This is a genomic window from Mesorhizobium loti R88b, from assembly GCF_013170845.1.
Taxonomy (GTDB): Bacteria; Pseudomonadota; Alphaproteobacteria; order Rhizobiales; family Rhizobiaceae; genus Mesorhizobium; species Mesorhizobium loti_B.
Genome location: NZ_CP033367.1, coordinates 5,075,250 through 5,190,592 on the forward strand (window position 1 = coordinate 5,075,250; position 115,343 = coordinate 5,190,592).

At 63.4% G+C, this 115,343-nt stretch carries 101 protein-coding genes and 1 tRNA gene (1 of these 102 only partly in view); 44 read left to right on the plus strand and 58 right to left on the minus strand.

Annotated features, from left to right (window positions below; all coding sequences use genetic code 11):
- The 3 genes in view from EB235_RS24925 to EB235_RS24935 are tightly spaced (at most 45 nt apart) and all read left to right on the plus strand, a layout consistent with a single transcriptional unit that may run on beyond the window.
- Positions 1-786 carry the 3' portion of a type I secretion system permease/ATPase gene (locus EB235_RS24925; RefSeq protein ID WP_027028436.1) on the plus strand. The gene continues 1,347 nt to the left of window position 1, outside the view, so only the last 786 of its 2,133 coding nucleotides appear in the window; the start codon falls outside the window, past its left edge; it ends in the stop codon at positions 784-786.
- Positions 787-831: 45 nt separating this feature from the next.
- On the plus strand, positions 832-2,121 hold the full coding sequence (locus EB235_RS24930) for an HlyD family type I secretion periplasmic adaptor subunit (RefSeq protein WP_027028435.1): 1,290 nt from the start codon (positions 832-834) through the stop codon (positions 2,119-2,121).
- On the plus strand, positions 2,111-2,749 hold the full coding sequence (locus tag EB235_RS24935) for a ribbon-helix-helix domain-containing protein (RefSeq protein ID WP_027028434.1): 639 nt from the start codon (positions 2,111-2,113) through the stop codon (positions 2,747-2,749). Before EB235_RS24930 ends, EB235_RS24935 begins: the two co-directional genes overlap by 11 nt.
- A gap of 22 nt (positions 2,750-2,771) precedes the next feature.
- On the opposite strand, the gene EB235_RS24940 is transcribed toward EB235_RS24935, so the two are convergent.
- On the minus strand, positions 2,772-3,707 hold the full coding sequence (locus EB235_RS24940; RefSeq protein ID WP_027028433.1) for a transglutaminase-like cysteine peptidase: 936 nt from the start codon (positions 3,705-3,707) through the stop codon (positions 2,772-2,774).
- 323 nt (positions 3,708-4,030) lie between these two features.
- On the opposite strand from EB235_RS24940, the gene EB235_RS24945 reads away from it, so the two are divergent.
- From EB235_RS24945 to EB235_RS24985, 9 genes are all read left to right on the plus strand, one after another.
- Positions 4,031-11,389 (plus strand): tandem-95 repeat protein, encoded by a 7,359-nt coding sequence (locus tag EB235_RS24945; RefSeq protein WP_171878153.1) that lies wholly within the window; start codon positions 4,031-4,033, stop codon positions 11,387-11,389.
- 25 nt (positions 11,390-11,414) lie between these two features.
- Positions 11,415-11,783 carry a hypothetical protein gene (locus EB235_RS24950; RefSeq protein WP_027034733.1) on the plus strand — a complete coding sequence of 123 codons (369 nt, stop codon included), beginning with the start codon at positions 11,415-11,417 and terminating at the stop codon, positions 11,781-11,783.
- A 48-nt stretch (positions 11,784-11,831) separates the two neighbouring features.
- A complete protein-coding gene (locus EB235_RS24955) occupies positions 11,832-12,017 on the plus strand; it encodes a hypothetical protein (protein WP_027034732.1) in 186 nt (61 codons plus the stop codon).
- A 351-nt stretch (positions 12,018-12,368) separates the two neighbouring features.
- On the plus strand, positions 12,369-13,304 hold the full coding sequence (locus tag EB235_RS24960) for an ABC transporter substrate-binding protein (RefSeq protein WP_245268948.1): 936 nt from the start codon (positions 12,369-12,371) through the stop codon (positions 13,302-13,304).
- A 30-nt stretch (positions 13,305-13,334) separates the two neighbouring features.
- Entirely contained in the window at positions 13,335-14,039 is a 705-nt protein-coding gene (locus EB235_RS24965) for a thermonuclease family protein (RefSeq protein WP_027034730.1), read from the plus strand.
- A 166-nt stretch (positions 14,040-14,205) separates the two neighbouring features.
- Complete coding sequence (locus tag EB235_RS24970) at positions 14,206-14,994, plus strand: GGDEF domain-containing protein (RefSeq protein ID WP_245268947.1); 789 nt, start codon at positions 14,206-14,208, stop codon at positions 14,992-14,994.
- A 193-nt stretch (positions 14,995-15,187) separates the two neighbouring features.
- Positions 15,188-15,808, plus strand: a complete 621-nt coding sequence (locus EB235_RS24975; RefSeq protein WP_027034729.1) for a hypothetical protein — start codon at positions 15,188-15,190, stop codon at positions 15,806-15,808.
- A gap of 67 nt (positions 15,809-15,875) precedes the next feature.
- A tRNA-Cys gene (locus EB235_RS24980) sits at positions 15,876-15,949 on the plus strand.
- A 182-nt stretch (positions 15,950-16,131) separates the two neighbouring features.
- The gene (locus EB235_RS24985; RefSeq protein WP_027034728.1) at positions 16,132-17,817 is read left to right on the plus strand and encodes a tetratricopeptide repeat protein; all 1,686 of its coding nucleotides are present in this window, start codon (positions 16,132-16,134) and stop codon (positions 17,815-17,817) included.
- Positions 17,818-17,837: 20 nt separating this feature from the next.
- Here EB235_RS24985 and EB235_RS24990 read toward each other — a convergent pair whose 3' ends face one another.
- Positions 17,838-18,602, minus strand: a complete 765-nt coding sequence (locus tag EB235_RS24990; RefSeq protein ID WP_027034727.1) for a hypothetical protein — start codon at positions 18,600-18,602, stop codon at positions 17,838-17,840.
- Positions 18,603-18,632: 30 nt separating this feature from the next.
- Positions 18,633-19,412 carry a hypothetical protein gene (locus EB235_RS24995; protein ID WP_027034726.1) on the minus strand — a complete coding sequence of 260 codons (780 nt, stop codon included), beginning with the start codon at positions 19,410-19,412 and terminating at the stop codon, positions 18,633-18,635.
- Between the two features lie 149 nt (positions 19,413-19,561).
- Between EB235_RS24995 and EB235_RS25000 the strand changes: the two genes are divergently transcribed.
- From EB235_RS25000 to EB235_RS25030, 7 genes are read left to right on the plus strand one after another with little or no spacing between them, the layout of a single operon-like run.
- Positions 19,562-20,185 (plus strand): DUF4129 domain-containing protein, encoded by a 624-nt coding sequence (locus EB235_RS25000; protein WP_032926993.1) that lies wholly within the window; start codon positions 19,562-19,564, stop codon positions 20,183-20,185.
- Positions 20,182-21,396, plus strand: a complete 1,215-nt coding sequence (locus EB235_RS25005; RefSeq protein WP_027034724.1) for a DUF4350 domain-containing protein — start codon at positions 20,182-20,184, stop codon at positions 21,394-21,396. Before EB235_RS25000 ends, EB235_RS25005 begins: the two co-directional genes overlap by 4 nt.
- Positions 21,383-22,339 (plus strand): AAA family ATPase, encoded by a 957-nt coding sequence (locus EB235_RS25010; RefSeq protein WP_027034723.1) that lies wholly within the window; start codon positions 21,383-21,385, stop codon positions 22,337-22,339. The genes EB235_RS25005 and EB235_RS25010 overlap by 14 nt, the downstream gene beginning before the upstream one ends.
- Positions 22,336-23,634, plus strand: coding sequence for a DUF58 domain-containing protein (locus EB235_RS25015; RefSeq protein ID WP_027034722.1), 1,299 nt, complete (start codon positions 22,336-22,338; stop codon positions 23,632-23,634). Before EB235_RS25010 ends, EB235_RS25015 begins: the two co-directional genes overlap by 4 nt.
- A complete protein-coding gene (locus tag EB235_RS25020; RefSeq protein WP_027034721.1) occupies positions 23,631-24,650 on the plus strand; it encodes a stage II sporulation protein M in 1,020 nt (339 codons plus the stop codon). Before EB235_RS25015 ends, EB235_RS25020 begins: the two co-directional genes overlap by 4 nt.
- The gene (locus EB235_RS25025) at positions 24,637-25,500 is read left to right on the plus strand and encodes an RDD family protein (RefSeq protein WP_027034720.1); all 864 of its coding nucleotides are present in this window, start codon (positions 24,637-24,639) and stop codon (positions 25,498-25,500) included. The genes EB235_RS25020 and EB235_RS25025 overlap by 14 nt, the downstream gene beginning before the upstream one ends.
- Positions 25,501-25,517: 17 nt before the next feature.
- The gene (locus EB235_RS25030) at positions 25,518-25,793 is read left to right on the plus strand and encodes a hypothetical protein (RefSeq protein ID WP_027034719.1); all 276 of its coding nucleotides are present in this window, start codon (positions 25,518-25,520) and stop codon (positions 25,791-25,793) included.
- Between the two features lie 18 nt (positions 25,794-25,811).
- Here the strand turns inward: EB235_RS25030 and EB235_RS25035 are convergent, their stop codons facing one another.
- Complete coding sequence (locus EB235_RS25035) at positions 25,812-26,498, minus strand: D-lyxose/D-mannose family sugar isomerase (protein ID WP_027034718.1); 687 nt, start codon at positions 26,496-26,498, stop codon at positions 25,812-25,814.
- Between the two features lie 188 nt (positions 26,499-26,686).
- Between EB235_RS25035 and EB235_RS25040 the strand changes: the two genes are divergently transcribed.
- A complete protein-coding gene (locus EB235_RS25040; protein ID WP_027034717.1) occupies positions 26,687-27,745 on the plus strand; it encodes a D-TA family PLP-dependent enzyme in 1,059 nt (352 codons plus the stop codon).
- A 42-nt stretch (positions 27,746-27,787) separates the two neighbouring features.
- On the opposite strand, the gene EB235_RS25045 is transcribed toward EB235_RS25040, so the two are convergent.
- The 9 genes from EB235_RS25045 to hutI all read right to left on the minus strand — a co-directional run bounded on the left by EB235_RS25045 (position 27,788) and on the right by hutI (position 45,932).
- On the minus strand, positions 27,788-28,540 hold the full coding sequence (locus EB235_RS25045; RefSeq protein WP_027034716.1) for a heme ABC transporter permease: 753 nt from the start codon (positions 28,538-28,540) through the stop codon (positions 27,788-27,790).
- A gap of 125 nt (positions 28,541-28,665) precedes the next feature.
- Positions 28,666-30,438 carry a glucan ABC transporter ATP-binding protein/ permease gene (locus EB235_RS25050; RefSeq protein WP_027034715.1) on the minus strand — a complete coding sequence of 591 codons (1,773 nt, stop codon included), beginning with the start codon at positions 30,436-30,438 and terminating at the stop codon, positions 28,666-28,668.
- Between the two features lie 372 nt (positions 30,439-30,810).
- The gene (locus tag EB235_RS25055) at positions 30,811-39,399 is read right to left on the minus strand and encodes a GH36-type glycosyl hydrolase domain-containing protein (RefSeq protein ID WP_027034714.1); all 8,589 of its coding nucleotides are present in this window, start codon (positions 39,397-39,399) and stop codon (positions 30,811-30,813) included.
- 288 nt (positions 39,400-39,687) lie between these two features.
- On the minus strand, positions 39,688-40,266 hold the full coding sequence (locus EB235_RS25060; RefSeq protein ID WP_027034713.1) for a HutD/Ves family protein: 579 nt from the start codon (positions 40,264-40,266) through the stop codon (positions 39,688-39,690).
- 12 nt (positions 40,267-40,278) lie between these two features.
- Positions 40,279-41,949, minus strand: a complete 1,671-nt coding sequence (gene hutU, locus EB235_RS25065; RefSeq protein WP_027034712.1) for a urocanate hydratase — start codon at positions 41,947-41,949, stop codon at positions 40,279-40,281.
- The gene (locus EB235_RS25070) at positions 41,949-42,323 is read right to left on the minus strand and encodes a hypothetical protein (RefSeq protein WP_032926145.1); all 375 of its coding nucleotides are present in this window, start codon (positions 42,321-42,323) and stop codon (positions 41,949-41,951) included. Before EB235_RS25070 ends, hutU begins: the two co-directional genes overlap by 1 nt.
- A 23-nt stretch (positions 42,324-42,346) precedes the next feature.
- Complete coding sequence (hutG, locus tag EB235_RS25075; RefSeq protein WP_032926143.1) at positions 42,347-43,165, minus strand: N-formylglutamate deformylase; 819 nt, start codon at positions 43,163-43,165, stop codon at positions 42,347-42,349.
- A complete protein-coding gene (gene hutH / locus EB235_RS25080) occupies positions 43,165-44,706 on the minus strand; it encodes a histidine ammonia-lyase (RefSeq protein WP_027034710.1) in 1,542 nt (513 codons plus the stop codon). Before hutH ends, hutG begins: the two co-directional genes overlap by 1 nt.
- Positions 44,703-45,932 (minus strand): imidazolonepropionase, encoded by a 1,230-nt coding sequence (gene hutI, locus EB235_RS25085; protein ID WP_167334912.1) that lies wholly within the window; start codon positions 45,930-45,932, stop codon positions 44,703-44,705. The genes hutH and hutI overlap by 4 nt, the downstream gene beginning before the upstream one ends.
- A 97-nt stretch (positions 45,933-46,029) precedes the next feature.
- Here hutI and EB235_RS25090 point away from each other — a divergent pair, with 97 nt between their 5' ends.
- A complete protein-coding gene (locus EB235_RS25090; RefSeq protein WP_027034708.1) occupies positions 46,030-47,382 on the plus strand; it encodes a formimidoylglutamate deiminase in 1,353 nt (450 codons plus the stop codon).
- A complete protein-coding gene (hutC, locus tag EB235_RS25095) occupies positions 47,379-48,119 on the plus strand; it encodes a histidine utilization repressor (protein WP_027034707.1) in 741 nt (246 codons plus the stop codon). Before EB235_RS25090 ends, hutC begins: the two co-directional genes overlap by 4 nt.
- A gap of 159 nt (positions 48,120-48,278) precedes the next feature.
- Here hutC and EB235_RS25100 read toward each other — a convergent pair whose 3' ends face one another.
- Positions 48,279-48,623 (minus strand): RidA family protein, encoded by a 345-nt coding sequence (locus EB235_RS25100; RefSeq protein ID WP_027034706.1) that lies wholly within the window; start codon positions 48,621-48,623, stop codon positions 48,279-48,281.
- A gap of 223 nt (positions 48,624-48,846) precedes the next feature.
- Here EB235_RS25100 and aztA point away from each other — a divergent pair, with 223 nt between their 5' ends.
- The 4 genes from aztA (at position 48,847) to EB235_RS25120 (ending at position 51,968) form a co-directional block, all read left to right on the plus strand.
- A complete protein-coding gene (gene aztA / locus EB235_RS25105; RefSeq protein ID WP_027034705.1) occupies positions 48,847-49,662 on the plus strand; it encodes a zinc ABC transporter ATP-binding protein AztA in 816 nt (271 codons plus the stop codon).
- On the plus strand, positions 49,662-50,537 hold the full coding sequence (gene aztB / locus EB235_RS25110) for a zinc ABC transporter permease AztB (protein WP_027034704.1): 876 nt from the start codon (positions 49,662-49,664) through the stop codon (positions 50,535-50,537). Before aztA ends, aztB begins: the two co-directional genes overlap by 1 nt.
- A gap of 30 nt (positions 50,538-50,567) precedes the next feature.
- Positions 50,568-51,509: a zinc ABC transporter substrate-binding protein AztC gene (gene aztC, locus EB235_RS25115; RefSeq protein ID WP_027034703.1), complete on the plus strand. Its 942-nt coding sequence runs from the start codon at positions 50,568-50,570 to the stop codon at positions 51,507-51,509.
- A gap of 120 nt (positions 51,510-51,629) precedes the next feature.
- The gene (locus EB235_RS25120; protein WP_027034702.1) at positions 51,630-51,968 is read left to right on the plus strand and encodes a TIGR01244 family sulfur transferase; all 339 of its coding nucleotides are present in this window, start codon (positions 51,630-51,632) and stop codon (positions 51,966-51,968) included.
- Here the strand turns inward: EB235_RS25120 and EB235_RS25125 are convergent.
- Positions 51,965-52,432, minus strand: coding sequence for an Lrp/AsnC family transcriptional regulator (locus tag EB235_RS25125; RefSeq protein WP_027034701.1), 468 nt, complete (start codon positions 52,430-52,432; stop codon positions 51,965-51,967). The two genes, EB235_RS25120 and EB235_RS25125, sit on opposite strands and share 4 nt — an antisense overlap.
- 137 nt (positions 52,433-52,569) lie before the next feature.
- Here EB235_RS25125 and hppD point away from each other — a divergent pair, with 137 nt between their 5' ends.
- Positions 52,570-53,682 (plus strand): 4-hydroxyphenylpyruvate dioxygenase, encoded by a 1,113-nt coding sequence (gene hppD / locus EB235_RS25130; RefSeq protein WP_027034700.1) that lies wholly within the window; start codon positions 52,570-52,572, stop codon positions 53,680-53,682.
- Positions 53,683-53,735: 53 nt separating this feature from the next.
- On the opposite strand, the gene EB235_RS25135 is transcribed toward hppD, so the two are convergent.
- From EB235_RS25135 to hmgA, 5 genes are read right to left on the minus strand one after another with little or no spacing between them, the layout of a single operon-like run.
- Positions 53,736-54,278 carry a DinB family protein gene (locus EB235_RS25135; protein ID WP_027034699.1) on the minus strand — a complete coding sequence of 181 codons (543 nt, stop codon included), beginning with the start codon at positions 54,276-54,278 and terminating at the stop codon, positions 53,736-53,738.
- A gap of 4 nt (positions 54,279-54,282) precedes the next feature.
- On the minus strand, positions 54,283-54,576 hold the full coding sequence (locus tag EB235_RS25140) for a hypothetical protein (RefSeq protein WP_027034698.1): 294 nt from the start codon (positions 54,574-54,576) through the stop codon (positions 54,283-54,285).
- Positions 54,577-54,591: 15 nt separating this feature from the next.
- Positions 54,592-55,605 carry a fumarylacetoacetate hydrolase family protein gene (locus EB235_RS25145; protein ID WP_027034697.1) on the minus strand — a complete coding sequence of 338 codons (1,014 nt, stop codon included), beginning with the start codon at positions 55,603-55,605 and terminating at the stop codon, positions 54,592-54,594.
- Positions 55,602-56,489 (minus strand): MBL fold metallo-hydrolase, encoded by an 888-nt coding sequence (locus EB235_RS25150; protein WP_027034696.1) that lies wholly within the window; start codon positions 56,487-56,489, stop codon positions 55,602-55,604. Before EB235_RS25150 ends, EB235_RS25145 begins: the two co-directional genes overlap by 4 nt.
- Positions 56,490-56,499: 10 nt before the next feature.
- Complete coding sequence (hmgA, locus tag EB235_RS25155) at positions 56,500-57,813, minus strand: homogentisate 1,2-dioxygenase (RefSeq protein ID WP_027034695.1); 1,314 nt, start codon at positions 57,811-57,813, stop codon at positions 56,500-56,502.
- Positions 57,814-57,904: 91 nt separating this feature from the next.
- Between hmgA and EB235_RS25160 the strand changes: the two genes are divergently transcribed.
- Positions 57,905-58,348 carry a MarR family winged helix-turn-helix transcriptional regulator gene (locus EB235_RS25160; protein WP_027034694.1) on the plus strand — a complete coding sequence of 148 codons (444 nt, stop codon included), beginning with the start codon at positions 57,905-57,907 and terminating at the stop codon, positions 58,346-58,348.
- Positions 58,349-58,488: 140 nt separating this feature from the next.
- Here EB235_RS25160 and tdh read toward each other — a convergent pair whose 3' ends face one another.
- Together tdh and EB235_RS25170 are read right to left on the minus strand one after the other, a co-directional pair.
- Positions 58,489-59,523, minus strand: coding sequence for an L-threonine 3-dehydrogenase (gene tdh / locus EB235_RS25165; RefSeq protein WP_027034693.1), 1,035 nt, complete (start codon positions 59,521-59,523; stop codon positions 58,489-58,491).
- 52 nt (positions 59,524-59,575) lie between these two features.
- Positions 59,576-60,763: a glycine C-acetyltransferase gene (locus EB235_RS25170; protein WP_027034692.1), complete on the minus strand. Its 1,188-nt coding sequence runs from the start codon at positions 60,761-60,763 to the stop codon at positions 59,576-59,578.
- A 307-nt stretch (positions 60,764-61,070) separates the two neighbouring features.
- Between EB235_RS25170 and EB235_RS25175 the strand changes: the two genes are divergently transcribed.
- Together EB235_RS25175 and EB235_RS25180 are read left to right on the plus strand one after the other, a co-directional pair.
- Positions 61,071-63,140 (plus strand): putative bifunctional diguanylate cyclase/phosphodiesterase, encoded by a 2,070-nt coding sequence (locus tag EB235_RS25175; RefSeq protein ID WP_027034691.1) that lies wholly within the window; start codon positions 61,071-61,073, stop codon positions 63,138-63,140.
- Between the two features lie 111 nt (positions 63,141-63,251).
- Positions 63,252-63,956: a polysaccharide deacetylase family protein gene (locus EB235_RS25180; protein ID WP_245268946.1), complete on the plus strand. Its 705-nt coding sequence runs from the start codon at positions 63,252-63,254 to the stop codon at positions 63,954-63,956.
- On the opposite strand, the gene EB235_RS25185 is transcribed toward EB235_RS25180, so the two are convergent.
- From EB235_RS25185 to EB235_RS25195, 3 genes are all read right to left on the minus strand, one after another.
- On the minus strand, positions 63,944-64,393 hold the full coding sequence (locus EB235_RS25185) for a type II toxin-antitoxin system VapC family toxin (RefSeq protein ID WP_027034689.1): 450 nt from the start codon (positions 64,391-64,393) through the stop codon (positions 63,944-63,946). The two genes, EB235_RS25180 and EB235_RS25185, sit on opposite strands and share 13 nt — an antisense overlap.
- Before the next feature lie 8 nt (positions 64,394-64,401).
- A complete protein-coding gene (locus tag EB235_RS25190; protein WP_027034688.1) occupies positions 64,402-64,644 on the minus strand; it encodes a type II toxin-antitoxin system Phd/YefM family antitoxin in 243 nt (80 codons plus the stop codon).
- A 75-nt stretch (positions 64,645-64,719) separates the two neighbouring features.
- Positions 64,720-65,115, minus strand: a complete 396-nt coding sequence (locus EB235_RS25195; RefSeq protein ID WP_246741399.1) for a MarR family winged helix-turn-helix transcriptional regulator — start codon at positions 65,113-65,115, stop codon at positions 64,720-64,722.
- Positions 65,116-65,259: 144 nt separating this feature from the next.
- Between EB235_RS25195 and EB235_RS25200 the strand changes: the two genes are divergently transcribed.
- Positions 65,260-65,667 (plus strand): hypothetical protein, encoded by a 408-nt coding sequence (locus tag EB235_RS25200; protein WP_027034686.1) that lies wholly within the window; start codon positions 65,260-65,262, stop codon positions 65,665-65,667.
- 157 nt (positions 65,668-65,824) lie between these two features.
- Here the strand turns inward: EB235_RS25200 and EB235_RS25205 are convergent, their stop codons facing one another.
- On the minus strand, positions 65,825-67,018 hold the full coding sequence (locus EB235_RS25205) for a phytanoyl-CoA dioxygenase family protein (protein WP_027034685.1): 1,194 nt from the start codon (positions 67,016-67,018) through the stop codon (positions 65,825-65,827).
- 113 nt (positions 67,019-67,131) lie between these two features.
- Here EB235_RS25205 and EB235_RS25210 point away from each other — a divergent pair, with 113 nt between their 5' ends.
- Positions 67,132-68,151 carry a LacI family DNA-binding transcriptional regulator gene (locus EB235_RS25210; RefSeq protein WP_027034684.1) on the plus strand — a complete coding sequence of 340 codons (1,020 nt, stop codon included), beginning with the start codon at positions 67,132-67,134 and terminating at the stop codon, positions 68,149-68,151.
- 12 nt (positions 68,152-68,163) lie between these two features.
- Here the strand turns inward: EB235_RS25210 and EB235_RS25215 are convergent, their stop codons facing one another.
- Complete coding sequence (locus tag EB235_RS25215; protein ID WP_027034683.1) at positions 68,164-70,209, minus strand: FAD-dependent oxidoreductase; 2,046 nt, start codon at positions 70,207-70,209, stop codon at positions 68,164-68,166.
- A gap of 59 nt (positions 70,210-70,268) precedes the next feature.
- Between EB235_RS25215 and queF the strand changes: the two genes are divergently transcribed.
- Entirely contained in the window at positions 70,269-70,730 is a 462-nt protein-coding gene (queF, locus tag EB235_RS25220) for a preQ(1) synthase (protein WP_027034682.1), read from the plus strand.
- An 8-nt stretch (positions 70,731-70,738) separates the two neighbouring features.
- Here the strand turns inward: queF and EB235_RS25225 are convergent, their stop codons facing one another.
- From EB235_RS25225 to EB235_RS25240, 4 genes are all read right to left on the minus strand, one after another.
- Positions 70,739-71,320, minus strand: a complete 582-nt coding sequence (locus EB235_RS25225) for a hypothetical protein (RefSeq protein ID WP_027034681.1) — start codon at positions 71,318-71,320, stop codon at positions 70,739-70,741.
- Positions 71,321-71,324: 4 nt separating this feature from the next.
- Positions 71,325-71,798, minus strand: coding sequence for a DUF3828 domain-containing protein (locus EB235_RS25230; protein WP_027034680.1), 474 nt, complete (start codon positions 71,796-71,798; stop codon positions 71,325-71,327).
- Between the two features lie 97 nt (positions 71,799-71,895).
- Positions 71,896-73,545 (minus strand): ABC transporter substrate-binding protein, encoded by a 1,650-nt coding sequence (locus EB235_RS25235; RefSeq protein WP_027034679.1) that lies wholly within the window; start codon positions 73,543-73,545, stop codon positions 71,896-71,898.
- 45 nt (positions 73,546-73,590) lie between these two features.
- Positions 73,591-75,141 (minus strand): trimethylamine methyltransferase family protein, encoded by a 1,551-nt coding sequence (locus EB235_RS25240; RefSeq protein ID WP_027034678.1) that lies wholly within the window; start codon positions 75,139-75,141, stop codon positions 73,591-73,593.
- A gap of 91 nt (positions 75,142-75,232) precedes the next feature.
- Between EB235_RS25240 and EB235_RS25245 the strand changes: the two genes are divergently transcribed.
- Positions 75,233-76,135, plus strand: a complete 903-nt coding sequence (locus EB235_RS25245; protein WP_027034677.1) for a LysR substrate-binding domain-containing protein — start codon at positions 75,233-75,235, stop codon at positions 76,133-76,135.
- A 54-nt stretch (positions 76,136-76,189) separates the two neighbouring features.
- Here the strand turns inward: EB235_RS25245 and EB235_RS25250 are convergent, their stop codons facing one another.
- Positions 76,190-76,498, minus strand: coding sequence for a putative quinol monooxygenase (locus tag EB235_RS25250; protein WP_027034676.1), 309 nt, complete (start codon positions 76,496-76,498; stop codon positions 76,190-76,192).
- A 110-nt stretch (positions 76,499-76,608) separates the two neighbouring features.
- Between EB235_RS25250 and EB235_RS25255 the strand changes: the two genes are divergently transcribed.
- The gene (locus EB235_RS25255) at positions 76,609-77,571 is read left to right on the plus strand and encodes a GlxA family transcriptional regulator (protein ID WP_027034675.1); all 963 of its coding nucleotides are present in this window, start codon (positions 76,609-76,611) and stop codon (positions 77,569-77,571) included.
- Between the two features lie 54 nt (positions 77,572-77,625).
- Complete coding sequence (gene mutL / locus EB235_RS25260; protein WP_027034674.1) at positions 77,626-79,509, plus strand: DNA mismatch repair endonuclease MutL; 1,884 nt, start codon at positions 77,626-77,628, stop codon at positions 79,507-79,509.
- Positions 79,510-79,788: 279 nt separating this feature from the next.
- On the opposite strand, the gene EB235_RS25265 is transcribed toward mutL, so the two are convergent.
- Positions 79,789-80,682, minus strand: coding sequence for a DMT family transporter (locus tag EB235_RS25265; protein WP_027034673.1), 894 nt, complete (start codon positions 80,680-80,682; stop codon positions 79,789-79,791).
- Between the two features lie 90 nt (positions 80,683-80,772).
- On the opposite strand from EB235_RS25265, the gene EB235_RS25270 reads away from it, so the two are divergent.
- Complete coding sequence (locus tag EB235_RS25270; RefSeq protein WP_027034672.1) at positions 80,773-81,699, plus strand: LysR substrate-binding domain-containing protein; 927 nt, start codon at positions 80,773-80,775, stop codon at positions 81,697-81,699.
- Between the two features lie 17 nt (positions 81,700-81,716).
- On the opposite strand, the gene EB235_RS25275 is transcribed toward EB235_RS25270, so the two are convergent.
- Positions 81,717-82,274: a hypothetical protein gene (locus EB235_RS25275; RefSeq protein ID WP_245268945.1), complete on the minus strand. Its 558-nt coding sequence runs from the start codon at positions 82,272-82,274 to the stop codon at positions 81,717-81,719.
- A 156-nt stretch (positions 82,275-82,430) separates the two neighbouring features.
- Between EB235_RS25275 and EB235_RS25280 the strand changes: the two genes are divergently transcribed.
- A complete protein-coding gene (locus EB235_RS25280; RefSeq protein ID WP_027034670.1) occupies positions 82,431-82,664 on the plus strand; it encodes a DUF2093 domain-containing protein in 234 nt (77 codons plus the stop codon).
- 122 nt (positions 82,665-82,786) lie between these two features.
- Here EB235_RS25280 and lpxK read toward each other — a convergent pair whose 3' ends face one another.
- From lpxK to EB235_RS25310, 6 genes are all read right to left on the minus strand, one after another.
- Entirely contained in the window at positions 82,787-83,812 is a 1,026-nt protein-coding gene (gene lpxK / locus EB235_RS25285) for a tetraacyldisaccharide 4'-kinase (RefSeq protein ID WP_027034669.1), read from the minus strand.
- Position 83,813: 1 nt separating this feature from the next.
- A complete protein-coding gene (gene waaA / locus EB235_RS25290) occupies positions 83,814-85,130 on the minus strand; it encodes a lipid IV(A) 3-deoxy-D-manno-octulosonic acid transferase (protein ID WP_027034668.1) in 1,317 nt (438 codons plus the stop codon).
- Complete coding sequence (locus EB235_RS25295; protein WP_027034667.1) at positions 85,127-85,918, minus strand: lysophospholipid acyltransferase family protein; 792 nt, start codon at positions 85,916-85,918, stop codon at positions 85,127-85,129. The genes waaA and EB235_RS25295 overlap by 4 nt, the downstream gene beginning before the upstream one ends.
- 5 nt (positions 85,919-85,923) lie before the next feature.
- Complete coding sequence (locus tag EB235_RS25300) at positions 85,924-86,169, minus strand: DUF4170 domain-containing protein (protein WP_027034666.1); 246 nt, start codon at positions 86,167-86,169, stop codon at positions 85,924-85,926.
- Positions 86,170-86,245: 76 nt separating this feature from the next.
- Positions 86,246-87,049 carry a 3'(2'),5'-bisphosphate nucleotidase CysQ gene (locus EB235_RS25305; protein ID WP_027034665.1) on the minus strand — a complete coding sequence of 268 codons (804 nt, stop codon included), beginning with the start codon at positions 87,047-87,049 and terminating at the stop codon, positions 86,246-86,248.
- On the minus strand, positions 87,036-88,379 hold the full coding sequence (locus tag EB235_RS25310) for a TldD/PmbA family protein (RefSeq protein ID WP_027034664.1): 1,344 nt from the start codon (positions 88,377-88,379) through the stop codon (positions 87,036-87,038). Before EB235_RS25310 ends, EB235_RS25305 begins: the two co-directional genes overlap by 14 nt.
- Before the next feature lie 159 nt (positions 88,380-88,538).
- On the opposite strand from EB235_RS25310, the gene EB235_RS25315 reads away from it, so the two are divergent.
- Positions 88,539-88,955 carry a VOC family protein gene (locus tag EB235_RS25315; protein WP_027034663.1) on the plus strand — a complete coding sequence of 139 codons (417 nt, stop codon included), beginning with the start codon at positions 88,539-88,541 and terminating at the stop codon, positions 88,953-88,955.
- Between the two features lie 28 nt (positions 88,956-88,983).
- Here the strand turns inward: EB235_RS25315 and epmA are convergent, their stop codons facing one another.
- Positions 88,984-90,030, minus strand: a complete 1,047-nt coding sequence (epmA, locus tag EB235_RS25320) for an EF-P lysine aminoacylase EpmA (protein ID WP_027034662.1) — start codon at positions 90,028-90,030, stop codon at positions 88,984-88,986.
- A 114-nt stretch (positions 90,031-90,144) separates the two neighbouring features.
- On the opposite strand from epmA, the gene efp reads away from it, so the two are divergent.
- On the plus strand, positions 90,145-90,714 hold the full coding sequence (efp, locus tag EB235_RS25325) for an elongation factor P (RefSeq protein ID WP_023782984.1): 570 nt from the start codon (positions 90,145-90,147) through the stop codon (positions 90,712-90,714).
- 57 nt (positions 90,715-90,771) lie between these two features.
- Here efp and EB235_RS25330 read toward each other — a convergent pair whose 3' ends face one another.
- From EB235_RS25330 to EB235_RS25360, 7 genes are read right to left on the minus strand one after another with little or no spacing between them, the layout of a single operon-like run.
- Complete coding sequence (locus EB235_RS25330) at positions 90,772-92,037, minus strand: MSMEG_0569 family flavin-dependent oxidoreductase (RefSeq protein WP_027034661.1); 1,266 nt, start codon at positions 92,035-92,037, stop codon at positions 90,772-90,774.
- A 22-nt stretch (positions 92,038-92,059) separates the two neighbouring features.
- Positions 92,060-92,335, minus strand: coding sequence for an MSMEG_0570 family nitrogen starvation response protein (locus EB235_RS25335; RefSeq protein WP_027034660.1), 276 nt, complete (start codon positions 92,333-92,335; stop codon positions 92,060-92,062).
- On the minus strand, positions 92,328-93,323 hold the full coding sequence (locus EB235_RS25340) for a sll0787 family AIR synthase-like protein (protein WP_027034659.1): 996 nt from the start codon (positions 93,321-93,323) through the stop codon (positions 92,328-92,330). The genes EB235_RS25335 and EB235_RS25340 overlap by 8 nt, the downstream gene beginning before the upstream one ends.
- The gene (locus EB235_RS25345; protein ID WP_027034658.1) at positions 93,320-93,865 is read right to left on the minus strand and encodes an MSMEG_0567/Sll0786 family nitrogen starvation N-acetyltransferase; all 546 of its coding nucleotides are present in this window, start codon (positions 93,863-93,865) and stop codon (positions 93,320-93,322) included. The genes EB235_RS25340 and EB235_RS25345 overlap by 4 nt, the downstream gene beginning before the upstream one ends.
- On the minus strand, positions 93,862-94,959 hold the full coding sequence (locus EB235_RS25350; protein WP_027034657.1) for an MSMEG_0568 family radical SAM protein: 1,098 nt from the start codon (positions 94,957-94,959) through the stop codon (positions 93,862-93,864). Before EB235_RS25350 ends, EB235_RS25345 begins: the two co-directional genes overlap by 4 nt.
- On the minus strand, positions 94,904-95,950 hold the full coding sequence (locus EB235_RS25355) for a Nit6803 family nitrilase (protein ID WP_027034656.1): 1,047 nt from the start codon (positions 95,948-95,950) through the stop codon (positions 94,904-94,906). The genes EB235_RS25350 and EB235_RS25355 overlap by 56 nt, the downstream gene beginning before the upstream one ends.
- A gap of 10 nt (positions 95,951-95,960) precedes the next feature.
- The gene (locus EB235_RS25360; protein ID WP_027034655.1) at positions 95,961-96,443 is read right to left on the minus strand and encodes an MSMEG_0572/Sll0783 family nitrogen starvation response protein; all 483 of its coding nucleotides are present in this window, start codon (positions 96,441-96,443) and stop codon (positions 95,961-95,963) included.
- Positions 96,444-96,798: 355 nt separating this feature from the next.
- Here EB235_RS25360 and EB235_RS25365 point away from each other — a divergent pair, with 355 nt between their 5' ends.
- Positions 96,799-98,172 carry a PLP-dependent aminotransferase family protein gene (locus tag EB235_RS25365; RefSeq protein WP_032926137.1) on the plus strand — a complete coding sequence of 458 codons (1,374 nt, stop codon included), beginning with the start codon at positions 96,799-96,801 and terminating at the stop codon, positions 98,170-98,172.
- A gap of 90 nt (positions 98,173-98,262) precedes the next feature.
- On the opposite strand, the gene EB235_RS25370 is transcribed toward EB235_RS25365, so the two are convergent.
- From EB235_RS25370 to EB235_RS25390, 5 genes are all read right to left on the minus strand, one after another.
- Entirely contained in the window at positions 98,263-99,126 is an 864-nt protein-coding gene (locus EB235_RS25370) for a patatin-like phospholipase family protein (protein ID WP_027034654.1), read from the minus strand.
- On the minus strand, positions 99,123-100,496 hold the full coding sequence (locus tag EB235_RS25375) for a M16 family metallopeptidase (protein WP_032926136.1): 1,374 nt from the start codon (positions 100,494-100,496) through the stop codon (positions 99,123-99,125). Before EB235_RS25375 ends, EB235_RS25370 begins: the two co-directional genes overlap by 4 nt.
- A gap of 2 nt (positions 100,497-100,498) precedes the next feature.
- Positions 100,499-101,887: a M16 family metallopeptidase gene (locus tag EB235_RS25380; RefSeq protein WP_027034652.1), complete on the minus strand. Its 1,389-nt coding sequence runs from the start codon at positions 101,885-101,887 to the stop codon at positions 100,499-100,501.
- Positions 101,888-102,110: 223 nt separating this feature from the next.
- Positions 102,111-102,665 carry a 16S rRNA (guanine(966)-N(2))-methyltransferase RsmD gene (rsmD, locus tag EB235_RS25385; RefSeq protein ID WP_027034651.1) on the minus strand — a complete coding sequence of 185 codons (555 nt, stop codon included), beginning with the start codon at positions 102,663-102,665 and terminating at the stop codon, positions 102,111-102,113.
- On the minus strand, positions 102,662-104,755 hold the full coding sequence (locus EB235_RS25390) for a pseudouridine synthase (RefSeq protein WP_027034650.1): 2,094 nt from the start codon (positions 104,753-104,755) through the stop codon (positions 102,662-102,664). The genes rsmD and EB235_RS25390 overlap by 4 nt, the downstream gene beginning before the upstream one ends.
- Before the next feature lie 233 nt (positions 104,756-104,988).
- Here EB235_RS25390 and EB235_RS25395 point away from each other — a divergent pair, with 233 nt between their 5' ends.
- On the plus strand, positions 104,989-105,438 hold the full coding sequence (locus EB235_RS25395; protein ID WP_027034649.1) for a nucleoside deaminase: 450 nt from the start codon (positions 104,989-104,991) through the stop codon (positions 105,436-105,438).
- Between the two features lie 39 nt (positions 105,439-105,477).
- Here EB235_RS25395 and EB235_RS25400 read toward each other — a convergent pair whose 3' ends face one another.
- From EB235_RS25400 to EB235_RS25410, 3 genes are all read right to left on the minus strand, one after another.
- On the minus strand, positions 105,478-106,155 hold the full coding sequence (locus EB235_RS25400) for a hypothetical protein (protein ID WP_027034648.1): 678 nt from the start codon (positions 106,153-106,155) through the stop codon (positions 105,478-105,480).
- A 191-nt stretch (positions 106,156-106,346) separates the two neighbouring features.
- Entirely contained in the window at positions 106,347-109,325 is a 2,979-nt protein-coding gene (gene ileS, locus EB235_RS25405) for an isoleucine--tRNA ligase (protein ID WP_027034647.1), read from the minus strand.
- Between the two features lie 230 nt (positions 109,326-109,555).
- Positions 109,556-110,368, minus strand: coding sequence for a MipA/OmpV family protein (locus tag EB235_RS25410; protein WP_027034646.1), 813 nt, complete (start codon positions 110,366-110,368; stop codon positions 109,556-109,558).
- 188 nt (positions 110,369-110,556) lie between these two features.
- Here EB235_RS25410 and EB235_RS25415 point away from each other — a divergent pair, with 188 nt between their 5' ends.
- Entirely contained in the window at positions 110,557-111,111 is a 555-nt protein-coding gene (locus EB235_RS25415) for an HdeD family acid-resistance protein (RefSeq protein WP_027034645.1), read from the plus strand.
- Between the two features lies 1 nt (position 111,112).
- Here EB235_RS25415 and EB235_RS25420 read toward each other — a convergent pair whose 3' ends face one another.
- On the minus strand, positions 111,113-112,093 hold the full coding sequence (locus tag EB235_RS25420) for a bifunctional riboflavin kinase/FAD synthetase (RefSeq protein ID WP_027034644.1): 981 nt from the start codon (positions 112,091-112,093) through the stop codon (positions 111,113-111,115).
- 6 nt (positions 112,094-112,099) lie between these two features.
- Entirely contained in the window at positions 112,100-112,960 is an 861-nt protein-coding gene (locus EB235_RS25425) for a TIGR01459 family HAD-type hydrolase (RefSeq protein ID WP_027034643.1), read from the minus strand.
- Positions 112,961-113,273: 313 nt separating this feature from the next.
- Between EB235_RS25425 and EB235_RS25430 the strand changes: the two genes are divergently transcribed.
- Entirely contained in the window at positions 113,274-115,259 is a 1,986-nt protein-coding gene (locus tag EB235_RS25430; RefSeq protein ID WP_027034642.1) for a pilus assembly protein, read from the plus strand.
- Positions 115,260-115,343: the final 84 nt, after the last annotated feature.

A 115,343-nucleotide genomic window follows, 5' to 3' on the forward strand; every position in this document is an offset into this window, starting at 1 on the left:
CGAATGGTGAACTCGATCATGGCTCAACCCGAAGACCGACCGGACACGGTGGGTTTCGTCAACCGCCCCATTCGCAACGGCGCGATGGTGTTCAGGAATGTCGGCTTTGTCTATCCGGGCTCCGAGAACGAGGTCCTGACCGGTCTGAATTTCTCGGTCAAGCCAGGTGAGCGGATCGGCATCATCGGCCGCATAGGCTCGGGAAAGACAACCATGGGCCGGCTGATCGGCAGGCTCTTCCTGCCGACATCAGGCGAATTGTTGCTGGACGGGATCGACATCCGCCAGTACCACCCATCGGAGGTTCGCGCCGCCGTCGGGATCGTCGCGCAAGCCAATGATCTGTTTTCGGGCACCATCAAGGAAAACCTCCTGATGGCATGTCCCGAAGCGACGGATGAGCAGATTGTCGACGCGGCCAAGGCTGCCGGCGTCGATGATTTCGTCTCCCGTCATCCGCGCGGCTACGACATGAATGTCGGCGAGCGCGGCACCAATCTCTCCGGCGGCCAGAGGCAGACGATGGCAATTGCCCGGCTGCTGTTGACCAAACCGAAAATCGTCTTCCTGGACGAGCCGTCCGGCTCGATGGATCTGGCTTCCGAGCGCCAGCTGATCAAGCAGCTCAAAGTGGCTTTCGATCGCGACACGACGCTGATCGTTTCAACGCACCGCTTCAGCATGCTCGAACTGGCCGACCGCCTCATTGTCATCGAACAGGGCAAGATCGTCGCCGATGGACCAAAGGACCAAGTGATACAGGCGCTGCAGAAAACAAGCGCCTGAGAGAAAAGACTTATTGAACATATTCAACACGTTGAGGCGTGGGAAATGCTTACCAGGGAAGACCGGCCACCGCTTTTTGCATCGGCGTCGATATTCATCATCGGAGCGCTGTTTGCGAGTTCCGTAGCCTGGGCGTCCTTTGCCGAGGTCGATGAAATCGCACGCGGCGACGGCAAGATCATACCCGTCTCGAAGACTCAGATCATCCAGGCCAGCGAGCCGGGCGTCGTTCAGGAAATTGCCGTGACGATAGGGCAGATCGTCAAGAAGAACGACCTCATTATCCGCCTCGACAATACGTTCAACACCTCCAGTCTTGGCGAGCAGCAGGCCAAGGCGCGGGCTCTGCAGACGCGCATTGCCCGGCTCAAATTCGAACAGGCCGGCAGTCTCGAAGGCTCATTTCCATGTCCGTCCGAAATCCAGAAGGTCGCCCCGGAGATCTGCGACAACGAGCAGAAGCTGCTCGGCGCACGCCGCGACAACTTCCAAGTCAAGCTGTCGGTTCTCAAGTCGCGCCTCGATCAGCGCGAGAAGGAACTGGACGAAGCGACCGCCAATGCCGATCGCCTGACGAAGAATCTGGCCGTCAGTGACCAAGAGTCAAAGCTGGTTGAGGCGATGGTCAAGAAAGGCCTGATGGCGCGAACCGAGCAGCTCCGCGTCGAGCGCGAGCAGACCGAGCTCAACGGTCAGCTGACGCTCGCTGGGGAAACCATCAAGAAAGCCAAGTCGGCCATCACGGAGGCTCAGCTTCAGGTCGACGAACTCGGCCTACAGTTGCAACAGGAGGCGCTCAGCGATCTGACGCAGGCGCTGGCCGACCTCTCGGTGGTGGACGAGACGATACGCGGTGCCACTGACAAGGTGGCGCGCACCGACATCCGTTCGCCCGTGGACGGCATCGTCAACACGCTTGATGTGAACACGCTCGGCGCCTTCGTCCAGCCAGGCGCGGTCGTCGCCGGCATCGTACCGACCTCCGAGACACTGCTGGTCGAAGCACGGGTTTCGCCGCGAGACGTCGCCTTCATCCGGCCGGGCCAGGACGCGCTGATCAAGATAACCGCCTACGATTTCTCGATCTTCGGCGGCATTGAAGGCAAGGTCGCCAACATCACGGCCGACAGCCTGGTCGATCAGAAGACGGGGGAGCCTTATTATCAGGTGCGCGTGTCGACGGATAAGTCGACCCTGGAAAGAGACGGCAAGGCCTACTCGATCATTCCCGGCATGATCTGCTCGGTCGACATCAAGACCGGCCGCAAGACAATTCTGACCTACCTCTTGAAGCCGATCAACAAGGCACGCGAGGAGGCTATGAGTGAGCGATAGCGCCACCTCTCATCCTCCTGTTGCCGATCGGTTGCTGGTGCCGATGACGCCAGAGGAACTCGGGCTGGAGTTTCGGGTTGTCGTGCGCGGCGGCATACGCCGCGGCATCCGCCTGGAGCGGGCTTTCTGGATATCGCTGAAGCAAATGGCGGAAAGCCGCAAGTGTACCATCGGCATGCTTGTCGACGAGATCGCCGAGAGCCAGCACCAGACCGGCAATCTGACATCCGCTATCAGGGTTGCCTGCATACGCGGGTTGGGGGAGGAAAATCTGACACTGAAAAGGCTTGCATCGATAAGGACGATCAACGCGATATTGGTCGCCTGCCCCTCGCCAGCCTTCGCCCTTTCATCGTCGAAAAAAATCTTGACCTTCAATGCGCCGTTCCAACAATTGGTAAGGCGCCAATTGCCGACCGGCCCGAACGACGACGCGCGGCAAGACCTCAGGCTGGCCCTCGATCTCAATGTCGCCGACATTTTTGCGCGCCTCAATGCCAATAGCGAAACACCGGTCCCCAGCGGGTTCGTCATTGGCGCCGGTGAGCGCCGCTATCGGGGCCAGTTGAATGCGGTGCGAGCACCGCTGGTCGAACAGGACCTGCTGATGGCGTTCGTCAGCGGCTAATGCATGTCTTGGAGGCAGAAGCCTACTGCAACCCTTCGCCGGGCGCCACGGTTGAAAGACCGCCCTTGATCTCCGCAACCTGCGCATTGCCGGATCTCGAGCCATGGATCCAGGCCCGGTCCGTGCTGAAAGAATACAGCGGAACATAATCCGGCAGATCGCTGTCGCGCAAAACAGTGTTGTCGAGGCTGTCGAGAATGAACGTGCCGCTGCCCGTACTTACCGACAGCACAGCATGGAAAAACCCGCGCTTGCGATCCTGGAGAACGACGAGCGCCATGCTCTGCGCCGGGATGCCGGCCCTGAGCAGCGCCGTCATCTTCAGGATGACGAAATCCTCACAGTCGCCGGCGCGTTTCTCGAGCACTTCCCCGGGCTTTGCCCAATAGTCGAGCTTGCCGTAGACGACGCTGTCACTCCTGTAGGCGATCATGTGATTGATGGCGCTGTTGACGAAAGACAGCTTCTCGCTGAACCCCTTCCCCTGGGCCGTCGCGACCAGCCGGGCAAAAGCAGCGCTCTTTCGTTCGCAGGCACTGTTTGCCGTGCAGCCGACAATCGCCTGGTAGACAGGCGCCCAGCGCGCCGAAACCGGAAAGTTGTGCATGGACAATGCGACAGACCCGAACACGCCGGGGATGATGGCCGCGGTCTGGATAGGATCAATTCCGGCGTCAGCCGGCGCTGGCGCCGCTTCGGCTTGGGCTCCAGCAGTGGCGTAGCCGGCGGAAATCATACCGACCTGGTATCCCGTCGCAGGCTTCCAGGATTGAGGCCTTTCCAGGGAAACGCCACCCAGAAAAGGCGGCATCTGGACCCGCTCGACAAGCCCGCCGGTTGAAGCAACATCCTTGGAAAGGGTGCTCGCGAACGACAGCTGCGGCAGGGTTGCAAGGCCGATTGCCAGCAAGAGCACTTTGAGCCCGGTTATACCCGGTGCATTTTTTTCTTTTTTCATAACGCCCACCTTCGACTGTGGACGCTACCAATCTTGTCTCAAATTATCGGAAAGGAAGGTGGATAACTGGAACGAAATCTACGTCATCTATTTTATGTAAAATTCTACTTAAATTTATACTTTCATTTACCACACGGCCGGAGAAGAGCCGCCGCCGGCACCGGCCAATATCCGCAACATATAACGGAGTATATATTGTCGGTTTACCATCCGTAAAAAATGCCATTTCATGCATATGCAGATATATAAAATAGATTGACAGACCGTTGCAAAGCAATGGCCGCCACTGTCTCTTTCCGGGAATACCGGAGAGGTACAAGCAAATGACCACCAATATCGATCTGGACAGCGCCGCGGGTCCCTGGGACGAGCATTCCGCGGTCAATGATCACCACGGCCTGCCGTCGCAGGCGCAGATCCAGGTCGCGGAGGCAGCCTCGACACAAAAGGCCGCTCCGGCGGCGGCCGAACCGGTTCCTGTCGATGTCGGCAGCGGCGCGCCCGTCAAACCGGAAGCTCCCGCGGAGGCGAAAGCGCCACCGGCGGCCGCGCCGCACGAATACGTGGCCGACGCCAACCATGTGGTGAAACTTCCGGCCAATGTCTCGATCGACAACATCAAGGTCGACGGCCACAACCTTGTGCTCGAACAGGCCGACGGTTCGGTGATCGTGATCAAGGATGGCGCGCTCAACGTGCCGACCTTCATGATTGGCGACGTCGAGGTGCCGCGCGTTGCGCTGATTGCCGCGCTCGAGGCAAGCCATGTCGATGTCGCCTTCGGCGCCGACGGTTCGATGTCGGCGGGCCCAGGCGGTTCGACCTCGAGTGCGGGCGGAGACTTCTCGGTTCCCCCCGGCGGCATCGGCGACGGCTTCGGTCTTTCGGCGCTGTTGCCGCCGACGGATCTGGCGTTCGGCCAACCGGAGAACCGCGAACTGTTTCCGTCTCTTCTCAAGCCCAATTCCATACCGTCGATCATCGACCTGACGCCTTCCACCGGTGGCGGCGACACCGGTGTCAATGAGAAAGGCCTGCCGGCAAGCTCGGGATCGGAAGGCTCGGGCGAGGTGGCGGCGCCAGGGGCCGACGGTGACCCCTCCGAACACAACACCGGCACCTTCACCATCGTCTCGCCCGACGGTGTCGGCTCGCTGACCATCGCCGGCCAGGTGATTTCGGGCGCTGCCCTTGCCAACAGCGCATCGGCGCCGATCGAGATCACCACGCCGCTCGGCAACACGCTGACCATCAGCGGCTACGACGCCAGCACCGGCCAGGTGAGCTATAGTTACACGCTCGTCCATAGCGCGACACACTCCGTCGCGGGGACCGATTCCGTCTTCGAAAACATGACAGTGACGGTGACCGATAGCGACGGCGACACCTCGGCTCCTGCTACGCTGTCGGTCCAGATCATCGACGACGTGCCGACCGCCAATGCCGACACCGGCAACGTGCCGTCCGGCAGCCAGGCCGCCATCACAGGCGATGTGTTCGTGAACGACGTGTTCGGCGCTGACGGCAAGGATGCCGCGGGCGGCGTCGTTGGCGTGGCCAAGGGCACGACGAATGCGGACCTCGACGACGCCGGCACGCTCACTGCGGGGCTTCACGGCACCTACGGCACGCTGACGCTGCACGCCGACGGCTCCTACAGCTATGTGCGCGATGCCGGCTCGCCCGGCGGCGTCAACGACGTCTTCACCTACACCATCAAGGACGGCGACGGCGATCTCTCCCACACCACGCTGACCATCGCCATCGGCGACGGCACCCCGCACATCGATGCGGTCCCCACGACCGGTGGCGCGGACACCACCGTCTACGAGGCAGGCCTTGCCACGCGTCCCGGCGAGCCGGCGGGTTCGCATACGGGCGAAGCGGCCTATCCCACGACAGTCTCGGGCGCCGTCGACATCACCTCGCCGGACGGCGTGTCGGCTGTCTCGCTGCAGGGCGTCACCGTCGCAAGCACCGATGCGCTCAATCCGACGACGGTCATCTCCAACACCACCGGAACGCTCACCGCCTGGTACGAGGCGACGACCCCGACGACGGGCCACATCCACTACACCTACACGCTGCTCGACAACACCGGTGACACCAACAACACCTCGATCCCAGTCTCGATCGGCGTGACCGACACCGACCCAAGCACCCCAGAGACCGCCACCGGCACGCTGACCATCACCATCGTCGACGACGTGCCAACGGCGATCGCCGACACCGACGCCATCGCCGCTGGCCAGTTCGGCCCTGCTACGGGTAATGTGCTGACCGGCATCGATATCGCGGGCGGCGACGGCAATGCGACCGACGGCGTCGCCGACACCAAGGGCGCCGACGACGCGACCGTGGTCGGCGTCGCGGCCGGCAACACCGGTTCGGCACTCGACAACGGCGCCACTGTCGGCACCGTCATCAACGGCACCTATGGCGACCTGACGCTCAACGCCGACGGGTCCTACAGCTACGCCCGCCATGCCGGCTCGCAAGGCAGCGTCAACGACGTCTTCACCTACACCATCAAGGACGGCGACGGCGAAACATCGCACACCACGCTGACCATCGCGGTCGGCGATTCAACGCCGGGCGACACGATCCCGGCGCCGTGCGGCGCGACGACGACGGTCTATGAAGCCGGCCTGCCGGCACGCGGCGGCGAGCCCGCCGGATCGGACGCGGCTGCGCCCTCCGAGACCACCTCGGGCACCATCGCCTTCACCTCGCCCGACGGCATCCAGACGGTCTCCCTGGGCGGCCATGTGCTGACCGGCGTGCCGACCGCATATGCCGACGGCACGACCGGCACGCTGACGGCAAGCTATGTCTACAATCCGGCCACCGGCGCCGGCACCATCAGCTATTCCTACACGCTCATCGACAACACCTCGGGCGACAACACCCATGCCAGCTTCGCCGTCGCCGTCACCGACGCCGATGGCGACACCGCCCCGGCCGGCAACCTGGTCATCAACATCGTCGACGACGTGCCGACGGCGGTGGCCGACACCGACGCGGTGGCGGCGGGGTCGTTCGCGCCGATCGGCGGCAATGTCATCACCGGCACCGGCAGCGACGGCATTCCGGCCGGCGCCGACACCAAGGGCGCGGACGACGCGACCGTGGTCGGCGTCGCGTCCGGCAATACCGGTTCGGCTCTCGACAACGGCGCCACTGTCGGCACCGTCATCAACGGCACCTATGGCGACCTGACGCTCCACGCCGACGGTTCCTACAGCTACGCCCGCCATGCCGGCTCGCAAGGCAGCGTCAACGACGTCTTCACCTACACCATCAAGGACGGCGACGGCGACACATCGCACACCACGCTGACCATCGCGGTCGGCGATGCAACGCCGGGCGACACGATCCCGGCGCCGGGCGGCGCGACGACGACGGTCTATGAAGCCGGCCTGCCGGCACGCGGCGGCGAGCCCGCCGGATCGGACGCGGCAGCGCCCTCCGAGACCACCTCGGGCACCATCGCCTTCACCTCGCCCGACGGCATCCAGACGGTCACCCTGGGCGGCCATGTGCTGACCGGCGTGCCGACCGCATACGCCGACGGCACCACCGGCACTCTGACGGCAAGCTATGTCTACAATCCGGCCACCGGCGCCGGCACCATCAGCTATTCCTACACGCTCATCGACAACACCTCGGGCGACAACACCCATGCCAGCTTCGCCGTCGCCGTCACCGACGCCGATGGCGACACCGCCCCGGCCGGCAACCTGGTCATCAACATCGTCGACGACGTGCCGACCGCGGTGGCCGACACCGACGCGGTGGCGGCGGGGTCGTTCGCGCCGATCGGCGGCAATGTCATCACCGGCACCGGCAGCGACGGCAATCCGGCCGGCGCCGACACCAAGGGCGCCGACGACGCGACCGTGGTCGGCGTCGCGGCCGGCAACACCGGTTCGGCTCTCGACAACGGCGCCACTGTCGGCACCGTCATCAACGGCACCTATGGCGACCTGACGCTCAACGCCGACGGTTCCTACAGCTACGCCCGCCATGCCGGCTCGCAAGGCGGCGTCAACGACGTCTTCACCTACACCATCAAGGACGGCGACGGCGACACATCGCACACCACGCTGACCATCGCGGTCGGCGATGCAACGCCGGGCGACACGATCCCGGCGCCGGGCGGCGCGACGACGACGGTCTATGAAGCCGGCCTGCCGGCCCGCGGCGGCGAGCCCGCCGGATCGGACGCGGCAGCGCCCTCCGAGACCACCTCGGGCACCATCGCCTTCACCTCGCCCGACGGCATCCAGACGGTCACCCTGGGCGGCCATGTGCTGACCGGCGTGCCGACCGCATACGCCGACGGCACCACCGGCACTCTGACGGCAAGCTATGTCTACAATCCGGCCACCGGCGCCGGCACCATCAGCTATTCCTACACGCTCATCGACAACACCTCGGGCGACAACACCCATGCCAGCTTCGCCGTCGCCGTCACCGACGCCGACGGCGACACCGCCCCGGCCGGCAACCTGGTCATCAACATCGTCGACGACGTGCCGACCGCGGTGGCCGACACCGATACAACCGTCTCCGCTGTCGCGACCGGCAACGTCATTACTGCCGTTGGCACCACCAATTCCGGAGCAGACACACTCGGCGCCGATGGCGCGTCGATCTCCGGTGTTGTGGCCGGAAACAACGGCACCCCGGTCATCAACAATGCGGGTGTCGGTACCAGCGTCACCGGCGCGCTCGGCACATTGGTCCTGGGCGCCAACGGCGGCTACACCTACACGGCGAACCCGAACTCATCGGGCACGGACGTGTTCTCCTACACGCTCAAGGATGGCGACGGCGATACGTCAGTCACAACGCTGTCGATCACTGTCATCAACAGCTCACCCACTCTCGTGGCGGCGGCGGCGACAACGAGCGACGCAGCCGGCGATGACAACATTGTCGATTCGAACACCGATGGATTTACAGCCCAGAACCAAAGCGGCTCGATGGGCTTCAACTTCGGCGGCGACGGCCCCAATGCGACAACGCCATTCTCCTACAGCTATGACGGCGGTCTCGGGTCCGCAGCCCAATCGCTTTCAACCAACGGCCTGGGCCAGACGATCCTGACACTCACCAGCGCGTCCTGGGTGCTTACACTCAATGAAGCGACGGGCGCTTACTCCTTCACGCAAACAGCTGCCTATCAGCATGATCTAGGGGCTTCAACGGATAGCGGTATCGTCACGGTCACTCTCACCGACAGCGACGGAACGACGGCGACCAAAGCCTTGACCATGACGATCAATGACGATGTCCCGACCCTCGGGACAATCGACCATGGCGTGGTCGCCAACGAAGCCAACGTCACGATAACCGGACAAATGCCAGTGGATGGCGGCGCCGATCATCCGGTCACCGCGAGCCTCCTGTCGAACGTGGATCCGGCGGGCCTGACGGTCGGCGGAGCAGCTGTTCACTACTATGTCGATCCGGCTCATCCCGATACGCTGGTAGCCTACACAGGCGCCGACCATACGCTGAACAACGTCTTCACACTTACCGTCGACCCGGTTCATGGCACCTACACGTTTACCGAACTGAAGCCACTCGATGCGATCCACACGAACCAGGTCATCAGCGGAGCGTCTTCCTTCGGCTCCGGCCCATCAAACGAACAGTTGCTGCTCGGCGGCAGCCCAAGCACCCAGCTCTCCATCGTCAGTGGCTGGAGCACCGGAGCAGGGTTCAATCTCAGCAACTGGGAGAATGCGACCGCCGGCAGCGCGACGGCTGGTATCGTCATAGACTCGGTCAATGGGTCGACGGGTGGTTGGGGCGTTTCGAACAACAATTTCAATAACGGCGAAATTCTTCGCTTCGATTTCGGAGCCGTCACCGACTACGACGGTGCCGGGGCGTTTGCGCCGGGTAGCTCGGCTTCCGCGAATGTGATATCCGCCAGCTTTACCTTCAGCAGCGGCAGCGACATCGCCTATGTGATCCATTATACCGATGGGACAACCTCATCAGCGACAGCCAACGGTATCACGAGCCTCACACTACCGGCGGTAGCGGGCACCAACTTCATCGACTACGTCGAATTCTATTCCGTCAGCTCCAACTCGAAGGTCGCGCTCGCCAGCGTGTCGACTGCCGATAACAATGGCACCAACAACCTCAACTTCAACGTCTCCGTCACCGATCATGACGGCGACACGGCGAGCAGCACGATCGGCATTACCGTCGACGGCGACCACACGCTGAATGCCACGGCAGGCGTGAACAATGTCATCGCCGGTGGCGCGACCGCTGATACGTTGATCGGAGGCACAGGCAACGATCTGCTCATCGGCGGCGGCGGCAACGACACCCTGACGGGTGGCGCTGGCGCCGACCAATTCCGGATGGCGACCAACACCGGAACGGACACGATCAAGGACTTCGTGCACGGCACCGACAAGATCGGTCTGCTCGATACCGGCGTCAACGGCAGCGGCAGCGTCAATTTCGTCAACACCACCGGAAGCGCGTCCGGAACCGCTCTCAACGCCAGCGACTTCGTCACCCATGCTTCGATAGCGACGATCGTCGCCGCCGACGCCGCGCATATCATTCAGATCACTGCCGCGCAGACCGCGGCACAAATCGCGGCGGCGACGGGTTCTGCCACCAACGCCTATGTGCTTGCCTTCGACTCGACAACCAGCCGCGGCGAACTCTGGTTCGATACCGACTGGAGCACGGCAGGAGGCCGCACCCAGGTCGCAACCCTCGACAACATCACGACTTCAACGCAGCTAAACGCGCTGAACGCCGCCGACTTCGTCGTTCACAACAGCACGTCTGACCCCATAATCCTCGACCTGAACCATAACGGCTTCGCCTTTTCCGATATCAGCCATGGCGTCCAGTTCGACATCAATGGCGACGGCGCGAAGGACCAGGTTGCCTGGAACACGTCGAATGACGGCATGCTGGCAATGGATCTCAACCATGACGGCAAGATCGACGACGGCAAGGAACTGTTCACACAGAACTTCGCCGGCGGACACTTCGCCAATGGCGCCGCCGCACTGGCTTCGCTCGACAGCAACCATGACGGCGTCATCGACCACAATGACGCGGCATTCAGCAGCCTGCTGATCTGGAAGGACGCCAATGCCAACGGCATCAGCGATGCCGGGGAACTGTCCAGTCTCGCGGCCAACGGCGTCGTCTCCATAAGCACGACGCCCAGCCCGGCTTCTGGCGAGATCGACGGCCAGGCCGTGACCGGCAACGGAACCTTCCACATGGCCGATGGAACGACGGGCAACTATGTCGAGGTCGAACTCGACACATCGCTCGCCACCACGCAGGCGCAGCCGTCCGTCGCCTCCGATGGCACCAAGACCTTCGCTATCGGCTCACTCGAGGTCACCGATCTGATCGCGGACTTCCATGACGGCGACAAGATCGACCTTACCTCCCTGCTCAAGGGACTGGCCGGGGTGACCAATCTCGAAGCCGGCGGCTATGTCGAGATTGCACAGTCGTCAACCAATCCGGCGAATGCCGAAGTCAAGGTCGACACCAATGGTGGCGGCGACAACTGCCATACGGTCGCAGTGCTGGAGAACTATACGTTCCACAGCGCGGCAGAAGCGGTGAAAATATTGTACGACGACAGTCATGGCACCAAGCATGACGCGGCTTAGGAGCGAAAGGAACGGGGTCAGGAACATGAACAGAATTTTGCGTGTGGCTTTCGGGGCTGGGCTACTGTCGATCGTTGCGACAGGCCTCAATGCAGCCGACATCATCGAAGGTCCATCGGCCGACTATTGCCGCACCGTCGGCACGTCCAACCTGGTGCTGAACGACAACATCGTCGATCTCAAGGCCCAGGTGGTCAAGCTGATGGACGAGTCCGTCGCCGCCGCCAACAGTACGGAGTGGATCAACTCGTCCCGGCCGGTCTTCGTCTGGGCATCGGAAGCCAAGGTGGCCTGCGGCATGGCCTACGGCTATCTGAAGACGAACTACAAGGACGAAGACACGCTCAACAAATGCGAGTGCTTCCACGACCGCATGGTCGAATACATGCACTGACCGGATGGGCCGCGCCTGTTGGCCATCATGATATCGGACGGATCAGTTTTGCGGGCGATCGCCGAAACGATCGCCTTGGCCAGCACTGGTCTGTTTGCCACCCAGGCTGGCGCCAGCTGGCTGGGCATTTGCCGTTTGCGTGCGCCGCATCTTCGTGCCCGGGCCACGGACTATCGCGCCGCCGGGCAGGCCAGACGGATCATTGCGCTGAAGGCCCGGCTTTTCGACGGCTAAATTAAAGAACAAGACGGCACGGCAAGTCCGCCGTAACATGAATAGAAGACCAGACCGGGAAATGCCGGCGACAGACGGGGTGGAGCAATCATGGAAGCAGGCCGGCAAGGTTGCGGTCCGCAGTCATGGGCAATCGCCCTGGCGCTCGCCATGACATTGTCGGGTTGCCAGTCGAAAGGCGGCGTTTCCGACGTGCTAAACCCGGCAGCGATTGCCGCGCCGGCCGGCCAGAATGGCGCCGCCGTTGCCAGTCCCGCCCAGGCGACCCAGTCGCTGGGTACCGGTTCTGCAAAGATCACGATGTTGCTGCCCTTGTCCGCTCCTGGCACGGCTGGGGAAAACGGCAGAAAGATGCGCGACGCCGCCAAGCTCGCAATGGCGGATATCGGCAACGGATTGCTGACGCTGACCATAGAGGACACGAAAGGCGACAGTGCTCAGGCCAGTAAACTGGCGGTTATGGCGATGACGACGGGATCGAAAGTCGTCATCGGCCCGACAGAGCTCTCGGCGGCCCAGCATATTGCCACGCTGTCGGGATCGAAGCGGCCGCCGGTTCTGGCGCTTGCCGACAATTTCGCGGGCAGCGCCGGGGTTTATGCCGTGCGCCTGAGCGAAGCCGACAGCGCTGCGGCGGGCGCCGCGGGGCTCGCCGCGAAGGGCAGCAAGAAGTTCGTATTGCTTGTTGCGGAAGGCTCGAACGCCAGCGCCGTGGAGAAGCGGGTGGCAAACGGCCTCAGCATCTATGGCGCGACGCTCGCGGTCACTGTGCCATATTCGACCGGCGACGGCAGCAAGGCGGTCGACCAAATGGGCTCACTGGTGGACGCTCCCGACGCAGTCATCGTTGCCAGCGGCGATGAAAGCCCCTCGCCGGTCCTTGCCGCCCTCAAATCAAAGGGCATTCCGGGAAAAGCAATCTCTGTCGTCGGAACCGACCGTTGGCTGGAGCACCCCATGGATCCGCTGTTCGAGGGAGCATATATCGCAGCGCTCGATCCAGGCGAAACGGGGCCGATCGCCGATCGCTTCAGGACGACATACAATTACCCGGCCGACGTCAATGTGGCTTACGCTTATGATATGGTTGCGCTGACTGCAGGGATTGCCAGCGCGGTCGGTCCCGATGGCTTCAGCAAACAGACCCTCGAGAACCCGAGCGGATTTCGCGGATCAACAGGTTTGTTCCGCTTTCGCGCTGACGGATCCAGCCAAAGATCGATGCCGTTCTATCGGATTCAAAAGAGTGCGCTCAAACTCGTTGCCAAATCGACGTCGGGTTTCTGACCGGCAGGCCCCGCAAACTCGCTCCAGCTGATGAGCTGGCCGCGCCGCAACCGGCTGGCCTTCGCGGTCGGGAGCCTCGGGCTTCTGACCGGTGTCCTGCTGATCGCCCAGGCCGGATCAATGCTTTCGATCGATCGGCCCATGCCGGCGGAGCCCCGCGATCCCGGTCGCACCCAGTCAAGACAGCCGGTTGCCGCCTCTGTCGAAGCGCAAAGCCGAAAGCCGGCTCGCAAGATTGCTCAAGACCTCATAGCCCCGCCGCAACTTGATCCTGCCGAGATCGAGCGGGTCGAGCCTCGCCCACCGCTCAGCGACATCGGGCTGGCCGTGCCCCCGGAAACGCCGATGCCCAGGGATTGGCGGGAGACCCTACTGTTCCGCCCGATTGCGACATCGTCAGCGATCTTCGAAGCCATGGGCCGCAAGGTAATCATCAGCGGGGTGCAGGATATCGACATCGACAGAACCTGTTCGTTCCACGACACCGCCTGGCCTTGCGGCCAGCGCGCTCGTGCCGCCTTCAATGCCTGGATGAGGGGGCGAGCACTGAAGTGTTTCGTGCCGCCAGACGTCGAACGCTTTGCCATTGCCGCGCCATGCAGGCTGGGCAAGCAGGACGTTGGCGCCTGGCTCGTTTCCAATGGCTGGGCCATGGCATTGCCGAGCGGCATCTACGGCAAGGCGGAGACGACAGCCAGGAACGCGGAGATGGGCATATTCGGCCTGCCACAATAGCGGCCGTGGTGCCGGATTTCTGTTTTCAACCCCCATGGATTCAGCAGGCCGATTTCATCCAGGCCGCTATGAGATCATTGCGCCAATCCATCAAATTGGAAGGTTCCTCGAAACAGAAATTGCGGCATGTCGGTCTTATACAAGCCCGTCCACAGGAGATCGGCCAGTGACAAAAACAATGACGACCACTTCGCCCCGGCCATGGAAAGGCGTCGCTTATCTGACCTTTCTGGGAACTGCAGGAGTTTTGGCTCTTTCAATCAGCCTCAACTACCTGCTTTTGTTCTCGGAGGTGTTGACACCATTTTGGCGCAGCGTGATCACGGCCACCGTGTTGCCCATCGTGATTGGTGTTCCGCTTTTTGTGTTCATTGGATCGCAGCAGATCAAGGTTCGTCGCTATCGACGGGAACTCAACACGTCAGCGACCTTTGATGCGCTGACAGGCTGCCTGAACGGCGCTGTCTTCTCATCAATGGTCGAAAGGAGAACGCCGAAGCCATCGGCGGGAGGTTCAAGATCGGGCGCATTCCTGGTGATCCACCCCGAACACCTTCGATCCATCAATTTGCGCTTCGGTGCCGGATGGGGCGACGAGGCTTTGCGGCTGATAGCATCGACGATCCAATCATCGTTGCGCAACGAGGATCTGGTTGGCCGTATAGGATCCTCCATGTTCGGGGTGTTTCTCCCCGGTGCGACCGAGCAAGATGCAGAGGAAATCGGCGAGCGCATCCGGGCGCGCGTGGCGCAAGTCTATTTCGCGCCAAAGGGTACCGAGGATGTCCTCTCAATACGTGTTGGAGGCATCGCGTTCGAAAATGAGTTGAAATTCGACGACATGTTCAGGACCGCGGAAGCGCGGCTATCTGGCATCGAAACCGCCGCAGCGGGCCAAATATCGCGACACCAAGAACCTGTTGACGTTATGCCCAAACCTGGGCACCAATACTGACGCCCAGATTGTGGCGAAGCCGGAAATCGAGCGCGATTTCAAAGGCTTGGAAAGGCGGGTGAATCCCGTTGGCTGGGGATCCAGGTACCCCAGCCAAAAAATTTCACAACAAGAATAATGGTTTGGTGGGTAGTTTAGCCTCGGTTCATTTTAAATCGCCATGCTTCCTGAGGTTACTCCACGAGACCGCGCCATGCCCACCGATAGCCAGTTCATCCTCGAAAGCATCAGCCAAGGCTGCATGACGCTTGCTGAGGACGAGTTCTTCATCGACAGGCTGGTGAAGTATTTCGGCAATGGGCGAATCCGGTGGCATGTCGAGTTTCGTGGGCATCGCATCGAATTCACAACCGGCCAGCTCAAGAGGCAGCCCACCTTCCGCAGAAAGATGCTCGAACAGGCCGGTGTGCTGCCGCCGCAGCGTGCCGGGGGAGACTATAAGCGATGGGCCATCGACCTGAGGAAGAGTGCCGTCGAGCTTCCCTGGCGGGATCGGCCGGTCGATGCCGGTTTCGCCATCGACAAGCTTGTCAGTCTGGGAGGTGACCGCTGGACGGTTGACTACCAAGGCAAGGTCATCAAGTTCACGACGACCAAACTCCGCAGGCAAACCAGTTTCCGCAAGAGGATGCTGCTGAAGGCCAAGGTGCTGCCGCCGCAGCTTGACGCGGCTGCATATCGGAAGTGGATGGACTGGCTGATCCAAAATGCCACGGAGGCTGCACCGCAGGCCGGCGATGCCTTGATGAGTGAGAAAAGTTGGCTTGACGACCTGCCGGAGCTAGCCGGCTGGCAAAACGAAGCGCCGCCCTAACGGCGCAACGGGAGGCCACCTACGGCAGGTTGACGAAGTGTTGGTGGGATGGGCATAAGAGCGGCGCGGTCTGAGGGCGGGACGGTGACGCATCGGTCTGCAAAACCGACGTAATGGGTTCAATTCCCATTCAGACCTCCATTTTCAAAAGCCGTCCGCGCTTACCTAGGCCGGGCGGCTTTTTCTTGTCAGGGCCTTACCTCGTCAAACAATGGCGGTGCTACTCATGGCATTTGCCATGCCCAGAGATTTCGGCACACATGGATGACGAAAGAATCTGGCCACGGCTTGGCTCGCGGCCGACAAGACTTTGAATGGAAGACATGGACCGCTTCAACCTCGGCAGCTACCGCCGCCCCATCTCCACCCACTCCATTGAAACCCAGCGCTGGTTCGATATCGGGCTCAACTGGTGCTACGGCTTCAACCACGAGGAAGGCATCAAGTGCTTTGAGAAGGCGCTGGAGACCGATCCGGACTGTGCGATGGTTCATTGGGGCATCGCCTATGCCGCCGGGCCTTTCTACAACCTGACCTGGAAGGAGCATGGCGAGGCCGAGGCCAACAGCGCGACCAAGCGTTGCTTCGAGCATGTGCAGCTGGCGCGCGCCCACGCGGCTGGCGCCAGCAACGTGGAAAAGGAATTGATCGAGGCGCTGGCATCTCGTTTCCAGAAGCCGCACAAAGTGAGCCCGCAGGAATTCGAACAGTGGGACGATGCCTATGCCGCCGCGATGCGGCGGGTCTATGAAAAGTTTCCCAACGACCATGATGTGATGGCGCTGCTGGTCGAGGCGCTGATGATGCGCACGGTGCGGCGGCTGTGGAACCTCAAGACCGGTGAGCCGGCGCCGAATTCGGACGTGCTTGAGGCGCTGGAGGTTTGCGAGCGATCGATCCGGCTCGCCGATGAGGCCGGCATCGCCCAGCATCCAGCGATCGTCCATCTCCACATCCATCTGCTGGAGATGTCCACCATGCCGGAACGTGGCATGCGCTCGGCGGATCTGCTCGGCGAAATGTGCCCCGATGCCGGGCACATGAACCACATGCCGGGGCATATCTATGTGCTGTGCGGCGAGTACGAGAAAGCGAAACTCGCCAGCGAAAAGGCGGTTCGCGCCAACGACCTCTATCTCGCCTATGCCGATGAGCCGACCTATTACCTGCTCGGCTGCTGCCACGATCTGCATCTGATGATGTTCACCTGCATGTTCCTTGGTCAGTACAAGCCCGCGCTGTGGGCCGCCGACAAGGTGCGCGGCCTGGTCACGCGCGACGTGGTCGCCATCCCTGACAGGCCAAAGCTCACCCAGACCGTGGAAGGCTATCATGCGATGAAATCGCATGTGCAGGTTCGCTTCGGCCGCTGGCAGGAGATCATCGATGAACCGGCCGTCGACGAGCCCGGCCTCTATGTGCTGACGGCGGCCATGCAGCACTATGCCAAGGGCGTCGCGCACGCGACGCTGAAGCAATTCACGGAGGCCGAGCGTGAGCGCGACCGGTTCCACCGGCACGTGGCAAGCATTGCGCCCGAGCGGCGCTTCCTCAGCAACCCGACGCAGGCCTCGCTCGCCGTGGGCGCTGCCCTGCTCGACGGCGAACTTGCCTACCATCAGGGCCGATACGACGAGGCCTATGCCCATTTGCGGCAAGCGGTCGAGCTGGATGACAATCTCTCCTACACCGAGCCATGGGCGTGGATGCACCCTCCCCGCCATGCCCTGGCGGCACTGCTTCTCGACCATGGCCATGCGCAAGAGGCCGAGCAGGTCTATCGCGATGATCTCGGCCTCAGCGGCAAGGTGCAGCGCTGCGCCCAGCACCCGGACAATGTCTGGGCGCTACACGGACTGGTGGAATGTTTGAGGCGGCGGGGAGAGACCCAAGAACTTCCGGTGTTGCAAGCAAGCCTTGCCATGGCACTGGCCAAGGCGGATGTGGCGATCAGTTCATCCTGCCTGTGCCGGACGAGCGTGCAGTCGGATCGTAGCTGCTGTCATTGAAAATTATGGCGGCGTTGCGCTCAGGAGAAAATCTCCGCCAGCTCATCGACGCTGGCGCCTTCCTTGACCCGGCGCAGTTCGACGTAGCTCACAGCCGGCAGAATTGACCCCACGACAAATTCCGCCGCGGCCAAAACAGCGCTCAGAAAAAATCCTATTGGCGCACCAAATGAGAATGTGAGCCGTTTTAGCGAGAAATTGATCGCCAATGTCGCCGCGAAAACGACAAGCCAAACCGCGATAACTGACCAGCGGCTCCCTGCCGTCAGGTCGCGGCTACGCCTCAGACTACCGAACACTCCCACCCTTTCCTGTATGAGAGCTGGTACCGCGACAAACCAGCGTCCCAGCAACAACAATCCAGGAACTACAAGCAGCACGAAGCCAAAAAGGACACCGAGACCAACCAGCAACGAGATCCCTATTGCCGGCAGCAGAAAAGCGAACGCCGTGCCGATGCAATCTCTAATCAATGGTCGCTTGCCGTTCAGATCCTCGATGGCAACCCGCATGAGCGCAGACTGCAAGAACGACAACAGCACGACGTAGCCGACTGCGCCAATTGCTGAAAGCGTGACCCGTTGCGCCGAAAATTCCGGCGTGCCGTGTTCCATAAGAGTCACGGACTTCCAGAACCAGATCGAAAAGGCGAAGTTCGGCACGGCGTAGAAGATCAGGCCAAGTCCGAGGCACACAGCGGGATTGCGACCGATGACCGCAAAGCTGTCGCCGAGAACCCGGCCGATGCGGAATCGATCGCGCTGGTCCAGCGTCACTGACGCCATGGCGTGTCCCCCTTTTCAGGCTGCCATTCCCTACGAGAAAATCTCCGCCAGTTCGCCGACGCTGGTGCCTTCCTTGGCCTGGCGCAGTTCGACATAGCTGACGGCCGTGGCGACCGAGATCACCATCGACACCACGGTCTGCACCAAGGCGGCCAAAAAGGCAGCGATAATTCCATGGAAGAGATAAACGACCACTGCGCTCATCGACTGGATCACCAGCGCAAGGATGATCAGGATCAGGAAAAGTCCGAACAGAGACCAGCGGCTGCCTTTGGTCAACGCACGGCTGCGCGACATCGAACCGAAGACACCAAGCTGCTCCTGGATGAGCACCGGTATCGCCACCGACCAGCCGAGCCAAAGGATGATGCCGGGCACCAGCAATGCAATCGAGGCAAAACCCACGCCAAGTCCGACAAGCAAGCCGATTCCGAGAGTCGGCAGCAAATAGCGGATCGCTATACGAATGCAGTCTGCGAAAGTCGGCCTTTTGCCGTTCAGATCCTCGATCGCGGCTCGGACAAGGCTGGACTGCAGCAGAAGCGAAAAGACGACATAGACGATGAGAGCCACAGCGAAGCCAACAAAATAGCCGAGTTTGTGGTCCGTGGTCGCCAGGGCAAGATTGGCCGGATCTCCAGCGGTATGAGCTGCCGGGCGCGCCAGCTGAGTGAAAAGATTTGGCAGGCCCGCAAACAGCGCGGCAAGGCCAAGGCAAAGGCCGATGTTGCGGCCGATGACGGCAAAGGTGTTGCTGAACACCCTGCCGATTTCGAACCGGCCGGTTTGTCCGAGTGTCGCAGTGGTCATGGTATTTCCCCCGAGTCGCCGCCACATCCGAACGGCCGACCTCGAAAGTAAATCTGCCAAGATTAAAAGGCTTCGTCCAGTGGACTTGCAATTGTCCAGGCGTATTGCCAGTGTCGGCGCCGAACCGCAGGTTGCAAAGGGGCGAGCGGGTGACAGCACAGCCGCAGGACGCCGAATGGCTGGCAAAGCTACACAAGCAGCTGCTTGCGGACGATTCGATCCAGTTTGACCTGCCGACGCTGGTGCAGCCCACGCCGCCTGCATGGCTGAAGCCTTTTCTGGAGGCATTGGCGAAGATCGGCCCCTACATGATCTACCTGTTCTGGGGCGCGGTGATCATCGGCGTCGCGGTCATCGCGCTTCTCGTCGCCCTCGAAGCGAAGGGCGTGGCTTGGCGGCTGCCGTGGCGGCGCGCCAGCAAAGAGACGGAAGCAGAAGAGGCGTGGCGGCCCGATGCGAGTGCCGCGCAGATCCTGCTGTCCGAGGCGGACGCGCTCGCCGCGCGCGGCGATTATGACGAGGCGGTGCATCTTCTGCTTCGGCGCAGTGTCGCCGACATTGCCGGGCGGCTGCCCGATTTCCTGCGCCCGTCGCTGACCTCGCGCGACATTGCCAGCGCCACATCGCTGCCGTCGCGGGCACGCGGCGCGTTCAGCGAGATCGCGCGCATCGTCGAGGCGGCTCTGTTTGCCCGCCGGCCGGTGGGCGCCGAGGGATGGCAGCAGGCGCGGGGCGCCTATGAGCGCTTCGCCTTCCGGGACGCCTGGGCATGAGCGCACCGGCTATCGAGGCAGCACAGGAACCGTTCAACCGAAAAACCCTGTTCTGGGGCATTTTCGCCAGCCTGCTCGCGGCAGCGGGCTTCTTCTTGCTGTCGACCTACGCGCCGGACTTCCGCCAGCCGGAAGGCGGTGGCACGCCGCTCTCCAAGGGCGGCTCCGGCTATGCCGGTCTTGTCGAATTGTTGAAGCTGGCCAATGGACAGTCGCCGCCCATGGTCCGCAGCGAAAGGGCTCTGAGCGTTAGCCCGACGTCCGGCTTCCTGCTGATCGTCACTATCGCGCCGGGCAGCGATCCGGCCGCACTTGAGCGGATCGTCAAGCTGCGTTCGGGCAAGGACACGCTTTTCGTGCTGCCCAAATGGTTCACCTTGCCGCTGCAGGGTCATGAAGGCTGGGAGATGAAGATCGAACGGCTGCCCGGTACGGTCATCAACGACTGGCTGGGCCGCATCACCAAGGCCAAGCTCGGCGAAGGCAACAGCACCGTCGAACAACTTGATGTCCAGGGCCGCACGGTCGCAGCGCCAGAGCAGTTGCAGTGGGTGGCCGACGATCACCCCTTGATCGCGGCGGGGAACGGCAAAGCCGTTCTCACCGAGCTCGACAAGGAGCCGTTCTACATCCTGACTGATCCCGATCTCATCAACAACGCGGCGCTGAAGGATCCACAGAAGGCGGCGGCGGCACTCGACATCATCTCCATGCTGGAACCCGGCAAGGGCGCGGTGACGTTCGATCTGACGCTGCATGGCGTCGGGCAGAAATACGATCTGGCGAAACTCCTGGTCGAGCCCCCCTTCCTGGCGCTGACGCTGTCGGTGCTGGCGGCGGCGGCCCTTGCCTTCCTGCACGGACTTGGCCGGTTCGGGCCGCCGCGCACCGAGGCCCGGGCGATTGCCTTCGGCAAGCAGGCGCTGGTCGACACCACGGCAACGCTGCTCAAGCGCGCTGGCCGGCTGCAGGAACTCGGCGACCGTTATGCGGTGCTGATGCGTGCGCGTGCCGCGGCACTGCTTGGCGCGCCGCAGGGCCTGCAGGGCGAAGCGCTCGACCGCTGGCTCGATTCGCGCGACAAGGGCGAAGCCTACGGCTTCACCACGCGCTTCAACGCCACAAACGATTCCAGGAATTTGGCTGGAATGCATGACGCAGCGCAGGAGCTGCATGACTGGACGACAAGGAGGCTCGGTGAACGTCGATGATGTGAAGGCCCTGGCAACCGCGATCAGGGACGAGATAGCGAAAGCAATCACCGGACAGCATGACACGGTCGATCTGATGCTGACGGCATTGTTCGCCGGTGGGCACATATTGCTCGAAGGGCCGCCGGGCACGGCCAAGACGATGACCGCGCGCTGCTTCGCGCAGGCGCTCGGCGTTGTCTACGGGCGCATCCAGTTCACGCCCGACCTGATGCCAGGCGACATCGTCGGGTCGAACATCTACAATTTCCAGACCGGACAGTTCACGCTGACGCGCGGTCCGATCTTCTGCGATCTTCTGCTTGCGGACGAAATCAATCGCACGCCGCCGAAGACGCAAGCCGCCCTGCTGGAAGCCATGCAGGAACATGCCGTCACCTTCGACGGCACGACGCATGCGCTCAGCCAGAACTTCATGGTGGTGGCGACGCAGAACCCGATCGAGCATCAGGGCGTCTATCCCCTGCCCGAGGCGCAGCTCGACCGCTTCCTGTTCAAGCACAGGGTGAGCTATCCCAACGCGCAGGAGGAACGCGCCATTATCGTGCATCACGGCGGCGGCTCCGCCTCGCACGACATCAAGCAATATGGCATCACGGCGCAGGCCGACCGCAAGACGCTAGAGGCAGCACTTGCCACCGTCGGCGATGTCACGCTGGTCGACGATGTCGTCGGCTACATCGCGGCGCTTGTGCGCGGCACACGCGAAAGCCCGGATCTCGAGGTTGGCGCCAGTCCTCGCGCCGGCGCCATGCTCGCCCGCGCCGCCCGCGCACGGGCCGCGCTCGACGGCCGCGCCTATGTCATTCCCGACGACGTCAAGGCGCTGGCCGTGCCGGCGCTGCGCCACCGCGTCATCCTGTCGCCGGCGGCGCAGATCGACGGGCGGCTGGTGGAGCAGATCGTTTCCGACCTTGTCGACCAGACGGCAGCCCCGCGTTGATCTACCCAAGCGGCAGAGCGGTCTGGGCAGCGGCGGCGGGTGCCATCCCCGCCTTCCTGATCGCGCTTGCGCTGCCCTCCTTCTGGTATCTCGGCCTGTCGTGGATCTGCATTCTGCTCGCCTTCCTGGCGGTCGATGCGGCGGCCGGGCGCGGACGCGCCTCGCTTACCGCCAGTCTTTCGGCGCCGCCGCACGTCGGCGTCGGCGGGCGTTTCACCCTCCATGTCGCGGCCAGCCTCAATGGGCGGCCGCTGCAGGCGCGCGTCGGCCACGATCAGCGGCTGGCGCCGGTCGGCGGCACTGGGGGTACCCTGCCCACCAATGGCGGCACGCTCGACCTCGAATTCGACGCGCTGAGGCGCGGCATCGCCAGTTTCGACCGGCTGTGGCTGCGCTGGCGCGGCCCGTTCGGACTGATCTGGAACCAGGTCGTCCTGCCGATGGAGCGGAAAGTAGCAGTGCTGCCCGATGTCAGCAGCGCCCGTGATGAGGCGATCGCCTTGCTGCAGCGCTCCGCGCTCGCCGACGGCCACGCGCAGAGGCGGGCCGGCCAGGGCCGCGAGTTCGAGTCGCTGAAGGATTACCAGCCGGGCATGGGCCGGCGGATGATCGACTGGAAGCGCAGCGCGCGCCACGGCAAGCTTCTGGCGCGTGAATTCCGCGTCGAGGAGAACAACAACATCGTGCTGGCGATCGACAGCGGGCGGCTGATGTGCGAGCCGGTCGAAGGCGTGCCGAAAGTCGACCGGGCGGTAACGGCAGCATTGTTGTCGGCCTTCATTGCGCTGAAAGGCGGCGACCTCGTCAGCCTGTTCTCCTTCGACGCCCGGCCGCGCGTCTCGAGCGGCGCGGTGCGCGGCTCGTCGAGTTTCATGATGATCCAGAAGCGTGCGGCCGAGATCGACTATTCCAGCGAGGAGACCAATTTCACGCTGGCGCTCACGACGCTGGCAGCCAGGCTCGACCGGCGCTCGCTGGTGATCGTCTTCACCGATTTCGTCGACCCGATCAGCGCCGAGCTGATGCTGCGCACCGTCGGCCGGCTGAGCGAACGGCATCTGGTGCTGTTCATGCTGATGAAGGATGTCGAACTGGAGACGCTGGCCGACATGCCGCCCGTCACGCCGGAGGATGTCGCGCGCTCGGTCACCGCCGGTGGCCTGCTGAGGGAAAGGCAAGTGGTCATCGGCCGGCTGCGGCTGCTCGGCGCGCATGTGATCGAGGCCGACCATCGGCGGCTCGGCCCGGCGCTGGTCGAGCGCTACATCCAGCTCAAGGAGGAGAACCTGTTGTGACGCTGCCCGCCGGCACCGATGCGGTACGCCAGTCGCTGGCGAGCTTCCGCCAGGAGCGCGAAGCCGACTGGAAGGCGTTCGAAGCACTGCTCGCGCGCGTCGAAAAACGCGCGCCGCGCACGCTTTCGGAGGACGAGCTGCTGTCGCTGCCGCTGCTCTACCGTTCGGCGCTGTCTTCGCTTTCGGTGGCCCGGGCGACCTCGCTCGACAGTGCGCTCGTCGCCTATCTCGAAGCGCTTTGCCTGCGCGGCTATTTTTATCTCTACGGCGCACGGCGCGGGCTGAAACAGCGTGTCGGCGATTTCTTCCTGCGCGACTGGCCAGACGCGATCCGCGACCTGTGGCGCGAGACCTGGGTGTCAGTCGGGCTGACGGTGATCGGCGCCATTGCCGCCTACTGGCTGGTCGCCTCCGACAAGCGCTGGTACGACGCCATCATCGCGCCCAGCCTGGCTGGCGGACGCAATCCGGATTCATCCGCCGAGGTGCTGCGCACCGTGCTCTATGACAGCGGCAGCGGTCATTTCCTGTCCGGCTTTGCCGCTTATCTCTTTACCCACAACACGCAAGTCGCGATCCTGGCCTTTGCGCTGGGCTTCGCCTTTGCGGTGCCCAGCGTGCTGCTCATCCTGATGAACGGATGCATGCTGGGCGCGCTGTTCCAGATCTATGCGGCCAAGGGACTGGGTTTCGAGCTTGGCGGCTGGCTGTCGATCCACGGCACCACCGAATTGTTCGCCATCGCGATCGCCGGCGCGGCGGGCATGCGGATCGGCACACGCATCGCCTTTCCGGGCGAACTGACACGGATGGCGGCTGCAGCCCAGGCCGGGCGAGCGGCGGCGACCGCCATGGTCGGTGTCATGATCATGCTTCTGTTTGCCGGCCTGCTCGAAGGCATCGGCCGGCAGACGATCACCAGCGATGCGACGCGCTACGCCATTGGCGGCGGCATGCTGGCGCTGTGGATCGCCTATTTTTACCTGGTGCGGATGGTGCGGCATGGCAACGGCTAGAAACCCTGCCGCGCTGATCAGGCCCCTGGTCACGCCGGAGGGTGTCGATCTCAGGGTCAAGCTGGCCGACGCCGGCACGCGAGCCGCGGCCTTCCTGCTCGATGTGGTGATCATCGTCACCGCCGCGATCGTGGTGAGCCTCGTCGTCATCTTCGGTCTCGGTGGCCTTGGCGTGAAGGAGGCGGAGCCGCTCTTCATCGTCTGGATCATCTTCATCTTCCTGCTGCGCAACGTCTATTTCATCGCCTTCGAGGCCGGGCGGCGGGCCGCGACGCCGGGCAAGCGGATCGTCGGCGTGCGGGTCGCGTCGCGCAGTGGCGCGGGCCTCTCGATCGATCAGGTCATCGCGCGCAATCTGATGCGCGAGATCGAGGTTTTCCTGCCCCTGTCGATCATCGCCGCGCGTGGCGGCGCCGGCGTCGCCGATACGCTGTCAACCATCTTCGGCCTGGTCTGGGCGCTGCTCTTCTCGCTGTTTCCGCTGTTCAACCGCGACCGCCTGCGCATCGGCGACCTGCTTGCTGGCACCTGGGTGGTCGAAGCCCCCAAACTCAAGCTGGTCGAGGATCTTTCACTGCGGCAAGATCCCATCGCCAGGCGCTTCCATTTCAGCCCGGCACAGCTCGACGCCTATGGCATCGCCGAACTGTACAAGCTGGAAGAAGTGCTGCGCCGCGATGATTATTTCGCGATGAAGGCCGTTGCCGAGACGATCGGGCACAAGATCGGTATGACGATCGAGCCGGTCGATTCCAGGGCCTTCCTCACCGCCTATTACGGCGAACTGAGGGCGCATTTGGAGCGCAAGCTGCTGCTCGGCAACCGCAAGGCGGATAAGCACGCGCGGTAGCAGTCAAAGAGGCAACCATGAACACCGCTCTATCCGAACTCGAACTTCGAGATATGGAGGCCCGAGCGGCCGCAACCCAGCCCGGCCCCTGGAAATCATGGGTCGAGGGCCGGGACTTCTTGAGCGGATCGAATTTCATCCAAACTGGCGAAGGAGTGGACCGAGGCGCAGACATCGAACTGACCGGTGCTACTGTCGCCGCCCAGGATTTCATGGCAGCCGCACGCCAGGACATCCCACGCCTCATCGCTGAAGTGCGTAGACTGCACGCGCTTCTCAATCAGACAAACTGAAAGGCAGTCACGTCCTCCTCAGCCCAACCACTTATCGTAGTCGGACACCAGCAGGTGCAGCGGCGCGACATCCTCGTCGATGTTGGAAAAACGGCCGATCGGCTCGCGGAACACATTGTCGGTGAGATCGTCGTTTACGGTCGACACCTCACCGATCAGCACGTCCTTGCCCTCGGCCCAGAAGGCGTGCCAGACGCCCGGCAGCAGCGTGACGCTCTGGCCCGGGTCGAGCTTCAGGAGCCCGCCCGCCGGCAGCCTGTGGATGGTGCCGTCGACCGGCACCGTGACCTCGGCCTTGGGGTCGATGCCACCGTCGCGATCGTGCATGAACAGCTCCAGCACCAGCTTGCCGCCGCCGCGGTTGATGATGTCCTCGGCCTTGATGTTGTGGCGGTGCATCGGCGACAGCTGGTCCTTGCGCGAGATCATGATCTTCTCGGCATAGAGCATGCCCATGCCCTTCTTCATGTCCTCGTAGCGGCCGTTGCGAACAGTGAACAGGAATAGGCCGAGTTCCTTGAACTTCTCCTGGCCGTAATCGGTGATGTCCCAGCCGAGCCGCGAGGTCAGCACAGCCGAGGAGTCGACCTGGCGCGCCTTCATTTCCTCGGGTGACCAGTAAGCGAAGGGCGGCATGATGTAGCCGAAAGAGCGGATGAAAGCGTCGGCTTCGCGGATGATGTCGTTGATGGCGGAGCGTTTCATGATCGTGATCCCTTCGTATGGATTTGTCTGGCAAATCGCATAGCCGAACACGGGTTCGGTGTCGATCCATCCAGCCGCCTGCCGCGCCTTGCACAGTACTGGGATGGCCCACCGATCCAGTGCGCTGGCTGCGTGACATCGCCGGCTTTCAGGCTCATAACCCCTGCGAATTTTCACAGGGATGGAAGATGCCGACGATCCACGACCTCGATACGCCGTCGATCCTGATCGATGCCGCACGCGCCGAAGCCAACATTGCCCGCGCACAGGCCCATGCCGACAAAAACGGGCTGAAGCTCAGGCCCCACATCAAGACGCACAAGCTGCCCTATTGGGCCAAGAAGCAGGTCGCGGCGGGAGCGGTCGGCATCACTTGCCAGAAGATCGGCGAGGCCGAGGTGATGGCCGACGCCGGGCTGGCCGACATCTTTCTCCCCTACAACATTCTCGGGCGCGCCAAGCTGGAACGGCTGAAAGCGCTGCACGGCCGCGTGACCCTGTCGGTCACGGCGGACAGCATGGACACGCTGGAAGGACTCGCGGCGGCTTTCACCGATGCCGGCCATCCTTTGCCTGTGCTGGTCGAATGCGATACCGGCATGGGCCGCTGCGGCGTGCAGACGGCTGATGAAGCGGTGGCGCTGGCAAGGCTGATCGACAAGGCTGGCGGCCTCACCTTTGGCGGATTGATGACCTATCCGGCGGCCGGCCGCGCCGCCGAGGCCGAAGCCTGGCTTGCCGCGGCCAAGCAGGCGCTGGCCGCTTCGGGGCTTGCCTGCGAGCGCGTCTCGAGCGGCGGCACGCCCGACATGTGGCGCTCCGCCAATGCTTCCGTCGTCACCGAATATCGCCTAGGCACCTACATCTATCTCGATCGCTACCAGGTCGCCAAAGGCGTCGGCACTCTCGACGATTGTGCGCTGACGGTGCTGTCGACCGTGGTCAGCCACCCGACGGCAAGCCGCGCTATTCTCGATGCCGGCAGCAAGGCGCTGTCCAGCGACACGCTCGGGCTAAAGGATTTTGGCGAGTTGCTCGGCACTTCCGACGCAAGGGTCACCGGGCTTAGCGAAGAACATGGCACTGTCACGCTCTCCGGTGACGCGAAGCTGCGTATCGGCGAACGCGTGCGCGTGGTGCCCGACCATTGCTGCGTCGTCACCAATCTCTTCAACGAAGTCAATCTGATCGACGGCGAGACGGTGCTGGAGACGCTGCCCGTGGCGGCGCGGGGGAAAATGGGGTGAGAGAATTTCTTATAGCCTTGGCGGGAAGAAACTCGGCTTTCGTCAGTTAGCCTGCCGTGCCGCCACGCGCCGCATGGCAATCACCCGGCGGCGGCGGATTTCGGTGCGCATTGCCATCAGGTGCAGGGCGAAGAATAGCATCGTGAAGCCGACAGCCATGACTAGAAGCGGCCAAAGCAGGCTGGGGTCGATGGTTGGTCCGCCGAGCCGGAACACCGAGGCCGGCTGGTGCAGCGTGTTCCACCAGTCGACCGAGAATTTGATGATCGGGATGTTGATGAAGCCGACCAGCGTGATGATGGCGGCGGCCCAGGCGGCACGGCTGGCATCGTCGAGCGCGCGGGTCAGCGCGATGATGCCGAGATACATCAGGAACAGCACGAAGACAGAGGTCAGGCGCGCATCCCAGACCCACCAGGTGCCCCACATCGGCTTGCCCCAGATCGAACCGGTGATCAGCGCAAGAGCTGTGAAGACCGCGCCGATGGGGGCTGCCGATTTCAGCGCGACATCGGCCAGCGGATGCCGCCAGACCAATGTGCCAAGGGCCGAGACCGCCATCAGCGTGTAGCACATCATGGCGAGCCAGGCGAAAGGCACGTGGATGTACATGATGCGGACGGTGATGCCTTGCTGGAAATCCTCAGGCGCCGCGAAGCTCATATAGAGGCCTACGGCAAGGATGAGCGCGGCGAGCGCCGCCAGCCACGGCACGAGCCTGTCCGTCAGCCCAACAAAGCGTGTCGGGTTGGCAAGGTCCATCCAGCCGGTCAGGCGTGAAGTCGTGTCGCTCATGCGACTTTACATAGACCGCCGGCGCGATCGGGGCAATCGAGCGGTGGTGTCGCAGGCTGTGGCGCCGCCCCCACCCGGACCCTCGGTCCGACCTCCCCACAAAGGGGAGGTAAAAAGAATGATGATCAGGCGGCCGCGTCCTGTACGGAACGGCTGAGGCGGCGGACTTCCTCGTCGTTGAGCAGGCCACCGGCGCGCAGCAGGCTGGCGAAGCGGCCGTTGCGCAGCGACAGTTCGGCAAAGCCTCCCATTTCAACCACCCTGCCCTTGTCCATGAACACGACCAGATCGGCGTCGCGAACGGTGGTCAGGCGGTGGGCGATGATGAAGGTGGTGCGGTCGCGACGCAGTTCGTCGATCGCTTCCTTGACGCGATCCTCGGTCTCGACGTCGAGCGCGCTGGTCGCCTCGTCGAGCACCAGGATCGGCGCATCCTTCAGCACGGCGCGGGCAATGGCAATGCGCTGGCGCTCGCCGCCCGACAACTGGCCGCCACGTTCGCCGACCACCGTGTCATAGCCATTGCTTTTGGCCAGGATGAAGTCCTGCGCGGCAGCCGCGGTTGCAGCGGCATGGATCTCGTCATTGCTCGCATCGGCGCGGCCGACACGGATGTTGTCCTCGATCGAGCGGTTGAGAAGCCCCGCGTCCTGGAACACCGTAGCGATCGAATGGCGCAGTGACTTGCGGCTTACCGTGCGGGTATCGATGCCGTCGATCAGGATACGGCCGCTGGACGGCGAGAAAACGCGCTGCAGCAGATTGATGAGCGTGGTCTTGCCGGCGCCCGTCGGGCCAACGATGGCAACGGTCTGTCCAGCCTGAACCTCAAAGGAGACGTCACTGACGCCCTGCCCCGAATTGGCGAATTCGAAGCCGACATCCTCAAAACGGACATGGCCGGTGACGTTGGTAAGATCGCGCAGGCCATCCGGCTCGGCGGCGTCGACCGCAGAGTCCTCAAGCTTGTAGAAGTCCTCGAGCTTGGCGCGGGCCTCCGAAATCTGGTTGGCGAAGGCCGACAACTGGTCGAGGCGCGAAATGAGCAGCGTCGCGAATCCGGTGAAGGCAACGACGTCGCCGACGCGCAACTCTCCATGGGTGACGAGATAAGCGCCAATGATCAGCACGACCATCATCGATATGGTCGAGGACAGGCGCTGCAGCGCATTGGCGATCGCCCACCAGTCGAGCACGGGGTTCTGCGCATCGAGCAGGTTCCTGACATAGCGGCGCAGTGTCTCGGCCTCGTGGCCAAGGCGATTGTAGCTCTGAAGTACAGCGACGTTGCTGACCGAGTCGGTCACATGCGCGAACACCTTATGGTAGTGACGCTCCACGGCGGCCTGGCCTGCCTTGGTGCGCTTCATCACCAGGCGGCCGATACCGACATAGAGTACGCCGAGCACCAAGAGCACCATCGACATTCGGAGGTCCATGCTGATAGCCGTCGGGATCAACAGGACCAGTGTAACGGCCGTGGACAAATGCTGGCGCATGAATTCGAGCCACAGGCTGAACAGCGTCTCGACCGCGCGCAGAAGCGTGTGCAAGGCGTTGGACGTTCCGCGCTGATGGTGCCAGGCGAGCGGCATGGTAATCACGCGTTCGAAGGACTCGCAGAGCACTTCCGAGCGGCGGGCATGCGCAAAACGATCGGCGCCGCGCGCCACCAGCACAAAGGCAATGACACTGAAGGCGCCGAGAGCGGCCCAAAGGGCGAGCATTGAAAAAACCGGACCGTGGCTGGAGATGGCGTCGATCACCCGACCGAACAGGATCGACTCAATGATCGCAATCGCAGCCAGCGCGACATTGGCGCCGCAAATCAGCGCGACGCGCTTCTTGTCGGACGCCAGATAGCCAAGCGCTCTCCAATAGATCTGCAGAAGTGACACTTCAGCTACTCCGCCAACTCTCTATTGTGCCCAATACCAGTATTGTGCACCGCACCATTTCTTGACACGTAACGGTAGATGCGTCGCAAAACAATGCCCGTCTATCGCTTCCGTTCCCATTTAGCGAACAAAACATGACGACGATACGAAATCTGACGTGATCACCTAACGGGTTGAGATAAAAGGTGAAATGCCAGCGTTGCGGCAAAATCATGGCAGCAGCCGAGCACTGCCACATTTTTAATCACAACAGGCCGGCGGGACCTGTTGCGCAGGCGCTTGGCGGACGCAGCCACGGACCCCGCGCAAGTAAACAAGACGCGGTGTCGCGCGCCCGGAAGGACGCGCGACCTACAACCTAATGTGTTGATTTTACGCCGGTATCTTGACCACGATCTCGGTCTGGGTACCAGCTTTTGGCTCGAAGGACGCCGACTTTGTTTTCGCACCATCGACTTCAAGCGAGATCGTCTTGGTCTTTTTGTCGCGAATGACGTGAACCTTGATCTCCGCGCCAAGCATCTTGAGCGAGGCTTCGTAGCCATCCCAGTGGCTGGGTAGTTTGGGCCGGAATGTGATCTGCTTCCCGCGCCGTTCGATGCCGAGGATACCCTCGACCGCCGCCCGGTAGAGCCAGCCCGCCGAGCCGGTGTACCAGGTCCAGCCGCCGCGCCCGCCCTTGTCGTCTCCGGCATAGATATCGGCCGCGACCACATAGGGTTCGACTCGATAGTGCTCGGCCGAGGCCTCGTCGGATGCGTGGTTGACCGGGTTCAGCATCGAGAAGCAGCGATAGGCTTCGTCGGTCAGCCCCATTTCGGCCAGCGCTAAGACGAACCATGTCGACGCGTGGGTGTACTGGCCGCCATTCTCGCGCACGCCCGGCGGATAGCTCTTGATGTAGCCGGGGTCCTTGTCGGTTTTTGAGAACGGTGGCGTGAACAGCTTGACGATCTTGAGCTTGTCGTCGACGAGCAGGCTGGTCGCATGCTGCATGGCCGTCGTCGATCGCGCCGGGTCGCCCTCGCCCGACAGCACGCTCCAGGACTGGGCAATGGAATCGATCTTGCACTCTTCGGATGTCCGTGACCCCAAAGGCGTGCCGTCGTCGAAACTGCCGCGCCGGTACCATTCGCCGTCCCATGCCGTGCTCTCAAGCGCCCGCTTGAGCGCCTCGGCATGCTTTGCCCAGGCCTGCGCGTGCTTGGTGTCGCCCTCGCTCCTGGCGACGGCGGCGAAGTCGCCCAGCGTCTTCAGCAGGAACCAGCCCAGCCACACGCTCTCGCCCTTGCCGTGCTCGCCGACACGGTTCATGCCGTCGTTCCAGTCGCCGCCAAGGATCAGCGGCAGGCCGGCAGGGCTGCTGCGCTTGATGGCAAGGTCGAGCGCGCGCGCGCAATGTTCGTAGAGCGACACCGTCTTCTTCGAGATTTCGGGGGTGAAGAAGGCATCGTGCTCGCCCTCGCCCAAAGCCTGCCCGTCGATGAAGGGCAGTTGCTCCTTCAAGATAGCGGCGTCGCCGGTCGCCTGGAGATAGCGCGCCGTGGCGTGGGCCAGCCAGACCACGTCGTCTGAAATCGTGGTGCGCACGCCGGCTCCCGTGCGCGGCAGCCACCAATGCTGCACGTCGCCTTCCGGGAACTGCCGCCGCGCGGCATTGAGGATCTGGTCGCGCGCCAGTGTCGAGTCATGCGCCAGCAGCGCCAGCGTGTCCTGCAGCTGGTCGCGGAAGCCGTACGCACCACTGGCCTGGTAGAAGGCCGAGCGGGCGCGGATGCGGCAGGCAAGGCTCTGATAGGGCAGCCAGTGATTGACCATGGCGTCGAGCCCCTTGTCAGGCGTCTCGACCTGGATGGTGTCGAGGAAACCGCGCCACTCGCGCTCATTGTCGGCCAGGCGCTGGTCGAAATCCTTGCCCCTGTGCGCCTTCACCAGCGCGCTTGCCTGCGCGGCGGAATCGGCGTCGCCGAGCAGCCAGAGCAAGGTGACGTCGCCGCCGGCCGGGATTTCGATGTCGCGGGCGATCGCCGCGCAAGGGTCATCGCCGGCTTCGATGCGACCCGAGAGGGCCGCCCCACTCAGCACCGCCTGCGGCAGCTCGCTGGAGCCATGCCGGCCGAGGAATTCGGAGCGGTCCGATGTCACCGAATGGACGTTCCCATCGGCGGCGAGGAAAGCCACGCGCTCGCTGAAATCGAGCCCGTAGGGGTTTTGCGCCAGCAATGCGCCGGTGGCGGTATCCCGGGACGGGACGATGGTGGCCGCCGTGCGCGACCGATGCCCACCAAGCACCCATTCGGCATAGGCATAGACGCGCAGCCGCGCCGGCACCGAGCCGGAATTCTGGATGCGCAGCCTTGAAATCTTCACCGGATCGATCGGGTCGACGACATGGGTGAGGTCCATCGACAGCGGCCCACGCTTGGCGCGGAAGGTCGAGAAGCCCTGACCATGCCAGGCTTCGTAGGTCATCGAGGGATCGCGCACCACCGCCGCGATGGGCGAGAACGCCTTGCCGCTGGCCTGATCGTAGATATAGAGCCCCTCGCCCGGCCGGTTCGAGACCGGATCGTTCGACCACGGCGTCAACTGGTAGTCGCGGCTGTTGCGGCTCCAGGTGAAGGCAGCCCCTTCGGCCGAGGTGTGGAAGCCGAACGAGGCGTTGGAGACGACATTGATCCAGGGCTGCGGCGTGGTGCGCCGGCCGGCCAGACGCACCACATAGTGGCGCCCGTCGCCGTCGAAACCGCCAAAGCCGTTCCATTGGCTGAGACCAGAGCCATCGGCGCTGACATTCGCCACGGCCTGCGAAGCAAATGCATGCGTCATTGGTGCCGGCGCCGAAATTTCACGCAGCGTCGGCAATCCGGCCGGCACAAGCGCGTCGCGCGCCTGCAGGGCGGCGGCCTCGGCCCGCTCGATCTGATCGAAGATGGTGCCGTTGCGCGTATGCAGCACCACCCGCGCGACCGCGAGCAGCGTCTTGTAGGTGGTCTCCTCCATCAGGTCGCGGCGCACCGCGAAAATATGCTGGCGAGGGCCTAGTTCCTTGCCGCGCAGACGGCTGTTTTCGCAGAGCGTCTCGACCGCACGCTGCAGGTCCTGGACGTAGGACGAGGCCTGCTCATTGACGACGACGAAGTCGATCATCATGCCGCGGGTGCGCATATATTCCTGGAAGCGCAGCGCCTGGGCAACGATCTCCAGATCGGCGACGTCGCCGATCCTGACCAGGAAGATCGGGAAATCACCCGAAATGCTGGTCGGCCACAAGCTCGACTGCTTGCCCAGGCCCGAGGCGATGGATTCGGCCGGCAAACGCAGGAAGGCGTCGGGGTAGATCAGATAGCGCGCCAGTTTCTGCACATTGGCGGCATCGGTCAGGCTGAGGCCCATATGGCGGGTCTGCACCTGGCTGCGCGTCCAGGCAAGCATGGCCTGGCGGGCAAAGCTCTCCTGGTGGTCGAGCCGGCTGATGGCATCTTCGAGCTCGGTGCGGTTGGCCCCGACCACGGTCCAGAAGGTCAGCGATATCTTCTTGTTGGCAGGCACGCGCACCTGGCGGCGCAGCGAGGCGATGGGATCGAGCGTGAAGCCGGAATGACCGCCGAGCCGGGCGCCCGGATCAAAAGCAGCGGCATCGGCGATGGAGCGGCCACGGCCGATGAAGGCGCGCTTGTCGGTCTCGGCCTCGGCATCGCGCGCCGGTCCGGACGGATCGGTGACGAAATGCGCCAAGGTGATATCAGGCTCGCTGGTATCGCGCTTGCGGCGCGTGGCGAAGATCGCGCCGTTGTTGGCGGCGATTTCGGTCTCCACGAACATCTTCGAGAAGGCCGGATGGGCGTTGTCGGAAGCCTCCGTACCCAGCACCAGTTCGGCAAAGGACGTCACCTCGATGTGACGATCGGATGTGCTTTCATTGTAGAGCGTGATGCGACGGCCTTCGCCATTGCCTTCGGAAACGACGATGCATTCGACCTCGGAGCGCAACGTGCCGACCGATTTGACGAAGCTCGCCTTGTCATCGGAGAACAGGGTCTGCACCTTTTCCTCGGCCGCGCGCTTCGGCTCCGCCGTTGCCGACCACCAGTCTCCCGTGCTGACGTCACGCAGGAATATGTAGGAGCCCAGACGGTCCTCGGTGGGATCCGGCTGCCAGCGGGTGACCGACAGATCGCCCCAGCGGCTGTAGCCGGAGCCGGTCGCGGTCACCATCACCGAATAACGGCCGTTCGACATCACGTTGGTTGAACGTAACGCCCGCAGGGGATCAAGCACGATGCGGGTGTCGGGGCTCTCGGTTTCGGTCTCGTCCTTGGCGCGCTCGTCCGCTTCGGTCCGGACGGTCGCGGTCGGGATGTCGCGCGGCGCCCTTTCCTGCAGCAGCAGTTCAGCCGATTCAATGACCGGATCGCTGTGGAAACGGTCGCGCAGGCGACCCTCGAAGATCGCGTCGGCGACCGCCGCGATCGACATGCCCGAATGGTGCGCATAGTAATTCAGCACGACCGCGTGGTTGGTGCCTTCGGGCACGCGCTGCGGCGTGAAATCGACCGCATCGTAATAGCCATGCGGGCCAAGCGCACCAATCTCGCGCAGACGGGCCAGATTCTGCACGGCTTCACGCGGGTTGAACTGCGCGGCCAGGATGGTGGCGTAAGGCGCGATCACCGTGTTCTGGCCAAGGCCGCGCTTCAGCCCAAGCCCGGGCACGCCGAAATTGGTGTACTGATAGGTCAGTTCCCGGTCGCGGGCGTTGTAGGCCGCTTCCGAAATGCCCCACGGCACGTTCTTCTGGCGGCCGTACTGGATCTGGCGCTTGATGATCAGCTTGCTGGTCTGGTTGAGGATGGAGCCCTGCGCCTCTTTCATCACCAGCGGGGGCATCAAATACTCGAACATCGAGCCCGACCAGGACATCAGCGCACCCTGGAAGCCGATCTCGACGATCGGGCGGCCGAGCCGGAACCAGTGCTCGGTCGGCAGGTCGCCCTTGGCGATGGCGAACAGGCTGGTCAGCCGCGCCTCGGAGGCGAGAAGGTCGTAGCAGCTTTCGTCGAGCTGGTGCTCCTCGACCCGGTAACCGATCGACAGCAGCTTACGCTCCGGCCGCATCAGGAAGGAGAACTCCATCTCGAAGGCGAAGCGGCGGGTGCGCTCGCGCAAGGTCAGGAGCTTGGCGCGCAGCGCCTCGACGGCATTATCGTCGCTGTGGGCGTCGTGGACATGCGCCTCGCACGTGGCTTCGAGCCTTGCCGCCCAGTCGACGATGACGTCGCTCTGTGCAGAGGCGGCCTCGGTGTGGATGGCGGTGGCCAGCTTGCGGATCTCGCCCGCCAGCACGGCGAGGTTGATGGTGCGGATCGAGGCCATCTCAGGCTGCGCCTTGATCGTTTCGACGGCGCGCCGCATGCCATCCAGGCGATCAACAAGACGCTGGCGCAAGGGCCGCAACTGGCGGCGATCATCCGGCAGCTCATCCAGGCTTTCGCTGAGGATGGTCACCGTGTCGAGAATGCCTTCGAAGTCGCCCTGGAGGTGCACGGAAGGCGCTTCCGCCCACTCGGCACAGGCAGCCGCCACCGCCACAAGGTGCCCGGCGAGATTGCCGCTGTCGACGGCCGAAATATAGAGCGGGTAAAGCGGCTTCAGCGTCGTGGTGTCATACCAGTTGAAGAGATGGCCGCGGTGGCGCGGCATGCTCTCGATGGTCGTCATGGTGGCGTCGATGCGGGTGATGGCATCGGACAGGCTGATCCAGCCGAAATCGCGCGCCGAGACGACCGACAGCAGGTAGACACCGACGTTGGTGGGCGAGGTGCGCGGTGCCACGACCGGTGCCGGGCTTTCCTGGAAATTGTCCGGCGGCAGATTGTGATGCTCTGCCGTGACGAAGCTTTCGAAATAATGCCAGGTACGCCGCGCCACGGTACGCAATGTATGGATATCGGCCTGCGATATGCGCAGCCGGTCCTCGGTTTCAGCCGAGCGGCTGATCCAGCTGGCGATCGCCGGCGAGCCGATCCAGAACAGGGCGAAGAAGAAGGCGACGAAGGCGCCGGTGGAATCGGCCAGCACCGGAATGGCGAGGCCGACGAAGCCGATGATTACGGCGCCGTACATCATGCCGTAATAGGAGCCGACATCGTTATCGCCGGCCTTGTGCGCTTGCGAGGCGGTTCGCCACTCCAGGAGGTTCTGTCGGCTGACGAACAGCCGGTAGAGCGTCCGCACGATGGCATCGCCCATCATCCAGGCGTTGTGTGCCATCAGCACGATCTTCAGCGCCACCATAGCGGTGCCGAAGGCGACATCGCGCGCCAGCGCAGAGAAATGACCACGCGGCGTCTGGTCGCCGCTCTTGGGCAGGATGGCGTTGACGATGTCGAAGGTCGGCGCCATGAACAGGCTGAGGATCAGCAGGGCCTGCCATTGCGCGGCCTGCGTGAACGGCAGCAAGGTCCAACCGGCGATCGCGGCCATCACCCAGAAGATCGGTGTCAGCGAGCGGCGCAGATTGTCGACCATCTTCCAGCGTGACAGGGCCGGAACGCCGGAGCGCGGATCGAGGATATAGCCCAGAAGCTGCCAGTCGCCGCGTGCCCAGCGGTGGTGACGCGAGGCGTCGACCGAGTAGCGGGTCGGATAGTCCTCGACCAGTTCGACGTCGGTGACCAGCGCTGCGCGCGCCAGCGCGCCTTCGAGCAGATCGTGGCTGAGGATGGTGTTTTCCTCGATCCGACCTTGCAGGGCGGCTTCGAATGCGTCGACATGATAGAGCCCCTTGCCGGTGAAGGAGCCGTCGCTGAACACGTCCTGATAGAGGTCCGACACGGCGAAGACATAGGGATCAAGGCCGCGATTGGCCGAGAACACACGTTGGAAGAACGAGGCCTCGTCGCCGCTGGTAAGCGAAGCGGTGATGCGTGGCTGCAGGATCGTGTAGCCGGCGGTGACGACACGTTTGGTGGCGTCGAAATGCGGGCGGTTAAGCGGATGGCTGAGCTTGCCGACGAGGCTCGCCACGGCATCGCGGGTGGTGCGCGTATCGGCGTCGAGCGTCATCACATAGACGACCTTTTCCGGCAGCGGCACATCGAGCGGCAGGAAGGTGGTGTCACTGTCGCCGCGCAGCAAAAGGTCGAGCTCATGCAGCTTGCCGCGCTTGCGCTCCCAGCCCATCCAGGACCCCTGAGCGGCATTGAACAGCCGGCGACGGTGCAGGATGTAGAATCGCGGCGCGCCTTCCGAGGGATAGCGGGCATTGAGACGGGCGATCTCGGCACGGGCATATCCAAGGATTTCGGTGTCGGCCGCATCGATCTCGATCTTGCTGTCGGGCCAATCCGACAGCAGCGCGAAATGGATCTCGTCTACCAGATTGGCAAGGTAATGCACTTCGAGATTGCGGATGTTTTCCTCGACATCGTCACGCGAGCCGATCAGCGACGGCACAACCACCAGCGTGCGCGCCTCGGGAGGCACGCCGTGCCGATAGTCATAGCCGACCAAGCGCGTCGGCTTGAGGAACAGCGAGACCACGGTGTTGAAGAAGGCGAGCGCGCCCTCGCTTGCCGGCACCGCAAACAGCACCAGCATCAGGACGATCGAGGTTACCGACAGCCCGAGATTGGCCAAGGCGTTGCCGGTGAGAACGAGAAGCAGGGCCGTCAGCGCAAAGACCGGCAGGACGATGCCAAGCCATCCGGTCTTGGCGAAGGCCCGCTTGACCGTCTGGCTGATGGTGGGCCGATAGCCGATCGCCTTTTCCAGCTCCAGACGACGCGAGCCTACAAGATAGAAACCGACATCGGTGTGAGCGGACGCGGTTGGCGCAATCCCCTCTTCAGTGCTGGCCGCCCCTGCCTCACCGGTAGCATGACCGGCCAATTCACTGGCCTTTTCGGCGACACGGTATTCCGACAGGTTCGAGCGGCGCGCCAGTTCCTCGATCGCGGTGCGGTACTGGTCACGCGAGAAGAAGTCGAGGGCGGCGAAATCGGTGCGCTCGCGCAGCACGGTGTCGATGCGGCTGACGCCTTCGAACCACACCGTCCAGTCGACATCGTTGATGACGCGCAGGCCGCGGATGATGTTGCCGGTCGTCACATTGCCGCTGGACAGCGTGTGATGCTCGGAGATGATGATCTCCTCGGCATCGGATCCGGTCTTCTCGAGCTCGCCTTCCAGCCATTCCAGGGCCTTGCCGGCATTCTGCGACCCATCGCGCAAACGATAGAGCAGTTGGGTGGCGAAGGTGGTGTCCTGGGCATGGGCGCCGAAATTGGCCAGGATCACTTGCCGGTCGGCGCTGTCGTCGGTCGCCAGCACCTTGTCGGCCACGTCGTTGGCGATCTGGCGCATCTGGCGGGTGCGGTTGACCCTGACGGCCAGCCGGCGGAGATTTTCGATCAGAACGAAGCGTAGAAGCGATGGCAGCGCCCAGAGTTCACCGATCTTCAGCGGCTCGACAGACTGAAAACCCTGGACGATGGACTTGAACATGGTCGCGGAGACGGAACTGTCGGAATGCGCCACATAGGTCCAGGCCAACGCCAGTGCGCGCGGCACGGTGCCGCCACCGGGCAGTTTCAGCGTCGGCAGCTGGCGATAGAAGCGGCGCGGCAGGTCGCGCTTGACCTGGAAGATGGTCTCCTCGACCAGATAATTGTTGTCGAGCAGCCATTGCGCGGCCGGAGTGATCGTTTCACCCTTGGCCTGCGCGGCGTTGGTCGAACGGTAGACTTCGAGGATCTTCTTGGCGCTGTCGCGGATACGAGCCTGGAAATCGAACGGAGTCAGGCCGAAAAGGTCGGTGAGATCGCCTTTTGCCAGGCTCTCGCCGAGCAGCCGGAGGCGTTCCTCTGGCAGGAATGTCGACCTTATCGGCTCTTCCGTGATGGCCGGGAAGCTCGCGCTGGTCTTTTCGATCTGGGCTGGGTTCGTCTGAATATTCATTGAAAATTCCGTAAGCGGGCACATAGCGGCGTCACCGCCACGGCAATGGCCCTAAAACCGGTTCAAATGCAATTGGTTGCATAATCCCACTTGCCGAAAGTTTGTTTCCGCACCACGACAGGGCGTCATCTCTCGGCAAAAGTTCCAAGACGAGCGCCCCTCTTCCCGTCGAGTTCGATCGGCGGAGAGGATTCGGGCTTTTTCGTGATGCCGGCAAGAGCTTACGCTATATTTCGCCGGCAGCGCGATCATGTTTGGAAACAAGCGGTAACCGTTATCGCGAAGGCGTCAGGCCGCAGCGGATATCCGGATCACGAACAACGTCGCGTCGGGAGCGGGCTCGGCCCGCAAGGCGGGCGCCTCCGGCCCGAGCAGCAGCGTATCGAGCGGCCCGAGGCGAATTGACCCGGCCTCCGGGAAAACGGCTTCGCCCTTGTAACAAAGGATGAGGGTCGAACCGGCCCCGGTCGCGATGTCCTCGGGCCGTGAAATCGCCAGGCGCTCGACCGAATGCAGCATGCGACCTCGGCGGGTCATGACGTTGAGGTCGGTGATCGGGCCGACGATCAGAGCCGCGCTGGTGGGCAGGTCGGCTGGAAAGGCAAAAGGCGCCGAAGCCGGCGTCAGCCGCGCCGACGGCTGGCCGGCGACATCAAGCACGATCCCCTCGCCTTCCAGCACCGACAGCGTGCGGTCGATGCCGGCAAAGCTGGAGAACGGCCCGCTGCCCTCGACGCGAGCCATCGAGACACGCCAGTCGAAATCGTCGAGGCCGGCGCCGTCAGGCGAGACGGCGATTTCGGTCGTCGTGCCGCCGCCGTTCTTCCAAGGCATGACACGGTAGTCGGCGGCACGAAGGATGCGCATGAGGTCAGCCTATCACCCTAAAATGCCGGGCAGGTTGAGCTGGTGCTCCTTGGCGCATTCAATGGCGATGTCATAGCCGGCATCGGCGTGGCGCATGACGCCGGTTGCCGGGTCGTTCCACAGCACGCGCTCCAGGCGCCTTGCGGCGTCCGGCGTGCCATCGGCGACAATGACCATGCCGGCATGCTGCGAAAAACCCATGCCGACGCCGCCACCATGGTGCAGCGACACCCAGGTGGCGCCCGAAGCGGTGTTGAGCAGTGCGTTGAGCAACGGCCAGTCCGACACGGCGTCGGAACCGTCCTTCATTGATTCCGTTTCGCGATTGGGCGAAGCGACCGAGCCGGAATCGAGATGATCGCGGCCGATGACCACCGGCGCCTTGAGTTCGCCTTTGGCGACCATTTCGTTGAAGGCCAGGCCCAGCCGGTGGCGGTCACCGAGACCGACCCAGCAGATGCGCGCCGGCAGCCCCTGGAAGGCGATGCGCTCGCGCGCCATGTCGAGCCAATTGTGCAGGTGGGTGTTGCCGGGGGTGAGTTCGCGCACCTTGGCGTCGGTCTTATAGATGTCTTCGGGATCGCCCGAGAGTGCGGCCCAGCGAAACGGACCAATACCGCGGCAGAACAGCGGACGGATATAGGCCGGCACGAAACCGGGGAAAGCAAAGGCGTTCTCGAAACCTTCATCCTTGGCGACCTGGCGGATATTGTTGCCATAGTCCAGCGTCGGCACGCCGGCGTTCCAGAACGCCACCATCGCCTCGACATGTTCGCGCATCGAAGCGCGAGCTGCCTTTTCGACCGCCTTGGGATCGCTGACGCGCTTCTCGCGCCACTCGGCCATCGTCCAGCCCTTCGGCAGGTAGCCGTTGATGGGGTCGTGGGCCGAGGTCTGGTCGGTGACCATGTCGGGGCGGATGCCGCGCATGAACATTTCGGGTACGATCTCGGCTGCGTTGCCGAGCAGACCGACAGACTTCGCCTCGCCGGCCTTGGTCCAGCGCTCGATCATCTCCATCGCTTCGTCCAGCGTCTCGGCCTTCTCGTCGACATAGCGGGTGCGCAGGCGGAAATCGATCGAGTCCGGATTGCACTCGATGGCCAGGCAGCAGGCGCCGGCCATGACGGCGGCCAGCGGCTGGGCGCCGCCCATGCCGCCGAGGCCGCCGGTCAGGATCCATTTGCCCTTGAGGTTGCCGCCATAGTGCTGGCGGCCGGCCTCGACGAAGGTTTCGTAGGTGCCCTGCACGATGCCTTGCGTACCGATGTATATCCACGAGCCGGCCGTCATCTGGCCGTACATCATCAAGCCCTTCTTATCGAGCTCATTGAATTTATCCCAATTCGCCCAATGTGGCACGAGGTTGGAGTTGGCGATCAGCACGCGCGGCGCATCGGCGTGCGTGCGGAACACGCCGACCGGCTTGCCGGACTGCACCAAAAGTGTCTCGTCCTCACCAAGCGTCTTCAGCGAGGCGACGATGCTGTCGAAATCGTTCCAGGTACGCGCCGCCCGGCCGATGCCGCCGTAGACGACCAGTTCATTGGGGTTTTCGGCAACCTCGGGATCGAGATTGTTCATCAGCATGCGCAGCGGCGCTTCGGTCGTCCAATAGCGGGCATTGAGCTTGTCGCCGCGCGGCGCGCGCACTTCGCGGATGTTGTGGCGAGGATTGTTCATCATTGTCCCTTTCGAATGAGATGCGCGGTGCTGCGAGAGCCTTCGGCGCTGATCCAGGTGACTTGTTCGTGGTCAGGATTGGAGGAATCGATGGTCATGTCGTAGCAAGCCCAGGCATCGGAGGGCGGCCACAGTGAGCAATACTGGTCACCGCGCACGTCCCAACGGCCGATCTGGTGGCTGTCGCCTTTGGCATAGCTGGTCGCGCCACCGTCATCGAAGTCCTGTGACCAGCCATCGCCCTGGACATGGGCACCCCTGAGATCGGCGAGAATTTCCGGACCCTTCATCGCCACCTCGGCGGCGGCTGCGGAAACAATCGCAGCTGAAAGAAGCCCAGCGGCGAGAAGGAATGTCCTGACATGTCCGGCCATTGCGTTCCTCCAAAAAGTGCTGATCAGCCGTGCGCCCAGGCAATCGCGGTTTTCAGAATGGTCTCCAGCGTCGCGCGGATCGGCGCTGCGAAATCGGCGTCGTACGGTACCGGCCAATTGTCCGGCTCACCCTTTTCTTCGGGCTCGCGCATGTATCCGCGGTTGGAGAGCTCCATCTGCAAGGCGTGGACACCTTGTTGCGGTTGGCCAAAATGGCGTGTGATCCAGCCGCCCTTGAAGCGGCCGTTGACGACAGAGGTCTCGCCGGTTTCGGCCATGATCTCGCTGACCATTGCCTGCAGATTCGGATCGGCGCTCTTGCCGTCATTGGTGCCGAGGTTGAACACCGGCAGCGTGCCTTCGAACAGGCGCGGCAGAACCGAACGGATCGAGTGGCAGTCGTAGAGGACGATCTTGTCATGCAGGCCACGCAGCCGGCCGATCTCGGCCTGCAAGGCGGCATGGTAAGGCACGAAGAATTTTTCGCGGCGTTCGTCAACTTCCGACGGCCCGGGTTCTTCGCCCTCGCGGTAGAGCGGATCGCCATCAAAGGTCTCGGTCGGGCACAGGCCGGTCGTCGCCTGGCCGGGATAGAGCGAGGCGCCCGAGGGATCGCGGTTGACGTCGATGACGGTGCGCGAGATCGCGGTGTGGACGACGGTGGCGCCGAGGCTGCCGGCGAAGTCATAGAGATTGTCGATCCACCAGTCGCAATCGCGGCGGCCGAGCCAGGGCGAGACCAGCCGGTTTTCGAGACCGGCAAGGTCGATGCCGGTGTGCGGGATCGACACCAGCAGGGGTGCTGTGCCTTGGCTAACAGTGAGCCAGGGTGTGGCGGCCATCACGCCGCTCCCGAAATCGAGGGCAGCGCCACCGCGCCGGCCGCCTTGATGGTCGCGCCACTGCGCACCATGGCGATGGCTTTTTCCATATCGGGGTGGAAATGCCGGTCATTGTCGAGATGCGGCACTTCGGCCCGGACCAGCTTGCGCACGGCCTCCAGCGCGTTGCTTGATGCCAGCGGTTGATGGAAATCACAGCCCTGCGCCGCAGCCAGCAATTCGATGCCGATCACAGCCGTGGCATTCTCGACCATGCCGATCAGCCGGCGCGCACCGTGCGCGGCCATCGAGACATGGTCTTCCTGGTTGGCAGAGGTCGGGATCGAATCGACTGATGCCGGATAGGCCTTCTGCTTGTTTTCCGAAACAAGGGCGGCCGCCGTCACCTGCGGGATCATGAAGCCGGAATTCAGCCCGGGCTTCGGCGTCAGGAAGGCCGGCATGCCCGACAGCGCCGGGTCGACCAGCATGGCGATGCGGCGCTCCGACAACGAACCGATCTCGCAGACCGCGAGCGCGATCATGTCGGCGGCGAAGGCCACCGGCTCGGCGTGGAAATTGCCGCCGGACAGTGCCGTGTCGTCCTCGGCGAAGATCAGCGGGTTGTCGGTGACGCCATTGGCCTCGGTGCCGAGAGTATCGGCCGCCTGGCGCAGCAAGGTGAGCGCCGCGCCCATCACCTGCGGCTGGCAGCGCAGGCAGTACGGGTCCTGCACGCGCTCGTCGCCGACGCGGTGCGACTCGCGGATAGCGCTACCGGCCATCAGATTGCGCAGCGCGTCCGCAGTCTCGATCTGGCCGCGATGCTTTCTCAACACATGAATGCGCGGATCGAACGGCGCGTCGGAGCCCTTTGCAGCGTCGGTCGACAGCGCGCCGGCAACCAGAGCCGATTGGTAAAGCACTTCGGCCTCGAACAAAGCGGCCAGTGCATAGGCGGTCGAGAACTGCGTTCCGTTGAGCAGCGCCAGGCCTTCCTTGGCACCCAATGTCACCGGCTCGAGGCCATGCGAAACGAACGCGACCTTGGCCGGGAAGCGGCCATGTGGCGTAAAGCACTCGCCGACGCCAATCATCACCGCCGTCATGTGCGACAGCGGGGCAAGGTCGCCGGAAGCGCCAACGGAGCCCTGCGCCGGCACCACGGGGATGACGTCGTTGGCGAGCATCGCTTCCAGCAATTCGATGGTTTGCGAGCGCACACCGGAGGCGCCCTGCGCCAGGCTGGCAAGTTTCAGCGCCATCATCAGGCGGGCGATGGCAACCGGCATCGGCTCGCCGACGCCGGCGGCATGCGACAGCACGATGTTGCGCTGCAAGGTCTCGAGATCCTCGGCCGGGATGCGCACGCTGGCGAGTTTGCCGAAACCGGTGTTGATGCCGTAGACCGGCTCGCCCTTGGCGACGATCCTGGCGACAGCCTCGGCGCTCGCCTTGATTTTTGGACGGCAGGCATCATCGAGTTTCGGCACGGCGCCACGATAGATGGCGCGCCAGTCGGCCAGCGTCGCATTGCCGGGCTTCAGGGTCAGTTCGGTCATTGTCCTCTCCAGATGCGGGCATGGAGCGGGTTGAAGCCCATGCGGTAAACGAGTTCGGCGGGACGCTCGATGTCCCAGATCGCCAAGTCGGCGGATTTGCCGGCTTCCAGTGTGCCGGCCTTGTCGAGAAGGCCAAGCGCACGCGCGGCCTCGCGGGTGACGCCGGCGAGGCATTCATCGACGGTCAAGCCAAAGAGCGTCGCGGCCATATTCATGGTGAGCAACAGCGAGGTGAGCGGCGAAGTGCCGGGATTGCTGTCCGTCGCCACCGCCATCTTCACACCATGGCGGCGGAACAAGTCGACAGGCGGCTTCTTGGTTTCGCGAATGAAGTAGTAGGCGCCGGGCAGGATGGTCGCCACCGTGCCGGCCTTTGCCATGGCGGCAGCGCCCGCCTCGTCCGTATATTCGAGATGGTCGGCGGACAGCGCGCCATAGCTGGCGGCAAGCGCGGCCCCGTGCAGGTTGGACAGCTGGTCGGCGTGAAGCTTGACCGGCAGGCCCAAGGCCCTGGCGGCATCGAAAACGCGCGCCATCTGCTCCGGCGAGAACGCTATGCCTTCACAAAAACCGTCGACCGCATCCGCCAGTCCTTCGGCGGCAACCGCCGGAACAATCTGCTTGGCGACCAGATCGATAAAAGCGTCCTTGTCACCCTTCGCTTCGGGCGGCAGCGCGTGTGCGGCGAGGCACGTGGTGCGAACGGTCACGGGACGCTCATTGGCCAGCCGGCGGGCGGCACGCAGCGACTTCTTCTCATTGTCGAGATCGAGGCCATAGCCCGATTTGACTTCAACCGTCGTGACACCCTCGGCCATCAGCGCGTCGAGGCGCGGCAGTGTCTGGGCAACGAGTTCATCCTCGTTTGCCGCGCGCAAGGACTTGACCGAGGACACAATCCCGCCACCCGCCCTGGCGACTTCCTCATAGGTAGCGCCGGCCAGCCGCATCTCGAATTCGTTGGCGCGGTTGCCGGCATAGACAAGATGCGTGTGGCAGTCGATCAGGCCGGGCGTGATCCAGCGGCCCTCGCAATCGACGGTCTCGGCGCCCTGCCCTGCCGAAGCCGGCATGTCCGCTTCGGCGCCGGCATAGACGATAAGCCCGTCGCGGGCAGCAACGGCGCCCTTCTCGACGACGCCGAGGCCGGCCGCGCCGTCGGCCATGGTGGCCAGCCGCGCATTGCGCCACAGGCGAAGGCCGCTCTTTCCGTTTGCTCCAACCATCATCTTTTCCATTTGAAAGGATGACGATTATGTATATACATATCGAAACGCGACGCAAGTGGTATCGTCGCTCAAGCATGCAGATTTGGAGACGCATATGACGGCGATCTTTGCGGAACAGGCGCTGCTGCCCGAAGGCTGGCAAGGCAATGTCAGGATCGCGCTCGACGGAGGCCGCATCGCCACCGTCGAAGCGGGCGCAGCTCCGCAGGCCGATGATGAACGCCATACGATACTGCTCCCCGGCATGCCCAATCTGCACAGCCACGCCTTCCAGCGCGGCATGGCCGGGCTTGCCGAACTTCGCGGCCCTTCCGCCGACAGTTTCTGGAGCTGGCGCGAAGTGATGTATCGTTTCGCGCTGTCGATGACGCCCGACCAGGTCGAGGCGGTGGCCGCACAGCTCTATGTCGAGATGCTGGAAGCCGGCTTCTCACGCGTCGGCGAATTCCACTATCTGCATCACGACCGTGACGGGAAACCCTACGCCAACCCTGCCGAGATGGCCGAGCGCATCGCGGCGGCGGCCGGCGAAACCGGCATCGGCCTGACACTGCTGCCGGTGTTTTACGCACATTCCTCCTTCGGCGGCGCCGCGCCAAACGAAGGCCAACGTCGATTCATCAACGATGTGAATCGGTTCTCCCGGCTTGTTGAGAAGAGCCGCGAATCGGTTCGTGCGTTGAATCAAGCCGTCGTCGGTGTCGCGCCGCACAGTTTGCGCGCAGTGACGCCGGAGGAACTGACCCAGGTCGCTGCTTTGGCGCCACACGGCCCAGTTCACATCCACGTCGCCGAACAGGTGAAGGAAGTCGAGGACTGCCTCGCCTGGTCCGGCGCGCGTCCGGTCGAATTCCTGCTGGCCAACGCCGAGCTCGACCAGCGCTGGTGCCTGATCCACGCGACCCATATGACCGATGCGGAAACCATCGGCATGGCCAGGAGCGGCGCCATTGCCGGCCTTTGTCCGATCACCGAGGCCAATCTCGGCGACGGCACGTTTGCCGCGCCGTTGTTCGGCGAGCATGGCGGCCGCTTCGGCGTCGGCTCCGATTCCAACGTGCTGATCGGCCTGCCTGACGAACTGCGCCAGCTCGAATATTCGCAACGCCTCGCCCACCGCGCCCGCAATGTACTGGCGGTAGCCGGTGGCTCGACCGGGCGTGCACTGTTCGATGCGGCACTCGACGGCGGCAGTGTCGCGCTCGGCGCCGGCGCCGCGCGGATTGCCGTCGGTGCGGCCGCCGATCTCGTCTCGCTCGACGCCAAGACCCCCTCGCTGGCCGGCAAGACCGGCGACGCGATCCTCGACGCCTGGATCTTCGCCAATGGCAGCAAGGTGGACTGCGTCTGGGTGCATGGGCAAAAGCAGGTCTACGGCGGCCGGCATGCCAGGCGCGACGCTATCGGCGAGCGGTTTCGCAGTGTGATGATGGCGCTGTCGGCATGAGCACGGCCGAGACGGCGGATGTGGAGGGTGGCGGTTCGCTGCACCAGCGCATCCTGTCCGATATCAGCGAGAGGATCCTCTCCGGTGCCTGGGCACCCGGCCATCGCATCCCGTTCGAGCACGAACTGACGACCGAGTATAATTGCTCGCGCATGACGGTGAACAAGGCCCTGTCCCAGCTGGCCAAGGCCGGGCTGATCGAACGCCGCCGCCGCTCTGGCAGCTTCGTGCGCCAGCCACAATCGCAGGCAGCGGTGCTGGAACTTCACGACATCAGGATCGAGGTCGAAGCGCTTGGCCTACCCTATCGCTACGAGCGGCTGGAGCGCCTGAAGCGGCGCAGCAACGCGGACGACAGAGCGCTGCTCGGCCTGTCCGCCGCGGGGTCATTGCTATGGGTCGAGGGCCTGCATTTTGCCGGCGAACGGCCATTCGCACTCGAGCAGCGCCTGATCAATCTCTCGGCGGTTCCGGAAGCCGACGACGAAGAGTTCAGGGAAATCGCCGCCGGCCCCTGGCTGATCGGCCGCGTGCCGTGGAGCGAGGCCGAACATCGCATCCGTGCCATGGCCGCCGATGAGGCCGTTGCCGACGCGCTCGACATCGATCCCGGCGCGCCCTGTTTGGTGGTCGAGCGGCGGACATGGAGTGCCGAGCATCCGGTCACCCATGTACGGTTTGTCTATCCGGCGGAAAGCCACACGCTGGTGGCAAGGTTCACGCCGTCGCAGGGGTGAGGCGTGTCCAGCCGAAGACTGGCGAAAAGCCAACGATTTGGCTTTTCGAACGCCGAACGCCCAGAGCCATAGCGGAGGGCAGTGGCGCTGGGCTGGGTCCCAGCGTTCGCTGGCCTTTCGGCCGCTCACCCCCACAAGGGGGAGGTAGAAGGCCGCCGCTTAAATCGCCGCCGTGATAATAATCTCGACCAGATATTCCGGACCAGCCAACTTGGCTTCGCCTGTGGCGCGGGCCGGCGTGTTGCCCTGCGGCACCCACTTATCCCATTCCGAATTCATCTCGGCGAAGGTGCCCATATCGGCCAGCCAGATGATCGCCTGAACGATCTTGGTCTTGTCGGTGCCGGCCTTGGCCAGCAATTCGTCGATGGTCGCCAGGATATCACGGGTCTGCGAGGCGACGTTGCCGCTGGGCTCGCCGACCTGGCCGGCCAGATAGACGGTGTTGCCGTGGATGACGATCTGGCTCATGCGCGGGCCAACATCGATGCGACGAATGCTCATGGGAGTTTCCTTCGTTTTGAGAGGTCGCGCCTGTTTAGAGTTGGCGTGGGCTTCGGGCAAGGCCGCCGGGGCCAAATCTCCTTGGACCAGTGAGAGACGAGATTCACGGCAAGTTGAGCCGCCGGTCGCAATTCCGCCCGATTGGCTTGTTGACTAATGTAATAACATCACATATCCAATCGACCCCTGCCCGCGGCCGGATTTCGCTGCCCCACGGAACGACATGACCCAGACCTGCCTGACATTCCGTGACCTGACGCTGGGCTACAGCAGCCACCCAGCGATCCATCACCTCGACGGCACGATCCGCAAGGGTTCGCTGACGGCCGTGGTCGGTGCCAACGGCTCCGGCAAATCGACACTGATGAAGGGTATCGTCGGCGTGCTGAAGCCGATGGCCGGCGAGGTTGTTCGCGCCCCGGGCGTACGAGCAGCCTATCTTCCGCAGCAATCGGAGCTCGACCGCTCCTTCCCGGCGCGCGTCGTCGATCTGGTTTCGCTTGGCCTCTGGCCAAAGCGCGGCATGCTTGGCCGCTACACATCAGAGGATCGCACGGCGGTCAGCCAGGCGCTGATGGCGGTCGGCCTCGGCGGCTTCGAGAAGCGACCGATCGACACGCTGTCGGGCGGCCAGCTGCAACGCACGCTGTTTGCCCGCGTGCTGTTGCAGGATGCCGACCTCATCCTGCTCGACGAGCCGTTCAATGCCGTCGATGCCAAGACGGTCGGCGACCTCATCGCCCTGATCAAGCGCTGGCATGGCGAGGAACGCACCATCATGGTCGTCGTCCACGACCTCGATCTCGTGCGCCAGAATTTTCCGGAGACGTTGCTCCTAGCCCGCCAGCCGATCGCCTGGGGCGAAACCGGGGAAACGCTGAAGCCGGAGAACCTTTTGCGCGCGCGCCGCTTCCATGAAGCCTGGGAGGAAAACGCTCCTTGGTGCGAACCGGATGAGCACGCTCATGATCATGCTGATGGGCACGATCACAGCCACACTCATGACCATCATCACGGCGCCGGCCCGAGGGCCGCCTGATGGACTGGGTCTACGGCCTTTTCATCGCACCCTTTGCCGATTTCGGCTTCATGCAGCGGGCCCTGTTCGGCTCGCTGATGCTGTCGCTCGGCGCTTGCCCGATCGGCGTCTTCCTGATGCTGCGGCGCATGAGCCTGTCGGGCGACGCCATGGCGCATGCCATCCTGCCAGGGGCGGCTGCCGGCTTCCTGTTCTACGGGCTGGAAATCCTGCCGATGACCATTGGCGGCCTGATTGCCGGCGTCATCGTGGCGCTTGGCGCTGGGGCTGTCTCGCGCTTCACCATTCAGCGCGAGGATGCCTCGATGGCGGCCTTCTACCTGATCTCGCTCGCCATCGGCGTGCTGATGGTGTCGATCCGCGGCTCCAGCGTCGATCTCATGCATGTGCTGTTCGGCACCGTGCTGGCGCTCAACAACGAGGCACTGATCCTGATCGGCGGCATTGTCGCGATAACGCTGGTCAGCCTCGCCATCTTCTGGCGGGCGCTGGTCGCCGAATGCCTCGATCCGCTGTTCCTGCGCTCGGTCAGCAAGATGGGCAGCCCGGTGCATTTCATCTTCCTTGGCCTTGTCGTGCTCAACCTCGTCGGCGGCTTCCAGGCGCTCGGCACTTTGCTGTCCGTCGGTTTGATGATGCTGCCGGCAGCAGCAGCCCGCTTCTGGACCGCACGCGTCGAGCCGATGTGCGTGCTCGCCGTACTGATCGGTTTCGCTTCCTGCATCGCCGGGCTGCTGTTGTCCTATCACGCCTCGCTGCCGTCTGGCCCGGCTATCATCCTGTCGGCCGGCGTCGTCTATTTCGCCTCGATCCTGCTTGGCACGCGCGGGATTCTGCGCGCCCGCATCATCCATCACCGTCACAGAACGGCCTGACCCCCCGCCCCTCGAAAGGAGCCCCTACCCATGCTGAAATCCATCCGTGCTGCTCTGGCGATGAGCGTTATAACATTAACCGCCTTTGGTGCGTCCTCGGCCTTTGCCGCGCCGTTGAAAGTGGTCGCCAGTTTCACGGTCATTGCGGATTTCGCCAGGAATGTCGGTGGCGACCGCATCGATCTGACCACCATCGTCGGGCCGGATGGCGATGCCCATGTCTATGAGCCGAGCCCGGCCGACGCGGTCGCCATGGCCAAGGCCGATATCGTTCTGGTCAACGGACTGCACTTTGAGGGTTTCCTGCAGCGGTTGGTCGACGCCAGCGCCACCAAGGCCTCGATCATCACCTTGACCAAGGGCGTGACGCCGATCGACTTCAAGCCTGAATTCGCCGACGCCGACGCGGCCGAAGGTGCCGGCACCGGCGGCGGCAAAACGGTCACCGACCCGCACGCCTTCCAGTCGATCGCCAATGCCAAGATCTATGTGAAGAACATCGCCGAGGCCTTCTGCGCGGCCGACACCGATGGCTGCGTCGGCTACCAGACCAATGCAGCCGCCTACACCAAGAAGCTCGATGCACTGGAAGGCGAAGTGAAGGCGGCGATCCAGTCGATCCCCGAGGCGAAGCGCGTCGTCATCACCTCGCATGATGCGTTTGGCTATTTCGAACACGAATACGGCCTGACCTTCCTTGCCCCGCAAGGCATTTCGACCGATTCTGAACCGTCGGCCGCCGATGTCGCCAGGCTGGTTAGCCAAGTGAAGCAGGACAAGGCGTCGGCGATCTTCGTCGAGAACATCACCAACCCGCGCCTGATCGAACAGATCGCCAGCGAGACCGGCATCAAGGTGGGCGGCACGCTCTATTCGGATGCGCTGTCGCAGCCCGATGGCCCCGGCTCGACCTATATCGACATGATGCACAACAACACCCGTCAGATCAAAGGCGCGATCCTCGGCAGCTGATGGTATCATTCTATCCGGTCGGCCCAAGACAAGCCCGGCCGGATTTTAGCTGACGGGTGTTGCCGGTTCCGCTGGAGAGTGGCAAGACTTCTCGCCAAATCAGATTGTGAGGATGCTGCCATGGAATACCGCGAAATCAGTGAGGACTATTCGGTCTCTGGCCAGATCCAGGCCGAAGATGTCGCCGCCATCAAGGAAGCCGGCTTCAAGAGCGTCATCTGCAACCGGCCTGACGATGAGCAGCCTGGCCAGCCTTCGGCCAAAAGCATCGGATCGGCGGTAGAGGCCGCGGGCCTCGCCTTCCGCTACATCCCGGTCATCAGTGGCCAGATCACAGCCGAGAATGTCGAGGATCAGGCCGAAGCACTGAACGAATTGGAAGGCCCGGTGTTCGCCTACTGCCGTTCCGGCGCCCGCTGCACCAATCTGTATGGGCTGATCCAGCAGTCGAAGGGCTAAATCGGCAGCGCGCCGGTTTCCTTCAGCGTCTCCAGCACGATCGCCGTCTTCACATGCTGCACGGATTCGTGCGGCAGGAGCACGCCGTTGACGAATTCCGACAGTGATTTGAGATCGGGCGTCACCACTTTCAGGATATAATCCATCTCGCCGGTCAGCGCGTGCGCCTCCTGCACTTCCGGCAGCCGCGCCACCAGTTCGCCGAAGCGCCTGGCATTGTCGCGGTTATGGGTGGCAAGCGTTACCGAAATCACGTTGACCAGCGAGAAGCCGAGCTTGTCGCGGTCGAGCACGGCACGATAGCCCTTGATATAGCCATCCTCCTCGAGCCGCTGGCGGCGGCGCGAGCACTGTGAGGGCGACAGGTTCACCCGCTCCGAGAGATCGTTGTTGGTGAGCCGCGCGTCGCCCTGCAGAAGCGCCATAATCTTGCGGTCAAACTGATCAATGCGCGTTTCATCCATGATTTTATCTCTCAACGTGCACACTTCGCGCATGACATGATCATTTCAAGCGTTTGAATGCAAGCACCATGCGCCGGCTCCGCGCTATGATGGCGTGAGATGGTCTTTTCAGGCCAAGCCGTTTTCGGAGGAATATCATGGGTCCCTTCCCGCACGACGCCCCGCCCGCCACGATCAGCAAGGACAACCCCGCCGGTACCGATGGTTTCGAGTTCGTCGAATTCGCGCATCCGGAACCGCAGAAGCTCGCGGAACTGTTCACCCGCATGGGCTATGTGGCGGTGGCCAAGCATCGCACCAAAGACATAACCGTCTGGCGCCAGGGCGACATCAACTATGTCGTCAATGCCGAGCCGGGCTCGCACGCTAGGAAGTTCGCCGACAAGCATGGCCCTTGCGCCGCCTCGATGGCCTGGCGCGTGGTCGATGCCAAGCATGCATTCGACCATGCCATCTCGAAGGGCGCCACGCCTTATGAAGGTGACGACAAGGCGCTCGACGTGCCGGCGATCGTCGGTATCGGCGGCTCGCTGCTCTATTTCATCGATACCTACGGCGCGAAGGGTTCGGCTTACGATGCCGAGTTCGAGTGGCTGGGCGCGCGCGATCCGCGGCCGCTGGGCGTCGGCTTCTATTTCCTCGACCACCTGACCCACAATGTCTATCGCGGCCAGATGGACAAATGGTGGGATTTCTACCGCAATCTGTTCGGCTTCAAACAGATCCATTTCTTCGACATTGACGGCAAGATCACCGGCCTGGTCAGCCGCGCCATCACCTCGCCCTGCGGCAAGATCCGCATCCCGCTCAACGAATCCAAGGACGAGACCAGCCAGATCGCCGAATATCTGAAGAAGTACAATGGCGAAGGCATCCAGCACATTGCGGTCGGCACCGACGAGATCTATGCCGCGACCGACAAGCTCGCCGACAACGGGCTGAAGTTCATGCCCGGGCCGCCGGAAACCTACTACGACATGTCCTATGACCGTGTGAACGGCCATGACGAGCCTATCGAGCGGATGAAGAAGCACGGCATTCTCATCGACGGCGAAGGCGTGGTCGACGGCGGCATGACCAAGATCCTGCTGCAGATCTTTTCCAAAACCGTGATCGGGCCGATCTTCTTCGAGTTCATACAGCGCAAGGGTGACGAAGGCTTTGGTGAAGGCAATTTCCGCGCGCTGTTCGAATCGATCGAGCAGGACCAGATCAAGCGCGGCGTGATCAAGGTGCAGGCGGCGGAGTAAGGTTCAGGTCGGGCGGATTTGCATGTGGCTCTCTTATGGGCCATGCGCAAAAATCAGATCTTGAGCCCCAGCCGCTCGACCTCTTTCTCCCTCAGCTTCACATCGTAATCGAGCAGAAACTCGTCCAGCTGTGGCGGCGCGACCGAGGTTCCGGACAGCATCGCGTGCACCTGACCGCGGTGGTGGATGTCGTGTAGGAAGACATGGGCAAGGATGTCGCCAATGCGCTCGGAGATCATGCCGTCCTCGCGGCGGTCGGTGACGACGCGCCGATCGAGATCGGCTTCCGACAGCCCATCGCAGAAGGCGATCAAGCGCCTGTCGGCCGCGACCTGCGCGGCAGACAGTGCACGGCGCTCTTCGAATGGCACGAAATCGTCATGGGCGGCGGCACCAACGCCGCCCTCTTCGAGAAAATCGAGATAGAGATGATCGACCGCCAGCATGTGGTTGAGCGTCGCCTTGATCGACGGGAAAAAGCTGGTGCGCTCAGCCTCGAACTCACCAGGCTTGAGCGCCAGTACCGCACGATAGAGCCGGTCGTTCGACCAGAGATTGTTGCCCGCCATGCGGCGCAGATGATCCAGCAGGTTCATGAGATCATCCCCCTGCCCGCACCATATGCAGGCCTGCCCCCATGATCGCGAATCCGGCGAGAGCGACCAGCAGCAACCAGTTCATGCGCCTGCGCATGGCTTGCGTCTCTTCGTCTCGAGCGACCTTCATGTTGGTGATGGTGTGAAACATCATCGCCTTGCGCCGGAAGCCGCTGCGGTTGGTGAGATCAGGCGAGCGCGCCTCGATGCGGTAGCTCAACCGGATCGCGAGGATGAAGACCGCCAGAATCCCAAGCGCCCAGACGCCGGCCAGAAGATAGAACGCCTCCCCCGTCATTCCATTGCCCCCTGTTTACCCCTGGTATTTCTCGACCTTCTGCTCGATGGCGCCGAAGATCGAATGTCCGGTCTTGTCCTTCATCTCGATGCGCACCGTGTCGCCGAAGCGCAGGAACGGCGTCTTGGGCTCGCCCGCCTCGATGGTCTCGATCATACGCAGTTCGGCAATGCAGGAATAGCCGGCGCCGCCGGCCGAGACGGGCTTGCCCGGGCCGCCGTCGAGCTTGTTGGAGACCGTGCCCGAGCCGATGATGGTGCCCGATACCAGCGGCCTTGTCCTGGCTGCGTGCACGATCAGCGCCGGAAAATCGAAGGTCATATCGACGCCGGCATCGGCGCGGCCAAAGGGTTTGCCGTTGAGATCGGCAAGCAGCGGCAGGCTGACCTTGCCGCCATCCCAGGCATCGCCCAGTTCATCCGGCGTCACCGCGACGGGCGAAAAGGCCGAGGAAGGCTTCGACTGGAAGAAACCAAACCCCTTGGCCAATTCCGGCCCGGTGAGCGTGCGCAGGGTGACGTCATTGACCAGCATCACCAGCCGGATCGCGGCGCGTGCTTCATCGAGGCTGGCGCCCATCGGCACGTCGTCGACGATGACAGCGACCTCCGCCTCCATGTCGATGCCAAAAGCTTCGTCAGCCATGCGGATCGGGTCGCGTGGCGCAATGAAGGAGTCCGAACCGCCCTGGTAGATCAGCGGGTCGGTCCAGAAGCTCGCCGGCATCTCGACGCCACGCGCTTTGCGGACCAATTCGACATGGTTCACATAGGCCGACCCGTCAGCCCATTGATAGGCGCGCGGCAGCGGAGAATGCGCGTCGTGCTCGTGAAAGCGGACCGAGGGCACCGCATTGTTCTCCAGCGATTCCGCGATTGTGCCGAGATGCGGCGAGATCCTGCGCCAATCGTCGAGTGCGGCCTGCAACGTGCGCGCCAGGAACGAGGCATCGGTGTACTGCGTCAGGTCGCGCGAGACGACGACGAGCTTTCCGTCGCGCGTCCCGTCCTTCAATGTGGCAAGCTTCATTCGGTTCCCTCTCCTGATGCGGCTTTGGAGCCGCTTAATTCCACAACAAGGCCGTCGCGGGCGATCGTCAAGTCGCCGGCCCATGTTTTCCTGACAGCAGCGAGCCAGTCTGCCTCGCCGATCTCGGCATCGTCGGCCGGAATGAGGTGATTGAGCACCAGCCTTTTCACGCCGGCACCGCTCGCGATGCGCCCGGCTTCCTCGGCAAAGCTGTGGCTGGCCAGCAGATGCTCTCTGAGCCGCGCGCCGTTGCCGGTCTTGGCCACGAGCCGCTCAATGCCTTGCTCCAGCATGGCTTCATGGACAAGAAGGTCAGCGCCTTCAGCGAAATCGGCGAGTGGTGGAAAGAAGGCCGTGTCGGCGGAAAAGACCACGCTTTTCCCGCCATGCTCGAAGCGCAGGGCAAAGCAGTCGGTGACCGGCGGATGGTCGACACGCAGTGCCGTCACTTTCAGGCCGCGCTGCTCGAGCACCTCACCTTCGCCGAATTCGCTGATCGAAACCAGATCGCGAATATCGGGCCGGCCCTCATCGACGATGCGGATTTCGATGTCGAATTCCATCGCCTGGCAAAAGCGCCGCCAGTAGTGGCCGGTGCCAGGCGGGCCGAACACGTTGACCGGCGTCGCCAGCCCCGCCGTCCAGGCGGTGTGGATCAGCGGTCCGAGTTCCAGCACATGGTCGGAATGCAGATGCGTGATGAAGATCAGGTCGAGCGCCTTCAGGCTGATGCCGGCATCGACCAGACCGCGCGTCACGCCAAGCCCGCAATCGACAACGATGGTTCGACCGCCGAGCTCCAGCAGCGACGAACTCGGCCACGGTCCGCCTGGCCGCAGCGCCGGACCACCCTTGGAGCCCAGAAGCACAAGGCGATCACTCATTGAACTGATCTCAAGACCAATCGCCCTCAGGCGTGCCATTGAAGCGCTTCTTAAGATCGGACCAGCAGTCGATGTAATTGTCCTGCCGGGTTTCGAGTTCAGCGCCGTAGCGGGTCAGCATCTGCGGGTAACGGGTCTCGAACATGAAGGCCATGGTGTTGTCGAGCTTGACCGGTTTCAGCTCCACGCGCGAGGCCTTTTCGAAGCCAGGGGCGTCCGGCCCATGGGCCAGCATCAGATTGTGCAGGCTGATGCCGCCGGGGACAAAACCTTCCTCCTTGGCATCGTACTGGCCGTGGATCAGCCCCATGAACTCGCTCATGATGTTGCGGTGATACCAGGGCGGCCGGAACGTATCTTCGGCCACCAGCCAGCGCGGCGGGAAGATGACGAAGTCGATGTTGGCGGTGCCCTCCTCGCCGCTCGGCGCGGTCAGCACGGTGAAGATCGACGGGTCGGGATGGTCGAACAAAAGCGCGCCAACCGGCGAAAAGGTCGCCAGATCATATTTGTAGGGTGCATAGTTGCCATGCCAGGCGACAACGTCGAGCGGCGAATGGCCAATCTCGGTGACGTGGAAATTGCCGCACCATTTCACCGTCAGCCGGCACGGCGTTTCCTTCTCCTCGAACCAGGCGCAAGGCGTCTTGAAGTCGCGCGGATTCGCCAGGCAATTGGCGCCGATCGGGCCGCGGTCGGGTAAGGTCAGCTTAGCGCCGTAGTTCTCACAGACATAGCCGCGCACTTCGGCATCGACGAGTTCGACCTTGAAGACCAGGCCGCGCGGCAAAACGGCGATCTCGCCGGGCCTGAGCTCGATGACGCCCATCTCGGTGACGAAACGCAAGGCGCCTACCTGTGGGACGACCAGCAGTTCACCATCGGCGTTGAAGAAATGATCGTCCACCATAGATGTGTTGGCGACATAGACATGGGCCGCCATGCCGGTCTGCCCGAGCACATCACCGGCGGTGGTTATGCTGCGCATGCCGGCGATGAAATCGGTCGGCGCCTTCGGCATCGGCACCGGATTCCAGCGATACTGGCCAAGCGCCAGTTCGTGGTCGCCGACATTGGGGGCGGTCTTCCACAAGGGATAGGTCGCCGCCTTGAAGCGGCCGGTGTGTTTTACGCTCGGCCGGATGCGGTAGAGCCAGGAGCGCTCATTGGTGCCGCGTGGAGCGGTGAAGGGAGAGCCGGAAAGCTGCTCGGCATAGAGGCCGTAGGCCGGCCGCTGCGGCGAGTTGCGGCCCTGCGGCAGCGATCCGGGCAGCGTCTCGGTTTCAAAGTCGTTGCCGAAGCCCGGCATGTAGGAAAAAGCCATCGGTTCCTCCCGGATTGACCAAACTTGTTTCATTTGTAACCATTGAAAATGTAACTATCAATGCCACCATGGCGCGTGGGGAAATTGAACCATGGAACCGGAGATCCTGGAACTCGAAAGCTTCCTGCCCTACCGGCTCTATCGCCTGGCCGATGCCGTCAGCCGCGAGTTCTCCAGGATTTACAAGGACAGCCATGGCCTGACCCGGCCCGAATGGCGCACGCTTTCAGGCCTCGGCCAGCGCGGCACGATGACGGCGACGGAGCTCGGCGAGCAATCGGCCATGCACAAGACCAAGGTGTCGCGTGCGGTGGCCGAGCTCGAAAGGCGGCGCTGGCTGACACGGACACCCGACGAGAGCGATCGGCGTGTGGAGCACCTTGCGCTGACCAAGGCCGGCCTTGCCGCCTATCGAGAGATGGTGCCACTGGCGAAAGCGTTTGAGCTGGAGCTGTTAGCGAAGCTGAGTGACGGCGAACGCACGGCGGTTGTTCGAGGGTTGGCCGCATTGGAGAACAAAGCTCGGTGGCCCTGAGCCACCCTAATTCGACTTCTCAGGCAAGGTATCATCCGTCACCACGGATTTCGCCAAAGAGTATACCCTGGACATCCCCTGTTTCCTGGAGTGACTATAAGGTCTTTCTAAATCAGCTCCAGCCTACTGCTATCCTTCCCTCACCAGTCCATCACCACCTTGCCCGAACTGCCGCTGCGCATCGCATCAAACCCGGCCTGATAATCGTCGATGCCAATCCGATGCGTGATCAGCCCGCTGACATCGAGCGGGCCCTGTACGAGCGCGATCATCTTGTACCAGGTCTCGAACATTTCGCGCCCGTAGATGCCCTTGAGATGCAGCATCTTGAAGATGACCTTGTTCCAGTCGATCTCGAAGCCGGTCGGCGCGATGCCCAGAATGGCGATCTTACCGCCATTGTTCATGGTGTCGATCATGTCGCGGAAGGCGGGGGCGGCGCCCGACATTTCGAGGCCGACGTCAAAACCCTCGGTCATGCCGAGCACCGGCATGACATCGCGCAGCTTTTCCTTCGAGGCATCGACGACATGCTGGACGCCGAGCTTTTTGGCCAGCGCCAGCCGCACCGGGTTGATGTCGGTGATGACCACTTTTCGCGCGCCGACGCATTGCGCCACCAGCGCGCCCATGATGCCGATCGGCCCGGCGCCGGTGACCAGCACGTCCTCGCCGACCAGGTCGAAGGACAGTGCCGTGTGAACCGCATTGCCCAGGGGGTCGAAGATCGCGGCGATCTCGTCCGGCACATCGTCGGGGATCGGCACGACATTGTGCTGCGGGATCGCCAGGTACTCGCCGAATGCGCCGGGCCGGTTGACGCCGACGCCGAGTGTGTTGCGGCACAGGTGCCCTCGCCCGGCGCGGCAGTTGCGACAATGGCCGCAGACGATGTGGCCTTCGCCCGAGACGCGCTGGCCGACCTTGTATTCGGTGACCGCCGCGCCGAAATCGGCGACGGTCCCGACAAACTCATGGCCGGTGACCATCGGCACCGGCACGGTCTTTTGTGCCCACTGGTCCCAATTGTAGATGTGCACGTCGGTGCCACAGATCGCCGTCTTCTTGATCTTGATAAGCACGTCGTTGGGGCCGATCTCCGGCACCGGCACCTCTTCCATCCAGATGCCCGGCTCGGCCTTGGCCTTCACCAGCGCCTTCATCATGTTCGACATTCTTTTGTCCCTTGAATCTCTTGATCCGGAATCGCTTTTGAGCGCCGGCCGTTCAGGAAATCACGCCCAGCTCTCTGCCGACCGCAGCGAAAGCCTCTACCGCACGGTCGATATCGGCAATGGAATGCGCCGCCGACATCTGGGTGCGAATGCGCGCCTGGCCCTTCGGCACCACCGGGAACGAGAAACCGATGACATAGATGCCGCGCTTCAGCATGCGTGCCGCCATCTCCTGCGCCAGGCTGGCATCGCCCAGCATCACCGGGATGATCGGATGATCGGCTCCGGCCAATGTGAATCCGAGCTTGCCCATCTCAGACCTGAACCGAGCCGCATTGGCATATAAGCGCTCGCGCAAGGCGTCGCCATTGCGGATCAGCTCGAACACCTTGATAGAGGCGCCGGCGATTGCCGGCATCAACGTGTTGGAAAACAGATAGGGCCGCGAGCGCTGGCGCAGCCAGTCGACCACCTGGCTTTTGCCCGATGTGTAGCCGCCGGAAGCGCCGCCGAGCGCCTTGCCCAGCGTGCCGGTGATGATGTCGACCCTGCCCTCGACGCCGCAATGCTCGGCCGAGCCGCGACCGTTCTTGCCGACGAAGCCAACCGCATGGCTGTCATCGACCATGACCATGGCGTCGTATCTCTCGGCAAGGTCGCAGACGCCTTTCAGGTTGGCGATGATGCCGTCCATAGAGAACACACCATCGGTGGCGATCAGCCGGAAGCGGCAATCCTCGGCTTCCTTCAGCCGTGCTTCGAGATCGGCCATGTCGTTGTTGGCGTAGCGGAAGCGTTTGGCCTTAGACAGCCTGACGCCATCGATGATCGAGGCGTGGTTCAGCGCATCCGAGATGATCGCGTCTTCCTCGCCAAGCAGCGTCTCGAACAGGCCGCCATTGGCGTCGAAACACGAGCCGTAGAGGATGGTGTCTTCCAGGTCGAGGAAGGATGAAATCGTCGCCTCGAGTTGCTTGTGTTCCTCCTGCGTGCCGCAGATGAAGCGCACTGACGCCATGCCGTAACCATAACGGTCGAGCGCCTGCTTGGCGGCATTGCGCAAATCGGCGCTGTCGGCGAGGCCGAGATAGTTGTTGGCGCAAAAATTCAGCACTTTCTCGCCGCCAACCTCGATCTGCGCCGACTGCATCGAGGAGATCACCCGCTCGGACTTGTAGAGGCCGGCCGTTTTGAGCCCGGCAAGCTCGCTGTCGATGTGGGAGAGGAATGCTGCGGTCATGATCAGGTCCCGTTTGACGTGGGCAGACTGTCGTCCCGCTTGCGCAAAAAATCCATCGCAAAAGCGACCGGATCGGGTGGCGGGGCAGCATCAGACGAGACGCCAAGGGCAGCGCCCAGGCGACTACCCGGAAATACGCGGGCAACGAAAGTTCAAATGCGGGCCGGCCGCGAAAGGACCCGATAACCATTTCGCGATCTTTCCACGCCTTCCCCTTGCCGGCCGGCTATCGGTTTCCGGTCCTGTTAACGTTTGCAGTTCAATGATGCTCATACAGGAATCCGTTGGCGAGAGGCCGCCCCCGAACATGTCGCAGCAGCCGGTGCAAACCGTTTCAGGCAAGCTCATACTGCTGATCAAGGCCGGCTACTGGCTGGCATTGCTGATCATTGCCGCCATGGTCGCGGCCTCCTTCGTCCTGCTGCAGCAGACGATGGCCACCCAGCAGCACAACCACACCTTGCTCGACATCGTCGGAACACAGAAGACGTTGTCGCAACGCATCGTCTTCCTAGCCAGTGAAACGAGTGCCGCCTCGCGCGACAAGCAGCCGGCGCTGGCCAGCGCGCTGAAGCAGGCCACTGCGGAGTTCGAGACCAACTACGATCTGCTGCTCAAGCAGACCGGCGCGGATCCGGCATCTCCGGCCAAGCTCGATCCGAAGTCGATCGAGAGCGTGCTTTTCGCCAAGCCCTTCCATCTCGACTATTTCTCGGTCGGGCTGATTGCCAATGGCGACCGTCTGATCTCAGCTCTCGAATCGCGGCTCAATCTCGACAATGAGGGTTACAAAGGTGGCGCCGAACGCGTCAACCTTGATGCCTCGGTCGCCAATGCCACCTTGTCGGGCTATGCCGCGCTCGGCCAGCGCATCTCCGCCGAAGCCGATGAGCGCTCCGAAAAGCTGCTCTCCCTCCATCGCACGCTGTTCTACGCCACGCTCGGCGTCATCCTGCTGGTGGCGCTGTTCATCTTCAGGCCGATGTCCAACGCGATCCTGCGCAAGACGCGTGAACTGGTCGATGCGCGCAATTCGATGGCCTTCATCGCTGTTCATGACGGACTGACCGGCCTGCACAACCGCACCTTCCTAACCGACCATTTCGAGACGTTGATCAAGGGCGCGCACCGGCGGCGCGAGCGGCTGGCTGTCGTCCAGCTCGACCTCGACCGCTTCAAGCAGATCAATGATACGCTGGGCCACGCCGCCGGCGACTACGTCCTGGTGGTGACGGCACAGCGCATGCGCGATTCCTGCCGGGCTTCGGATCTGTGCGCGCGGCTCGGTGGCGACGAATTCGTGATGATCCTCAACGGCGCCGGCAGCACCGAAGACATCAATATGCTGGCACGGCGCATCCTGGCACACATCAACGAGCCGATCGTCTTCCAGGGCACCACGATTCTGCCGGGCGCCAGCGGCGGCATCGCCGTCTATCCGATCGACGCCGACAACGCGCAGGACCTGCTCGTCCATGCCGATCTGGCGCTTTACTCCGCCAAGAAGATGGGGGGCGGCAACTTCTCGTTCTTCTCCGAGGAGCTGCGCCGTGAACTCGACTATCGCAAGCAGCTCGAGCACGACATCAAGGTCGCCATCGCCGAGCGGGCTTTTCAGGCCTATTTCCAGCCGCAGGTTTCGCTGACCACCGGCGCCATCAGCGGCATCGAGGCGCTGGTGCGCTGGAACCATGCCGAACGTGGCATGATTGCTCCTGGTGAATTCATTCCGGTCGCCGAGAAGTGCGGCTTCATGCCGGAGATCGGCCGCATCGTGATCGGCAAGGCGATCAACCAGGCCGCCGAATGGAACCGCGCCGGGATTGCGTTCGGGCGGCTTGCCGTCAATGTCTCGGGCACCGAGCTGCGCGAGCACGATTTCGATGCGTTTCTGTTCGAGACGCTGGAAAAGGCCGGACTGCCGCCGCAGAAACTTTCGCTGGAAATCGTCGAATCCGTCATTCTGGACGACGAGAAGACGGGTATAGCGGCAAAGCTGCGTCATATCAGGGCGGCCGGCGTGCATTTGGAACTGGATGATTTCGGCACCGGCTATGCATCGCTTAGCCACGTCAATCCCAACGAGATCGACCGGCTCAAGATCGACCGCCGCTTCGTCCAGAACATCCACGAGAATGGCGACAACTCCAAGATCGTGCGCGCCATCACCGAGCTTGCCCGCGGCCTCGGCATCTCGATCGTCGCCGAGGGTGCCGAAACCGAGGCCGAGCTCGACTCCCTGATGGCGATCGGCTGCGACCAGGTGCAAGGCTATTCCATCGCCTTCCCGATGCCGCACGACAAGGCGTTGGAGTGGCTGACCGCCCGCATGCCGAAGAAGGCCAGGCTGACGGTCCTGCAGGGCAGCCTGGCCTAGGTGGGATCCGGCCCGTCTTGACAAGCAGTTGCTGAAATGGCGGCCTGTCGCGATCGCAATCGGTTATATCGGTCTATGATAGTCTTTCGGCTTGTCCTGGCGGCGATGCTGATGTCGGCGCTGCCGGCCCATGGGGCGGATCGCACCATCTATCTGACCTTCGACGATGGCCCATTGAACGGCACCAGCAACATCCTTGACGTGCTGGAGGCGGAGCAGGTTCCGGCAACATTGTTCATGGTCGGCATGCATGCCATGGCCAATGCGTCCAGCAAGGCGCTGGTGCGGCGCGCCAAGGCGATACCGCTGGTGACGATCGGCAACCACAGCTACAGCCACGCCTACAATCACTACCGGCACTTCTACAGCGATACGGAAGGCGTGGTCGCCGACATGCTCAAGGCCAATGCCGTACTGGGCCTTAAGCCCGCGGTACATGCGCGCCTGCCCGGGCGTGATGTGTTTCGGCTGCCTTCGATGTCAAAGAACGACAACTCGCTCGGGCCCGCGCAAGCCGGCCGCGAGGATCCCGACTACGAGTTCGTCGCGGCTTCGGGCTTCTATCTCTACGGCTGGGACCACGAATGGGTGCACAAGGACAGCGGTGAGCCGGTACAGAGTGTCGACCATCTGGTCAGTGAGATCGACCATTTGTTCGGCTATGGCCACTTCGCCAGACCGGGCAAGCTGATCCTGCTCATGCATGACGAGATGTTCCAAGACAGTTTCGACGGCAAGACGAAGCTCACCGATCTGATCACCGCGCTGAAGCTGCGCCATTATGCATTTGGCGCGATCCCGGCCTATGAAGACTGAGCCGGTAAAGACGGCAAATTTTTCAACGGATTAAGCATCGGCACCCCAAGCGGGGCGAAATGGCGCTCGTTATCCGTCAGTATAGTCAAGCCATGAATCTCGGCGGTTGCAGCGATCGCTATGTCTTCAAATCCAGGCCTGTGCGCCCTGGCCCTGTCCAGGATCAGCCCCGCTGCATGCGCGGCGCGCAAGTCGAAGGGAAGCACTCTTTCTCCATAGAGGTGCTGGACCGTTTGCCACCACCCGCGCAGCAAGATCGCCTTTGTGGTCGCCCCCTCTCGTTCGGCTTTCGCTATTCCGGAGGCAATTTCGGATGCCGTGACAACCGAAAGGAACAGATGGTCGCTCGCTTTGTCGAGCCATGTCGCCAAGGCCCGCCGATCTGCTTTCTTGGACGGAGCCATTGCCGAGATGATATTGGTGTCAAGCAGAAACATCGACCGCGCTACAATTCGACTTTGCGGATCGGCTTGCGGGAACGAGGCGGAATATCGCCAAGTTCACCAGGAAAAGCCGCCAACAATTGTCCAAAACTTGGTACGCGCGAGAGCCTTTCGTAGTCTTCGAAAGACAGAATGACAGCCTGCTTGCGCCCGTGGCGGGTGATGACAGCAGGTTTCCCGGCGACGGCTTGGTCAACCACCGCCGAAAGCGTTGCCTTGGCATCCTTCAACTGAATCTCGCGCATCGCTCGCTCCCATAATGACTAGAGTAGTCATATAGAGGAGTAACCTGGGTCAGACAAGGCTGTCGACGAGTGAGGTCATTCCACATTGTCCCGCAACGCCGCCAGCACCTGTGCGAACTCAGCCAGACGCTCGTCGGGCAACCCTGTGCGAAGCCGCTTGTCGAAGACAAGCGCGGCTTGCCGCAATGTCTCGAACAGCGCTTCTCCCGCTTCTGTCAATTCGACCAGATGGACCCTCCGGTTGACGGGATCGCGGCGGCGGGTCAGCAGGCCCTGCCCCTCCATCGCGTTAAGATGGTGCGTGAGCGTCGCACCCTGGATGCCGATCATGCTGGCAAGCTCGCGCTGATTGGCCAGCCCATTCGACTTGACAGACAGCAGCGTGAGCCAGACCGGCAAGGTCCCGCCTGCTTCAACCAAAGCGGCATCGAAAGCCTGGGCGACAAGCTTGGCGGTGCGGCCGAGATTCATGCCGACTGGCGGGCGTTCAAAAGGCGTCATTGCCGGACACTAGACGGTGTTCTCCAGGGATGGAACAGGCTCGCGTTTATACATTGACATCTAACAGTTAGATATCTAACTATTAGATGCATAGCAGTCGAGAGGAGAGCCGATATGCAATATGTCTACGTCGTTGTAATGGGGCTTCATGTCATGGCCGGCGTTTTCTGGGCCGGTACCACGATCACGTTGGCGCGCGACCCGGATATCCGCGCCGAGCGGCTGTTTCGGCCGCAGATGGGCGCAGCCACTGGCGTCTTCCTTACCGGCGCACTGCTCTGGTATTTTTTCCACGGCGCCTATTTCGGCTCGACGGAAATGGTGCTGGCGCTGGGTATTCTGACCGCGCTCGCCGCCGCCGGCGTTCAGGGCGCGGTGGTTGGTTCCGCCAGCCGTCAATTGGTCGGTTCCGATCCAGCGGTGCAACCCATGCTGCGCGCCAGAATGACGATGGGCGAGCGAATTGCCGCGGGTTTACTGGTCATCACCGTGCTGTGCATGGCGGTGGCACGGTTCTTTTGAGGAACGCCGCATAGCGGCAATCACCAAATACACGAACCGTACGTCCCTTGGCCCCCGGCCATGACGTGCGGGCGCGCGGCAGGGCCGACATGCACGGGCTCTCGCATGCAGGTTTTGCCGCGCGCCACCAGTTCTCGCCAACGGAAGCAGCGAACGGTCAGGTCAGCTTTTTGCGCGCCTGGTTCTCGAGTGCCTCCACGAAGACCGCCGGTTCCCATCCCGCATCCAGCGCGCGGTGGAAAAGCGCCTGCTGTGTTTCCGGCGCCAGGCCGCCGAGCGGCGGGTCGCGATCGAGATTGGTCGGGAAGGAATAGCCTTCCGCCGACGAGGCAATGGCATTGTCCGCCGCCTGCCTGGTCAGGCCGCCATCGCCCAGCATGCGCTGAACAACGGGGTAGAGGGCCGCGCTCATGCGGGTCCGATCCAAGCTCTCCATGGCGCGGCCATAGGCCGATGACACCTGCAGCAGATTCGCCATGCGCTGAATGTCCGCCGACCGGTTGGTGCCGGCGGCATGAAACAGCGCCGGATTGAAGAACGCCGCATCCCCTTTCCTGAGGGGCAGCTGAACATGATGCTCGGTGAAATAGGCCTGAAATTCGGGACGGTTCATTGCCAGGTATCCAGGCAGATAGGTCTGCGAATAGGGCAGGTAAAGCGTCGGGCCGCTTTCCACCGGCATATCGCAATGGGCGACGGCGCCCTGCAGCGTCAGCACCGGCGAGATCCGATGGACATGCACCGGATAGCGTTCGATCACAGACGCGGTCTGGAAGCCCAGATGATAATCGCGGTGCGCCGACTGCGACGCGCCACCCGGCCTGACATTGTTCACCTGCGATGTGAGCTGATAGGCGGGACCGAGCCACGCTTCCGATATCAGCGCGATAATGTCGTTGCCGTAATAGGAAGCAAAGGTTGCGGGGTCACGCAGGCAAAGCTTTTCCAACGCATTCCACACCCGGTCGTTGGCGCCGGGCTTGGCAAAATGGTCGCCGCCGCCGGCTCCAGCCGCACGCTCCTCGGCGATGATGGCATTGAAGGCTTGCGTGGCGGCATCGACCGGGGCCACATCCTCGAAGGCACCGCGGAGCACAACCACACCCGGACCGTCGGTCATCGCCTCGACCCACTCGGCGAGAAGCGCCTTGCGCCGGGCCGGCTCACCAACGGCCGCGCGCACCGCCGCACCGTCGTAGATCAGCACGTTTTTCTGTACCTCGGACGCGAACGGATAGTCCGCCAGCTTCGTCGTCAGCTGCGTCGACGCGGCAAAGTCGTCGATGCTGCACATGTCGGCGGTAAGCCAGACGCGATCGGATCTGAGCTTGGCAAAATTGTCGGCCTTCACGGCACACTCCCTATGGTCTTGTTTCGGCTTGATGGCGGAAGTATAGCTCTGGCTGAGAGGTGGCATATGGCTGAAACACCTCAAAAACACCTCAAGACTGATCGAGACGACCGATGTCGCATCCATTCCTGGTGAAGGACATCGCCCAGCAGGCCGGCGTCAGCATCGCCACGGTCGACCGTGTCCTGCATGGGCGCAGCGGCGTGCGGCAGCATACGGTCCGCCGTATCGAGCAGGCAATCCGCGAACTGGAAACGCAACGCTCCCAGATTGGCTTGTCCGGCCGCAAATTCATTCTCGATCTCGTCATGGAGGCTCCAGGGCGCTTTACCGAAGCGGTGCGCGCGGCGCTGGAAGCCGAGATGCCGGGCCTCCACCCAGCCGTGTTCCGGGCGCGCAATCACCTTGCCGAAATGCGCACGGTGGCGAACACCGTCTCCCTGCTCGATGCGATTGGCCGTCGTGGCAGCAACGGTGTTTTCCTCAAGGCGCCTGACGTTCCGGAGATAGCAGCCGCGGTTGACCGGGTCGTTCAGTCGGGCATACCTGTTGTGACGCTGGTCACCGATCTGCCGAACAGCCAAAGGCTCGCCTATGTCGGCGTCGATAACCGCGCAGCCGGCGAGACGGCTGCCTATCTGATCGGCGCATGGCTTGGTGGACGCCGTGCCGATGTCCTGGTCACCTTGAGCAGCAGCCGCTTCCGTGGCGAGGAGGAGCGCGAAATCGGCTTTCGTCGCGCCTTGCGTGAAAACTTTCCCGACCTTGGGATCGTCGACATCAGTGAAGGCCACGGCATCGATCGCGCGACGGGCGAGTTGGTTCGCACCGCGTTGAAAAGTCATCCCGACATTGCGGCCGTGTATTCCATCGGCGGCGGCAACGCCTCCATCGTGCAGGCATTTGCCGAACTCAAACGGCCCTGCCTTGTATTCATCGGCCACGATCTCGACGCCGACAATCTCGACTTGCTGCGAAGCCGACGAATCTCGGCAGTGCTGCATCACGATCTCAGGCAAGACATGCGCGCAGCCTGCATCCACATCATGCGGGCGCAGGGCGCGCTGCCGAAATCGGTCGCGCCGGGCGCATCCAACATCCAGATCATCACGCCGTTCAACATGCCGGCGTGACCGGGCCGTAGATCAGATCCGCAGGCCGAACCTGATGCCATCATAGATGGCGGCATGGATGTTGCGCGAGGCGACCGCATCGCCGATGCGCAGCAGCAGGAAGCCGGCTTGCGGGTTGCGCGACGGAAAGATGTCGCCACCGCCGACCAGACGGTCGTAGTCGATCGCGCCGCCATTCTTCGAAAGCGGCTTCAGGCTGAGGTAAAGCTCGTCGAGCGGTGCCGTGCCGTGCTCGACCACCACCTGATCGACCCTGCGCTCGCCGCGCCAGCCATCGGCAAAATCCGAAGCGAGCTCGGCAATCAGCTGATTGCCCTCGCGCCGCACCGAGCGCAGGCGCGTGTTGATGGTGATGGTGACGCCCTTTTCCTGGAAGGCGCGCATATAGGGCACGTGGTTCATGCCGCCCATTTCGGGCGCAAAGAAACGCTCCGGCGAGACCAGTTCCAGCCTTGCGCCGCTGTTGGCGATCAACTCGGCCGCGCCCATGCCCTGATGGCCGCCATTGTCGTCAAAAAGCAGAACGTTCTCGGCCGGTTTGACGCTACCGGCCATGATGTCCCAGCTCGAGGTGACGAGGTTGTCGCCCGCCGCCAGAGGCGGGTTCTGCGGCAGGCCGCCGGTGGCGACCACCACCACATCGGGCGCCAGCGCCAGAACATCATCCTGCTCTGCCCAGGTATCATAGCGGATCTCGACGCCGAGCCGGTCGAGTTCGGCCAGCCGCCAGTCGATGATGCCGATCAATTCCTTGCGGCGCGGATTCTGCGTCGCCAGACGCACCTGGCCGCCGGCCTGCGATGACGCCTCCAGGATCGTGACGTGATGGCCGCGCTCTGCTGCGACACGCGCCGCCTCCAATCCGCCTGCCCCTGCGCCGACAACGACGACTTTCCGTTTGGGCGCTTCGGTCCTGACGATAATGTGCGGAATCTCGGCCTCGCGGCCGGTCGCCGCATTGTGGACGCACAGCGCCTCGCCGCCTTCATAGATGCGGTCGAGGCAATAGGTGGCGCCGACGCAAGGGCGGATCTCGTGTTCGCGGCCTTCCATCACCTTCCTGATGATGTGCGGATCGGCGATGTGGGCGCGGGTCATGCCGACCATGTCGAGTTTTCCCATCGCGATCGCATGGCGCGCGGTGGCAACGTCGGAAATCCGCGCCGCATGGAAGGTCGGGAATTTCGTTGCCGCCCTCACCTCACCGGCGAAATCGAGATGCGGCGAAGAGCGCATGCCGGTCACCGGGATGACCTTAGTCAGGGCCGCGTCGCTTTCGATCGAACCGCGGATGATGTTGAGGAAATCGACCTTGCCAGAGTTGGCCAGCCGCCGGGCAATCTCGACGCCCTCCTCCTTCGACAGGCCTTTCTCGAAATCCTCGTCGGCAACCATGCGAATGCCGACGACGAATTTCTCGCCGACCGCCGCACGCACCGCGTCCAGCACCATGTTGGTGAAGCGCAGGCGGTTGTCGAGCGAGCCGCCATACTCGTCGTCGCGATGGTTGGTGGCCGGCGACCAGAAGCCGTCCATCAGATGGCCGTAGGATTCGAATTCGATACCGTCGAGGCCGGCGGCCTGGCAGCGCTGGGCCGCCGACGCATAGTCGGCGACGATACGCTCCATGTCCCAGTCCTCGATGGTTTTTGGGAAAGCGCGGTGCGCCGGCTCGCGCACCGGCGAGGCCGAAAGCACGGGCAGCCAGTCAGCCTTGTTCCAGCCGGTGCGGCGGCCGAGGTGGGTGATCTGGATCATCACCTTGCAGTCATGCTCGTGGCAGGCGTCAGCGAGTTCCGCGAGCCACGGCACGATCCTGTCGTCATAGACATGCAGATTGCCGAAGGCGGCCGGGCTGTCGCGCGAGACGATGGCCGAGCCGGCGGTCATCGTCAGCGCCATGCCGCCTTTGGCCTTTTCGGCATGGTAGAGCCGGTAGCGCTGTTTCGGCATGCCCTCCTCCGAATAGGCCGGCTCGTGGCTGGTCGACATCACCCGGTTCTTCAGCGTCAGATGCTTCAGCTGATAGGGTTGGAGAAGCGGGTCGTTGCTGGTCATCATCTTCCTGCTTTTTCAAATTGTGCTAATGAGCGGCAAATTCGAAGGAAGTCCCACTCATGATCGATACCAAAACCCTCACCCAGCTCGGCGCGCACGTCGAGACGCCACAGAGCCCCGAACAGGCGGTCCTGGAGACCGTGCCGTTCACGCGCGGCGACGGACCGCCGGCAATCGTGCGCTTCACCTGTCCGGAATTCACCTCGCTCTGCCCGGTCACCGGACAGCCGGATTTCGCCCATATCGTCATCGACTACGCACCCGACGCGGCTCTGGTGGAATCGAAATCGCTGAAGCTGTTCATGACCTCGTTCCGCAACCATGGCGCCTTCCATGAAGACTGTACCGTGATGATCGGTCGTCGCATCGTGGCAGCAACCAAGCCGCTGTGGTTGCGCATAGGCGGCTATTGGTATCCGCGCGGCGGCATTCCGATCGACGTCTTCTGGCAGACCGGCGCTCCACCCGAAGGCGCCTGGCTGCCGGACACCGGCGTTGCGCCCTATCGCGGACGCGGCTAGCTCGACGCTCATTCGCACTGATACTGGCTGAGCGCCCATTCGCCGGTCACCGACAGCAGGTCCGTGATCTTCCAGTCGCCGCCGACCTTCTTGAGCTTCCATTCGAGGCGGTGCGGATTGCCGGCGACAACGAAGGCGACGACCACCTTGGCCTGGTCGCCATTGATCGCTTCGATCGTCTTCAGGCTCTTGTCGATCTCGTCCTTGTCATAGTCGGCATTGTCGAGCGCCATGTTGGGATCGAGGCACTCGCCCTGTCCGGATTTGCGCAGCGCGTCGCTCTTGTCGAGCACGGTTTTTGCCGGATCGATGAAATGGCCGCGTTGCGACGGATCGACCTCAAGGTTGACCTGATTGTAGAACGGCCGCACCACCGCTGTCGGCGACCCCGGCTGGATGGGTGCGGCAGGTGCGCTGTCCGCCGGCGGCGCCGGTGTTGGGGGATTTGCCGGTGCCCCACTGTCGCCCGGCGCCGTGCCGGCCGGGTTGTTTGCCGGCGGCGCGCCAAATAACCCTTGCGCAGTGGCGCCGCTCAAGCCCGCCGCCACCAGGCACAGGGTCGACAGTGCGAGGAACCGGCGACGGGCCATCGCATCAATCCTGGCCGGCCACGCATTCCAGCGCGCTGAGCTTCCAGTTGCTGGTCTTCGAGGCGATGTCCGATATCTTCCACTTGCCGTCGATCTTCTTGAGCGACCAGACCATTTCCCGTTTGGCGTCATCGCCTTCCGGGAAAAGGCTGAAGGACGCTGCGACCTCGGCATTGTCACCATCCAGTTTCTCGGACAGTTTCAACGTTTTCGAGATGGTCTTCTGGTCGAAATCCTGCGCATCCAGACCAGGGTCGAAGTCGATACAGGAGACCTGGTCGGGGTTCTTCTTGGTCGCCTGATCGTTGAGATCGAACAGTTTCGTCACCGGCTCGGTGAAGCGATCCCGGTATTGTGCTTCGGCCTCGAATTTGACCTCCGGAACATAGAAGAACTTCACGGCGTCGGACGCCGGACCGGCCAAGGCGACCGCCGGCAAGGCTGTCGCAAAGGCGGCAAGGAGCACTGTCAGTCGCATGCAGAATCTCCGGCTTTTGATGGCTTGAGGCAATCAACACCACGCGTCCTGCATATCGGCTTTTTTGCGGCTCATGAAGTCCCTGCGCCGCCTCCTTTCAGCCGTCCAGCCAGACATTCTGGAGGTCCATCTCGAAGGTCTGATGGACGCCGTAATTCTTCACCTTCTTGTTGGTGTGGCTGTAGAGCTTCTGCCAGTAGGGTTGGATGATGACGCCCGAATCCTGCAGGATCTGCTCGACGTCCTTCATCACTTCCTTGCGCTTGGCTACGTCGATCAGCGAAAGCGCCTGTTTGAGCTTGGCGTCGAAGTCAGGGTTGGAATAGGCCGATTCATTCCAGGCCTCGCCGGTGCGATAGCCGAGCGCCAGCACCTGGACGCCGAGCGGGCGCATGTACCAGATGGTCATCGAATAGGGATATTTCGTCCAGTCGTTCCAGAAGGTCGAGCCCGGCAGCACGGTGCGCTTCACCTTGATGCCGGCATCCCGTAGCTGGCCGGCAATCGCGTCGCCGGTGTTCTTCTGCCAGTCGTCCTCGATGGTGATCAGCTCATGCTCGAAGTCGGCTTGGCCGGCTTCCGCCATCAGCTTCTTGGCGCCCGCGGCGTCGCGGGTCTTCTTGGGCAGCGGATAATATTCCGGGTGGATCGGGCTGACATGGTGGTTCTCGCCGACCGTACCGCGCCCGTTATAGCCGAGTTGCAAAACGGCATTGTTGTCGACGGCCATCTGCAGCGCATTGCGCACCCGCTGGTCGTCATAAGGCTTGTGAGTGACATTGGTGCGGGCAACCAGTGTCGTTGCCGTCGCGACCTCCGATTTCTCCAGGCCCATCTTGTCGAGGATGTCGATGAAGTCGGCCGGGCTCTCGAAATTGAGGTCGATCTCGCCGGATTCGAAAGCGTTTACCGTGGCGTTGAAGTCGGTGCCGTAGTCGATGAACTCGATGCTGTCGAGCGGCGCCTCGCCGCCCCACCATTTGCCGTTTGCGCGGCGCTTCACCACCGCCTTCTGGCCGACATCGTAGGAGACCAGTTCGAACGCTCCCGTGCCGATCGGCTTCTTGATCGGGTCGGCGCCGTCGGCATCGAAATTGCGGTGCACGACAAGCGCCGGGTAATCGGTGAAGTTCGGTATCAGCGAAATGTCGGGCTCGCTGAGCTTCAGCTTGACTGTGGAGTCGTCGACCTTGGTGATCGCGCCGTCCCTGGCCTTGCCGGTTTTGGCATCGATCAGCGCGCCGACGCGTGCGGCCATCGAATTGCCGGCGACGCCTTTCTCGCACCAGCGCGTCAGATTGTAGGCGACGTCATCGGCGTTGAAGGCGTCGCCATTGTTCCACGCAATGCCCTTGCGCACATGCAGAACATATTCGGTGGCGTCGTCGTTGATGTCCCAGCTTTCAAGCAGCACCGGCTCGAAGGTGAACTGTCTGGTATAGCGGACCAGCGGCTCCAGCCAGCTGCGCGAAATGTTGGCAAGCTCAACCCAGTCATAGGTGCGCGGATCCTTCTGCGCCTTGACCGACATCGAGACATGTAGAGTGCCGCCCTTCTTGGGCTCTTCGGCCAAGGCCTGTTGCGGCGCGGCAAGGCCGATCATGCCGTAGGCCAAAGCCGTCGATGCACCAAAGGCGCTTGCCAGCGCCAGGAACTCGCGTCGGTCCATGCGGCCCGCACGTGCCTCTTGCGCCATCGCCTCGATAGCGCCCGGGACACGATCGCCATTGCTTCTGAAAAGTGTCATTTTCTTTCCTCCCTTATGGTTCCCGTCGGGTCTTCGCCCTTTGCATCAACTGACAGTGTCCGGCAGTTTCTCCTCGCGCCGTGCGATAAAATCCTTCAAGCCTTCGGCGATGCCCTCATCGAGCTTCGGCTCCTCGTAATCGGCGAGCATGTTGCGCGCTTTCTCACGACCGCGGGTATCGTGGTCCTTCGCGCCCTCGGCCTTCCACTGTTCGAACGAATTGAAGTCCATGATCGAGGGCATGAAGAAAGCCGACTCGAAATGTTCGAGCGTGTGCTGGGTGCCAAGGAAATGGCCTTGCGGCCCGACCTCGCGGATCGCCGCCATCGCTTCCTTGAAATCGTCGAACGGCAGGCCGCCGGCGTATTTGTACCAGCCGACAAGCTGCTCGCAGTCGGTCGCGAATTTCGAATAGCCGCAGGTCAGGCCGGCTTCCAGCCAGCCGGCGGAATGCCAGATGTAGTTGGCGCCGGACAGGATGGCGGCATGCATCAGCATGTTTGATTCGTAGCCCGCCTGGGCATCGTTCAGCTTGGAGCCGACATGGAAGCCGGATGTACGCCATGGCAGCCGGTATTTTCGCGCCAACGCCCCCATCAGATACATCATCTGGGCGGCCTCCGGCGTACCGCCCATCGGCGCGCCGGTCTTCATGTCCACCGTGACCATGAACTGACCGTAGACCTGAGGTGAGCCTGGTCGGATGAGCTGGGTCAGCGCCACGCCGGCAAGCGCCTCGGCGTTGACCTGCGCCACCGCGCCTACGGCAGAAGCCGAGGTCGAAGCGCCGCACAACGCGAAAGGCGCCAGGATCAGCGGCTGATTGTGGCTCGCGTAGACCCGCATGGCGTCGATCATGGTGGCATCCCAGACCAGCGGCGAATTGCAGTTGGTGATCGCCACCAGCACAGGGTTTTCGCGTACGAACTCCTCGCCGAAGACGATACCGGCCATCGCCATCGTATCCTCCGCGCGCTCCTTCGACGTCACTATGCCCATGAACGGCTTGTCGGAATGCTTCAGCGCGGAATGGATGATGTGCAAATGCCGTTTCGGCACCGCTATCTCCATCGGCTCGCAGATGACCGAGCTCGAGGAGTGCAGCGCCGGCGCCATGTAGGCCATTTTGTGGAAATTGTTGAGGTCGGCGAGCGTGCCATAGCGCCTGTTGTTGTCGAGGTCGCGCACATAGGGCGCGCCATACATTGGCACGAAGATCGAGTTGTTGCCGCCGACGCGAACCGTACGCTCGAGGTTGCGTGCATGGAGCGTGAACTCCGACGGAACCTTCGAGACGAGCTCCATCAGCAGCGCGCGGTCGATGCGGACACGCGTCTCCCTGACATCGGCGCCGGCCGCCTTCCAGAGCTCGATCGCGCCGTCGTCGCGGAATTCGCAGCCTACCTCCTCGAGGATCTTGAGCGATTCCTCGTGGATCAGCTCCACCGCCTCGTCCGGAACCATCTGGTAGACTGGAATCTTGCGGACCAGGGTCGGGAACGAGATTATTGGAGCCGCTCGCAGAGCCTTGCGCCCGATGCGGCCGCCGCTTCGGCGATGCGTGGTCTCCGTCAATTCAGCGGCGGGTGCGTTCATGAGACCTCCTGGCGTCCGTTCCAGCCAAGTTAGCGACATGAAATATGGCTGTGACGCTGGAAAATCCTGATCTCTTGTATAAACTCAGCTTATGCGAAGCCTGCGCCATCTTCTGCCCTCCGCCGGCAGCCTGATCGTCTTCGAGGCGGCCGGCCGGCTGTCGAGCTTCACCGCCGCCGGGCGCGAGCTCGGCATGACGCAGGCCGCCGTCTCCTACGCGGTGCGCGGTCTAGAAGAGCAGCTCGGCGCTAAGCTGTTCCAGCGCCGTCACCGGCAGGTCAGCCTGACGGAAGCCGGCGAACGCTTCCACGCCGACGTCTCGCTGGGCTTGTCTCATATCCGCAAGTCGGCCGAGGACCTGCGCCTGCAGGCGACCGGCGGCCACGTGACGCTTGCCGCATCGACCGCTTTCGGCTCGTTCTGGATGATGCCGCGCCTACAGCAGTTCCGCGACGAATTGCCAGGCATCGATCTGCGCATCCAGACCGCCGACCGCGACCTCGACATCATCGCCGAAGGCATCCCGCTCGCGGTGCGCGGCGGCGAGCCCCGGGAATGGCCGGACTATCATTCGCTGCCGCTTGCCGACGAGGAGATCTTCCCCGTTGTTGGCGCCAGCTATCTCGCAAAATTTGGCATGCCGAAAAGCGTCGAGGACCTGGCCACGCACCGTCTCATCCATCTCGAGGAGCCGTATCGCGAGGCCGCCAGTTGGGATGAATGGTTCCAGTCGGCCGGCGGCAGTCTCGACGACACCGCGCGCGGCCTGCGCATCAATGATTATGGCCTGGTGATCCAGGGGGTGATGGAGGGGCAAGGCATTGCCCTTGGCTGGCGACACCTTGCCGAGCGGCTGCTGGCGACGGGACTGCTGGTGCCCGTGACCAACCATGTGCTCAAGACCGGCAAGGCCTTCTATGTCGTCTGGCCGAAAAACCGCGAATTGAGCGAAAATGCCCGCAAGGTCAGGGATTGGCTGGCGGCGCAGGCTTAGCTTCGCCAGCGCAATCCGGCGCATGACCGGATTGCGTTCGCATGATGAAAGAGATCAGACCGAACCGTCATTCTTGAGGCCGAGCACGTCGATCTTGTCGATGGTCGGCGGGCCAACAAACAGCGTTTCCGCATTGGCCATCAGCGCCTTGGCAATCTCGCCGGTAAGGTGCGCCTGTCGGCCTGCCTCGTCGTGAAAGGCATCAAACACGCCGAAGACGCTTGGCGAAAGCCGCAGGGCGAACCAGATCGGTGTTCCGGCCTCCTGATTGGCCAGTTGCAGCCCGGTTGCGAGGAACGCGGCGACGTCCTTCTCCTTGCCGGGCTTGGCTTCGAAGCGCGCGAACAATGCGAGTTTGATCATTTTGTCTTTTCCTCATCATTTATACGGCCAAGGGCCGTCGAGGAGCACAGTCGCAGCATCGAAGCGGAAACCGTATTGGCAATAATGACATCTTTGATATCATTATTGCCATGAACATTTCCGTCCTTGCGCTTGACGGCGTCTTCGACACCGGACTGGCCACCATGCTCGACGTTTTCGGCACCGCCAACGAACTGGCTGGAATGCTGGCATCGCCGCCCGGCCATTTCGCCACGACCATTGTCGGGGTGAGCGACACAGTCCACACCGGGCAAGGCCTTCAGGTGCCAGTCGTCCCGATGGGCACCGAGCCGGCCCCCTATTGGCTGGTGATCCCGGCGATCGGCAAGAAGATGCCGGGCCCGCTTGGCGACGCGCTGAAGCGAAACGACATCGCCCTGGCGACCAAGGCGTTGCGCGCTGCCGCCGAAGTCGGCACCCGCATCGGCGCTGCCTGCATTGGCACCTTCATCCTGGCGGAGACCGGCCTGCTCGACCGGCGGCCGTCAACCACGACCTGGTGGCTGGCGCCGATGTTCCGACAACGTTACCCGCAAGTGCGGCTCGACGCCTCACGCATGCTGATCAATGATGGGCAGTTCGCGACCGCCGGTGCGGCGCTCGGCCATATCGACCTCGCTTTGATGGTGATCCGCCAGACCAGTCCCGAGCTTGCGGCGCTGACTGCGAAATACCTCGTCGTCGACAGCCGCCCGTTGCAATCCGCCTACGCGATCTCCGATCACCTCGCGCATTCGAACCCTCTGGTCGAACGTTTCGAGCGCTGGGCGCGCGGCCATCTCGCCGCCGGTTTCAATCTTGAGGAAGCAGCTACGGCACTGGGTGCCAGCAAGCGGACGCTGTCGCGGCGGGTCAACGACGTACTTGGCAAGACGCCGCTGTCCTATTTCCAGGATCTGCGCGTCGAGCAGGCCGTGCATTTGTTGAAGACCACATCCGATAGTGTCGATGAGATCGCCGCCAAGGTCGGCTATGGCGACGGGGTCACGTTGCGCAATCTGTTGCGCCGGCGGCTGCGCAAGGGCGTGCGCGAAATCCGCACCGCAAACTGATCCACTCCTGAATTCTCCCCTCCCGCGCGACACGAATCCGCCTATAGTGCGCCCATGCCCATTCGCCAGCTTTCCGAAACGATGATCAACCAGATCGCCGCCGGCGAAGTCATCGAGCGTCCGGCGAGCGTGGTCAAGGAACTGGTCGAGAACGCGCTCGATGCCGGCGCATCGCGCGTCGAGGTCGTCACGTCAGGCGGCGGGCTGAACCTGATCCGCGTCACCGATGACGGCTCGGGCATCCCCGAACCGGAGCTTTCGCTGGCGATCGCACGCCATTGCACCTCCAAGCTCGTCGAGGACATCAACGACATTCGCTCGCTTGGCTTCCGCGGCGAGGCATTGCCGTCGATCGGCTCGGTGTCGCGGCTGTCGATTCGCTCGCGTACGGCCTCGAGCGACAGCGCCGCCGAGATCGGCATCGAAGGCGGCCGCGTCCTGCCCGTCAGGCCGGCGGCGGCCAATCGCGGCACCACGGTCGAGGTGCGCGACCTGTTCTTCGCCACGCCGGCCCGGCTCAAATTCATGAAGGGCGAGCGCGCCGAAAGCTCGGCGACCAGCGATGTGGTCAAGCGCATTGCCATCGCCTTCCCCGCCGTGCGGTTCACGCTGGCTGGTACGGATCGCTCAACACTTGAACTGCCGGCGACCGACGACAGTCCGGAAGGCAGCCTGCGGCGCGTTGCCCAGGTGATGGGCGCGGAGTTTCCCGACAATTCCATTGCCATCGACGCGATGCGCGAAGGCGTGCATCTAACCGGCCATGTGTCGATCCCGTCCTTCACCCGCGCCAATGCGTTGCAGCAATATGCCTATGTCAATGGCAGGCCGGTGCGCGACAAGCTGATCGCCGGCGCCATCCGCGGCGCTTTCGCCGACGTGCTGCCACGCGACCGCCACGCGGTGACGGTGCTGTTTCTTTCGCTCGATCCGGCCATCGTCGACGTCAACGTCCACCCGGCCAAGGCCGACGTGCGCTTCCGCGATCCGGGCCTGGTGCGCGGGCTGATCGTCGGCGCCATTCGCCAGGCACTGGCCGACGCCGGCATCCGTTCGGCCACCACGGGAGCCGCCGCCATGATGGCGGCGTTCCGGCCAGGTGCGGCATCCTACGGTCACGGCGGCCCGGCCAATGGCCATCGCAGCTACGACGCGGCCTATCGCGCGTCAGGCTCGACCGGTTTCGATCCCTCGCGCTCGCCGCAGCGGCCGCTCGACATGCAATTCGAAGGCGCGGACTTTGTACGCGCCAGGAATGGCGACTTTGATGAGCCCGACCAGGCGGCGTTCGATGCCGGCTCGCTGGCCAGCGCCGATGCGCGCGCCAGTCAGGATATGCCGGCGGAGACGCTGCTTGGCGCGGTGCTGGGTGTGGCACGCGCCCAGGTACACGAGAACTATATTGTGGCGCAGACAAGCGATTCGCTGATCATCGTCGACCAGCACGCGGCCCATGAGCGGCTGGTTTATGAGGCGCTGAAGAACGCGCTGCATTCGCGGCCAGTGCCTTCGCAGATGCTGCTGCTGCCTGAAATCATCGATCTGCCGGAGGAGGACGCCGAGCGGCTCGCCATGCATTCCGAGACACTCGCCCGCTTTGGCCTCGGCATCGAGCGTTTCGGCCCGGGCGCCGTCGCGGTGCGCGAGACGCCGTCGATGCTGGGCGAGACCAATGCCCAGCAATTGGTGCGCGATCTCGCCGACGAGATCGCCGACAACGACACGGTCGAGACGCTCAAAGAACGGCTGGACAAGATCGCCGCGACCATGGCCTGCCATGGCTCTGTGCGCTCCGGCCGGCTGCTCAAGGCCGAGGAAATGAACGCGCTGCTGCGCCAGATGGAGGCGACCCCGGGGTCCGGCACCTGCAACCACGGCCGGCCGACCTATATCGAATTGAAGCTCGCCGATATCGAAAGGCTGTTCGGGCGGCGGTAACGAGTTCGGTTCCAGTGAGGTCGGCGCCAAGCCCCCACCCGGACCTCCGGTCCGACCTCCCCACAAGGGGGAGGTAGAGCGCCGAGCTATTCCGCATGAGCGCAGTTTCTGTAGGCCGGTAGATCGCTTCCTCACCCTCCCCCTTGTGGGGGTCCGAAGGACGGGCGAGACCCGTGGCTCGCCCCGGGCAAGTCGCTGCGAAGCAGCGGGGTGGAGGTCCGAAAAAGGGTCGCTTTTCAGCGGCCTTTTCGATTCAGGAAAACCTTCCAACCCTCGGTTTTACCTCTTCAAATTGACCACGATGACGCCGCCCAGCGCCAGTGCACCGCCGAGGATGCCGAGCAGCGTCGGCACTTCGCCCAGCCAGAAGAAACCGATCAAAGCCGACATAGGCGAGACCAGATAGAGGAAGTTCGAAGCGCGCGCTGCCGGCAGGCGCGACAAGGCGGTCGCCCAGGCGGCGTAGGCGATCAGGCTCGGCACGATGCCGAGAAAGATCACGGCGCCGAGGCCTGCCGTATTGGCCACAGCTGCCTGCGCAAAGCCGCTTGGAAGAAAGGGGGACAGGCAAAGTGCGCCAAGAATCATGTTCGAGGCTGAGATGGTCAGCGGGTGATGACGGGCAAAGAGCGGCTTCTGGACGATCGTGTTGACGGCCGAGCAGAGCGCGGAGCCAAGAACCAATAGCGCCCCGGCATTGAAGTGCAGGCCATGGCCGTCGGCCACGGCGATGATGCCGATGCCAGCGAAAGAAATGACCGTGCCGGCCCAGGCCCACCTTGAGAAGCGTTCGCCGAGCAGGGCCATTGCCATGATGGCGGTAAAGATCGGGCTGACATTGATGATGAAACCGGCGGCCCCCGCCGAGACGGTCAGTTCGCCGAAATTGAGCATGACGGTGTAGAGCGCGACGAAGATGGCGCCGCCAAAGACGAGGCGCCACACTTCGTCGAGCCTGGGCAATGCCGGACGCTTGACGGCAAGAAAGATCGCCGCCGGTACCGCGGCGATGCCAAAGCGCAGGGCTCCCAGCTCCAGCGGCCCGAAGGCGGCGAGGCCGGCACGGATCGCCGGAAAGGCCGACGCCCAGCCGACCACGGTGAGCGCCACGGCGATGGCTGCGGTGGTGTCCATCCGCTGTGTCGGATTCAACGTGCCGGTCGTTGCGCTCATCTCACTGTCCTCGTTATCCTGCGTCTTGGAGTTAGACAACGCCCTTTTCGGTCTGTTGACAAACGACCAGATCGAGGATCAGCTGTGATTATGGATCACAGCTCAGACACAATGGTGCCACTTGAAACCCTGCGCGCCTTCGACGCGGCGGCACGCACAGGCAGCTTTTCGGCGGCGGCTGAAAAGCTCAACATCACCCATGGCGCGATCAGCCGGCAGATCGCCAAGCTCGAGAACTGGCTCGGGCTCAAGGTGTTCGATCGCGGCGCGCGCGGCGTGACGCTGACGATCGAGGGCAACCGGCTGCATCTGCGCACATCGGAAGCTTTCGCGCTGATTTCGAGCCATTCCGACCGTTGGGTGGAGCCACGCGGCACGGCAGTGGTGCGGCTGACCTCGATCCCCTCGGTCAGCGGGCTGTGGCTGATGCCGCGCATGGCGGCACTGGAGAACAATCCCAGCAAGCTGCGCATCGTGCTCGATGTCGACATCCGCCAGGCCGACCTTGCCGATGAAGGCATCGACCTGTCGATCCGCTGCGGCCGTGGCGGCATTCCAGGCCGCGTCTCGGTGAAACTTTTCGAAGAGCATGTCTTCCCCGTCGCCTCGCCAGAACTGGCACGCGAGATCGGACACGGCGACCCTGCCCGGCTGCTCAAATTTCCGTTGATCAACGATTCCGACGCCTCCGGCTGGCGCGCCTGGTTCGCGGCGCAAGGCATGGACTATCGCCCGCGCCCGCAGGACCGCCGCTTCGAGGACTATAATCTGGTGCTGGACGCCGCTGCCTATGGGCTCGGCATCGCATTGGCGCGGCCGCCGCTGACTGGGCATCAGCTGCAGTCGGGCCGAATCACCACGGTCGATCAGCGCACCGCGCTCAATCCGGTATCCTACTGGCTCGACCGGCCGATGGGGCGGCCGCGCACTGCGGCGGCGGACCTTGCCCGTCGCATCGCGCAGCAGGCCGGATTGGCTACCGACAAGATCGAGGCTTTCATCGAGGCGGAGCGTTAGGGTTCCCGATTCGCACTTCAGCGAAGCAGCAGCAGAACGAACCCGACGATCATGGTTGCCAGCAAACCGGTCATGATCGAAACAAAACCGATTTTCACCAGCAGGCGCTCGGGGTTCGGTGCCGCACCGTGGGATTGATTGGCAGCTCTTCGCTGTCCCGCCGGCACATCGAGAGCAGCGGCGCCGCGCGGAACCGGAGCCGGCGGCGGAATAAACGACAGCAACGAGACGCCCGCACTCCTGGCGGGAGCGTTGTCATTGGCCGTTGCCGCAGGTGGCACGAAGGCTCGCTGCGTTTCGGCTTGCGGCTCTGCCTTTTTCGCCACGATCTCGGCCAGTACAGCCTCGTCTCTCGCATCGAGCTGAGCCTGATAAGCGTCGACAATGCCTGACGAAGCAATCTGCTGCGATTTGACGGCTATAGGTGTCGCGGGCATCGCCAACAGCGCCGGCGCCGTCCGTTGCGCGAACAAAGAGGGCGCTGGGGGCTGGACCAGTTCCCTGACTAGAGCCGTCCTGACCGGATCGGCCTTCGCCGACGGCACGGGTTGCGGCGTCATCGCCTCCTTGAGCAAGGAAGCCAGGCGGGCGGAAGAAATATCCATGATGCCCCCAACAAAAGCGCTTTTCGCACCTATCGTAGCGCCTCAGCATTGTCCGAGGCTTGTCGCGAGCTTGACCTTGGCGGCGATTTGTGGCGATGAAATCCGCATGAACCTCGGCACCACCGCATGATGAACCGTTTCGAAGGCCCGGGCGGCAAGGAAGCCCGCATCCGCTACCTTGATGGCGATTTCCAGGTCACCAGCCCCGGCTCGTTCGTGCGCTGCGCCGTGACCGGTGAAAGCATCCCATTGGATGAGCTGAAATACTGGAGCGTCGCCAGGCAGGAGCCTTATGCCAACGCGACCGCCTCACTGCGCCGGGAAATCGAAGTGCATCCAGAACTGCGCAAGCGGGTTTAGAGCAGTTCACCGTTTCACGGAAACGGCGACCTGCTCTAAATCCTTGTTTTGACGCAATTCCCAAGGGAAAGCGCTGCGCGCTTTTCCCGGGAAAACCGTTTCACACTTTTCCTGGAATTGCTCTAGCCCTTCAGCTTGCGCTGGCGCCAGGCATCCAACGTCTCGTCAATGATGCGCTCGGGAACGTGGTCGAGCTCGAACACCGTATCGATTTCCAACACCTCGAGCCGGTCCAGAAAATCCTGTGAGGCGCCATGGCGCAACCGGGCGGCGTCCTTGGCCGTGGTGATGAGGCCGAGGCCTTCGGTGCGCGCCGTCGTCGCCAGTTCGGCGAGCTCGTCCTCGGCGTAGAAATGATGGTCCGGAAAGGGCCGGGAGAGAACCACCTCGCCGCCGGCCGCGCGCACTGTGTCGAAGAATTTGTCGGGATGGCCGATGCCGGCAAAGGCCAGGAACCGCCTTCCGGCAAGCCCGGCCTTGCTGCTTGGCTCGGTGTGGGCCTCGAAGATCGGACGGCCGGCACGCGCTGCCTGGCGCACAACGGCGTCGGCGGCGGTGCCCTCGCCCATTTTCAGCAGCCCGCTGGTGAAGACCAGCTGGTCGACGATCTTGGCCCTGAGCGGGCCGCCTGGAATGACGCGGCCATTGCCGATCCCGTAGCGGGCATCGACGACGACCAGCGCGTAATCGATATGGATGCGCGCGCTCTGAAAGCCATCATCCATGATCAGGAAATCGCAGCCGTGTTTCTCCAGCAGCAGCCGGGCGCCGGCGGCGCGGTTCGGCGTCACCGCGACTGGCGCGTGTTCGGCCAGCAGCAGCGGCTCGTCGCCGACATGCCTGGCGCTGTCGTGGTGAGAATCGACAACATGCGGCTCGGCGAAGGAGCCGCCATGGCCGCGTGACAGAAAACCGGGTTTCAGCTGCATGCGCTTCGCCTGTTGCGCGAGCGCGATGGCCACCGGCGTCTTGCCGGTGCCGCCGACTGTAAAGTTGCCGACGCAAAGGACGGGCGCCTCGATCTTCTCACGCCGAGCCCGCCGCATGCCACGGCCGGCAACGATCGCATAGACGGCCGACAGCGGCGACAGCGCCAGGACTTTCCAGTCCGGCTCTTCCCACCAGAATGGTGGTGCTTCGGAGGCCACGTTAGCGCCCGTTGGCGCCCTTCAGGCGCGACTTGACGACCAGCGGCTGGATGTAGGGTTCGAGCGATTTCAGCGTGCGCGCCAAGGCGCCGCGCATCTCATCGACGGTCGCGATGCCCGCCGCCATCATCTCGTGGCGCGCCACTTCATTGCTCAGCAGGAAATTGACCGCACCGGCCAGCATGTCGCGATCGCGCACCAGCTTGGCACCGCCGCTGTCGATCAGGCGCTGATAGGCTTCGCGAAAATTCTGCACATTGCGCCCGGCCAGAACCGCGGTATCGAGCATGGCCGGCTCAAGCGGATTCTGGCCGCCCTCCGAGGTCAGCGAACGGCCGACGAAGGCGATCTCGGTCAGCCGGAGATAAAGCCCCATCTCGCCGATCGTATCGCCGAGCAGGATATCGGTGTCGGCGGTGATCCTGTCACCTTTGCTGCGCCGCGCGACCTTCAGGCCCATGCCGGAAATCTGCGCGGCAAGCGCCTCGGCCCGATCGGGGTGGCGCGGAACGACGATGGTCAGCAGGCCGTGGTGACGCTTGTGCAGCGTCGCGTGGACTTCCGCCGCGACCACTTCCTCGCCATCATGGGTCGAGATCGCCGCCCAGGTCGGGCGGTCGCCAATCTGCCGCCGCAGCGTTGCCAATGCTCTTTCGTCGACCGGCGGCGGATTGGTGTCGACCTTGAGGTTGCCCGACACCGTGACCGGCCGGGCGCCGAGCGCGCGAAAACGCTCACCATCGACATCGGACTGGGCAACGACATGAGCGAGGTTCTCGAACAGCGCCTCGGCGATGTTGGCCCGCTTTTTCCACGAGCTGAACGAACGGTCGGAAAGCCTGCCATTGACCAGCACCTGCGGTACATGGCGCGCGCCAAGCTCTAGGATGGTCATCGGCCAGATCTCGGATTCGGCGATGATCGCCAGGTCCGGCCGCCAATGATCGAGGAACCGGCTGACCGCCGGTTTCAGATCAAGCGGCACATATTGGTGGATGATGCGGTCGCCGAGCCGCTCGTCGGCAACCTGGGCCGATGTCACGGTGCCGGTCGTCAGCACGATGTTGACGCCATAGTCGAGAATGCTCTCGACCAGCGGCACGACGGCTATGGTCTCGCCGACGCTCGCGGCATGGATCCAGATCACCGGTCCTTCGGGACGCGGGCGGCCGGCGACGCCGTAGCGCTCGCGGCGGCGGTTGCGATCCTCCTTGCCGCGCGAGGTGCGCCAGGCAACATAGGGCCCGACCAGCGGATAGGCGGCGGCACCCGCGAAACGGTATGCCGACAGCATGGCGCGCGCCCAGAGACCGCTCATCGCCGACCATCCACGAGACGATACGCCTCGGTCGTCGCGGCATTGAGCGCGGTGGTGATTTCCTGGCGCTTGCGCTCCATTTCGGCTTCATCGGCGTCCGCCGCCACGAAGATCGGCGTGCCGATGGTCACGGCGGAACGGCCGAACGGCAGGTTGATGGTGGTCTTGTCCCAGCTTTTTTGCAGCACCTTTCGGCGGCTTGTGGCGATGGCGACAGGCAGCAGAGGCCGGCCGGAAAGCCGCGCCAGGAGAACGATACCGAGCCCGGCGTCGCGCGGCGTGCCGTGCGGAATGTCTGCTATCATGGCGACGTTCTTGCCTGCACTGAGCGCCTTTTTGAGGGCGATAAGGGCCTTGGCCCCCCCCTTGTCGAGATGCCTGGCATTGTCACGCCCGCCGGACCCGCGCACCGCCTCGATGCCGAATTTTTCCAGCATCAGCGCGTTGAGCTCGGCATCGGCGCTGCGCGACACCATGGCGACCAGCGGTTTGCGCTTGGGGTAATAGGCCGGCGTCAACAGATGCTGGCCATGCCAAAGCGCGATGATGCCGGGCTCGAACTCCGCATACGCCCCAGCCGAAAAGCGTGCCGATCCGGCGACCAGCGGGCTGGTCAGGCGAACCAGCCGCACGAATTGCGCCAGCAGGCTGGCAATGGCGTTCTTGACGAATCGCGACTGGGCGAGCGGTTCGCGGACCTTGCGCCAGAACGCCTTGGTCGTGCGGCTGCCGCCCCTGCCCGTGGACGCGGCATCGCTGGCTGGCTCTTTCGCCAGGTCATGCTCCATCGAAGTCAACCGGCGACCTTGCTGTCGGGATCCAGCAGGCGGTGCAGATGAACGACGAAATAACGCATATGGGCATTGTCCACGCTGGCTTGCGCCTTGGCTTTCCACGCCGTGTGCGCGGTTTGATAGTCCGGATAAACGCCGACGATGTCGAGCGCGTCGAGGTCTCGGAACTCGGTACCGCCCAGTTTCTTCAGTTCGCCGCCGAACACCAGATGCAAAAGCTGTTTCTTCCCGTCTTCCGCGGTCATGTCGGTCCTTCACATATTGTGAGTTTGTGACAGGTCTAGACCAAAGCCGCCGACTTTGGAACCTTCGAAAATGCTTTCACGCATCCAGCCCGGCGATGACATCGACGAGCACCGCCAGCAATTCACCGCTGCCGGCGGCGAGCGCACCGTGGCGGGTCACCTCGCCGGCATAGAGCGGGGCGCGGCCATGCGGGTCGAGCAACTGGCCGCCGGCCTCGCGCAGGATCAGATCGGCGGCGGCGACATCCCAGTCATGGGCGTTCGGCTTGACGAAGGTGGCATCGAGCGTGCCATTGGCGATCATCGCCAGCCGGTAGGCCAACGAGGGGCTGTAGGGCGCCCGTGTCAGCCGCTCCTGCCAGCCGGCCGGCATCAGGTCGATCAACTGCTTCAACCCGGAAATCTCGGCCTTGTCGCCAAGCGAGCGCACCGCGATGCGCTTGCCGTTGCGGAATGCGCCCTGGCCTGGCAACGCCCAATAAGTCTCGTCCATCGCCGGGCATTCGAGCACGCCGGCGAGCGTGCGGCCATGCTCGACGACGGCAACGCTGACGCACCAGGTGCGCTGTCCCTCCAGGAAGCCGCGCGTGCCGTCGATCGGGTCGACGACGAAGGTGCGGCGGGCCGAAAGCCGGGCCGGGTCGTCGACCGTCTCTTCCGACAGCCAGCCATAATCCGGCCGCGCCGCCAGCAGCGTGCGGCGCAGGTAGGCGTCCGCCGCGTGATCGGCTTCGCTGACCGGCGAGGTGCCGCCCTTCATCCAGACCTGCGGGCTGTTGCCAAAGTAGCGCATGGCGATGAGACCCGCCTCGCGGGCGGCATCGCGCAGCAGCGGCAGATCATCGGCTACACCGGCAGTGGTCAGATCATGCTCCGGCAAGGGTCATGCCTTCGATCAGGAGCGTGGGTGAGGCCGTGCCGAAATTGCGGTCGAGGTCATCAGCCGGCACCATGGTAAGGAACATCGTCTTCAAGTTCGAAGCGATGGTGACTTCGGCGACCGGATAGGCCAGTTCGCCATTCTCGATCCAGAAGCCGGAAGCGCCGCGGCTGTATTCGCCGGTGATCATGTCGACACCCTGGCCGAACACTTCGGTGACATAGAAGCCGGTCTTGAGCGATTTGATCATGTCCTGCGGCGAGCGTTCGCCCGGCTCGATGGCAAGATTGGTGGAAGACGGCGAGACGGAAGAGCCGCCGCGCGCGCCGCGCCCGTTGGTGATCAATCCCAGTTCCCGCGCCGTCGAGGTCGACAGGAACCAGTGGTTGAGCACGCCCTTTTCGACCATGAGAAGCTTTTCGCCTTCAATGCCTTCGCCATCGAACGGGCGCGAGGCCTGACCGCGCGGCCTGAGCGGCTCGTCGGTGACAGTGATCGTGGATGCGGCCACCTGTTTGCCCATCATGTCGCGCAGGAACGAGGTCTTGCGCGCGACGGACGCGCCGTTGATGGCACCGGCAAGATGACCGGCGATGCCGCGCGCGACACGCGGATCGAACACCACGTCGACCGGTCCGGTTGCCGCCTTGCGCGCGCCGATGCGGCGGACGGCGCGTTCACCGGCCTTGCGGCCGATATCCTCTGCTGCATCGAGATCGGCAAAATGCTGGTGCGATGAGTATTCATAGTCGCGCTCCATGCCGGTGCCCTCACCAGCAATAACGCTGGCGGAGCGCGAAAAGCGCGAGGCGACATAGTGGCCGAGGAAGCCGTGCGAGGTGGCCAGCACCAGCCCGCCCAGCCCGGCACTGGCTCCACTGCCGGCCGAATTCGTCACGCCCTTGACGGCAAGGGCGGCGGCTTCCGCCGCGAGTGCGGCTTCCTTCAACTGGTCGGCGGAGACTTCGGTGGCGTCGAACAGGTCGAGATCGCGCGTTTGTTTCGCCAGCAGCGCCGGATCGGCCAGGCCCTGATAGGGATCCTGCGGCGACACTTTCGCCATCGCCACGGCGCGTTCGGCCAATGCAGTCGGGTCGGATGCGGCGGTGGCCGAGACGCTCGCCACCCTCTGGCCGACGAAGACGCGCAGCGAGACGTCCTCGGCCTCCGACGATTCGGTGGCCTCGACCTTGCCGAGCCGCACCGATACGCCGGTGGAGCGGCCGCGCACGGCGACCGCGTCGGCGGCATCGGCGCCAGCCTTCTTGGCGGCCTCGACCAGTGCTGCGACGCGGTCAGTCAGTTTTGCTGCTTCTGATGTATCGGCCATACCTGTATTCCTGCTGTTGCGGCCGGCGTTCGGCCGCTGCCCACCCATCTATTGTTCCGGTCTGGCTTGTGCAATGGCATAGGCTTCAATCAAAATGCATCGGTACATGGTTCCTATCGCGAACCCGGTGACGCATAACCAGTCTGCACGGAGCATTCGATGACGCCCTTCCATCTCGCCTTCCCAGTCCGTGATCTCGATGAAACCCGAACTTTCTATGGCGAAGTGCTGGGCTGCGCGATTGGCCGCTCGTCGGCGACCTGGGTCGATTTCGACCTTTTCGGCCACCAGATGTCGGCGCATCTACGGCCGCAGGCAGCTAAAGCCGCCAGCGACGGCAAGGTCGACGGCATTTTGGTGCCGATCCCGCATTTCGGCGCCGTGCTGTTGATGGACGACTGGCAGCGCCTGGCGACGCGGCTGGAAGCGCGCGACGACATAGACTGGCTGGAACGGCCGATGGTGCGCTTCAAGGGCGAGCCCGGCGAACAGGCGACGCTGTTCATCCGCGATCCCTCCGGCAACGCCCTGGAATTCAAAGGCTTTAGCTCGCTGGAACAAATTTTCGTGCATTGAGGTAGGCGCGACGTGACGCGCCCGGAGCTTAGGACTCAGCGACCGGCGTCCAGATGACATCCTCGATCTTCTGCGCGCCGGTCGCCAGCATGACCAGCCGGTCGAAACCAAGCGCGATGCCGCTGGCCTGCGGCATGATGGCAAGGGCTGCGAGAAAATCCTCGTCGAGCGGGTAGCGCTCGCCATAGATGCGCTGTTTCTCGTCCATCTCGAGGATGAAGCGCCGGCGCTGCTCCTCGGCATCGGTCAGTTCGCCAAAGCCGTTGGCGAGTTCGACACCGCAGCAATAGAGCTCGAAGCGCTCGGCAACGCGGGCATCCTTGGGGCTCGGCCGGGCGAGTGCCGCCTCTGCGACCGGATATTCGCACAGGATGGTCGAGCGCCCGATGCCCAGATTGGGTTCGATCTTTTCCACCATCACTCGGCTGAACAGGTCGGCCCAACTGTCGTCGGGCGCCGTGCGCAGGCCGGCTTGAACCAGGGCGGCGTGGAGAGCATCCCGGTCGGTGCCACCGTCAGCGCCGACCGTGGCCAGGAGATCGATGCCGGCATGGCGGATGAAAGCATCCGCCACCGTCAGCCGTTCCGGCTCAGTGAACGGATCGCAGTCGCGGCCCCGGAAGGAAAAGCGCGTGGCCCCTGCCCTTGTCGCGGCCAGCGCCAGCAGATCGGCGCAATCGCGCATCAGGCTCTCATAGGTCTCGCCCACCCGGTACCATTCGAGCATGGTGAATTCGGGATGGTGCAAGGGGCCACGCTCGCGGTTGCGATAGACCGGACCCAGGCTGAAAATACGCTCCTCGCCGGCGGCAAGCAGCTTCTTGCAGGCGAATTCGGGCGAGGTGTGGAGATAAAGCGGCGACCGCGCGCCATCCGGGCCGACCACTTCCGTGGCGAAGGCCGCCAGATGCGCCTCATTGCCGGGCGAAACCTGCAGGGCCGCCGTTTCCACCTCGATGAAATCGTGGCGAGCGAACCAGTCGCGCAAGGCAGCCTTCAAGCCGTTGCGCAGCAGCAGGCGCGGGCGGCGGTCGGCGTGAACGTCAGGCGTCCACCAGGGCGAAGCGGCGGTCATAGGCAGCCTGAAGGCGTGCTGGCGCACCTTGGGGGCTGGCGGTTCGCGCCAAGATGCGCTACCAGCGCCGCACAAGCCGGCAAATGCCCGTCAACTCTCGCAGGATTTAAAACCGTGGTGAAAGTCATCGCCAGTTCGCTCCGCAAAGGCAATGTCGTCGACAAGGACGGCAAGCTTTATGTGATCCTCTTTGCCGAAAACATCCACCCAGGCAAGGGCACGCCCGTGACGCAGCTCGACATGCGCCGCATCGGCGACGGGGTGAAGGTTTCGGAGCGCTACCGCACCACCGAACAGGTGGAGCGCGCCTATGTCGAGGAGCGCGAGCACACCTTCCTCTACGCCGACGGCGAAGGCTACCACTTCATGAACCCGGAAACCTACGACCAGGTGGCGGTGTCGGAAGCAGTTGTCGGCGACGCGGCGCCCTATCTGAAGGAAGGCATGCCGGTGCAGGTCTCGCAATTCAACGGCATCGCCATAGCCTTGGTGCTGCCGCAGCGCGCCACCTTCGAAGTGGTCGAAACCGAGCCGACGACCAAGGGCCAGACGGCCTCGTCCTCCTACAAGCCCGCCGTGCTCTCCAACGGCGTGCGCACCACCGTGCCGCCGCACATCGCGCCCGGCACCCGCGTGGTGGTGATGACGGCCGATGGCGCCTATGTGGAGCGGGCGAAGGACTGAGGAGCGGCTGTCACGAGCATCTCGCTCGCCGGCCGGCCTCTAGGACAATCGTTCCCGCTATGCGATGCGGCGTTCGAGCCCGCTTCGCCCTTCGGCGATGCACGCCACGATGTAAGCGGCATCCTGGCCGACGCCTGAGAACCGGCCCGAGCCCCAGGTCCACAGCCAGGGCAGACCGAGGAAATAGAGGTTGGGTGCGCGTTTCGAAACGCCGCGCCAGTGGTCGGGATAGCCACTGTCGTCAAGCACCGGTACATCGAGCCAGCCATAGTCGATTGAAAACCCCGTCGCCCAGATGACGGTGCGGATATTTTCCTGTTCGAGATCGATGGCAGGCGGCATTCCGCCAGGGGTCCATACCGGCACGTAGGGCGCCTCGACCGGCGCGTCGATACCGTGTTCGGCGATCCATTTGTCGATTTCGGTCTTGATCCGGGCTGCGGTCGCGTCGGCATTGTCGAGATTGGCGGCCAGATTGTTCTCGAAACCGATCTTGGCCCCGCTGATGTCCTTCAGGCGGCCATGAAGCGCCATGCCTTCGCAAGCGAACCGCCTGAGATCGATCTCGCGACCGCCGTCGCGGCCGGTCATGTAGTGATTGGCCTTGCGCCGCACGCCTTCCTTTTGCGGATGGTCGTCGACAGTGAGCGCATAGTGTCCCATGTCCACCAGCCAGGACGTGACGTCGCGGCCACGATAGTTGCGCGGCGCGCGCGGCGCGCTACCGACCGCCAGATGCACCTTCTTGCCTTCGAGATGCAGATCCTCGGCGATCTGGCAGCCGGATTGGCCAGTGCCGATGACCAGCACCGCGCCGTCGCCGGTCTGACGCGCATTGCGGTAGGTCGAGGAATGGAGCTGCAGAATGTCCGCCGGCAGCTGTCCGCCCGAGCGCGGAATCTTGGGCCTGTGATAGCCGCCGGTGGCGATGATGACGAAATCGGCGGTGCAGGACCCTTCATCGGTCTCGATCGCATAGGCAGAGCCCTGGCGTTTGACCGAGCGGACGCCACATTGCTCGCGCAACGGCGGATCGAAGCGGGCGCGATAGGCCTGGATATAGGCGATGATCTCGTCGCGCAGCATGAAACCGTCCGGGTCTCTACCGCCAAATTCGCGGTCATAGGAAAAACCCGGCAGCGTGCATTGCCAGTTGGGCGTCACCAGGCAGAACGCGTCCCAACGCTGGTTCAGCCAATTGGTCGCAACCCTGTCCTTCTCGAACACGACATGATCGATGCCGCGTTGTTTCAGACACCAGCTTGCCGAAAGCCCGGCCTGGCTGCCGCCAACCACGACCACGGTATGATGTTCGATCGCCACGAAAGTCCCTTTCCGCTCGCCATCAATCCATCGACAGGATTTCGACCGCGCCCGATGGCTGAAGCGCGGCCTTTGACTGCAGTGCCTTGAGCTGGGCTACGGCGCGCGAGCATGGCGCGCCGTAGCGAGCCTCGACGCGACGGCTCGCCGCCAACAACGCCGCTTCGCTGACCGCGAGGAAATTTGCCAGTGGGTGGACGTCGCCGGTGGCGAGATGTTCCCGAACCACGGTAGAGGGCGAGTAGCAGAGGTCCTCGCTGCCGTCCGGCCAACGTATCCTGAAGCGGACCTCAGGCATGTTTGGCCTCTTTGGTCGGCGCCTCGGGCGCACAGCCGATCAGTGGCTCGGCATGGATATCCCGCACGACGGCGCGTCCCGAAGATGAGCGGATCGAAACGGCACCGGACCCATCGATGCTGCCGATAACGGCGGCGGCGATGTCGCGGGCAGCGAAGGCCGAGCAGATTTCCGCGGCGGCCGGGGGCCTGGCGGCCAGCAGATAGCCGAAGCTCGGGAAGGTCGTCAGCCAGCGCTCGATATCGGCGCCGGCCGGCATCGGCAGTGCCTCGATATCTATGTCAATGCCGACGCCTGAACATTCGGCCAGCATTGCCGCGGTGCCGATGATGCCGCCCTGGCTGATGTCCTTGGCGCAGACCGAAAGGCCGCGCTCCGCCAGCATCGGCAACAAGTCGAGATCGGCGCGCAGGCGTTCGGGCGGCGCTGTGCTTGCTGCGTCGAAAAACGGATAGGGGTCGTGGTATTTGCCACGCAGGTCGATGGCCGCGATCAGCACGTCGCCGGGCGACGCATCGAAACTGGTCAGCAGCGCCCTGGCGTGGCCGAGCACGGCGACCGACAGCTGCCTGCCGGCTGCACGCAAATTCGTGTGGCCGCCGACGATCGGCACGCCATAGGCGGCCGAGGCGGCGCGCATTCCGGCCAGAATCTCCGCCGCTTCGGCAACGCCGGGTGCCCACAATGCGTTGACCACCGCGAGCGGTCTGCCGCCCATAGCGGCGACATCCGACAAATTGACCATCACCGCCGACCAGCCGGCGAACCAAGGCATCGCCTCGACGAAGCTGGCAATCATCCCTTCGCAAGCGAACAGGCTCCAGCCGTCGCCGCAGGGTATTGCCGCCGTATCATCGCCAACGGCAATCGCCGAGGCGCCGCCGATGCCGAGTGCCTCGACCGCATGCGCGATGTCGGTCTTGCCGGTCACGCCCGGACTTCGCGCCAGCCTCTCAGCCAACGCAGCGATGTCGGCGCCCGCGCTCATGCGATCTCGGCCGTGCGGGTGACAAAGCCGGCCGCGCCGTCTGCTATCGGCGGATAGAAGGAAAGATCGGCTTGCATGTGATGATGCGGATGACCGTGAAAACTGGTCTCGCCAAGCGATATCCAGTGCAGTCGCTGGAACAAGAGAACGTTGCGGCTCTGCACATTGGCCAGAAACCGCGTCGCACCTTGGGCATGGGCCGAGGAGACGGCGAGCCGGATGAGCGATGTGCCAAGTCCCGCCTGGCGGCGGTAGGCCTTGCACACCGCCAGCCGCGACCCCCACCATTCGCCCGGCGCGTCACCGGTGTGGATACGCACGGTACCGACCACCTCGTCGTCCCAGCCGCATTGGTCGGAGAGCGCGACGATTGTCACCGCGCGATCGTCGATGGCGTCGCGGTCGTCGCCGTCGAAAATGCCTTGTTCGTCGCAGAACACCGCGCGGCGCAAGCGGGCAGCCCCTTCGCACTCCCATGGCCAGATGGCAAATTTCACCCGGTGCTGCGGCGAAATGTAGGGCTGGACCGGTTCGAACATCATGGCTTCAGCTCCTCATAGGCGGAAAGGGCAGAACAGGCGCCACAGCGGCCGCAGCCGGCCTTGATGGTGTCGCGCGTCATGCCGGCGGCCGCCAGCATCGCGCCGAGCGGCTTCAGCACGCCGTGCATGAAGTCGGAGGACGGTGCCTTGTGATCCTCGAGCGGGGTGCCGGAAATGGGCACGAAGGGTACGACGAATGGATAGACGCCGAGCGCAATCAGCCTCTCGCACATCGACAGGATGGCTTGGCCGGTATCGCCGAGGCCGGCCAGGATGTAGGTCGACACCTGGCCGCGGCCAAACACCGGCACCGCCGCCGCGAACGCCTCCATATAGCGCGCCACCGGTACTTCCGCCTTGCCGGGCATAATGCGGGCACGCACCTCCGGTGTCACCGCTTCGAGATGCATGCCGAGCGCGTCGATACCGGCCTCGCGCATGCGGACGAACCAGGCGTCGTCATCTGGCGGCTCGCATTGCCCCTGCAGCGGCAGGTCGACGGCCGCCTTGATGGCGCGTGCGCTTTCAGCCAGCACGGCGGCGCCACGATCGGTCTTGTTCGGGGTGCCGGTGGTCATCACCATATGCTTGACGCCGTCAAGATCGACCGCGGCCCTGGCGACTTCGGCGAGTTGCGCCGGGCTTTTGTGGGCGATGGTGCGACCGGCGGCGAGCGACTGGCCGATGGCGCAGAACTGACAGGTCTTCTTGCGGCTTTCATAACGGATGCAGGTTTGCAGGACCGTTGTCGCCAGCACGTCCTTGGCGTGCAGGACGGCGATCTGCGAATAGGGAATGCCGTCCGCCGTCGACAGCGCGTAGAAGCGTGGCTGGCCGGGGAAGCCAACCTTGCCGACGGCAAGACCATCGCGCTCGATGACACTCTCGCCGCCGGCGTCGGGCTTCAGCGCCGTATAGGGAGAGATGAAGGCAGCGGCCGTATGCACCGGCGCCATGATCGGCCTGCCGTTGACGAGCAGTGCCTTGTGGTCGGACGGACCGGCGCCACCCCGGCGGCTCGGCGCGCCGGCGCTGGGATCAACCAGCCTTAGCCCGAAGGACTGGATCTCGTTGATCAGCATCTCCGGGCTCATCGCCGCTGTCTCGATCTTCATCTCGCAGGCTCCTTGTGGAAAGAGGCGGCCACCCGGAAGCGACCGGTTTCGGACGGGTGTCGATGGTCAGGCTGAGTAGTTCGGGACGCGCATAGTGCCCAACCGAATCCATCATGCGCTTGCGCTTGGTGACCAGCGCCATGTCCATGTCGGCGACGAGCAGTCCTTCGCCCTCGGTCAAAGGCGGCACCAGATGTGCGCCCTCGGGCGTGATGATGGCCGTGTAGCAGCCTCCCGACAGCGCCTTGATCATGGTGCCGTCGGGATTGATGGCGGCCTTCTGGGCATCGGTCAGCCAGCCGGTGGCGTTGATGACGAAACTGGCCGCTTCGGCAGCATGGTGGCGGATCGCCGCCTCGATCTGATCGGCGAAAATCGGCCCGACCATCGAGCCTGGAAACTGCGCGACATGGATTTCCTCATGCTGGGCCATCAGCGCGAAGCGGGCGAGCGGATTGTAGTGCTCCCAGCAGGCCAGCGCGCCGACTCGGCCAACCCTGGTGTCGACAACCTTCAGTCCCGAGGCATCGCCCTGCCCCCAGACCATGCGCTCGTGATAGGTCGGTGTGATCTTGCGCCGCTTCAGCGCCAGCGTGCCGTCAGCATCGAAGACGAGCTGAGTGTTGTAGAGCGTGCCGTGGTCGCGCTCGTTGACGCCGACGACCACGACGATGCCATGGCCGCGGGCGGCAGCGGCAAGGTTCTCCGTCTCCACGCTAGGCACCAAGACGGCCTCGTCGTAAAGCGCCAGATGCTTGGCGCCGATCTTCACCGGCGGATCGATGAAGGAGAAATAGGGGTAGTAGGGCACGAAGGTTTCCGGGAACACGACGATCCCCGCGCCCTTGCCGGCGGCGTCGGAGATGGTGTCGAGGACCTTCTCCAACGTTCCGCCGGGCCGGTCGAGGACCGGCGAGATCTGTGCGGCGGCGGCACGCACGCTCCTCTTGTCGGGCCTCCTGTCGGACATCGCGATCGTCCTATACGGTCCAGGTGTCGAGGATGAACGCGTTGTCCCTGCGATGCAGCAGGATCAGGTCGAGCACATCCAGCGGCGAGATCGGCACGATGCCTTCCTGCAGCGATGGCTCGCCGTGGCCGTAGAGCGCCTGCAGGGCGAACCGGCAGGCATAGACCTTGCCGCCCTCAGCCATGAAGTTCTTGAGCTGGTTGTTGAAATTCTGGGCGCCCGGAAAGGCCTCGTCCCCGAGCTTCGGGAACCCACGGATGACGCCCAGCGTCACGCCCGGCCCATAAAGCAGTATCGTCGTCTCGAAGCCCTTGCGGATCAGCCGCTTGCCCTGCAGCAGATTGACCAGGCCGATCGAGCCCTCGAAGGCGACGGTATGGAAGGTGATGAGCGCCTTGCCGCCCGGTTCGGCCTTCACATCCTCGAAGACCTTCTCCTCATAGTCGACGAGAAAATCACCGATCTCGTGTTTCTTCATCGCAACGGCTGGCATGCATCTCTCCTGGTTGCTCTCGCCCGACCGGCCCCTTGCCGTCGGATGGTTCGAAAGATGACGCCCGCGGTGCGCAAGCCCAGAGCTTTCAAGGACTTGCGTTGCAATCGCCGTGCCAGTTTGTGCACTGCAAACAATGCATACACTTGCAAAAATGAATGCATCCAATGATGCAATCGCTTTCGCAATCATGCTGGTTTCAGTCGTTTTGATTGCCTAGCAAGGCGCCCGAGCGCCAGGTATCTTCGCCTAATCTTTAGGCAAAGAATTCTGTTGCTCAAAAATAGCCCGACCCCTAGTCTTTGCATGCTGCACCTGCGAACCGCGACAGCGCACCTGCGAGAAGCCAGTGACGATGACGGACGATTGGCGACCGGACATCTCCGACCCGCACAGGCCGGCCTACCTCGCGCTTGCCGAGGCCATAGCGCGCGACCTGACGACGGGGCGGCTGAAGCCGGGTGACCGGTTGCCTAGCCAGCGAACGCTCGCGGCGGCCCTTGGCCTGAACTTCACGACCGTCTCCCGTGGCTATCGCGAGGCCCATCGCAGGGGGCTGATCGAGGCCAGGGTCGGCTCCGGCAGCCATGTCGCCAGACAGCCGGACAGCACGTCCGTCAGCCTCCGTCGCCGCGACCTCTCCGACCGGACCATGAACCAGGCGCCGGAGCTGGACGATCCAACCCTGCTGCGGCGCATGCGTGCAATCTGGGAGGAAACCAGCGAGGATCTCGGCGCGTTGCTGCGTTACCAGTCGCCGGGCGGCTCGGCCGAGGACAAGGCGGCGGCATTGCGCTGGCTGTCACGCCGCGGCATCGAGGCGACTTCCGAAAAAATCATCATCTCGCCCGGCACGCACGCGGTCATGCTTGCCATCCTGCGCTCTATCGCCAGGCCCGGCGACACGATCTGCTCGGAGGACATCACCTACCCCGGCATCATTGCGATCTGCGACCATCTCGGGCTGAAGCTGGTCGGCCTTCCGTCGGATGCGCTCGGCCTCGATCCGCAGGCGCTCGCCGATCGCGCATTGGCCGGACCGGTGCGGGCACTTTATCTCAATCCAACGATCCGTAACCCGACCACCCACACCATCGTGGCCAAACGCCGGGCCGAATTGGTGGAAGTGGCGCGGCGCTTCGGCATCGAGATCCTCGAGGACGACGCCTACGGGCTGTTCCCCACCGACGCGCCGCCGCCGCTGGTGATGCTGGCGCCTGAACTGACCTATCACATCGTCGGCCTGTCGAAGTGCCTCGCCGCCGGCCTGCGCGTCGCCTATGCCGTGATGCCGTCCGGCAAAAGCGCCGAGACGATCGGCGCGCAGCTCAAGACCGAGATCGTCATGGCCTCGCCGCTGACGACGACACTGGCGACGCGATGGATTGAAACCGGCGTCGCCGACGAGATCCTGCAGCAGCTGCGCCTGGAGTCACGGCTGCGCCAGAAGATCGCGGCGGAAATGCTGCCCATGCACACCATGACCGCCGATCCCGAAGGCTTTCATATCTGGATCACGCCGCCAAAACCTTGGACGCGGCAGCGCATCGTCGACTGGATGCGCGGCCATGCGCTGGGGGCCGTGGCGAGCGACGCCTTCGTGGTCGGGCGAACGCCACCGGAGGCACTGCGGCTCTGCCTTGGCGGGGCGGCGACCCGCGCCGACATGCAGCGGGCGCTGGCGTTCATGATCGACGCCTTCAACAATCCGCCGAGCTTCCCCCATTAGCGTTTTCAGCCCGAATTGCGGAAAACAAATGGTTGGCAGTTCAACCTTCTATCAGGAACTGAACGGCTCCGGGTCGGCGGACCGGATCGCTCACCCGGCCACGCGCTTCCCGCGTTTTGCCTTGGCGCCCCGCGCCTCCACCACCTTTTCCACCTGCCGCTTCAGCTCGTCCTTGATATCCGCCGTGTCATTCATCAAGGCGTCGATCTTAAGGAAATCGAGCACGCGGTATTTTGAGACTGCCGGGCGGACCAGGATATGGGGCTGACCTTGCTTCAGCTTGTTGGCGATGATCGACTGCATCATCAGCTGGGTGGCGCCGAACATCAGGTCGACGGAGGTCGGCTGCTTGCGGTCGGCTTCCTCAGGCGCGCCGACCACGTCGACGCCGATGATGATGTCGGCGTCGTGCTCGATCAGGTCGAACGGCACGGGGTTGTATATGCCGCCGTCGATCAGCAGCCTGCCGTCGCGCATCACCGGGCGGAACACGGCAGGAATGGCGGCCGAGGCCGCAAGTGCCGAGTGCAGGTCACCTTCGTCGAACACGGCGAGCTTGTGGCCGAAATAGTCGGTCGCCGTCACCTTCAGTGGGATTTTCAGCTCGGCGAAGGTTTCGGGGATGGCCTCGGGCAGAAACGCCTTGAGGATGCGCTCGACATTGAACTGGCTGACCCGGATGCCGTTCTGCATGGCTTCCGCGATCGTGCCCGGGCGCGCGCGCCACATGCGGCTCGCCACCTCGGCGCGGCGGCCGAGGATCGAGCGGGCATAGTCGTGGATGTCCTTGCCGGTCATGCCGGCGGCCATGCCGGCGCCCATGATGGCGCCGATCGACGAGCCGGCGATCGCCACCGGCTTGATGCCGAGTTCGTCCAGCGCCTCGATGACATGGATATGCGCCAGCCCGCGCGCGCCGCCGCCGCCGAAGGCTATGCCAAAGGTCGGGCTCATCCCTTGCCGGCCCCGGCCAGCGGCGGCCCGACCACCATGATGGTCGGCTCGGCCGTCAGCAGCTTTTTCGCCGCCGCCTTGACCTGGTCGAGCGTCACCGCGTTGATGTAGCCGGCGCGTCGCTGCATATAGTCGATGCCGAGATCGTCGAGCTGCAATTCGACGAGCGTCGCGGCGATGGAACTCGACGAGTCCAGATTGTTGATGGCATAGGCGCCGACCATGTATTTCTTGGTCGCCGCCAACTCGGCTTCGGTCGGGCCGTTCTCGGCCATTTCTTTGACGACATCGCGCACGATGCCGAGCGTCTCGGCCACGCGGTCCGAGCGCGTGCCGGTGGTGACGATAAGCGCGTTGGCATGGTCCTGGTTGACCAGCGAGGAGTTGACGCCATAGGCCAGCCCTCGCTTTTCGCGCACTTCCTGGTACAGGCGCGAGGTGAAGGTGCCGCCGCCAAGGATCTCGTTCATCAGCACAGCGGGGAAGAAATCCGCCGACTTGCGCTTCACGCCCGGCCAGGCGAGCTGCAGCGAGGTCTGCGGCAGGTCGTAATTGACTTCCAGATGCTGCGCCAGCTTGGGCTCGACATCGGCGACGGGGGTGAGCGCCTGGCTTTGCGGCAGGTCGCCGAACACCATGTCCAACTTCTTCTTCAGCGTCTCGGCATCGATGGCGCCGACCACTGCGACATGCAGGCCGCTGCGCGCGAACACCGCCTTGTGCAGGGCCTTGAGATCGTCCTGCGTGATGGCGGCGATGCTCTGCCTGGTGCCTTGGTCCGAGCGCGAATAGGGGTGGTCGCCATAGATGGCGCGCGCCCATTTGTTCTGCGCGATCGTGTCAGGATCATTCTCGTTGGCGATGATGCCGGACAGGATCTGGGAGCGGATGCGGTCGATCGGCGCCTGGTCGAAGCGCGGCTCGTCTACCGCCAGCCGCAGCAGGTCGAAGGCCTCGTCGCGCTGGTCGGCCAGCATGCGCATCGAGCCATAGATGCCGTCACGGGTCTCGTCGAAGCTCATCTCGGCACCGGCATCGTCGAGCCTGATCTGGAAAGCTTCCGAATCGAGTGACCCGGCGCCCTCGTCGAACAGGCCGGTCATCAGATTGGCGAGGCCTTCCTTGCCCGGCGGATCCTGCGTCGAGCCGCCGCCGAAGACGAAGCGGACGGCGACGACCGGCACGGAATAGTCCTCCACCAGCCAGGCCGTGATGCCTTTTGGCGAGGTGACCTGCTGGATGTCCATGGCGCGGGCGGCAAGTGCGGGCAGGATCAGGAAGAGGATGGAGAGGACAAGGGTTGCCAGTGCGGCGCGCGTTCTTCCTTCTCCCCTTGCGGGAGAAGACAAGGCATGGCGGTGCAGGTTCATCGTCAATTCCCCGCCTGTTGCTGCGGCAAAAGATAGCCTGATGTCGAGCGGGCGAGCACCAGATAGCGCGCGGCGACGGCCTTGACCTCGTCGGCCGTTACCTTGCGGATGCGATCCGGCCATTGCTGGACATCCCTTACATTGCCGCCGGTGGCCAGTGTCGAGCCATAGATCTCGGCCATGGAATCCTGCTTGTCGCGGGCAAAGATCATCGACCTGACATAACGGTCCTTGGCCTTTTCGAGTTCCTCCGGTGTAACGCCGCCACTGGCGATGCGCGCCACCTCGGCATCGACCGCGGCTTCGACGTCGGCCAGCTTGGCGTCGCCGCGCGGCGCGCCATAGACGGTGAAATTGGTGTCGTCGAGCATGGTGCCCTGGAAATAGGCCCCGGCGCTGGAAGCGATGCCTTGCTGGACGACCAGTGCCTGGTAGAGCCGGCTGCGGTTGCCGCCGCCGAGGATCTCGGCCAAGAGGTCGAGCGCCTCCGCCTCACCCGGCTTGCCCGAATGATAGGACGGCACCACCCACTGCGTCGAGAAACTGGGAACGCTGACGCGGGCGTCGGAGAGCGTGACGGTGCGTTTGGTGTTCTGCTCCGGCTCGACCGGGCGGATACGCGGCGGCAGGTCAGGCCCGCGCGCCACCTTGCCATAGGTTTTCTCGGCCAACGCCTTCACCGCATCCGGTTCGACATCGCCGGCGACGATCAGCACCGCGTTGTTGGGCCGGTAGTACTTGTCATAGAAAGCGGTGGCGTCGATGCGGTTCAACTGCTCCATCTCCTGCATCCAGCCGATGACCGGAATGCGATAGGGCTGGTTCTGCCACAGCGTCGCGTCGACTTCCTCGTCGAGCACGGCCTGCGGATTGTTGTCGATGCGCGAGCGGCGCTCCTCCAGGATGACATCGCGCTCGGTCTTGATGACGTCATCGGTGAGGATGAGGTTACGCATGCGGTCGGCTTCGAAACTCATCATCAGTTCGAGCGACGACGGCGCCACCGTCTCGTGGAAGGCGGTATAGTCGTAGGATGTGAACGCGTTGTTGGAGCCGCCAATGTCGGAGACGGCGCGGTCGAACTCGCCGGCGGCGTGATTGGTCGTCGCCTTGAACATCAGATGCTCGAAGAAATGGGCTATGCCGGATTTGCCGGGCGGCTCGTCGGCGCTGCCGATCTTGTACCACACCATATGGGTGACGATCGGCGCGCGATGATCGGGAATGACGACCACCTCCATGCCGTTGCCGAGCAGGAAATCCGTCACCTTGAACTCGGCTGGCTTCGTGTTGGGCTGCGTGGAGCTATCGGCCAGCACCGGGCCGGTCACGACGAAAGCCAGTGAGATCGCGAGCAGCGTTGTGCGCAGCCATTCAGCCTGAAATGTCATCAATGGCTCCGGTTCTCTAGAGTGGTTCATCGTTTCATGGAAACGCCGAACCGCTCTATCTCTTTGTTTTCACACAATTCCAGACGGAAAACCGTTTCCCACTTTTCCTGGAATTGCTTCGGGCAGGACGATAGGCAAGGTGCTGGCGACAAGCAAAGTGAATTGTTGGTCATGTTGCCGGCAAAGGCGGCGGCAAAGAGGCCGCCGCTGCAGGGCCGCCGTATCAGGCGGCCTCGATGAAGCGAATGACGGTCTCGCCGTAGTTGCGCTCATCCAGCACGGAAAAGCCCGGGCCTGGCTCGAAGGGCGCCACGGCCGCCTCCTCGACCACGCACAGTGCGCCAGGGCGCAGCCAGCCGCCGGCCCTGGCCGACTGCAAGGCGCGCTCGCCGAGCCCCTTGCCATAGGGCGGGTCGGCGAAGACGAGACCGAACGGCGCCAGCGTGCCCGCCTCGCCGAGACCCGTGGCATCGCGGCGGAAGATCTTGGTGCGTCCGGTCAGGCCGAAGGCCTCGACATTGTCGCGGATCAGGCCGCGGCCTTCGGCCGATTCCTCGATGAAGACGCCATAAGAGGCGCCGCGCGACAGCGCCTCCAGGCCAAGCGCCCCTGTCCCGGCGAACAGGTCGAGCACGCGCGCGCCGTCCAGCTGTTCGGCAAAGCGATGCGCCAGCACGTTGAAGACGGCCTCGCGGGTGCGATCGGTCGTCGGGCGGATGGCGCTGCTGCGGGGCGTCGCCAGCGGACGCCCACGAAACTCACCACCGACGATCCTCATCTTGTCCGGGGACCCTTGGGGCCGCCGCGCGGACCACCGCCACCGGCACCGCCAGGGCGCTCGCCACGCGGCTTGCCGAACGGCTTTGCACCACCCGGTTTGCCGTCGGGCTTGCCATAGGATGGCTTGAACGAGGCCTTGCGAGCCCTGGCTTCGGCCGCCTTGGCCGCGTCGGCTTCCGCCCTGCCCTTGCCGATCGGCCGGGCGCCAGGCGCCATCCAGACATTGGCCTTGCGCTGGCCCGGCGGCTCGATCGGCCGCTGCTCGCGTTCGGGTTTCTTGCCGCCGCCACGGGGTTTGTCACCGAAGCCGCCGCGTGGCTTGTCGCCAAAACCACCGCGTGGCTTGTCGCCAAAGCCGCCACGTTCGGGCCTCGGACCACGCTCGCCAAAGCTCTTCTCCGGCCTCTCGCTCCTGTCGGGACTTGTCGACAGTTTGCCGAGCGCCTCGTCGCGGCTGCCTTCGCGGCGCTTGCGGTTCTTGATCAACCCGCCCTCGCCGATCGGGCGGCGCTCACCGTCACGGACGAATTTCGGCCGTTCGGGTTCCGGCTCGCGAACTTCCGTGCGCCGCACCGGCTTGTTGGAAAACGGCTTGGTGATCTCGGCGTCGAAATTGGCGCCGGATTCTTCGACCAGACGCTCACCAAGCTGGTCTCGCAGCACCCTGCCGTTGATCTCCTGAACATGGCCCTCGGCAAGATCGTCGAGTTGGAATGGCCCGTAGGAGATGCGGATCAGCCGCGTCACGTCGAGGCCGAGCGCGCCAAGGATGTTCCTGACCTCGCGGTTCTTGCCTTCGCGCAAACCAAGCGTCAGCCAGGCGTTGGTGCCTTGCTCACGGTCGAGCGTCGCTTCAATGGCGCCGTAAAAGACGCCGTCGACGGCAATACCTTCGCGCAGGCCGACAAGCGCACTTTCCTCGACCTTGCCGTGCACGCGCACGCGGTAGCGACGCAGCCAGCCGGTAGCCGGCAGTTCGAGCACGCGCGACAGGCCGCCATCATTGGTCAGCAGCAGCAGGCCTTCGGTGTTGATGTCGAGCCGGCCGATGGTCATCAGCCGCGGCAGTTCGGCCGGCAGCACGTCAAAGACGGTCTTGCGGCCTTCGGGATCGCGATTGGTGGTGACGACGCCGGCCGGCTTGTGGAACAGGAACAGGCGGGTGCGCTCGATCGGCGGGATTTCCATGCCGTCAAGATGGATGATGTCATTTGGCATGACGTTGAAGGCCGGTGAAGTCAAAGCGCGGCCGTTGACCTTGACGCGGCCGGCGGCGATCAATTCCTCGGCGTCGCGGCGCGAGGCGAGACCGGCGCGCGCCAGCCGCTTGGCGATCCGCTCACCGGCTTCTTCCGCAGCCTCGGCTGGACGCGGGCGCGGCTTGAAAGCGCCGCCCGATGCGCCTTGAGGCCGATCGCTGAAATCACGCTTGGGTCTGTCGCTGCCGAAGTCGCGCTTGGGACGGTCGGCGAAGTCACGTTTCGGACGATCGCCGAAATCACGCTTAGGACGGTCAAAGCGCGTCTCGCCGCCTTCGGCCGCAGCTGCAGCCGGACGATCACCGCGTGGTGCATAGGGTTTGCGTGGCCCTTCGCGCTTTTCATAGGGCTTGCGCTCGCCTTCCGCCGCCATCGGACGGTCGCCCCGCGGTGCATAAGGCTTGCGCGGCCCTTCGCGCTTCTCATACGGCTTGCGCTCGCCTTCGGCAGCAACCGGACGATCACCGCGTGGTGCGTAGGGCTTGCGTGGCCCTTCGCGCTTTTCATATGGCTTGCGCTCGCCTTCAGCCGCCATTGGACGATCGCCACGTGGTGCGTAAGGCTTGCGTGGCCCTTCGCGCTTCTCATACGGCTTGCGCTCGCCTTCGGCAGCAACCGGACGATCACCGCGCGGTGCGTAGGGTTTGCGCGGTCCTTCGCGCTTTTCATAGGGCTTGCGCTCGCCTTCAGCGGCCTTTGGGCGGTCGCCGCGCGGTGCGTATGGTTTCTTGGCGCCGAAGGACGGTTTGCCGCCTCTCTCTCCTCGCGGGGCCGCGGGTTTCTTGCCCGGGCCTTTTTGGCGCGGAGATTTCTTGTCGTTGTCGTCCATGTGGCCTTTGTCCGTTTGCGCTGCTACAGCGTGGCGCATCCTTTCGGGCGCGCAACGAACGCTGGTGCACTTTGATTTGGCGCATGATCATTTCCGAAAATCGAGTCCGATTTTCAGGCTGATGCGCTCAATAACAGGATCATCAGAGTTTGTCAGGGAAAAGTGGAGACCGGTTTTTCCGGCAAGAACCCCAAAGGCTGGGGTGGCGAGGAGATAATGGGAATGGAAACCGCGTGAGGCGGCCGGATTTCATGGCGCTGGCGCTGAAGGAGGCCGAAGCGGCAGCCTTGCGCGGCGAGGTGCCGGTCGGTGCCGTCATCGCCAACGGCAACACGGTCGTCGCCAGCGCCGGCAACCGCACGCGCGAACTGGCCGACCCGACCGCGCACGCCGAGATGCTGGTCATCCGCGAAGCCTGCGGCAAGCTTGCGAGCGAGAGGCTCACCGGCCACGATCTTTATGTGACGCTGGAACCCTGCGCTATGTGCGCCGGCGCCATCTCCTTCGCCAGGCTACGCCGGCTCTATTTCGGCGCCGCCGATGAAAAGGGCGGCGCGGTGGTCAATGGCGTACGCTTCTTCGCCTCGCCGACCTGCCACCATACGCCCGACATCTATCCGGGCATGGGCGAGAGCGAGGCAGCTCTGCTGCTCAAGGAATTTTTCAGGGAACGTCGCGACTGAACCACGCCATGCCGTCCGAAAAGGGCGGTGTGGCGGTTCTTACAGGGACGGCAGCCAGTCGAACCAGCCGCCCTTCTTGCCTTCCGCCTCTTTCTTGAGGCGGCGATCCTTCTTGTACTCGTCCTCGCCGAGTTCGTTCTGCGGCGCCGTGCCGGACGCGACTCGGTAGGCCAAGGGCGGCTCGCTCAGATATTTGCGGGTGTTGGGATCGCCCTGCTTGGCGTCCGCGAGGCGGCGCCGAATTTCTGCGGCGCGGCCCTTGTCGGAGTCCGCGGGGGTCCATGCCGGCGGGTGGCTGGAGCCGGATTCGTCCATTGCTTTCTTGACCGAGGCAGGATCAGTCTGCACGTCGTCGACGATTTCCGACTGATAGCTCGGATCATTCTGGTGGGCGGTGGCGTCGGCGCGCAGCCGTGCGCGACGCTGCTCGGGCGATTCGGGCCACTCGGCGCTTGCCGACTGGATGCTGTCCTGCGGCGCAGGCAGCGCTTCCTTCTGTCCGGGAGCCGGCTTCACCAAGGTGGGGCGCGGCTTGTAGTCGATCGGGTCCTTGTGCTTCGGAGCGAAGGAAACGGCGCCGGTGAGATCGCCGGCCAGCTGTTCGGCAGCGGTCTTGTCGGTGCCGTAGGTCGGAGAGCCCATGCAGCCGGACAAAGCAAGGCCCGATGCGACAAGCGGCGCCAGCAGCGCAAGGCGCGCATTATATCTCTCGGTCATGCCAAAAAGTCCCACTCTAAACAGCCTCTCGATCGCCACCGGCCCAAGGTCCGGTCCCCATCGTCCAAGCACTTGCGACGGAAATCCGGCGACAATTTGTCTTCCGGAGTTTCGCGTGTTTACCTCAACCACTCGTTAAGGGCAACGCACGGGCGGATTTGCACCGCCCGGCGTGGCATTTGTGCACCGGCTTACAAACGCCCAAGCGCCTGCAATTCATGCAATACGGCCGCATCGCGCGCCGAAACGTCGCGGAATTCGGCATCCTGCCCGACATCGGCCGTATAGCGCCATGAGCGCGCGCATTTGACCAAACCGCGGTCCTCGGCCTTCTCGACCGCCACGGCAACGCTCTTGACGTCGTCGAGGGTGAAGGCACCTGTCGGCGCTTGGCCATGGGCAATGACGAGATCGCTGGTGATCGCCATCTCCGCCATATCAACATCCGATATCGCCGCCTCGAGCGCTGCGTCGTTGATCGTGACGACCGGCACCGCCTCCAGCGAGGAGCCGATTACCTTCTGGGCCCGCGCGATCTCGAGCGCGCCGGTGACGACGCGGCGCACCTGCCGTACCTTGCGCCATTTCTCCGCCAGCGCCTCATTCTTCCAATCCGCCGGGATTTCCGGGAACTGGTCGAGATGCACCGACACCGCATCGGGATGGCGGTCGAGCCAGGCCTCTTCCGTGGTGAAGGGCAGCATTGGCGCCAGCCATTTCACCAGGCAATCGAAGAGGTGGCGCACCACCTGCACCGAGGCCTTGCGCTTCAGGCTCGACGGCGCGTCGCAGTAGAGCGCGTCCTTGCGGATGTCGAAATAGAAGGCCGACAGCTCGACCACCATGAAATCGAGAAGCGTGCGGGTGATGCGCTTGAACTCGAAGGCGTCGTAGCCCTGGCGCACCACCTCGTCGAGCTCGGACAGCCGATGCAGCATCAACCGCTCCAACTCCGGCATCGCTTCGAGCGGCACGCTCTCGCCATCATCATGGGCGAGCGTGCCCAGCATCCAGCGAATGGTGTTGCGCAGCTTGCGGTAGGCATCGATGTTGGTCTGCAGCACGTTCTTGCCGAGCCGCTGGTCTTCCCAATAATCCGTCGTCACCACCCACAGCCGCAGAATGTCGGCGCCGGACTGCTTGATGACGTCCTGCGGCACGACGGTGTTTCCGAGCGATTTCGACATCTTGCGCCCGTCCTCGTCCATGGTGAAACCATGGGTGACGACGGTGTCGTAAGGCGCCCTGCCCCTGGTGCCGCAGCTTTCGAGCAGCGAGGAGTGGAACCAGCCACGGTGCTGGTCGGAGCCTTCGAGATAGACGTCGGCCGGCCACTTCAGGTCAGGACGGTCCTCGAGCGTGAATACATGCGTCGAGCCCGAATCGAACCAGACGTCGAGGATGTCCATCACCTGCCTCCACCTGGAGGCATCGTGATTGCCGAGGAAACGCTCCTTGGCGCCAGCGGCGAACCAGGCATCGGCACCTTCTTCCTCGAAGGCATCCATGATGCGCTGGTTGACCGCCTCGTCCTTCAGCACGTTGCCATCCTCATCGGCGAAGACGGCGATCGGTACGCCCCAGGCGCGCTGGCGCGACAGCACCCAGTCGGGGCGCTCCTCGATCATGGCGCGGATGCGGTTCTGGCCGGCGGCCGGCACGAAGCGGGTGTCGTCGATGGCCTTCAAGGCGCGGCTGCGCAGCGTCGTGCCGTCGCCGAGGTCCTTGTCCATATAGACGAACCATTGCGGCGTGTTGCGGAAGATGACCGGCTTCTTCGACCGCCAGGAATGCGGATAGGAATGCTTGAGCCGGCCGCGCGCGAACAAGGCGTTGCGCTTGATCAGCTCATCGATGACGGCCTGGTTGGCGTTGCCTTTCTTGCCATTGTCGTCGATGACGCGCGCCGGTCCGCCCTCGCGATCCGGGCCGAAGCCCGGCGCGTCCTTGGTCAGGAAGCCGGCGTCGTCGACGGTAAAGGGGATCGCGGTGTCGACACCGCGCGCGCGCAGGTCGGGTGCCGCATCCATCCAGGCATCGAAATCCTCGCGACCGTGGCCGGGCGCCGTGTGGACGAAACCCGTGCCGGCATCATCGGTGACATGGTCGCCGGCGAGCATCGGCACTGAGAATTCGTAACCGCCTCCGAGACCCTTGAAGGGGTGCGAAAGCGTAAGGCTTGCAAGCTCTTGCGCGGTAACGCTGCGAAGACGATTCAAGGTGACCTTGGCCTTGGCCGACGATTCTTCGGAGAGAGCATCGGCAAAGATCAGCTTTTCGCCGGGCTGCGGCCCAAACGCGTTCTCGGCCGCCGTGACCTCGTAAAGACCGTAGCTGATACGCGGCGAATAGTTGACGGCACGGTTGCCAGGGATCGTCCAGGGGGTTGTCGTCCAGATGACGACATGGGCCTGCAGCAGGTCGAGCGCGCCTTCCGTCAGCCTGGCTTCACCGTCATCGACGGGGCGGACCAGGCTGGCGACGGGAAACTTCACCCAGATCGTATCGGATTCGTAGTCCTGGTATTCGATCTCGGCCTCGGCCAATGCGGTGCGCTCGACGACGCTCCACATCACCGGCTTTGAGCCGCGATAGAGCTGGCCCGACATGGCAAATTTCAACAGTTCGCCGGCGATGCGCGACTCGGCGTGGAAGGCCATCGTCGTATAGGGGTTCTTGAAGTCGCCGACGACGCCTAGCCGCTGGAATTCGGCGCCCTGCACCGAGATCCAGTGCGCAGCGAACTCACGGCATTCCCTACGGAATTCGTTGACCGGCACCTCGTCCTTGTTCTTGCCCTTGGCGCGATACTGCTCCTCGATCTTCCATTCGATCGGCAAGCCGTGGCAGTCCCAGCCAGGCACATAGTTGGAATCATAGCCGCGCATCTGGAACGAGCGGGTGATGACATCCTTGAGGATCTTGTTCAGCGCATGGCCGATATGGATGTTGCCGTTTGCGTAGGGCGGGCCGTCATGCAGCACGTATTTCGTGCGGCCGGCGGAGCTGTCGCGCAGCTTGCGGTAGAGGTCCATGTCCTGCCAGCGCTTGACCAGAACCGGCTCCTTCTCGGGCAAGCCGGCGCGCATCGGGAAATCCGTTTGCGGCAAGTAAAGCGTCTTGGAATAGTCGATTGTCTCGGCCTTGTCGGCGGTAGGGGTATCGGTCATTGATCTGCCATCTCAATTGCCCGGCGGGAAAGCCCCGGGGCTTGAACTATGAAGGTCTGGAAAAGCGCGGGGGGTGCGCGCAAAAGTCCCGGCGGCTCCGGCGGCGCTCAGGCCGCCCGGAACACCGGGCCGGTAATTCGTATCGTCAGCACACGAAGGCGCGAAAAGCTCGTCATTGTTGGGCTTTTAGCGGAGATAGGCGAAGGAATAAAGCGTCTCGTTCGATTCGCTTACATCTTGAAGTCGAAGCGATAGGTGGTCGACACACCGACCATGAACTGGTTGCGGTCGCCGCGCTCCCGGACCAGGCTGGAATCGGCCGCCGGACCCTCCAGGCGCGAATATTCGCCGAACAGGCTGGCTGTCATCGGATCCGTCACCTTCCACGTCACCGCGCCGCCGAGGCCGACGGATTTCAGGCCGCCACCGGGATTGTACTGGCTAAGGCCCGAGGCCGCGGCTTCCTGCGCGTTGACGCCATAATAGGCGTCGAAATAATTCGCCGAGGCAAAAGACACGCGCGGTCCACCCGAAATCCTGACCGTTGGCGTCACGTCGTAGAAAGCGTCGGCGGCGATATCGGCGACAAAGCCGTTATGGGCTCGGATGCCATGCCGCAGCTCGGCACGCGCGCGCAGCCAATCCGTCGGATAGAATTCGAAGAAGCCGCCGACTTCGCCACCCCAGCGAACCGGATCAAGGCCCTTGAGTTCGTCGGCATTGCTGTCATCGCGCCTGAACAGGAACTTGCCGGTCAGGCCGGCGCGGACGCTGCCATCATCGACAAGCGCCAGCGAGATATTGTCGTTGCGCGAGGTGAAGCGTGCCTGGGGACCGGCCTTGCCCAGTGAAATGATGGGCTGGGCGCTGAGCATGTACTTCTTGCCGCCCTCGAAATTCGGCGCCACCAGGCCAGTGGCGCCAACCGTCAGATACCAGTCGCCGGACAGCCAGCCGAACGCGCCGTCGCCGGCCTCAGCCGCACTTGTCGTCGCCAGCATCAGGGTAGCCAAGGCTACAGAAATCTTTCCGACCGAACTCATGGTCACTCCACTAACACGATACTCATGCGCCGCCATGACAGCTTTGCCGAGGCTTTGGTAAAATTTGATTTAAGGACGAGACATCGGGCTCGCATTGGCTGCATCATCCGGCCCGCCCTCGGCTGGACGCGGACCGGCACCAAGGGTAACTTCGTTGCACACTGGCGGTCCTCAATGGAGGTGGCGACATGACCCTGCACGGCGATACACTGAAGAACGCGATCGGCCAGACACGACAGAAGTGGGGATGGTTCGTAGGGCTCGGCGTGTTGCTGCTGATCCTCGGTGGCATCGCCTTCGGCAATCTGTTCATCGCCACCGTGGCTTCCGTCTATGTCGTCGGCTGGCTGATGCTGGTGGCCGGCATCATCGAGATCATGCATGCTTTCGGCGTCAAGACCTGGGGCCGCTTCTTCTACTGGCTGCTCAGCGGACTGCTTTATGCGGTCGCCGGATTTTTCGCTTTCGACAATCCTCTGCTGGCCTCGGCGGTGCTGACCTTCCTGCTGGCCGTTGCGCTCGTCGCTTCCGGCGCGCTGCGGGCCTGGGTCGGCTACAGCCATCGTCCGGAAAGCGGCTGGGGCTGGATCGTCGCGGCAGGCGTCATCAGCGTGCTTGCGGGCCTGATCATCGCCATGGGTTGGCCGGTCAACAGCCTGTGGGTGCTCGGACTGTTCCTGGCGATCGACCTGGTCTTCCAGGGCTGGACTTTCATCGCCGTCGGCCTCGCACTAAAGAAATAGGTCAGAAAGCCACGGCTGCGTCGAGACCGGAGAGCGGCTTGACGCCGGCCAGCAGTGCCCTCGCCTCTTCTTCATCGCGTTTCATCTGCACGACCAGCGCATCGAGTCCGTCAAACTTGATCTCGCTGCGCAGGAAGCCGAAGAACGAGACCTGGCAGATCTCGCCATAGAGATCGCCGGAAAAATCGAAGACGAAGGTTTCCAGCAGCGGCGCGCCATTGTCATCGACGGTCGGGCGACGGCCGAAGCTGGCGACACCGTCATGCAGCGTGCCGTCGGCGCGCCGGAAGCGGACGGCGTAGATGCCTTCCCTAAGAGTGGCTTGCGCGGGAAGCCTCATGTTCGCGGTCGGAAAACCGAGCGTTCGCCCGAGCTGCTGGCCGCCCACGACCTCGCTTTCCACCGTGAAGCGATAACCGAGCAGGCCGGCGGCCTCGGCCACCTCGCCATCGCAGAGCAAGGACCGGATCCGGCTCGACGAAATCACCTCGGCGCCCTCGTCGCGGAAAGCGTCGACGAGCGTGACACCGAAGCCATGGCGTTCGCCGGCCGCCATCAGATAGGCCGGCCCGCCCTGGCGGTCCTTGCCGAAATGGAAATCGAAACCGGTCACGGCGTGGGTAATGCCAAGCGTCCTCTCCAGCACATCGGTGACGAAGGCTTCCGCCGACAGCGAGGCGAAGTCGCGCGTGAACGGCTGCTCGACAAGTGCTGCAAAGCCCAGCAACGACAGCAACCGCGCCTTCATCGGCGGCGGCGTCAGCACGAACAGCGGCATGTCAGGCCTGAAGATCGTTCGCGGGTGCGGCTCGAAGGTCAGCACCAGGGCAGGCACACCACGCCGCGCTGCCTCGGCCAATGCCCGTTCGAGCACCGCCTGATGACCACGGTGGACGCCGTCGAAATTGCCGATCGCGACAACGCCGCCACGCAGATTGGCAGGCAGTGGGCCGGTTACCGAGAGGTGCTGGAAGGTCACCATTGCCACCTACTGCAGTCTGGCTATGACGGCCACCGGACGATAACCGTGCCGTTCCAGGAAAACCCCGAGCCTTGCCGGATCCGGCCGCAACGGGTCGCCATAGTCGCGGGCATGAATGCCGCCGGAGACGTAGAGAACATTGAAACCATTGTCGGCGGCGCCCTTCACATCGGTCATCATACCATCGCCGATGGCCAAGACCTGCGAACGCTCAACCGGCCGGCCAAGGACCTCGGCCACCTCCTTCATCGCGACGTCGTAAATCGGCGCGTGGGGCTTTCCCGCGATCAGCGTGCGGCCGCCGAGCTGGGCATAGTCGCGCGCCAGGGCGCCGGCGCACCAGATGATCCGTTCGCCGCGCTCCACCATGATATCGGGATTGGCGCAGATGAACGGCAGGTTCCTGGCACGCAACCGGCGCAAAAGGTCCGCATAATCCTCAGGCTTCTCCACCTCGTCATCGAAAAATCCGGTGCAGACGACGCCGGCGGCCTCGAATTCCTCGACGAGCTCGATATCGAGGCCGTCATAGAGGGTCAGGTCGCGGTCAGCGCCGATATGGAAGATTTTGCGCGGGCCTTCCGCGATCAGGTCACGGGTCACGTCGCCCGAGGTCACCACGCGGTCGTAGGCTGACGGCGGAACCCCGATCGCGCTCATCTGGGCCACGACATCGGCGCTGCGGCGGGGCGAATTGGTGATGAGAACAACGGGAGTACCGGCCGCCCTTGCCGCTGCCAGCGCTGCGGCGGCCGCCGGAAAATGCCATTCGCCATTGTGCACCACGCCCCAGACATCGCACAGAATTGCCGAATAGGCTTTCGACACGTCTTCGAGCGAGCCAACGATTTCAGGCTTAGCCGCCATGCCGTTTCCTTCAAGATAAGCGTTGCGAGTGCCGCAGCCGACGGTTCGCCGCAGCCGGTTCGGATTATCCGAACCGGCCCATGGTGTCACCAGCTTTCATGCATCGCCGGTTGATCGACAGGTTTGCTTGCGAACGTCTTGCCTCGGCAGGGCGTTCTGTTTTTGGAGTGGATCGGGGGCCGCTGCCCTCGCATTGGTTAGCGGATGGTGAAGCGCCAGCCGAGCAATAGAGCGGTTTCCCAAACTCGTCCTTCAGCGTTTTATGGAATGTTGGCGACGATCGAGAATCCGCCGGCGGGGGCCGCTGCAAGACATGCATGAAATCTGGCGTCAGTTCCGCCGCGACAAGCGTGGCAACTATGCTCTTATGACGGTTGTGGCGATGGTGCCGCTGATGGGCGGCCTGGCGGTCGCGGTCGATTTCACCGAAATGAATCGCGAAAAACAGATGGTGACGAACGCGCTCGACGCCGCCAACTTCGCCACGGCGCGGCGGCTGACGGAAGGTGCTACCGACGACCAGCTGAGAGCCTATGCGCTCGATTTCTTCAATGCCAACCTGAACGATGTCGATCCGGCCAGTGCGACGCTCAACGTCACCTTGCCCAGCACCGCCACCGGCGGCGGCCTGATGACGATGACCGCGCAGCTCAACTACAAGCCCTATTTCTACCCTGCCTTTGCCCAGCTTGTCGGCAAATCCGCGACCGATGCGAACCAGAGGATCAGCTTCAACATCACCTCCCAGGTGCGGCTGAAGAACACGCTGGAAGTTGCCCTGGCGCTCGACAATTCAGGATCGATGACCACGCTTGGCACAGGCTCTGGACAAATGCGCATCGATCTTCTCAAGACCGCGGCCAAACAGCTGGTCGACACGCTTGCCCAGCAGGCGGCGATGATCAAGCAGGTCGACAAGCCGGTACAGTTCGGCCTCGTGCCATTTGCCGCCTCGGTCAATGTCGGCGCCGCCAATGGCAATGCATCCTGGATGGATACCGAGGGCCTGTCGCCGGTGTCGAACGAGAATTTCGACTGGTCGACATTGAACGCCCCCACCAAATACGCCCAGCAGACCAACGGCATCTGGTACAAGCGCGGCACCGGCTGGGGCGCAGCGGAAGGCCAGATGCTGACCCGGTTTTCGCTTTATCGCGACATGCAGGTCGTCACCAACCACGAGCGTGTCGTCAACAGCAAGCGGGTGGTTTGCGACGCATACAACTCGAACAACACCTGCAAACGCAGCCACGACGAATATGACTACATCGATTCCTATGGTCCATTCGCCAGTTGGCAAGGCTGTGTCGAGTCCCGGCCCTATCCCTACAATGTCAACGACACCCCGACGGCCGGCGGCTCGGCCAACACCGGCATAGGCGTCGGTGATCCGGCAACGATGTTCGTGCCGATGTTCGCCCCGGACGAACCCGGCAATCATTGGAAACTGACCCAGGACCCCGACGAGGCCGCACCGGTGACCTATGGCGCGGTGAACAGCTGGTGGAACGACGATCCTTCGAGCAGCACCGGTCAATCCCGGCTGCGCAACATGGCCAAATATTTCCAGCCGCGGCCGATCGATGCGCCGGCGCTGCCCACCGGCAATGGCCCGAACTACAGCTGCACCACCGGTGCAATCACGCCGCTGACCGACGTCAGCGTCGCCGATGGGCAAACAGCAATCAAAGCAGCGATCGACCTGATGCAGCCGAATGGCGGCACCAATGTTCCCGAGGGCCTAGCGTGGGGCTGGCGGGTGGTTTCAAGCGGTGAACCGTTCACGCAGGGGCGCCCCGAAACGGAAAAAGGCAACGACAAGGTGGTGATCGTGCTGACCGACGGCGCCAACACCTACTATACGCCGTCCTCGCTAGGCTATTCAGATCCCGCCAACTCGAAATCGACCTATGCGTCCTACGGCTATCTCAACCCCGGCTACAACGGCACCTCGGTCGGCCGCATGTTCATGGGCACATCGAGCGCCATCGGTCAGTTCGATTATTCGAACGGCAATTATACAAATGCGCTCAACGAACAGATGGCGACGCTTTGCAACAACGCCAAGGCGGCCAACATCCTGGTGATGACCGTGGCGCTCGATCTGTCGACGACCAAGGCCAGCGACCAGTTGGCCATCAATGCGCTGAAATCCTGCTCGTCGGACTCGCGCTTCCGCAAGGATCCGACGGATCCGAGCAAGCCGGCGAAATTGTTCTGGAATGCGACCGGCGCCAGCCTATCGAACGACTTCAAGGAAATCGGCAACGAACTGTCGAACCTGCGGGTGGTCGGCTAAGCCAGCCGGGACGGGTTTTTCTGGCGCAACGCCTGGCGCCGCCAAGCCCTTGCGGGCGCCTGCCGTGACAGGCACATATTGGCG

Excerpts from the sequence above, each read along its gene's own strand:
- EB235_RS24930 (WP_027028435.1), top strand. The coding sequence starts at position 832 with ATGCTTACCAGGGAAGACCGGCCACCGCTTTTTGCATCGGCGTCGATA.
- EB235_RS24940 (WP_027028433.1), bottom strand. The coding sequence starts at position 3,707 with ATGAAAAAAGAAAAAAATGCACCGGGTATAACCGGGCTCAAAGTGCTC.
- EB235_RS24945 (WP_171878153.1), top strand. The coding sequence starts at position 4,031 with ATGACCACCAATATCGATCTGGACAGCGCCGCGGGTCCCTGGGACGAG.
- EB235_RS24950 (WP_027034733.1), top strand. The coding sequence starts at position 11,415 with ATGAACAGAATTTTGCGTGTGGCTTTCGGGGCTGGGCTACTGTCGATC.
- EB235_RS24960 (WP_245268948.1), top strand. The coding sequence starts at position 12,369 with ATGCGCGACGCCGCCAAGCTCGCAATGGCGGATATCGGCAACGGATTG.
- EB235_RS24965 (WP_027034730.1), top strand. The coding sequence starts at position 13,335 with ATGAGCTGGCCGCGCCGCAACCGGCTGGCCTTCGCGGTCGGGAGCCTC.
- EB235_RS24975 (WP_027034729.1), top strand. The coding sequence starts at position 15,188 with ATGCCCACCGATAGCCAGTTCATCCTCGAAAGCATCAGCCAAGGCTGC.
- EB235_RS24985 (WP_027034728.1), top strand. The coding sequence starts at position 16,132 with ATGGACCGCTTCAACCTCGGCAGCTACCGCCGCCCCATCTCCACCCAC.
- EB235_RS24990 (WP_027034727.1), bottom strand. The coding sequence starts at position 18,602 with ATGGCGTCAGTGACGCTGGACCAGCGCGATCGATTCCGCATCGGCCGG.
- EB235_RS24995 (WP_027034726.1), bottom strand. The coding sequence starts at position 19,412 with ATGACCACTGCGACACTCGGACAAACCGGCCGGTTCGAAATCGGCAGG.
- EB235_RS25005 (WP_027034724.1), top strand. The coding sequence starts at position 20,182 with ATGAGCGCACCGGCTATCGAGGCAGCACAGGAACCGTTCAACCGAAAA.
- EB235_RS25025 (WP_027034720.1), top strand. The coding sequence starts at position 24,637 with ATGGCAACGGCTAGAAACCCTGCCGCGCTGATCAGGCCCCTGGTCACG.
- EB235_RS25030 (WP_027034719.1), top strand. The coding sequence starts at position 25,518 with ATGAACACCGCTCTATCCGAACTCGAACTTCGAGATATGGAGGCCCGA.
- EB235_RS25035 (WP_027034718.1), bottom strand. The coding sequence starts at position 26,498 with ATGAAACGCTCCGCCATCAACGACATCATCCGCGAAGCCGACGCTTTC.
- EB235_RS25040 (WP_027034717.1), top strand. The coding sequence starts at position 26,687 with ATGCCGACGATCCACGACCTCGATACGCCGTCGATCCTGATCGATGCC.
- EB235_RS25045 (WP_027034716.1), bottom strand. The coding sequence starts at position 28,540 with ATGAGCGACACGACTTCACGCCTGACCGGCTGGATGGACCTTGCCAAC.
- EB235_RS25055 (WP_027034714.1), bottom strand. The coding sequence starts at position 39,399 with ATGAATATTCAGACGAACCCAGCCCAGATCGAAAAGACCAGCGCGAGC.
- EB235_RS25060 (WP_027034713.1), bottom strand. The coding sequence starts at position 40,266 with ATGCGCATCCTTCGTGCCGCCGACTACCGTGTCATGCCTTGGAAGAAC.
- hutU (WP_027034712.1), bottom strand. The coding sequence starts at position 41,949 with ATGAACAATCCTCGCCACAACATCCGCGAAGTGCGCGCGCCGCGCGGC.
- EB235_RS25070 (WP_032926145.1), bottom strand. The coding sequence starts at position 42,323 with ATGGCCGGACATGTCAGGACATTCCTTCTCGCCGCTGGGCTTCTTTCA.
- hutG (WP_032926143.1), bottom strand. The coding sequence starts at position 43,165 with ATGGCCGCCACACCCTGGCTCACTGTTAGCCAAGGCACAGCACCCCTG.
- hutH (WP_027034710.1), bottom strand. The coding sequence starts at position 44,706 with ATGACCGAACTGACCCTGAAGCCCGGCAATGCGACGCTGGCCGACTGG.
- hutI (WP_167334912.1), bottom strand. The coding sequence starts at position 45,932 with ATGGTTGGAGCAAACGGAAAGAGCGGCCTTCGCCTGTGGCGCAATGCG.
- EB235_RS25090 (WP_027034708.1), top strand. The coding sequence starts at position 46,030 with ATGACGGCGATCTTTGCGGAACAGGCGCTGCTGCCCGAAGGCTGGCAA.
- hutC (WP_027034707.1), top strand. The coding sequence starts at position 47,379 with ATGAGCACGGCCGAGACGGCGGATGTGGAGGGTGGCGGTTCGCTGCAC.
- EB235_RS25100 (WP_027034706.1), bottom strand. The coding sequence starts at position 48,623 with ATGAGCATTCGTCGCATCGATGTTGGCCCGCGCATGAGCCAGATCGTC.
- aztA (WP_027034705.1), top strand. The coding sequence starts at position 48,847 with ATGACCCAGACCTGCCTGACATTCCGTGACCTGACGCTGGGCTACAGC.
- aztB (WP_027034704.1), top strand. The coding sequence starts at position 49,662 with ATGGACTGGGTCTACGGCCTTTTCATCGCACCCTTTGCCGATTTCGGC.
- aztC (WP_027034703.1), top strand. The coding sequence starts at position 50,568 with ATGCTGAAATCCATCCGTGCTGCTCTGGCGATGAGCGTTATAACATTA.
- EB235_RS25120 (WP_027034702.1), top strand. The coding sequence starts at position 51,630 with ATGGAATACCGCGAAATCAGTGAGGACTATTCGGTCTCTGGCCAGATC.
- EB235_RS25125 (WP_027034701.1), bottom strand. The coding sequence starts at position 52,432 with ATGGATGAAACGCGCATTGATCAGTTTGACCGCAAGATTATGGCGCTT.
- hppD (WP_027034700.1), top strand. The coding sequence starts at position 52,570 with ATGGGTCCCTTCCCGCACGACGCCCCGCCCGCCACGATCAGCAAGGAC.
- EB235_RS25135 (WP_027034699.1), bottom strand. The coding sequence starts at position 54,278 with ATGAACCTGCTGGATCATCTGCGCCGCATGGCGGGCAACAATCTCTGG.
- EB235_RS25140 (WP_027034698.1), bottom strand. The coding sequence starts at position 54,576 with ATGACGGGGGAGGCGTTCTATCTTCTGGCCGGCGTCTGGGCGCTTGGG.
- EB235_RS25145 (WP_027034697.1), bottom strand. The coding sequence starts at position 55,605 with ATGAAGCTTGCCACATTGAAGGACGGGACGCGCGACGGAAAGCTCGTC.
- EB235_RS25150 (WP_027034696.1), bottom strand. The coding sequence starts at position 56,489 with ATGAGTGATCGCCTTGTGCTTCTGGGCTCCAAGGGTGGTCCGGCGCTG.
- hmgA (WP_027034695.1), bottom strand. The coding sequence starts at position 57,813 with ATGGCTTTTTCCTACATGCCGGGCTTCGGCAACGACTTTGAAACCGAG.
- EB235_RS25160 (WP_027034694.1), top strand. The coding sequence starts at position 57,905 with ATGGAACCGGAGATCCTGGAACTCGAAAGCTTCCTGCCCTACCGGCTC.
- tdh (WP_027034693.1), bottom strand. The coding sequence starts at position 59,523 with ATGTCGAACATGATGAAGGCGCTGGTGAAGGCCAAGGCCGAGCCGGGC.
- EB235_RS25170 (WP_027034692.1), bottom strand. The coding sequence starts at position 60,763 with ATGACCGCAGCATTCCTCTCCCACATCGACAGCGAGCTTGCCGGGCTC.
- EB235_RS25175 (WP_027034691.1), top strand. The coding sequence starts at position 61,071 with ATGTCGCAGCAGCCGGTGCAAACCGTTTCAGGCAAGCTCATACTGCTG.
- EB235_RS25180 (WP_245268946.1), top strand. The coding sequence starts at position 63,252 with ATGTCGGCGCTGCCGGCCCATGGGGCGGATCGCACCATCTATCTGACC.
- EB235_RS25185 (WP_027034689.1), bottom strand. The coding sequence starts at position 64,393 with ATGTTTCTGCTTGACACCAATATCATCTCGGCAATGGCTCCGTCCAAG.
- EB235_RS25190 (WP_027034688.1), bottom strand. The coding sequence starts at position 64,644 with ATGCGCGAGATTCAGTTGAAGGATGCCAAGGCAACGCTTTCGGCGGTG.
- EB235_RS25195 (WP_246741399.1), bottom strand. The coding sequence starts at position 65,115 with ATGAATCTCGGCCGCACCGCCAAGCTTGTCGCCCAGGCTTTCGATGCC.
- EB235_RS25200 (WP_027034686.1), top strand. The coding sequence starts at position 65,260 with ATGCAATATGTCTACGTCGTTGTAATGGGGCTTCATGTCATGGCCGGC.
- EB235_RS25210 (WP_027034684.1), top strand. The coding sequence starts at position 67,132 with ATGTCGCATCCATTCCTGGTGAAGGACATCGCCCAGCAGGCCGGCGTC.
- EB235_RS25215 (WP_027034683.1), bottom strand. The coding sequence starts at position 70,209 with ATGACCAGCAACGACCCGCTTCTCCAACCCTATCAGCTGAAGCATCTG.
- queF (WP_027034682.1), top strand. The coding sequence starts at position 70,269 with ATGATCGATACCAAAACCCTCACCCAGCTCGGCGCGCACGTCGAGACG.
- EB235_RS25225 (WP_027034681.1), bottom strand. The coding sequence starts at position 71,320 with ATGGCCCGTCGCCGGTTCCTCGCACTGTCGACCCTGTGCCTGGTGGCG.
- EB235_RS25230 (WP_027034680.1), bottom strand. The coding sequence starts at position 71,798 with ATGCGACTGACAGTGCTCCTTGCCGCCTTTGCGACAGCCTTGCCGGCG.
- EB235_RS25235 (WP_027034679.1), bottom strand. The coding sequence starts at position 73,545 with ATGACACTTTTCAGAAGCAATGGCGATCGTGTCCCGGGCGCTATCGAG.
- EB235_RS25240 (WP_027034678.1), bottom strand. The coding sequence starts at position 75,141 with ATGAACGCACCCGCCGCTGAATTGACGGAGACCACGCATCGCCGAAGC.
- EB235_RS25245 (WP_027034677.1), top strand. The coding sequence starts at position 75,233 with ATGCGAAGCCTGCGCCATCTTCTGCCCTCCGCCGGCAGCCTGATCGTC.
- EB235_RS25250 (WP_027034676.1), bottom strand. The coding sequence starts at position 76,498 with ATGATCAAACTCGCATTGTTCGCGCGCTTCGAAGCCAAGCCCGGCAAG.
- EB235_RS25255 (WP_027034675.1), top strand. The coding sequence starts at position 76,609 with ATGAACATTTCCGTCCTTGCGCTTGACGGCGTCTTCGACACCGGACTG.
- mutL (WP_027034674.1), top strand. The coding sequence starts at position 77,626 with ATGCCCATTCGCCAGCTTTCCGAAACGATGATCAACCAGATCGCCGCC.
- EB235_RS25265 (WP_027034673.1), bottom strand. The coding sequence starts at position 80,682 with ATGAGCGCAACGACCGGCACGTTGAATCCGACACAGCGGATGGACACC.
- EB235_RS25270 (WP_027034672.1), top strand. The coding sequence starts at position 80,773 with ATGGATCACAGCTCAGACACAATGGTGCCACTTGAAACCCTGCGCGCC.
- EB235_RS25280 (WP_027034670.1), top strand. The coding sequence starts at position 82,431 with ATGATGAACCGTTTCGAAGGCCCGGGCGGCAAGGAAGCCCGCATCCGC.
- waaA (WP_027034668.1), bottom strand. The coding sequence starts at position 85,130 with ATGAGCGGTCTCTGGGCGCGCGCCATGCTGTCGGCATACCGTTTCGCG.
- EB235_RS25295 (WP_027034667.1), bottom strand. The coding sequence starts at position 85,918 with ATGGAGCATGACCTGGCGAAAGAGCCAGCCAGCGATGCCGCGTCCACG.
- EB235_RS25300 (WP_027034666.1), bottom strand. The coding sequence starts at position 86,169 with ATGACCGCGGAAGACGGGAAGAAACAGCTTTTGCATCTGGTGTTCGGC.
- EB235_RS25310 (WP_027034664.1), bottom strand. The coding sequence starts at position 88,379 with ATGGCCGATACATCAGAAGCAGCAAAACTGACTGACCGCGTCGCAGCA.
- EB235_RS25315 (WP_027034663.1), top strand. The coding sequence starts at position 88,539 with ATGACGCCCTTCCATCTCGCCTTCCCAGTCCGTGATCTCGATGAAACC.
- epmA (WP_027034662.1), bottom strand. The coding sequence starts at position 90,030 with ATGACCGCCGCTTCGCCCTGGTGGACGCCTGACGTTCACGCCGACCGC.
- EB235_RS25335 (WP_027034660.1), bottom strand. The coding sequence starts at position 92,335 with ATGCCTGAGGTCCGCTTCAGGATACGTTGGCCGGACGGCAGCGAGGAC.
- EB235_RS25340 (WP_027034659.1), bottom strand. The coding sequence starts at position 93,323 with ATGAGCGCGGGCGCCGACATCGCTGCGTTGGCTGAGAGGCTGGCGCGA.
- EB235_RS25345 (WP_027034658.1), bottom strand. The coding sequence starts at position 93,865 with ATGATGTTCGAACCGGTCCAGCCCTACATTTCGCCGCAGCACCGGGTG.
- EB235_RS25350 (WP_027034657.1), bottom strand. The coding sequence starts at position 94,959 with ATGAGCCCGGAGATGCTGATCAACGAGATCCAGTCCTTCGGGCTAAGG.
- EB235_RS25355 (WP_027034656.1), bottom strand. The coding sequence starts at position 95,950 with ATGTCCGACAGGAGGCCCGACAAGAGGAGCGTGCGTGCCGCCGCCGCA.
- EB235_RS25360 (WP_027034655.1), bottom strand. The coding sequence starts at position 96,443 with ATGCCAGCCGTTGCGATGAAGAAACACGAGATCGGTGATTTTCTCGTC.
- EB235_RS25365 (WP_032926137.1), top strand. The coding sequence starts at position 96,799 with ATGACGGACGATTGGCGACCGGACATCTCCGACCCGCACAGGCCGGCC.
- EB235_RS25370 (WP_027034654.1), bottom strand. The coding sequence starts at position 99,126 with ATGAGCCCGACCTTTGGCATAGCCTTCGGCGGCGGCGGCGCGCGCGGG.
- EB235_RS25375 (WP_032926136.1), bottom strand. The coding sequence starts at position 100,496 with ATGAACCTGCACCGCCATGCCTTGTCTTCTCCCGCAAGGGGAGAAGGA.
- EB235_RS25380 (WP_027034652.1), bottom strand. The coding sequence starts at position 101,887 with ATGACATTTCAGGCTGAATGGCTGCGCACAACGCTGCTCGCGATCTCA.
- rsmD (WP_027034651.1), bottom strand. The coding sequence starts at position 102,665 with ATGAGGATCGTCGGTGGTGAGTTTCGTGGGCGTCCGCTGGCGACGCCC.
- EB235_RS25390 (WP_027034650.1), bottom strand. The coding sequence starts at position 104,755 with ATGGACGACAACGACAAGAAATCTCCGCGCCAAAAAGGCCCGGGCAAG.
- EB235_RS25400 (WP_027034648.1), bottom strand. The coding sequence starts at position 106,155 with ATGACCGAGAGATATAATGCGCGCCTTGCGCTGCTGGCGCCGCTTGTC.
- ileS (WP_027034647.1), bottom strand. The coding sequence starts at position 109,325 with ATGACCGATACCCCTACCGCCGACAAGGCCGAGACAATCGACTATTCC.
- EB235_RS25410 (WP_027034646.1), bottom strand. The coding sequence starts at position 110,368 with ATGAGTTCGGTCGGAAAGATTTCTGTAGCCTTGGCTACCCTGATGCTG.
- EB235_RS25415 (WP_027034645.1), top strand. The coding sequence starts at position 110,557 with ATGACCCTGCACGGCGATACACTGAAGAACGCGATCGGCCAGACACGA.
- EB235_RS25420 (WP_027034644.1), bottom strand. The coding sequence starts at position 112,093 with ATGGTGACCTTCCAGCACCTCTCGGTAACCGGCCCACTGCCTGCCAAT.
- EB235_RS25425 (WP_027034643.1), bottom strand. The coding sequence starts at position 112,960 with ATGGCGGCTAAGCCTGAAATCGTTGGCTCGCTCGAAGACGTGTCGAAA.
- EB235_RS25430 (WP_027034642.1), top strand. The coding sequence starts at position 113,274 with ATGCATGAAATCTGGCGTCAGTTCCGCCGCGACAAGCGTGGCAACTAT.